Here is a 115,343-nt window from a genome sequence, read left to right on the forward strand (position 1 = left end):
CAGCGATCACATCATTCACATTGACTGCAAATGTACTACCAATGTGCAGTATACGTTCACCAAATGAAAAGTTAACCAGTAGGAACAGCATCATGACCGGCACAAGCGCAATCCGAGCAAGTGTAATTTGATTGGGCAGATTCACAGGGCACCTCCTATGCTGATTGCAGCAATATGATGCAGCTGCTGATATGTAACTGCTTCCGATCCCATTTTGTTTCTCAACATCAACTTGCAGCCTCCATCAGCCCTGTAACCAAGCAGTTACATGCAACTATTATTTCATGTTTGTAAATTGCAAATCAACCGTCAGGTCTGCTTTACGAAGCAATTGGATAATTGCTTGCAGATCGTCACGGCTTTTGCCCGTTACGCGAATCTGATCGCCCTGAATCTGGCTTTTCACCTTGAGCTTGGAGTCACGAATAAGAACGTTAATCTTTTTCGCATTATCCTGGTCGATGCCCTGCTTGAGCTTCAAGCGCTGGCGAACGGTTCCAAGTGAAGCGGATTCGATGCTGCCGTATTCAATATTTTTGATCGGCAAGCCACGTTTGACCATTTTCGTTTGCAAAATATCGATCAAGGCATTCAGCTTGTATTCATCATCGGAAATCACAACCAGTGTTTCTTTATCCAGTGTGAGCGAGCTTTTGCTACCTTTAAAGTCAAAACGGCTTACGATTTCCTTTTCCGTTTGGTTAATTGCGTTCGTCATTTCCTGCATGTCCATTTTGGATACAATATCAAAAGAACTTTCAGATGCCACAGAAATTGCCCCCTTTAGTCAAATTATAGGTTATCTTACAGAACAAGTCTAACGCATAGCTATTCTAAAATAAGGGATACACTTCTAGTTCCCTTTGCATCGCGTTGATGCGAGAATAGCCGCAACTGTCTGAACTTGCAAAAGGACATCCTCGTCTGCCCTGAAGCAGAGCCAAGGGATGTCCTTTATTGGTCTTGTCAGTTACCGCTAGAAGTCGATTCGGAATCTGTATTAGTCGAACCCGAAGCACTATCCGTTGTTGTACCGTCAGTCGTTGTATCAGTTCCAGTCGCTGTGTCCGTAGACGGCGCTTCCTTCACCAGCTTCAGTACGATGCGGGAGGTTGCTTTACCATCTGAAATCGGCTGACCGTTGATCGTGATATTCGTTGCACGAGAGTTGCCCGATTTGATGTACAATCCGGAATCGGTCAGATCATACGACAGACTTTGACCGCTCTCTGTGTTGTTAAAGAACAGACGCTCACCGCTGGAATCCGAAGATTTGTACACTTCCAGCCAGCTTTGGCCAGTCGCTGCGATGTTCACTTTTACAGTATCAGAGCCGGTGTAGTTCACGTCAAAGATTGTATTACGTCCTTGTTTGCCAGACTCGCTTACAACCGGTGTGCTGGAAGCATCTGTTGGTGTACCACCGTCTGTTGTTCCTTCTGTTGTACCCTCAGGTGTGCCTGTTGCTTCGCCATCTGTAGTACCTTCAGTAGATTCGCTGTTTGGCTGTGTTCCACCACCATTTGGCTGAGCGTTAGTACCGCCACCTGAGGATTCAGGTGTTGTATTGGTGTTTGCTGGTGGATTAGTTGTACCACCTGTATTCCCTTGCTGCTGTTGCTCGGTTGGCTTGTTTTCCGCAATCTGCGGTGCAGAATTCTGACGGATCACAAATACCCACACCAACACAATAATAAGAATAGGGAATGTCCACATCAAGACCGTAGATAGCAGCTTGCCACTACGACCTGTAGCCGCAGCATTACGTCGTGCCGCACGGCGCGGTTGAACGACTGGCTCCATCACTGGCTCCGCTGTTTCCGGCTCAGGTACGACGTCCTGATGCTCCTGTAGCAGCTCATCCGGACTAATTCCGACTGCCTCTGCATAGGTTTTGATAAAAGCCCGAACATAAAAACTTCCGGGAAGCACTTTGAAATCACCCGCTTCGATGGCCTCCAAGTAGCGCTTGCGTATTTTGGTCATTTCCTGCACGTCATCGAGCGATAAGCCTCGTGCAAGGCGGGCGTCCCTTAATTGGCGACCCAGATCTGACATACGATTACCTCCTGATTAGATTGTTTTATGGCATAAAGTCATATTTGAAGTGAGCGATTAAATATCATCGGTATACGTTTCGGTGAACTTATCATAGACGATCTCTTCATCCGGATTATTACGCAATTCGATAATAATGTCAAAATCACTGTAATCATAATCCGACTCACGGACAAAAATATCCGGATGCTCAATGACCTTGGTGCTCGGCATTTGCATAATATCTTGCAGTAGCTGATAATGGCGTTCATTTGAACGGATTGTACTCACAATCCCATCGATAATGAACACATTGCCGGGACTCATTTCCTCCTCCGACAATTGACTGCGTACCGTTTGACGCAGCAAAGTAGACGATACAAAGGTCCAGCGCTTCATCGCACATACACTACCTGCAATGATCGATTCCGTTTTACCTACTCGCGGCATACCCCGAAGTCCGATAATCTGATTGCCATCACGCTTGAACACTTCACCGAGAAAGTCGACCAGCAGACCGAGTTCATCGCGTGTAAAACGAAATGTCTTTTTATCGTCGGAATCGCGTTCAATGTAGCGTCCGTGTCGTACTGCCAGAATATCAACCAGCTTTGGCTGACGCAGCGCCGTAATGGTAATGTTGGTTACTTTGGCGAGCATATCACCAAGCAGAATGATTTTCTCATCATCATCTGTTTCCAGCAGCATTCCGCGTGTTTTACCTTCTACCCCGTTAATTGTACGGATGTTAACATTCAGCATACCAAGCAGCGATGCGACATCTCCAAGCAAGCCAGGACGATTCTTATGTATCCTGTACTCCAAGTACCATTGCTTTGCTTCTGTGTTCATCTGTTTTGCTTCCACGTTCACCTCGAACCTTTCCTCCCGTCTGAGCGCGGAACTATCCGCACGGGCATCTGTATCCATATTGTTGGCAAAGGCCTATCTTCGGCTTGCCGCTTCACAGCAGCATATAATAAAAAGAAGCTGATCATCGGGATGACTACAGCCTACTTTTAGCTTCAAGTCCTTAACATGTTAATGATATATAAAATGAAATAGAAAGGCAAGAAGCGAAAGGAAACAACTTTTTCATACCTTTTCATAGCGATAATGATTATCGGCAAAATTAGTAAGCAAATGACAATGTAGCTAACAATGAATAGAAGCTTCAATGTGCAGATCGCATCGAAGCTTCTATCCTTTTATGCCAATAATTATAACTTGCGCTTACGATCGATTGAAGCCTTTACGCTAAGTTAACCAACCTCCATTGGGGCTAACCACCTGTCCGGTCATATATCCCGACTCGGGTAAGGAGAGAAAGTAAACCATCGATGCGATCTCATCCGGTTCAGCCATACGACCAGCCGGGATATCATCCTCCAGCATACGAAGCTCATCATCGTGCAAATGCGCCAGCATATCGGTGCGTACTGCACCAGGTGCAACGGCGTTAACCGTCACCCCGGAAGGAGCAAGCTCTTTGGCAAGTGCCTTGGTGAATGCATTGACGCCGCCTTTACTGGCAGAATACAATACTTCACACGAAGCACCTGTCATCCCCCATATGCTCGATACATTAATGATTCGTCCATACTGTTGCCGGATCATATAAGGCATAAAGGTCTGACTACAAAAGAAAACCGCCTTCAGATTCGCCGCAATAATATCGTCAAACTCTGCTTCGCTAAGATCAGCCAGCATCCCGTAATGAGACAACCCCGCATTATTGACCAGTATATCAGGCTCCATCCCATGCTGCTCCAGCTTGGTCTGCATACGCCGAATTTCTTCCACTTCGCGTAGATCCACAGCTACGGTGAGCACCCGCACGCCATAATCCAGACAGGTACGAGCAACTTCATTTGCCTGCTCGTGCGAGTTGCGATAATGGATAATCACATTCATACCTGCCATCGCGAATCGTTTCGCAATCGCAGCACCAATTCCGCGGCTGGCACCAGTAACAAGCACATTCATCTCTGCAAATGGCTTGCTGCTACCGTTCGAGCTTATGCCACTCATGGACTAACAACGACTGATACAGCCAGCTGCTCCCAGTCGATATGTGCTCGTAAATAGCGATTGACGTCATCAAGGGTCAGTGCTTCATACATGCCCAGAACAGCGAAGAAATCACTATTTTTGAAGCGATAACGCATAAATTCATGAGCAATGCTCTCAGGCGAATTCAGAGAGCGAAGATAACTACCGATACGCTTCCCTACCGCACGATCAAATGCCTCCTGTGTGAAGCCCTTTTCCACGATCGCACCGATCTCTTCTTTCAGACGCTTAACGAGTAGCTCAGGATCTTTCGTATCGCCGCCAATCATCGAATATGCATAGTGCGGCGTTGCCGAATAATCGTAGCCAAAATCATCCGAAATCAGATCCTCATCGTACAGCTTTTGATATAATGCCGTACTATTACCGAGCAGCAGATCAAGCATCAGCTTCGTCGTCAGTGTGTGACGCTGCAATGCTTCGCCATCCAGACCCACTTCTTTTTCCTTAAAGCCCATCAGGAATTTCGGTTGGGATACTGGCAGCTTCACTTCATGCCACGGTTCGCCTACAGCAACAGGCTCCTTTTCAAAATAACGATCAATTCGTCCCTGCGGAGCAATACCTTTGGCATCCTGGTTACGGCGTACCTGCTCAATCACCTCAGCGGCATCCACACCGCCCACAACGAATACCATCATATTGGACGGATGATAAAAGGTGTTATAGCACGTATACAATGTGTCCTTTGTAATCGCACTGATCGATTCGATTGTACCTGCAATATCGATTCGCACCGGATGCTTCTGATACATCGCCTCGATCAAGCCATAATACACGCGCCAATCGGGATTATCACTGTACATCTGAATTTCCTGACCAATGATTCCCTTTTCCTTTTCCACATTTTCCTCTGTGAAATATGGATTTTGTACATAGTTCAGCAGCGTGTCCAGATTGTCCTTAATCTGCTCGGTTGCTGAGAACAGATAGACGGTCTGCTCAAAGCTTGTAAATGCATTAGCAGATGCGCCTTTAGCGGAGAATTTGGAAAATACATCTACACCATCGGGTTCTTCAAACATTTTATGCTCAAGAAAGTGGGCGATACCATCAGGAACCTGAATCTCCTCGCCACCCTCTACCTGAAAATGGTTATCGACTGAGCCATACCGTGTCGCAAAGATCGCATATGTCTTTTGAAAGCCTTCCTTCGGCAGTACATACACTTCCAGTCCGTTGTCTAGCTTCTCATGATACAGCGTCTCTTGTAGACGTTCATAGTGTATACTTTCCATCAATTACGCCTCCTTTTCGCCTGTCAGGAAATAGATCGTATCCAGTTCTAGCAGCTGAGCTGCCGCCTGAATCTCCTCTGCTGTTACAGCCTCTACCTGCTCCAGCAATTCATCAATTGAACGTTCCTTACCAGCGAATCTGCCATTAAAATCATAGCCAATCATCTGATAGGCTGAGTCACGCGATTCTAGTAAATCATTGCGTAGCAGTGCCTTCGTCTGTGCGATCTCGCTTTCGCTAATCTCACCAGCTTGCAGCAGCGCGAGCTGCTCGCGAATAATATCAAGCGCTTTTTGGAAATTTTGCAGCTCGATTCCAGACTGAATGGTCGTGATACCTTTATACGGATCAAAGCGCGAGCCCACATAATACGCCAGACTTTCCTTTTCACGCACATTCATAAATAGCTTGGAATGTGGGAAACCACCCAGCACACCATTAGCGACCAGCGCAGCTGCATAACGATCATCCCCATACATAATCGGGTTACGCAGACCCATATTCAGCTTGCCCTGACTAACTTCCATACGTTCAACTACCTGGCGCACTTCAGCACTGGCTGGCTTCGCTGCTGCTGGGGTATACGTTAGTGCATCGCCACGCTCCAGATGGAAATGACGCTCTACCAGTCCAAGCACATCATCCAGTGTCGTATCTCCAACGACATACAGGTCAAAGCTACAGGTGGACAGCCACTGGCGATACCATTCATACAATCCACCGCGCTCCAGATCATCCAATGCATCCAGACGACCGAGTGGACTCAGACGATAGGGCTCGTCCTTGCACATTTCCTGAATACAGCGCTCGGCTGCATAGCGGATTTTATCATCGATGATCGATTCAAGACGCTTACGTACATTTTCACGTTCTGCCTGCACATACTTTTGACGGAATGCTCCCTCTTCAAGTGCTGGGCGAGTTAACGTTTCACCGAGAAAACCAAGACTACGTGACAATAGCGGCTCATTGCTGCTTACGAAGGCATCATTGATCGTATCCATACGTAGCTGCACGAGCTGGTAATCGCCTTTTTTGTATACATCCAGACCGAAGCCTGCTCCATACATATCCTCTAACGCTTCACGGAACTGTGTAGTCTCCGGATACGTTTCATTCCCTCTTCGTAAAATAAAAGGGATCAGCGCTGTTGGTGTTACCGTATCCTCTGCCAGTGGTACTCCGAGATAAAGGGAGATTGCAAAGGTTTTAAACCGCGTTGTTGGCATAACATGCACGCGGATTCCATGAATTTCGCCGTGTTCAAATCCTGTAGTGTTCAATATCAAAACCCCTTTTTCAAGACGAATTTTGTTCGTGATACATCATAACGCTTATTTTATACTACCCTGATCCCGGTAAGCAAACCACTAGCTTACTTCTATCGTCTTGCGTCTATTTTCATACCACCCAATTCGTTCTCGTATTTTCGTGATTAATGATCTGGAAGTTAACTCGAATGAAATGATCGTTCGCAAATATTTGTTAGAATGCGATCAGAACTTGATCAGATCGCGATTTTTCAGCAAAGTGATAACAATCCAGTTACAAAGCTGATTTTATTACGATTGTATTTTATGTTAGAATCAAGTCTCTGGGTCCAATTAGGTCCTCATTATTATACAATTGGTACCTCTGGGAAATTTGTGCGAAACTATTTGCACGCGTAACGCGTCTAATTACATAGGATAATCAGACGAGGTTTGCCCTATCCAAATTTATTATGAAGGAGTCCGATGAACGAACATGAAACTAAACAAAAAACCGATGATCATCGCTGCCGTGTCCGCTCTGGCCGTATCTGGAACGATTTTTGCTAATAGTACATACGCTTCCGATGCTACCAAACAGCTCAAAGCGGTATATGCTAATATTAAAGTGATGTACAACAACCAGGCTGTTGCTGTAGACGCAGCACAGGAACCATTTATGATTAATGGCACCACGTATGTACCACTCCGCGTGCTGGGTGATGCAGTTGGTAAAAAAGTAACATGGAACAACACGGACAAAGCGGTATCGATCACCGATACGCAAACTCAGGTTCCACAATCCACTGTAGACGCTCTGAATGCACAAATTCAAAGTCTACAATTACAGCTGACCAATGCAACTTCGCAGAGTACAGGTAAAGACACTACCATTTCTCAGCTGCAAGCACAGGTTAATGATCTGAACTCGCAAATCACAAGTCTGAAAAATCAACTTGCTGACAACTCTAGCTCCTCTGGTAGCGTGAGCAGTGCGATGACTAAGCTGCAAACTGCACTGAACAACAGCTATGGCGATTACAGAAGCACAGGTGCGAGCATTGAGCTGACAGGCACACAGTCTGCGGTTAAAGTATCGATTCGTGTTAACGAAACTTCATGGAATGATACATCCAGCAGCAGCCGTAGAACATTGCTGCAAAATATCGTAGATGATATTCATGACAATACAACCTTCAAAAATGCTACAATCAGCGGTACAGTATACAACAAAAACTCTACCAAGCTGATGAGCTTTACCGTAAATAACAACAACAGCGTCGTAATCGGCTCTAATGTCGATCTGACGACTGTACAGAAAAACCTGAACAACGACTACGGTACGTATCGTAATATCAAGCTGAGCATCGAGCTCTCCAACGATAACGATGAAGAAATCGTATTCCGTGTGTATGCGAACAAAAGCGATTGGAATCTGCTGACTGACAATCAAGGCACCAGCCTGATGAGCAGTATCGCTGCCGATATCGACGCTGCCTATAGCAATATGGGCAAAAAGATTTACGGCTTCGTGTACGATAGCAGCAACCGCTCTACAATTCTGAAACGTTACAACTAATCGTCAACGATACCGAAATAAACAAAACCCGCTAGCTCCTTCATTTCAAAAGGAGCTAGCGGGTTTTTTATGATATCAGGATTAGCCATCACGACTGATTTCATTCGCATTATCGAGCTACTTCAAGCCTCAAGCCTCAAGCCTATGCTTGATCTACTCTAGCTTTATCTGCTCGTATTCGATCTTCAATCTGCTATATTAGCTACCTGTACTAATCTGATGATATTGCTCAGGTGAAACGAGTACCTCTCGCGGCTTACTGCCTTCATAAGGGCCTACAATACCATGTGCTTCTAAGGAATCGATCAAGCGTGCTGCACGCGTATACCCAACACGCATACGGCGCTGTAATAACGATACCGAAGCCTGCTTCGCCTCTACAACGATCTGTACTGCCTGATCAAATAGCTCGTCCTTCTGTTCCTCTATAGCTGTTACCGAATCATCAATCTCCGGCACAATATCGTCATTGTACTCTGCCTCTGCTTGATCGCGGCAATAATTAACGATGGCCTCAACCTCCTGATCGGACATGAATGCGCCTTGTACACGAACAGGCTTGGAAGAACCAACAGGCATAAACAGCATGTCTCCACGTCCAAGCAGTTTCTCCGCACCACCCATATCCAGAATCGTACGTGAGTCGATCTGAGACGATACACCAAAGGCAATTCGTGATGGAATATTCGCTTTGATTACACCTGTAATAACGTCAACCGATGGACGCTGGGTTGCGATAATCAGGTGAATACCTGCTGCCCGTGCCATCTGGGCAAGACGTGCAATCGCATCCTCTACATCACCCGCAGCAACCATCATCAGATCGGCAAGCTCATCGACAATTACGACGATATAAGGCAAAATCGCCGCTGGATTATCCTTCATCAGATTGTTGTAGCCTTCCATATTACGCGTGCCCGATTTGGAAAATAGATCATAGCGTTTTTCCATCTCGACTACGATCTTTTTTAGAGCGAGCGAAGCACGGCGTGGATCGGTTACGACTGGTGCAAGCAAATGCGGAATCCCATTATAAATATTTAATTCCACCATCTTCGGATCGACCATTAGGAATTTCACTTCATCCGGCTTGGCTTTGTATAGAATGCTGGTAATAATGCCATTAATACAAACCGATTTACCCGAACCCGTTGCCCCTGCTACAAGTAAATGGGGCATCTTCGCCAGATTGCCGACAATCGTCTGTCCAGCGATATCCCGTCCAAAAGCAATCGATAAGCGGGCTTCAGATTCCTGGAAGATTTGTGTCTCCATCACTTCACGCATGGTGACCATGGCCACTTCATTGTTCGGTACCTCAATCCCGATTGCCGATTTACCAGGAATCGGAGCCTCCATCCGTATATCCTTTGCCGCTAATGCCAGTGCAATATCATCCGTCAAGCCAACAATCCGGCTTACCTTTACACCGACATCGGGCTGAATCTCATAACGTGTAACCGCAGGGCCGCGTACCACCTCTAGCACTTTGGCACGCACGCCAAAGCTTTCCAGTGTCGTCTCCAGCTTCCGTGCAATTTGCATATAATCATTCTGATCGGCTGCATTACCAGTCACCTTCGGCTTAGCTAACAGACTAAATGGTGGTAAACGATAAGGCTTCGGTGGAGGCGGTGGGGGTGTAACCATTGCTTGTCCATCTGTTGCTGGTGTATCTCCCTGCCCGGCTCCTATAGATTCTAGAGCATCTGCTCCTGTTGTATCCATGTCCACCGATTCTAATGGTACATTGGAAGCTCCATCAACTGCTGCTGACGATACTTGTTCATTATTAAAATGAGACGGATTCAGCTCTGACCCAGACTGCTGTGGAGCTGTCCACGCATCACTAGCTTGCCAGTCACGATCGGATGTATCCGAAGTAGACTTATCTGCATCATATAAGGCTTCTGCTTCCATTTCAGCACCGTTATGACCAGACTGCTCGGAACGAATTTGCTCAAAAAAGTCGCGGATAATAGGAGTACGATCTCCTTCTACTGTACTTGCCGCCACAGTAGAAGCACCTGCTGCTCCCGCTAATGGTGCTACACCTGCGCCATTTAGACCAATGCCAGATGCCACAGCTATATCTGCTGCATCGTCCAGCAAATCATCCTCTAGATGACGATCATGCAAGCCGTGTATACGAATATCTTCGTTCTGTGTCGTCAAATCAGATGATGCTGTGACAATCGAAGCTGCATCTGCTGCCGACTTACGTGACGATTTACTGCGAGTAATCGGCTTTCGCTCCGGTGCAGCAGCATACAACGCTTCCTCTCCATCGACTTCCGTTTCCTGTTCAAGCTCTCCATGTCTTTCTCTATGCAACCAGGCAAGCAGGCCCTTGCTACGTGTTGCCTCAGCATCGTCCTCTTCGCTTGTATGCGATTCATGCACTTCTGCCTCTGCTTCCGCAGCCAGCTCTAGCTCACGCTCCTGTCGGCGCTCTGCTGCTGCTTCACGCGAAGCCTGCCATTGCTGACGAGTCGAAGCACCAATACGAGCAACAATCGCCTGTCCGTACTCCACGATCTGTACAAGCGACATGCGTGTAATCAGCATCAGGCTAATGATCAGCATTACGCCCGTAATTAGCTTCGTTACCGTCACGCCGAACAACATCAGGAGCAGCCACATTTGCACAGCTCCCACGTAGCCACCTGCTGCCTGTCTTGCAGGTAACGATTCAAGCTGTAGCGCTGGAACATGAATCAGGATGCTCATTAAGGTTAGTGTACATACAAGTAAAACCAATCCTGTCGTACGACTGTTCCAACCGTTCGCCCAGCGTTGACGCAGCATCGTCATCAAGCCGATATATATACCGGCAAGTGGCAATACAAAATATACTTTCCCTAAAATAAACGAACTTATGTAATACAAAAAATGCCCTACGGCTGCTTGCCGTGATAGAGCAATGACCGATAACGTAATGAGCAAAATCCCATAAATTTCATATTTCAACAATCCAAGTGCAGGTGCCTGCGCTTTACGCTTACGCGCTGTTGTACCTGTCCTTGTTGAGGATGCTTTTCGTTTCGGTTGCGCCGGCTTCCGCGCAGCAGATGGCGACGGCTTCCGGGTTGTTTTGCTTGCTGCTCGTGTTTTCTGGGTTGCTTTCGGTTTAGCCACCTGTTACCACCTCCGATGTGTAATTATAGCATATTTGCTGACACTTGCGTTCGCCTTTTCACGCCATAATGCGAACAGCAACCAGCATCTCCATCATACCATCCCGCCTGCGAAAATACATACCTTTCTAAAAAAAACAAAACCCCTGTTCCCCGCATGGGACCGTCCAATATACCATGCGGAAAATCAGGGGCGACTGGTTGCCCTTACCTATTATTCAAAAAGCACGTTCCTACGAAAGAGGTCATGTGCTTACACTTCCATAATGATTGGCAGAATCATCGGTCTGCGGCGTGTTTGCTCGTACAGGAAACGGCCAAGCGCGTCTTTTACGCTTGTTTTCAGGGAAGCCCACTCGTTAACGTTCTCGCTCATCAAACGCTGCAATGTGCTAGTTACGATGCGATTCGCTTCGTCCAGCAGTCCTTCCGATTCACGAACATAGACAAATCCACGAGAGATGATGTCGGGTCCGGATACGATCTGACCATTTTGCTTGCTCAGTGTAACGACAACGACCATGATACCGTCTTGAGACAGTAGCTTACGGTCGCGCAATACGATGTTACCTACATCACCTACACCTAGACCATCGATCAGCACGTTACCAGAAGTGACTTTACCAGCTTTGCGTGCGGAACCGTTTTGGATTTCCACGGTATCACCGATGTCTACGATGAAGATGTTCTCTGGATCTACACCTGTCGCTTCACCCAGCATCGCGTGTCTGCGCTGCATACGGTATTCACCGTGGATTGGGATGAAGAATTTTGGTTTCATCAGGTTCAGCATCAGCTTCAGCTCTTCCTGCGAACCGTGACCGGATACGTGAACGCCCGGGTTAGCGCCGCTATAGTACACGTTAGCGCCAAGACGGAACAGCTCATCGATCGTACGGCCAATATATTTTTCATTACCAGGTACTGGTGTTGCTGCGATAATTACGCTATCGCCTGGCAAAATATCAACCTTGCGGTGTGTGGAGCGTGCCATACGTGTCAGTGCAGACATCGGCTCGCCCTGGCTACCTGTCGACAGAATAACAACGCGATCCGCTGCCATTTTGTTGACTTCTTCCGGCTCGATCAGCATGCCGTCTGGAATGTCCAGATAGCCCAGATCACTTGCGATGCTTACTACGTTTACCATACTACGTCCGATAACTGTAATTTTGCGTCCAGTTACTGCTGCTGCATTCACAACCTGTTGAATACGGTGAACGTTGGAAGCGAATGTCGCTACAACAACGCGCTGTGGCGATTTGCGGAAAATATCCTCCAGCACGACACCAACAGTTTTTTCAGAAGGTGTATAGCCCGGGCGATCCGCATTTGTACTGTCTGATAACAGAGCAAGTACGCCTTTGGCACCGATTTCAGCCATACGTTGCAGGTTAGCAAATTCGTTATTGACCGGAGTATGGTCAAATTTGAAGTCACCTGTATGAACAACGTTTCCTTCTGGAGTAGCCAGGCAGACACCTACGGAATCTGGAATACTGTGATTGGTACGGAAGAACGTAGCAGTGATGGTGTTACCCAGCTTCACTTCGGAATCCTCATGAATCAGGATTCGTTTCGTTTCGCCAAGCAGGTTGGCTTCTTTCAGCTTATTCTCTACAAGTCCCATAGTCAGGCGTGTGCCATAAATAGGTACATTGAGATGCTTCAGCACATAAGGCAAGCCGCCGATGTGGTCTTCGTGACCGTGTGTGAGCAAAATACCGCGAACTTTATCCTGATTTTCCTTGAGGTAGGAAATATCTGGAATAACCATATCAATACCCAGCATATCCTCTTCCGGGAATTTCAAGCCTGAATCCACTACGACGATGTCATTCGCATACTGAATGACGTACATGTTTTTACCAATTTCACCGACGCCGCCCAGTGCAAAGATCGTCAGTTTTTCGTTATTTGTATTTTTCTTGGACAATGTAATCTATACCTCCTGTAATTGTTGGACGTCATTTTAATATTTATAAACAAAATCATTTGGTTTTCTTCTACATATTGGATCATTTATAAAACAAATCGCACACATTGGCTATAACAATACAAACCGGCGATCACCAGTTGAAGTATGCAAGAAACCAGCATCCGAATGTTTCACATTCTTGCATAATTTGCCGATGTCACGAACACTCTGCCTGACAAAGAATTCTATCAGCAAATTCGTATTACTTTTTTATACCGCACCCAGTCACTTAAGAATATTATACATGATTAAAAAACAAAAACACAAGTCATGTTTGAAACCTCGTCCTACAAGCAAGTAAAACCCTTTCATATCAAGCCAAAATATTGTTTAAAATCCGCTATCACCCGATCCCTAACGCCAATCTATACAGCCCTATACATGCAAAAATGCACCCCTCAATGCTCATTACCCTGCCTATAGGCATTTGAATGTGCATTAAGGGATGCATTCTGTTACGTATATTTTATACAATTGTATTGCATTGAAGCATTGCTACGATGCAGTACCTATGTCTGATAGAAAGCAGCTGTAGCTCTACACCTGCTTTTACAGCAAAGCCTGGATAAATTCACGCTGTGCCTCCGAGGGACCAATTAGCGGCAGTCGTACATCACCGTTACCGTACCCACGTGTGCATAGCGCATATTTAACCGCTGATGGATTCGGCAATGGATCAGGGCAGGCAAACAAGCCTTTGAACAGCGGCAATAGCTGCTGATTGATGCGTGCAGCTTGCGTCACATCTCCATTCACATACGAATGAATCATATCATGCATCTTCTGACCAACCACATGGCTCGCCACACTGATAATACCGTGTGCACCAACTGTAATCGCAGCAAAGCCTGTTGCGTCCTCACCCGAGTAAATACGGAAGCCCTCTGGCGCGCCAGCGGCAATCTCCGTCACCTGATCAATCGACGCACATTCCTTCGTCGCTACGATATTGCTGATCTGTGCCAGTTGCAGCGTTGTTTCAGCTGATAAGCAGGTAACGGTACGTCCTGGTACATTGTACAAAATGACTGGAAGCTCAGTCGCTTCAGCAATCGCTTTGAAATGCTGGTACAGACCTGCCTGGTTCGGCTTATTGTAATACGGTACAACGAGCAGCAGCCCGTCCACCCCCAGCTTGGATGCTTCGCGGGTAAGGTGGATCGAGTGCTTCGTATTGTTACTGCCCGTACCGGCGATGATTTTACATCGACCAGCTGCATGCTTCACTGCAAAACGGAACATTTCGAGCTTCTCTTCATCTGTCAGTGTAGGTGATTCACCGGTTGTACCGCAGATGACGAGTGATTCAGACTTTTGCTCCTCAATCAAATAATCAATTAAACGGGCTGTTACCTCCCAATCGATCTCATCCTGATCGTTAAAGGGTGTGACCATCGCCGTAATCAGTCTTCCGAAGTCTACCAATGTTTTTCCTCCTTCAATACGGGATGCTTCCCGCAGAACTTGGTCAGATTATAGGTGCAGCTCAAACTGGTTATGCAGCGCGCGAACCGCTGGAACCATATCTTCTTTCTTGACGAGCACCCAGATGGTCGTATTGGAGTCAGCAGACTGAAGGATGGTAATTCCCTGTCCGGTCAAGGCAGCTACGATTCGTGCCATAATACCAGGCACACCGTTAATGCCACCACCTACAACAGAAACCTTGGCACAACCGCTCAAGCTGGTTGGCTGTAGTCCCATTGATTGAAGCAGCGTTGTTGCACGCTCTGCTTCGCTATCCAATACGGTATATACCGCGCCATGCGGGGTTACGTTGATAAAATCGACACTGATGCGATTGTCCGCCATTGCTTCGAATACTTTCAGCGACAGATTATCGATACCTTCCTGCTCGGTAACGGTAATTTGCGTTACATTGGTCATATAGGTGATACCTGTAACAAAACGATCAATAACGCCACCAGGTGAATCCACAAATTGATCTGGACGCGTAACGAGGGTTCCTTCGCTTTCAGCAAAGGTAGAACGAACACGTACCGGCACCTGTGCCTGCATCGCAATCTCCACGGCACGCGGATGAATCACCTTTGCACCCTGATGCGCCATATTACAGATTTCGTTATAGCTCACAAAAGCAAGCGGCTTAGCATCTTCAACGATGCGTGGATCAGCGGTTAAAATGCCTTCAACATCTGTATAAATATCTACCATGTTCGCATGCAGTGCAGCACCAAGAGCTGTTGCTGATGTATCGCTGCCGCCGCGTCCTAAGGTAGTCAGATCGCCATGTTCAGTTTGCCCCTGGAAGCCGGTTACGATAACCACCTTGCCTTCTTCCAGCTCACGCAGTACACGCTCTGGACGAATCGTCAAAATGCGTGCATTGCCAAAGTTATCATCCGTAATAAAGCCAGCCTGTGCGCCTGTTAGGGCAACAGCTGGAATACCTTCACGAACGAGCATACCGCTCAAATTAACTGCGGAAATGATCTCTCCACAGCCCATCAGTAGATCGCGCTCACGCGGGGAAGGAAGACTGCCATTATTAGCAGTGCTCTCCAGCAATGTATCGGTAGCGTAAGGATCGCCACTGCGACCCATCGCGGATACCACAACAACGAGCTTGACCTGCCGGGCAAGCTCGCGTTTGATATGCCGCAGCACATGCTCACGCGCCTCTGGTGTCGAGAGCGATGTGCCGCCAAATTTTTGTACCAGTATGTTAGTTGTTTTTTGCAATAAGGTCGTCATTGACCACACGCCTCCGTTAGCTGTTGACTGCTGTTTTTGCGGCGATGATCTCGGCGATTTGAACAGCGTTCCATGCTGCACCTTTGAGCAGGTTATCCGATACGATCCACATGTTAAATGCACGCGGATTGTCCAGATCACGGCGCAAACGACCAACAAATACGTCGTTTTGGCCTGCTGCTTCGGTTGCCAGCGGATAAGCCTGGTTGGATGGATCATCCACCAGTGTTACACCTGGAGCATTTTGCAGAAGCTGTTTAACCTCGTCTAGATCAGCATCCTGTTTAAGTTCAACGTATACTGACTCCGAATGTCCGTATACAACCGGGATACGGACACATGTTGTGGTGACTTTGATCGAGTCATCTTCCATGATTTTCTTCGTTTCCCGAACCATTTTCATTTCTTCCAGTGTATAGCCGTTATCCTGAAATTTATCGATTTGAGGAATTGCATTGAATGCAATTTGATGCTTCACTGGCAGTGCGCCAACCGGCAAAATATCCGGTTGTACGTCTTCACCTGCAAGTACAGCCTTGCTTTGACGCTTCAATTCTTCAATCGCCTGATTACCGGCACCCGATACCGCCTGATAAGTCGATGCGATAATACGATCGATGCCGTAGCGATCTTGAAGTGGCTTGAGTGCAGCAACCATCTGGATCGTAGAGCAGTTTGGATTGGCGATAATACCTTTGTGATCAGCAATACGATGTGCATTGACCTCAGGTACGACCAGCGGTGTATCCGGGTCCATGCGATACGCATTCGTATTGTCGATACATACAGCTCCATGACGTACTGCATGCGGAGCCAGCGCCTTCGTGATATCGCCGCCTGCACTGAACAGAGCAATATCTACACCAGCAAAGCTATCCGGTGTTGCTTCTTCCACGGTAACTTCCGAACCCTTGAACAGAACCTTCTTACCCGCCGAACGCGCCGACGACAGAAGCTTCAGCGTTTTCACCGGGAAATCGCGCTCCTCCAGCAATCTTACAATCTGTTGACCTACTGCTCCTGTCGCTCCCACGACAGCCACATTAAAGAATTGATTAGACATCTAGCATCTTCTCCCCTTCGATTTTGCAGGGTGCGCCTAAACGCCCAAGCGGCGGTCCGGTTCAGACCACCGCAGACCCCCACCGGTCACAGGGACCGGAAATGAATTTCAGTATCCTGCAATAATTGTAGAAATGATATCATTCCCTGTTATTTCTTTCAACTGTTTTGCAGAAAAGTTTTAATGCGGTGATATCCAGCAATGCTATTTCTGCTGGATCGCTTCGCTGATCACAGCCGTTTCGCTTATATGGATAGTCACTTAAGCGAGGATCGAAGATACAGCGACCGCGATTGGGTCAAGTCGCTTATTGGGTACCGGTATGACCAAAACCACCTGCACCACGAACAGTCTCAGATAGCTCATTCACCTGCACCAGCTCTGTATCAGGCACAAGCTGGAATACCATTTGAGCAATACGCTCACCACGAGCAATTGCAAATGCTTCACTGCCCAGATTGATAAGCAGCACTTTGATCTCACCGCGATAATCCGCATCGATCGTACCCGGTGTGTTCAAGCAGGTAATCCCATGCTTGAATGCCAGACCACTACGTGGGCGAATCTGCGCTTCCAGGCCAGCTGGCATTGCCAGTGCCAGACCGGTTGGAACGAGCGCGCGCTCACCCGGCTGAAGCACCATTGGCTCCTCTACCGCAGCGTACAGATCATAGCCAGATGCCTGCTCCGACATTTTACGTGGCAGCTCCAGACCTTCATGGTTAGGTAATGTTTTGATTTCTACCGAAATGGCATTAGTGGACAAGTTCATCTCTCCTTACATGTGCAATGCTTTTATCTGACGCACCAACCATCGCAAGTGCATAAGGCTCCGCAAACATATCATCAATGACCGAGCGAATATCCTCCATACTCACCTGCTCAATATAGTCGATCGTCTCGTCCACGGTATCGTGCTGACGAAGCATAATTTCATTTTTGCCTAGACGATTCATCAGGCTGCTCGTGCTTTCCAGACTCAGGATCAGGCTGCCTTTCAGCTGCTGCTTCCCTTGCTCCAGCTCCTGCTCGGTCAAGCCGTTTTGCTTGAGATCATGCAGCAGATTATGAGTCAGCTCAAATACATCCTTCGTCTGCTTCGGTGTTGTTCCCGCATAGATCGTGAACAGACCGCTATCCGCGTGTGCGGTGTAGTAGGAATAGACCGAATAAGCTAAACCGCGCTTTTCGCGAATTTCCTGGAATAGACGCGAGCTCATTCCGCCGCCAAGCGCATTATTGAGTAATACCATCGCATAATACCTTGGATCATCTATTTTACCACCCGGGAAGTTCAGGCAGATGTGATTTTGTTCTGTTTTCTTTTTGTGGAATACGAGTTCACCTTTGAACTCTGGTGCGATCAGCTGTTGCTCTGGTCCATGCACGTCGAAGCCACCAAAATATTTTTCCAGCAGTGGCACCATACGCTCATCGATATTACCAGCAACGCTGATAACTGTATTTTCAATCGTATAGCGATCTTTCATAAATAGACGTAACTGATCCGGCCCCATCGGTTCCAGACGCTCAGCTGTACCCAGAATTGGATAAGCAAGCGGATGGTTGCCATACGAAGCTACAGTTGCCAGATCATGCACCAGATCGTCTGGATCATCCTCGTACATCGCAATTTCTTCCAAAATGACGTTTTTCTCGCGTCCCAATTCTTCTGGGTCAAGTAACGAGTTGAAGAACATATCGGACAGGATATCCAGCGCGATCTCCAGATGCTCATCCAGCACCTTAGCGTAAAAGCATGTATATTCCTTACTTGTAAATGCGTTCACATTGCCGCCAATGCCATCGAAAATTTCGGCAATCTTTTTCGCGTCAAAGCGCTTGGTGCCTTTAAATAGCATATGCTCTATAAAATGCGAAATTCCATTTGTCACAAGATTCTCGTTGCGGGAACCGGTTTTGATCCAGATTCCGAATGTGACAGAACGGAAGGTCGGCATTTTTTCCATAACGATTCGCAAACCGTTATCCAATTGTATCCGTTCCATAGACGGGCCCCCTAATTGATAAATGCATTCCTATCCTAACAGAATATGCAACCTTGCTCAAGCATGATAGCGGTTTGACACGGTTTTGTCAGGGAGTATGGATGATGCATTGTAGTTTGGTACTACGTTTTATAATAGAAGAAAAAACGTCATCGACTGCAAAAACTTGTTTTTATAGTACAAAGAATTAAGCGGTTCAATTAGTTCGCTTACTTCGTTTACCAGGTGTGTTACACCACTCCGGCAAGGAATAAGGGAACGTCCTCAGGTGGAACCCAGGAATCTACGAATGTAGAAGTCAGGGTAGATTCCTGGGTTCCAAAGTCGTCCTTTTCCCTTATTTCCTTGCCTCCGTTCTGTGGTTGTAGCAAACTTTGTTCTCTAAAACGTTATAAGCATTACCATGATCTTCTTAGCTGTATTCCTGCTATTTGAATTGCCGTTGTTAGATCACTTCAATTCATACTTACACGGTACTTGCTTATAAAGAATACTGACGTTCGTTTTGTACACAAAATGAAAAAAGAGACAGAATAAGCTCTGACTCTTTTGCTCATCTTGCTATGAAATTAAGGGCGCAATGCCCTGAAACGATTGCGCTGGCTAGCGCGAACGATCAGGACTTTGCTTGTTCTGCGTTGTCTGCTGTCAGCAATACTTTGCGGGACAGGTTCACGCGACCTTGACCGTCAATCTCTGTTACTTTCACCGTGATCATATCGCCGATCGCTACAACATCCTCCACTTTGGCTACGCGCTCGTTAGAGAGCTGGGAGATGTGTACCAGACCGTCTTTACCTGGGATCAGTTCAACGAATGCGCCGAATTTCTCGATGCGTTTTACTTTACCGAGGTACGTTTCGCCAACAACGACTTCACGTACGAGGTCTTCGATCATTTTTTGTGCTTTTTTGATCATCTCTTCATCCGACGAGCCGATAAATACGCGGCCATCCTGTTCGATGTCGATCTTCACGCCAGTTTCATCAATGATTTTGTTGATGACTTTGCCGCCGGGACCGATAACGTCGCGGATTTTGTCTGGATTGATGTTGATGATAACGATTTTTGGAGCGTATTTGGACAGGCTTGTTCTTGGTTTGTCCAGCAGCTCGTTCATTTTACCAAGGATGTGCAAACGTCCTTCACGTGCCTGAGACAGCGCCTCGGACAGGATCTGACGATCGATACCGTTGATTTTGATGTCCATCTGGATGGCAGTTACACCTTCTGCTGTACCTGCTACCTTGAAGTCCATATCGCCGAGATGATCTTCCATACCTTGAATATCGCTCAGGATGGATACATGCTCGCCATCTTTGATCAGACCCATGGCAATACCTGCTACAGGTGCTTTGATCGGTACGCCTGCATCCATCATTGCCAGGATACTTGCACAAATACTTGCTTGAGAAGTCGAACCATTGGATTCGATAACTTCCGATACCACGCGAATCGTGTATGGGAATTCTTTTTCCGAAGGAATAACTTTGGACATTGCACGCTCACCGAGCGCACCGTGACCGATCTCACGACGACCTGGAGGACGCAGTGGACGAGCTTCGCCAACACTGAATGGTGGGAAGTTATAATGGTGCATAAAACGCTTGGATTCTTCAGGTGCAATACCATCCAGAATCTGTACATCGCCAAGTGCGCCAAGCGTACAAATGCTAAGTACCTGTGTTTGACCACGAGTAAACAGACCGGAGCCGTGTGTACGTGGCAGCAGATTCGCATCACATTCGATTGGACGAATCTCTTCCAGCTTACGTCCATCTGGACGTACTTTATCATGGGTGATCAGACGGCGCACTTCTTCTTTAACGATATCGTGCAGCACTTCTTTGACGTCATCCATCAGATCAGGTGTTTCTGCATATTGCTCTTCAAAATGAGCAACTGCGTCGTTGTTCACCACGTCAATCGCTTCTTGACGAGCTTGCTTCTCCGCAATTTTCAGTGCATCCACCAGACGTGCTTCTGCAAATGCACGTACTGCTGTGTTCACATCTGCGTCAACGGTATGCAGCTTCACTGCCATTTTCGGCTTGCCTGCTACAGCAGTCAGCTCTTCGATGGTGGAGATAATATTTTGAATTTCGGAATGACCGAACATGATTGCTTCCAGCATGATTTCTTCCGGCAGCTCATTTGCTTCCGCTTCTACCATCATGATAGCATCGCGTGTACCTGCAACAACGAGGTACATTTCGCTCACTTCTTGTTGTGCCTGTGTTGGGTTAATGATGAACTCACCATCAACGCGACCTACCGCTACGCCACCGATTGGGCCATCAAATGGTACATCGGAAATGCTCAGTGCAGCAGAAGTACCGATCATCGCAGCAATTTGCGGCTCGCAGTCCTGCTCTACACTCATTACATAGTTAGCTACCTGTACATCGTTCCGGAAGCCTTCCGGGAACAATGGACGGATTGGACGGTCAGTCAGACGGCTTGCCAGAATCGCCTTTTCACTTGGTCTACCTTCACGCTTGATGAATCCACCAGGAATTTTACCTACGGCATACAGCTTTTCTTCATAGTTTACGGTAAGTGGGAAAAAGTCCAGATCTTTCGGCTCGGAAGAGGCAGTTACGGTACAAAGCACCGCAGTATCGCCATAGCGTACCATTACTGCTGCATTCGCCTGTTTAGCCAGACGGCCAGTTTCCAGTACAAGGGTTCTGCCTCCGAGCTGCATTTCAACTCGCTGTTCCATGAAATTCCTCCTTTTTAGGTCATCCTACTATTCTATAATCAGCTTCCAATTCCCTTCCGGAAATTAAAAGCGAAAAATATGTGTACTTACAAAAAGCAACCCGGCCGCCGCCGTTGGCTCCGAAAAGACCATACGGCTGAACAACCAGGCTGCTTTGGAATTGCATTTTAGTTTTAGCGACGCAGACCGAGTCTTTCGATCAACGTACTGTAACGTTTAACATCGTTCTTTTTCAGGTAAGCAAGAAGCTTACGGCGTTGACCTACCATTTTCAACAGACCACGACGGGAATGATGATCCTTTTTGTGGCTGCGGAAATGATCCTGCAGATTTACGATGTTTTCAGTCAGGATAGCGATTTGTACCTCTGGAGATCCTGTATCGGACTCGTGAGTTCTGTACTCCTCGATCAATTGGTGCTTGCGCTCTTGAGTAAGTGCCATCCTATTCACCTCCTTAATAGTTTCATTAAAAATCGCCATTAGCCTCGTTACCGGCGGTGAAACTCGTGTAACCAAGCTAAGGTTCGGTTACTGAATCTAGGAAACAGCAACGTTGTTCAGTATAGCATAGACGAATATCAAATAGCAATGCCCTTATAAAAGAATCTGTCTTGCCGATTCCGCATCCCGTGTAATCTGTGTTACTAGCTCGTCAATCGAACCAAACTTCTGCTCAGGTCGGATATAATCGATCAGCTCGACAGCCAGCTGCTGTCCATACAGATCGCCCTGGAAGTCCAAAATATGCGCTTCAAAGCTAGGACGCGTCTCGCCCGTCTGAAAGGTTGGCTTAAAGCCGATATTCATCACACCTGCACGCCAAATGCCTTCAGCCAGCACACGAACCGCATACACACCCGGACGTGGCACTACATAGCGCTCGCTCAGCTCCAGATTCGCCGTTGGGAAACCGATCGTACGTCCACGCTTATCCCCATCAATAACAATACCGCGAATTTGATACGGTCTACCTAACAGCTTCGTCGCATGCTTGGCATCCCCTTCGCGTAGAGCTGCACGAATCGCTGAGCTGCTTACTTTGTTATCCTCCAGCAGGAATGCAGGAACAGTCTCCACGAGTAATGAATTCTGACCAAGCTCACGAAGCAGCTCCGGTGTACCTGCACCACGATGTCCAAAATGAAAGTCAAATCCGACCACTGCCGTATGTACATGCAGTGGCACCAGCATTTGCTCATAAAATTGCTCTGGCGTTACCGCTGCAAATGCATGATTAAATTCCGCTACATACAGCGTATCAACGCCCATTCCGCGCAAAATCTCTTCCTTGATCGAAAGCGGCGTCAAATAGCCTTCGTAATCTCCCTTACCCAGCACTTCCTTCGGATTCGGATCAAAGGTCATCACCGAGGCGGTAATGCCCAGGCGACGTGCAAGGCGAATACCATAATCGATCACACTGCTATGACCGAGATGTACGCCGTCAAATTGTCCGATGACCATCACCTGCGGGTCTGCCTCGCGTGGTATGCCGTTTTCCGGCCAGGGATAAGCCAATCTTACTATGTTCACTGTGATATCACCCGCATTTCTACAAATGGATTCATGCATGGCAGGCTGCACGTTTAGTGATGTGCAGGTTGTTGCTGTCGCTGCATGTAATGGTGTGCTTGATGGCTGATTGCTTTGGTTTGCAGTTGAAGCTGAGCTTATACGTTTCACTAAACATCAATTACTCAGATTTTGAGTATTGGAGCTCGAATTATGATGAATCATCAAGCACTCCGGCAAGGAATAAGGGGACGGACTCAGGTGGAGCCGCGGGAATCTACTAGATTAGGAATTAAATGTAGATTCCCGCCCCTCTGAAGCAGTAAGATATTTTGCTTCGCAAAAATCACTTTTCATTGAACCCCGTGTTAGGAAATCACTAACACTATAAGTCGTCCTTTCCCCTTATTTCCTTCCCTCCGTTCCGTGCTTATTAGCAACTTTATAAAAACGTCTAATTAGTTTCTTATAGGACATTATTAGGAGTATTTGTTAAGCAAGTTCAATTCACTTGCTACACTAATGTAATTTATCGAAAAACGATATTTTACACTTCAATACTCTGAGTTCTGCCTACATGAAATTGTATATTTGTATATTCAGCATAGCGCAGTATCTTTAGTACAGAGCATTGATAGCAGCATAAGCTTTATTTGTTTCGTACTTATTCATTTGAGCTTTGGAGTGCTAATCGATATCTGCAAAAGCCCATTTGCTACGCATATACACAAATACAATTACGGCAGGAACACTTTTACAGGCACGATACGATCGCTCGGTTCGTCCTTGCGGAAAATTCCGATGAACTCGCCTGCGGGTGCATACAGTTTGAGCAGCAGATCTGCATCGGCTGTAGGCTTTGTAGCTGGCTCTTGTGTATCTGTAAGGTTTACCGATACAGAACCTGTCTCAGCCACCGTAGCGCTCTCAGAAGCGATATATAGGCGAATATACTTGCTGTCTATATGTTTACCTTGCAGGGTGTGCTTGTATACTGCCTCATCTACGGTAAAAGCAGGCAGATTGGACATGGCCTGGTCTGCTGGGATAAGATGTTGTTCCAACTCGCCCTGTTCGACCAGCTGTTCGATCTGCTCGAAGGTCAAGCATTGTTGCAGACGGATGCCTGCGGATTCGGTACGTACGAGCTGTACCATGGTAGATGGTACGCCGAGTGCACGTCCGATATCGACACATAGTGTGCGGATATAGGTGCCTTTGGAGCATAGCACACGGAAGGTGATTTCTGGATGGTCGTCTGGCTTCCAGCCGATCATTTCCAGCTCGTGGATCGTTACCTCGCGGGATTTACGTTCTACGGTTTTCCCTTCGCGTGCTAGCTCGTACAGGCGTTTGCCATCGACCTTGACCGCAGAATACATCGGCGGAACCTGAGAGATCGTGCCTGTCATCGTGCTCAGTACTTGTTCAACTTGCTCACGACTAATGTTAGCCTGATCGATCTGCTCGATAACTTCGCCGGTTAGATCCTCTGTATCAGTAGCGATACCGAAACGCAGGACCGCTACGTATTCTTTAGGCATTTCTTGCAAATATTCCACGATCCGCGTTGAGCGGCCCAGACACAGTGGCAGTACGCCTGTTACGGCTGGATCGAGCGTACCTGTATGACCGATACGCTTCATCCGCACAATACGCCGAACCTTGGCTACTACATCGTGAGAGGTGAAGCCTGCTGGCTTGTGTACGGCCAGCACGCCATCAAATTCGTTCATAGAAGCTCCTTTATATACGACACTACTTGTTGTTTGACCTGTTCCAGACTGCCTTCCAGACGACAGCCTGCTGCTTTGATATGCCCACCGCCACCAAAATGCTGTGCGACTGCGGCAACATCAATACGTCCTGCCGAACGAAGACTGGCTTTAACAGCATTTTCGTCGATAACCTTGAAAAAGATACCGACCTCTACGCCCTGAATGTTGCGCGGATAGTTGACAATGCCCTCAAGGTCTTCATTTTCTGCTCCCGTTTGAATCATATGCTCTGGAGTCACGTAGACGTGTGCAATTTTACCATCGGCTTCAAGTTCTAACGTGGACAACGCCAGCGCTAGCACCTTAACCTGTGGCAATGTCACTTCTTCAAGCAACGTTTCTGCCAGCTCAGGCCCGTTTACACCCAGTTCAAGCAAACGTGAAGAGATTTCCATCACTTTTGGTGACGTACTGGAATAACGGAATCCGCCTGTATCTGTTAAAAGACCGGTATAGATCGCCTCGGCTGCTTCACATGTCCATTGTACATCAAACAGATTGATCCAATCATACAGCACTTCCGCAGTAGCTGCTGCGTCGTCTTTGACGACATTGACAGCTCCATAGCGATCATTGGTCGGATGGTGATCAATATTCAAAATGGCTGCCGTTTCCGACATCCAGTTTTTGACCAGACCGACACGCTTGAAATCCGCACAATCCACGCAAATTACATGCTCATATTGACGTTGTCCACCGTCCTCCAGCAGATTCATAATCTCGCCAGATAGCGTAAGATAGCTCATACGCTTTGGAATAGGGCCTTCGTTTACAAGCGTAAATTGCTTTCCGAGACAAGACAGCAGCCAGCCCACGGCTACCGTGGAACTGACTGCGTCTCCGTCCGGCTGAACATGCGAAACCACTAGAAAATTGTCATGCTCCTCTATAAATGCTTTCGCATCCAGAAGCGCCTGTTCATAGGTCTGCATTGCCGTCTCCTTTGAGGCTTACTCGTCTTTATCGGAATCTTCGCGATGAATCTGATTGATCAACTGATCGATCCGATTGCCGTAAGCAATCGACTCGTCAATCTTGAACAGCAGTTCAGGCGTATGACGCAACCGGATGCGCTTGCCGAGCTCGGAGCGCAGGAATCCAGATGCTTTTTCAATTCCTTTGAGTGAACCTGTTTTTTGTTCTTCGTCACCTAGCACGCTGAGGTATACCTCAGCTTGTGACAGGTCATTGGTTACATCCACGCCGGTAACTGTAACGAAACCGATGCGTGGATCTTTCAATTCGTTTTGGATGAGCAGGCTCAGTTCTTTTTTGATCTGTTCGCCTACACGTCCTGTTCTAATCTTAGCCATTGTTTTTCACCTCGTTATTTGCGCTCTACAGCTTCCATGATGAAGGCTTCGATTACATCGTTTTCCTTCATATCATTGTAACCGTCCAGCGTGATACCGCACTCGTAGCCTTGTGCAACTTCTTTGGCATCATCTTTAAAGCGTTTGAGGGAGTCGATTTTACCTTCGAAAATAACGATACCGTCACGGATCAAGCGTGCTTCAGCAGAACGCGTGATCTTACCGGAAGTTACCATACAGCCTGCAATTGTACCTACGCGGCTGATTTTGAACGTATTGCGAACTTCCGCATGTCCAATAACAACTTCTTTGTATTCTGGGTCCAGCATCCCTTTCATCGCCTGCTCGATTTCCTCGATTGCGTTATAAATAACGCGGTGCAGACGAATATCCACTTGCTCTTGCTCAGCAGTTTGCTTCGCTTGAACGTCTGGACGAACGTTGAAACCAATAATGATCGCGTTGGATGCAGCTGCGAGGATAATATCCGATTCGTTGATCGCACCTACGCCGCGGTGGATGATTTTGACGCGTACGCCTTCCACCTCGATTTTTTCGAGCGAGCCTTTGAGAGCTTCGACCGAACCCTGTACATCGCCTTTGATGATGACGTTCAGGTCTTTAATTTCGCCGTCTTTAATGTGCTGGAACAGATCATCCAGCGTAACACGAGTGTTTGCACCCAGATCAGACTGACGCTGTGTGATTGCACGCTTGTCAGCGATCGAACGTGCTTTACGCTCGTCTTCAAATACCATAAATGGATCGCCCGCCTGTGGAACCTCAGTCAAACCTGTGATTTCAACAGGAGTGGAAGGTCCAGCTTCTTTGAGACGACGTCCTTTATCATTTACCATTGCACGGATACGTCCGAAACAGTTACCGGCAACAAATGCATCGCCGACTTTGAGTGTACCGTGTTGTACCAGAATACGAGCTACCGGACCGCGACCTTTATCCAGCTCAGCCTCGATAACCGCACCACGAGCGCGCTTGTCAGGGTTTGCTTTATAGTCGTTTACTTCCGCTACGAGCAGAATCATTTCGAGCAGATCTTCCAGACCGATCTGTTGTTTCGCAGATACGTTAACAAAGATCGTGTCGCCGCCCCACTCTTCCGGTACGAGTTCATACTCGGTCAGCTCTTGTTTTACTTTATCCGGATTCGCACCCGGCTTATCGATTTTGTTGACAGCAACGATAATTGGCAGACCTGCTGCTTTCGCATGGTTGATTGCCTCTACCGTTTGTGGCATAACGCCGTCATCTGCTGCAACTACGATAATCGTAATATCGGTTACCTGTGCACCACGAGCACGCATCGCTGTAAACGCTTCGTGACCCGGTGTATCCAGGAATGTAATTTTCTTTTTGTTGATCTCTACTTGATATGCACCGATGTGCTGCGTGATACCGCCGGCTTCGCCGCCAGTTACGTTAGCGGAACGAATCGCATCCAGCAATGTTGTTTTACCATGATCGACGTGACCCATGATGGTTACAACTGGTGGACGTGCTTTCAGATCTGCTTCATCATCGGTTTCTTCAACCGTTTCAAAACGATCGTCTTCAACTGGGATTTTGATTTCGACTTCAACGCCATAGTCATCAGCGATCAGTTGAATCGTTTCCAGATCAAGCTCCTGGTTGATTGTCGCCATTACACCACTGCTGATCAGCTTCTTGATAACTTCGGAAGCATCCTTATGCAGCAATTTGGCTGTTTCGCCAACCGTCATCTCACCGCGAACGATGATCTTTTTCGGTGTGTTGTCGATTTTCTCACGTGGAGGCTGGTTGTTGTTGAAGTTTTTGCCGCCGCGACCTTTACCACGGTTGTTGCGATTACCGCCACCACCACGGTTATTGTCAAAGCGGTTACCACCGCCACCGCCGCGATTGTTGCTGTTGCCACGGTTGCCACCGCCGCCACTGTTACCACCACGACTGCTGTTACCGCCGCCGCGATTAGCACCGGAGGAATCTCCACCCTGGGATGTTCTTACGGAGCCGGATGGCTGACGATTTTGGGATGAGCCTGTTTGTGGACGGGATGCAGCGCTTGGCTGACGGTTACCGCCCTGAGAGTTGTTGCTACGGTTACCCTGTGAAGTGGAGCCCTGTCCACTACGGTTACCATTTTGACTAGACGACGAGTTAGAGCGGTTGCTAGAACCGCTTTGGGATCTGTTATTCCCGTTGTTTGAGTTGTTCTGAGTTTTTATATCCATACCTACCTGCTTTTCCTGTCTATTTTTTTCCTGCGTCGATTCCGCAGCTTTGACCGTGCCATCCTGCTTATCGGCAGCGCTCGATTTAATATTGTTGAAAAATTGTTCCACTTTTGCAACAGCGCCATCTTCCATGACGCTCATGTGATTGTTGACCGGCACATCCAGTTTTTTCAAGATCGTAATGATTTCCTTACTACTCATATTGAGAGATTTGGCATACTCGTAAACTCTCCGTTTATCCTTCTGCTCCTGTGTACTCAATATATTCCACCTCCGACGAATCCCCTATTCGTTTACGGAGAAGCCCTGCGAACCCTTGATCGGTCAGCGCAATAATCACGCGACCTTCCTTTCCTATGCTGGCACCCAGCTGATCACGGTCATAACCGATCAGCAGAGGAATTTGATAACTACTGCACTTATCGCGAAATTTTTTCTGCGTATTGGCGGAAGCATCACCAGCCAGAATGACGAGCGCAGCTTCGCGGGAACGGATGGCCTTGAGCACCAACTCATCCCCGGACAATACTTTTCCGGCACGCATGGCAAGTCCGAGTAGGGATAGTTCGTTATTCATTAGCGTCTCTCTCCTGCACTGAACTTAATTGGTGTTCCACACTGCCCAATTCGCTGGCAAGGCGTTCGTAAATGTCCGCGCTTACCGACACTTTGAGCGCGCGATCAAAAGCGCGGCTTTTCTGTGCCAATTGGAAGCAAGACTGTGTTGCACATACATAAGCTCCCCGGCCCGACTTTTTACCGGTCAAATCAATCTCAACGTTCTCATCCGGCGTACGCACGATTCGAACCAGGCTTTTCTTCGGCATCATTTGCTGGCAAGCAACACACTTGCGCAGCGGTATCTTTTTTGTCTTCATTTGATAACCAACCCCTTTCATACATATGGACGTCCGGTAAAGCTATTCATCCCATGCCACTCTACCATGAATGAACAGGCAGAGCAGGCGTTGGAAAAATAAACCGAAGCATCCAGTCAGGCAGAAAACGGGAAGGCTTAGTCGACCGATACGGAATCCTGATGCATTTCTTCGCCCGTTTCTCTCGGACGTCCAAATTCTTCCTCTGCCTGTGTCTCACTCTTAATATCGATTTTCCATCCAGTCAGCTTCGCTGCCAGACGGGCATTTTGACCTTTGATACCAATTGCAAGCGACAGCTGGTAATCCGGCACGATCACACGCGCCATTTTTTCCTCTTCAAACACTTGCACTTCTAGCACCTTGGATGGGCTCAGTGCATTAGCCACGTATTCCTCAACACTTTCGGAATAACGCACGATATCGATTTTCTCACCGCGCAGCTCACCTACGATGGTCTGTACACGCAGACCGCGTGGACCTACGCAGGAGCCAACCGGATCCACTTCTGGATTGCGGGAGTAAACGGCAATTTTGGAACGGAAGCCCGCTTCGCGTGCAACCGAACGAATCTCAACAACACCGTCAAAGATCTCTGGCACTTCCAGCTCAAACAGACGCTTGAGCAGACCTGGATGCGTGCGGGAAAGCACGATTTGTGGCCCTTTGGTTGTGTTTTCCACTTTGGTAATGTACGCCTTAATGCGCTCGTTCATCGTGAATTTTTCGTTTGGCATCAGCTCAGTCAGCGGCAGTACCGCTTCCACTTTACCCAGATCCACGAAAATATTACGTGTATCCTGGCGCTGTACGATACCAGTAACGATGTCTTCCTCTTTATCGATAAACGCATTGTAGATCAGACCGCGCTCTGCTTCACGAATACGCTGTGTAACGACCTGCTTCGCTGTCTGAGCAGCGATACGACCGAAGTCGCGCGGTGTTACTTCAATCTCAGCCACATCTTCCAGCTGGAAATGCGGATTGATGTTGTCACGTGCATCGGTAAGCGAAATTTCGGTACGCTCATCCAATACTTCCTCAACAATCATCTTGCGGGCAAATACTTTGATTGCACCGGTATTGCGGTTCATGTCTACACGTACATTTTGCGCCGTGTTGAAGTTACGCTTATAGCTGGAAATCAGGGCCGCTTCGATCGCCTCAAATAGCACGTCCTTGCTAATCCCCTTCTCACGTTCCAGCTCGTTCATTGCCTCGATAAAATCCATACTCATAGCTCTCAAGATCCCCCTTTCAAAAAACCACCGTTTAAAAAATGATTGCCAGTCTGGCGCTGGCCACTTTGTCATATGGAACCGCATAGCGTTTCTTACCCGCTTCAATCAACAGCTGACCTTCATCAAATGAAAGCAACCGTCCCTCAAATTCCTTTGTTCCATCTACAGGCTCGTAAGTCGTGACAAATACATCTTTGCCGACTGCCTTTTGTACATCAGCTTCTTTTTTAAGCGGACGCTCGGCTCCCGGAGAGGACACTTCCAAAAAATAAGGGTCCTTGATTGGATCGTGCTTATCCAGCTGTTCGCTCAGATATTCACTCACCCGGCCACAATCATCGATATCAATGCCGCCTTCTTTATCTACGAATACGCGGAGAAACCAGTTCTTGCCTTCTTTTACGTATTCCACATCGACCAGCTCAAATCCATGCTCCTCCACAAATGGCTGTACCATTTCCTCGACGGTCGCTTTAATCTTCGGTGTGCTCAAACAATCCAACCCTCCATCAACGTAGTATCCGTGTTGGCTGTAAGCCGCCTCGCCCATCATGATTATAATGCCCAGCTTAAAGAAAATCGAACCAGACTTAATGCGCTCGGTTCGATCTTGTGCAGTGCAATTCATGTGAATAGGCGGCTAGCAGCCTCATACCAAACAGTAAAGAGTGGGTTTCCCCACTCTTCACCGGATCGTTATTTCTTTTCTCACTCCTTGGAATTATACCATAATCCCTTAGTGGTGACAAGTAATTCGCCTTGACTACTTGCCCATAACGCCCCTGTTTAAAACAGTGACAACTGGTTACTTTCTGGCAGACCGCGGAAGCAACCCATCTGCGTCATCAGCTCCACAATCGTCTTACTTGCTTTGGATTTCTGCTGGAAATCCTCAATCGATAGGAACTCGCCATGCTCACGAGAAGCAGCGATATTGCGAGCCGCATTATCACCAATCCCCTGTACGGCAGAGAACGGTGGAATAAGACTTTTGCCATCGACTGTAAAGGAGGTTGCATGCGAACGATACAGATCGAGCGGCTTGAATGTGAAACCTCGTGCTGTCATTTCCAGTGCCATTTCGAGAATGGACAGCATTGCCTTTTCCTTCGGTGATGCCTGGAAGCCGAGCTGCTCGATCTCTTCGATTTTGCGATAGATCGCTTCATAGCCCTGACAGCATAGATCAATATCAAAGTCCTCTGCACGAACCGTAAAGTAGGTCGCATAATATTCAATCGGATGATACAGCTTAAAGTAGGCTGTACGCACAGCGGAGATAACGTAAGCCGATGCGTGCGCCTTCGGGAACATATACTGGATTTTGAGACAGGAATCAATGTACCATTGTGGCACCTTGCAGCGCTTCATCTCATCGATCCATTCTGTTGTCAGACCTTTACCTTTACGCACACTCTCCGTAATTTTAAAAGCCAGACTTGCATCCATACCCGCTTTGTAGATCAGGAATAGCATAATATCGTCACGACAGCCGATAACTGTTTTGATCGAGCAGGTGCCGTTTTTGATCAATTCCTGTGCATTACCGAGCCATACGCCAGTACCATGGGATAGACCGGAGATTTGCAGCAAATCGGCAAAGCTTGTCGGCTGTGATTCCACCAGCATCTGACGTACGAACTTTGTCCCCATCTCCGGTACTCCATATGTGGCAACTGGACTGCGCAGCTGATGCGGTGAAATGCCCAGCGCTTCAGTCGAGTTAAACATGCTCATAACTTTCGGATCGTTCATCGGAATCGTTGTTGGATCGACCCCAGTCAAATCCTGTAGCATCCGCATCATCGTCGGATCATCATGACCGAGAATATCGAGCTTGAGCAGATTCGCTTCAAAGGCGTGATAGTCAAAATGCGTCGTTTTCCACTCAGCGCTTGTATCATCAGCCGGATATTGTACAGGTGTAACATCCTCTACATCAATGTAGTCAGGCACAACGACGATACCGCCGGGATGCTGTCCAGTGCTACGCTTTACGCCAGTACACCCAGCAGCAAGGCGACTGAGCTCGGCACCGCGCCATTTCTTTTGGTGCAGCTCTTCATATTTCTTGGCAAAGCCATAGGCGGTTTTCTCTGCAACCGTACCGATGGTACCCGCACGGAATACGTTTTTCTCACCAAATAGGATCTTCGTATAGTTATGGGCAATCGGCTGATAATCACCGGAAAAGTTCAAGTCGATATCGGGAACTTTATCGCCCTTAAAGCCAAGGAACGTCTCAAACGGAATATCCTGTCCTTCACCCTTGAGACGACCGCCACAGTTCGGACATTCCTTCTCTGGCAAGTCGAATCCACTCGGTACGCTACCATCCAGAAACCATTCGCTATGTCTGCATTCCGAATTCACGCAGATATAATGGGCAGGCAGCGGATTAACCTCGGAAATGCCGAGGAAGGTCGCAACGATCGATGAGCCGACCGAGCCCCGTGAACCGACCAGATAGCCGTCTTCATTGGACTTTTTAACGAGCTTCTCCGAAATGAGATAGTTGGCGGAGAAACCGTATTTAATAATAGGCTCCAATTCCTTTTCCAGACGAGCGACTACAACCTCAGGCAATTCCTCACCGTAGATCGAGCGTGCTGTCGCATAGCAGGTGTTACGAATCTCCTCATCTGCACCTTCCAGATTCGGCGTGAACAGCTTATCCGGGAACAGTGGATATACCTCGAAGCGCTCTGCCAGTGCCTGCGTATTCGTCACTACAACCTCGTAGGCTTTTTCCTCACCAAGGAACTTAAACTCATCGAGCATTTCATTGGTCGTACGGAAATGGGCATCTGGCTTACGCTGATCTTTAAGCGGACTAAAGCCGGTAATCCCGTTAATCGTAATATCACGGAAAATTTTCTCTCGTGGCTCCAGATAATGCACATTGCCCGTTGCTACTACAGGCTTATCCAGCTTCACACCCAGATCAACGATCTTTTGCACCGCAATCTCCAGTTCACGTGGTGTACCGACCAGCCCTTTATCGACCAGATGCATATACATCGTCAGTGGCTGAATTTCCAGTACATCGTAAAACTGTGCAACCTCTTCGGCTTCTTCCAGCGTCTTATTTAATACCGTTTCGAAAAACTCGCCCTTCTCACAGCCTGACATCACAATCAAGCCTTCACGATACTGTGTCAGAACGGACTTCGGTATACGCGGTACACGCTTGAAATATTCAGTATGCGACAGCGATACAAGCTTGAACAGATTTTTCTTGCCCTGCTCATTCAGTGCATATACGGTGCAATGGAATGGACGCGCATTAGATAGATCCTGACCGACAAAATCATTCAGTCGATCCAAACGAGTCAAGCGTCGCTCCTGCTCTGCATCTTTGAGTAAGCCAAACAGAATACCACCCAGTGCAATCGTATCGTCAATCGCACGGTGATGACTTTCCAGTGCCACTTTATACTTGGCAGCCAGTGTATTCAGACGGTGATTTTTCAGCGTTGGATAGAGTAAACGAGCCAGCTCGAGCGTATCGAGAACCGGATTCGTCATCTCAGGCAGATCGTGATTTTTTAATGTTGCCTGGATAAAACCAATATCAAAACGCGCATTGTGCGCAACCAGTATATCGTCTCCAGCAAATTGTACAAATTCACGAATAACCCCATCAATCTCCGGTGCACCGCGTACCATTTCATCGGTAATATTGGTCAATTGCTGGATATTGTATGGAATGCGCTCATGGGGATCAACAAAGGTGGCATAGCGATCAATTTCCTTGCCATCCTGCATTTTCACCGCTGCAATCTCGATAATTTTATTTTGTGTAATCGACAAACCTGTCGTCTCAATATCGAATACGATGTAAGTCGCTGTTTTCAATTCTAGTGGTTGTGGATTCAGTACAATCTCGGTCGAGTCGTTCACGACATTGGCTTCCAGACCGTAGATTAGCTTCACACCATGCTTTTTCGCTGCTTTAGCAGCCTCAGGGTAACATTGCACACCGCCATGGTCTGTCACTGCAATCGCAGGATGTCCCCAATCGGCAGCCGTTTTTACATATTTATCAATCGTCGTTACCGCATCCATCGTGCTCATAGTCGTATGCAGATGGAATTCGACACGCTTTTCAGCAGCATCGTCCTTGCGTCCTGGTGGAGCTTTGATTTCTGACAGATCGGACGGAATCATTGCCAGCTCTGGAATTTGCATAAAACGGTCATACTCAACACGTCCACGCGCTTTCACCCATTTGCCATTAGCAAGCAGGCTCATAATTTTCAAATCGTCCTTCGTCTTCGCAAACATCTTCATTTGCAACGAATCGGTAAAGTCTGTAATAAAGAACGTGAACAGGGTGCTGCCATTACGTAGCTCCTTGCTATCGAGACCGAAGATCGTACCTTGAACGATAATCTTCTTCTCTTCATCCTGAAGCTCCTGCAATGGTACAGCAGGCTCCTTAATCTCATAACCGACCTGTAGACGAACTGGCTCGCCATCCTCGTCCACTTCTTCCTCCAGCTCAGATTCCATGCTGGTCATGATCCGTTCAATCTCCTGCAATTCCTCCTGGCGCCGTTTTTCATGAAACGCCTGTACATCCTCGGAGGAGCTTTCGCCTACTTCGATTTTGATACGTAGTGCTATATTAAAATAATCGTCGTAAAATTTGACGATCGCCTGATCGATCTGCTTCTTCTTCGCTAGCTCCAGCGCCATATTATCACTCATCGTGAGTGTAAGCACATCGCCTGCCAGAGCAAACTTCGCCCGTGTCATCCAGCCATTGACCGATGGAATCTCGCGCTGTACCCACTCCAGAAACAGCGACCAGTATTCCTCAATAATCTGTACCGGATCAACCGACTCGCTATAGTGAAAACGAAACCGTATTTTCGCGATATGTGCCATCTTGTCCTGAATATGCCGACAAAAGGTCCGATAGGTTACCGAGGGTACCAGTGTCTCCTTGGCAATGATCAGTTTCCATTCCTTATTCGTGCGGCTGACCTCCACTTGCTCGATCGCTCCATCCGCAAAATAGGGCTCCATCAGACTGGCAGGCACTTCAGCCTGTTTCATCAGCAGCTCAAAACGTTGTCTTCTTTCTCCGCTTGCGCTCATGAGGTCCCCCTTCAAAAAAGCGGCAAGCCTCCTGACCATTCGGTGCCGGACATCACGTCCACTCCGTTTGACGGAAGCTTGCCTGCTTGAGTTCTGCTTGCTTGTATAGCCAGATTCAAATCGCTCAATCAGGCTTTGATCACATTATTAATACGCTCGTGCAAATACAACCGTATGCTTCGCTGGCTGACCTGTTACGAGACATGTTTCTTTTTGCACATCGAGCTTGAATGGAATATTACGAATCGTTGCACCTGTCTCTTCTTTAACAAGACGCTCCGTTTCATCTGTACCATCCCAGCCTGCAATAAAGAAGCCACGCTTCTCTTCCATGATCGCTTTCATTTCATCCAGCGTATCGACAACATGCATGTTCTCCTCGCGGAACGATAGTGCACGGTTGTACATTTCCTGCTGTACTTGATCCAGCATCGTTTGAACTTCTTCTACGATGTTGTCCAGTGGTACCTGTTTCTTCTCCCCTGTAATACGGGAAACGAGTACGCAAACGCCGTTTTCGATATCACGTGGTCCAACTTCCAGACGAACTGGAATACCGCGCATTTCGTATTCGTTGAACTTCCAGCCTGGACGAACATCCGCACGATCATCAATACCGACGCGAACGCCTGCTTTTTTCAGTTCAGCAAACAGCTCATCTGCACGTCCAACGACCATATCGCGTGTTTTTGGTGGGCCGATTGGAATGATCATAACTTGCTTTGGTGCTACCTTTGGTGGCAGTGCCAATCCGCGGTCATCACCGTGTACCATAATGAGTGAACCGATCAGACGAGTACTTACACCCCAGGATGTTGTATGTGCATATTCCTGTGTATTGTCGCGGCTCAGGAATTGAATGTCGAACGCCTCAGCAAAGTTAGTTCCCATATAGTGAGAAGTACCTGCTTGTACAGCGCGTCCATCCTTCATCATCGCCTCGATGGAATATGTAGCTTTTGCTCCAGCAAATTTCTCAGATGGGCTCTTTTGACCCTTAATTACTGGAATCGCCAGGAATTCCTCAACAAATTCAGTGTATACATCCAGCATACGCATCGTTTCTTCCATTGCGTCTTCTGCTGTTTCGTGTGCCGTATGACCTTCCTGCCACAGGAATTCACTCGTACGCAGGAATGGCAATGTACGCTTTTCCCAACGTACAACGTTTGCCCACTGATTGATCAGAACTGGCAAATCGCGGTAGGATTGAATCCATTTGGAATACATATGACCAAACATCGTTTCCGAGGTTGGACGGATCGCCAAACGCTCTTCCAGCGGATCGCCACCAGCTTCTGTTACCCATGGTAGCTCAGGATTGAAGCCTTCGACGTGCTCCTTTTCTTTTTCAAAGAAGCTTTCTGGAATAAAGAGTGGGAAATACGCATTGCGGTGACCGGTTTCTTTGAAACGACGATCCAGATCACGCTGAATATGCTCCCAAATTTCATAGCCATCTGGACGGAATACGATACAGCCGCGTACTGGCGAATAGTCCATCAGATCCGCTTTTTTGATCACGTCAATGTACCAGCGTGAGAAGTCCTCGCTCTGTGGTGTAATTTCGGTTACAAATTGTTTGTCCTGCTTTTCGTTCGACATAAAAGTGGATATCCTCCCGTAAGTGACCCGTAATTAAAATGGGCGACCGCTATCATCTACACGGTGCCTCTATTTTTGCAGCTGATCAGGACATCTTGCATTCGCATGTAGATATTCCTGTTTGTTCATCTATTGTAGCATGATTCATTATTTTTTTTGAAGATGTTCCGTAAAAGAACAATAGAAATACAGGCAAACAACAGCCAGGCACAACGCTCATGCTGCTGCACGTTGTGCCTGGCTGCCTGTTTATCTGTTCATTAGCCTTTAATCAAACGCAAAATATCGTTATACGTGACTGCAATCATCAGCAGGAATAGCATCGCAAAGCCAATGACATGCACCAGACCTTCCTTGCTTGGCTCGATCGGCTTACGGCGAATCCATTCAACGAAAATGAAGATCAATCGACTACCATCCAGTGCTGGAATCGGCAACAGATTGAAAATCCCCAGGTTCGTACTGATCAATGCTGTCCATAAAATCATGCTTGCCAATCCTTGACGAGCGACCTGCGCGGTCATATCTACAGTTCCGACCGGCCCAGCCAGATCATTGATCTGGAACTGACCAAAGATCAGCTTTTTCAGTCCGCTTAGAATCGCTGTGCTCATATCGACAAACTGCTGCCCTGCCTGCGTGAACGTTTCCGTAAAGCCAGCTGGACGTGTTTGCGGAGATACGGAGACACCCACCTTACCGACATTATTGCTCTTCGGGTCAGCTTTTGGTGTGACATTGATCGTTTCCTGTTGACCGTTACGCTCAATCTTCCACTCCATCGCTTTGCCTGGAGATTGCTCGATCATACCGATCATTTTAGCCGAGTCGCCACCGATGCGAACACCATTAATTTCTTCAACGATATCGCCCTTTTGCAAGCCAGCAACCTGTCCAGCAGACGCTTCAGTTACCTGTCCAAGCACAACGCCCTGTGGATTATCGACTGGAACACCTGTCATTCGTACGAAGATGATACACAGCACGAATGCGAGAATAAAGTTCATCGCAGGCCCAGCGAAAATCGATAACGCACGTTGTCCAACCGATGCACTGTTAAAATGACGGTTGCGCGGTGCGATCTGAATCTCCTGACCTTTGACGGTCATCATGGCCTGTGGGTGTACAGCGAAGGTCTGCACCTCGCCATCTACATCCATTACGATGCGCAGATCATCCACCAGATCGATCGACTGCACTTCACCGCGAATGACATTACGACGGTTATCCAGCTGATCCACAAAGATCGATTTGACCTGATCACCGGCTGTACGTACAGCGATGGTCTGACCCGGCTGAATATCTGCTAGCTCTGGGTCTTCACCTGCCATACGCGCATAACCACCAAATGGCAACAGCCGTAATGTGAATACCGTCTCATCCTTTTTATATGAAAACAGCTTGGGTCCAAACCCGATTGCGAATTCGCGTACAAGTACCCCGGCACGTTTGGCAAAGAAATAATGTCCCCATTCATGCACCGTGACAATGACGAAAAACATGAGTACCGTCATGATTATTACTTGAATTGTCTCCAAATTGCCAAATCCTCCTTCATATGCTTGCGACCGAAGTCTGTAAGACCGGATAGTCTGTACGTTCTTAGATTATCACTTTTGTAAGTCCGGTTACAAGCAGCGGCAGTACAGTAGAATGAAATTTTTTCCATATCTCATTCTAGCACTCCTTCTGCCGCTTGGAAGACCGTGTGGAATCAGGCAAAAGCCTTCGCTGCACGCGCTCTGGTCAAACGATCCACCTCATGAATCGTCTCTAGATCTGGTGCTGCAATCGTCTCATGCTGCTCCAATGCATCCGCAATAATATCCTCAATCGTTAGAAATGAAATCTCACCCTTTAAGAAACGAGCAACAGCGATTTCATTCGCTGCATTGAATACCGTTGGCGCGGTTCCGCCAAAACGTCCGCTCTCAAAAGCCATTCGCAGACATGGGAAGCGTTGCTCGTCCATTTCGCGGAACGTCAGCTGTCCAATTTTCGCCAGCGACAAGCGCGTAGAAGGAGAAGGCTGACGATCTGGATACGTGAGTGCATATTGAATCGGCACTCGCATATCTGGATTGCCGAGCTGAGCGATAATACTCGTATCCACGAATTCTACATAGGAATGAATAATACTCTCCGGGTGCAATACAACCGAAATACGATTATACGGCATATCAAACAGCCAGTGTGCCTCGATCACTTCCAGCCCTTTATTCGCCATCGTTGCCGAATCAATTGTGATTTTGGCACCCATTGACCAGTTGGGATGCTTGAGTGCATCCGCTACGGTAACATCGCGTAGCTGCTCGCGTGTACGATCACGGAACGAGCCGCCAGAAGCCGTTAAGGTTAACTCAGCAATGCGCTCACGTGGCTCACCATTCAGCGATTGAAAGAGTGCAGAGTGCTCGCTATCAATCGGCAGCAAGGCGACACCCTTCTGACGCGCACGCTCGGTTACAATATGACCTGCGGTTACCAGTGTTTCTTTGTTCGCAAGACCGATCGTTTTGCCAGCATCAATCGCTGCCAGTGTCGAAGGCAAACCCATGCTCCCCATTACTGCGGTAACGACCGTATCGGCCTCCGTACCCGCAGCTACTTCGATCAGACCCTCATCTCCATAATGAACGGCGATCTCCTGTGGCAATCGGGACCGAAGCTGCTCAGCCAGCTCGCGAGTTGCAACCGACACAAGACGTGGACGAAATTCCAGCGCTTGCTCGGTGACCAGATCAATATTGCTGCCTGCTGCAATACCCTCCACAGCAAATTGCTCGGGATGCGCACGTACGACATCCAGTGTTTGTGTACCAATCGAGCCAGTCGAACCCAGAATTGCAATCTTTTTCATGATGGCCTCCATCGTCGATTCCAGTAATGTACCTGTTCTATTTATTGAAATGGCATCAGCATCAGGATGTGCACAAATGGGAATACCATCAGCCAGCTATCACAGCGATCCAATATCCCGCCATGCCCTGGTAACAGCTTGCCCGAATCCTTGATGTTATAGATGCGCTTATATGCAGATTGAATTAGATCACCCATCTGTCCGACTACAGCCGCTGCCAGACCGATAAGAAGAGCATTCCAGAGTGGAAGAAGCGTTGGCGACACAAGTGAGAACACAACCGCTGCCACCATTGCAAAAAAGATTCCACCGATTGCTCCTTCTATCGTCTTATTTGGACTGATCGAAGGCCAGAGCTTGTTTCTGCCAAGCGTTTTCCCTGTAAAATACGCTCCAATATCACTCGCCCAGATCGAGCATAATAGCATAAATGTCCAGAACAAGCCGTGTCCATCCGGCGCCTGCCTCGTATCCGCGATGTAGGTAAAGCCCATCCCCACATAAAACGCCCCGATGAACAGCATAGCCATCAGCTTAATATCCAGGCGATTTTTGGAGATGACGGTTACGGATAGCAGAAGCAGCATAACGACCCATATCATATGGTCAACGGACAATGGCGGTGTCAGATCCATTAGTGTCCAGGGAAAAAGCATATATGCGACACTAATGTAACCGATCACCGCCGGTGCTCCAAATGGAGCCGCCTTTGTCATCGTTACAAACTCATAATATCCGACCAGTGCCATCGCCAGGAGAAAGGCTTGATACGCATACCCTCCAGCCAGACAAAATCCCAGATATAAGATTGCGGCTAAAAGCCCCGTGATTATCCGCTCTTTCACAATTTATCCTCCATCCGAAACAACATGGGCGGCCCGCTCACCGGGATTACGGCTTATAAGCCGCCATATCTGCGTATTCTGCGCTGATACTCCGCTACTGCTTCAATCATATGCTCCTTGCTAAATTCCGGCCAATAGATCGGTGTAAACCAGAGCTCACTATATGCCAGCTGCCATAGCATAAAATTACTGAGTCTAAGCTCTCCACTTGTGCGGATCAATAGATCGGGATCAGGCAAACCGGATGATTGCAGCACCTCGCCAAATGTATCTGGCGTGATCTCATCTACGGATATCGAACCTTCCTGTACAGCCTGCACCATTTTCTTCACACCTTCGGTAATTTCAATCCGACTACCATAGTTTAGCGCAAAGGTGAGTACCAGTCCGGTGTTGTGTTTCGTATCGCGGATAGCTTTTTCAAGCGGCTCCAGCGTATAAGCAGGCAGTATACTTTTATCACCCATCAGGCGAACCTGTACATTTCGCTCTACCAGTTCATCCAGCTCGGTTGCCACAAATTCAGCAGGCAGCTTCATCAAAAACTCAACCTCATCCTTTGGACGCTTCCAGTTTTCTGTGGAGAAAGCATACATTGTCAAATACTTGACCCCAAGCTCATCAGCTGCAATTGTTGCACGCTTGACTGCTTTCATCCCGTTTTGATGCCCGATCACACGTGGCATGCCGAAGTTTTTTGCCCAGCGTCCATTTCCGTCCATAATAACGGCAATATGCTGTGGAATATTATCCGGCGACAGCTCGCTGGATTGACCCTGTTCATCTTTATCCAACCACGAGCGAACAACACGCTTGAACATTGCTTTTCCTCCATACGGTGTGAAAAGAGACAAACCCCACCAGGTTGGAGGGGTCGCCAGTCTCTTACACTTCCATGATCTCTTTTTCTTTCGCAGCAAGTACATTGTCGACTTCCTTGATGAATCGGTCCGTCAGCTTCTGTACATCCTCCTGATGACCATGTGACTCATCTTCAGAGATATCTGTTTTTTCAAGCTTTTTAATATCATCATTCGCATCACGGCGAATGTTACGAATCGCTACTTTTGATTCTTCACCGAACTTCTTCGTCAGCTTCACCAGCTCTGTACGACGCTCTTCAGTCAGTGCCGGAATTGACAGGCGGATAATGTTACCATCATTCGCAGGTGTCAAGCCGAGATCCGACTTCATGATCGCACGCTCGATATCGCTCAGTGACGTTTTGTCCCATGGCTGAATGAGCAGTGTGCGTGGGTCTGGTGTGCTAATGTTAGCCAGCTGGTTTACCGGTGTCATCGCACCGTAGTATTCCACCTGTACACGATCCAGAATGGATGGAGTTGCACGGCCTGCACGCAATGTTGCAAGGTCACGGCCCAGCGCCTGGATTGCTTTCTCCATGCGTTCTTCTGCGCTTTTCTTGATCCCTTGTGGCATTAATCTACACTCCCTTTAACGATAGTTCCGATTTTTTCACCCAGTACAACGCGTTTGATATTGCCTTGCTCTGTAATAGCGAAGACAATCAAAGGAATATTGTTATCCATACACAGTGAGGAAGCTGTCGAATCCATAACGCCCAGATTCTGATTCAGCACCTCCATGTAGGTGAGTTGCTCGAATTTTTGTGCAGTCGGGTCCTTGAACGGATCTGCCGAGTACACACCATCAACTTTGTTTTTCGCCATCAAAATAACTTCTGCTTCGATCTCAGCTGCACGCAGTGCTGCTGTTGTATCTGTGGAGAAGAATGGATTACCCGTACCTGCCGCGAAAATGACAACACGTCCCTTTTCCAGGTGACGAATCGCTCTACGACGAATGTAAGGCTCGGCAATCTGCTGCATTGCGATGGAAGTCTGTACACGCGTAGGAACTTCGATCTGCTCCAGCGCATCCTGTAGTGCCAGTGAGTTCATCACTGTAGCCAGCATGCCCATATAGTCAGCCGTTGCACGGTCGATCCCGTTCTGGCTGCCTGCAATCCCGCGCCAGATATTCCCGCCGCCACATACGACTGCAACTTCTACACCCAGCTCGACAACTTCCTTGATTTGCTCGGCGATCGACGAGATCATATCAGATTCGATACCATATCCCGTTGTTCCCGATAACGACTCACCACTGACCTTCAGGACCACTCTTTTAAATACAGGCTTATTCAAAATGCATACCCTCCACTTTGTGAATTTAGTTATGTTAGCCGGAGCGACTTTTCTATAGGATTTTACAAAAGAAGGAACACAGTCTGTGTCCCCTCCCTTGTTTGTATTCCCGAATTGTGATCCGGTATGGTTATCTTCAATGATTGAAGATTAGCGTTTAACCTGTGCCATAACTTCTTCAACAAAGTTATCTTCTTTTTTCTCCAGACCTTCGCCCAGCTCGAAACGAGCGAAACGACGGATCGAGATGTTTTCACCGATTGTGCTGATTTTTTCGTTCAGCAGTTGGCTGATTGTTTTGTCTGGATCTTTAACGAAAGATTGCTCTAGCAGGCAGTACTCTTCGTAGTACTTGTTGATGCGGCCTTCAACCATTTTCTCAACAATTTTCTCAGGCTTGCCTTCGTTCAGCGCTTGAGCTTTCAGGATTTCTTTTTCTTTCTCGATTGCTTCAGCTGGAACTTCTTCACGACGAACGTAAAGTGGGCTAGCTGCTGCGATTTGCATAGCGATATCGCGTGCGAAGTCTTTGAACTGATCTGTTTTACCAACGAAGTCAGTTTCACAGTTGATTTCTACCAGTACGCCGATACGACCACCAGCGTGGATGTAGGATTCAACTGTACCTTCAGTTGCTGCGCGGCCAGCTTTGTTTGCTGCTGCGGACAGACCTTTTTCACGAAGAACGTCAATCGCTTTTGCGATGTCGCCGTTTGTTTCTTCCAGCGCTTTTTTGCAATCCAGCATACCTGCGCCTGTTTTTTCACGAAGCTCTTTTACTGCGCTTGCGTTAACTGCCATTAGTGTAACCTCCATATAGTTGAGAATAGAATATAAGTACCTTGCATACTAAATTGGTTCAGGCAATGCCAATCAACCGTTCTGCAAGTATTGTAGCTTCTTTCTAATGATGCAAACCATGATGCACATCCAGTAGAAGCTTACCATATTTCATCAGGAAATAAAATTCCCGACACCTTAAAAAAAGGGCAGTGAAAGGTTTTACACCTGCCAGCCACCCTTTTATTTTGCATAACGTGAATTTCTTATCGATACGTGATTAGCAATTAGGCAGTTGTTTGCTCGCCTTGGTTAGCTTCGATCACTGCATCAGCCATTTTACCAGTCAACAGTTTAACAGCGCGGATCGCGTCGTCGTTACCTGGAATAACGTAGTCGATTTCATCTGGATCGCAGTTTGTATCAACGATACCTACGATTGGGATACCCAGTTTGCGAGCTTCTGCAACAGCGATACGCTCTTTACGAGGGTCGATGATGAACAGGGCGCTAGGCAAACCTTTCATGTTTTTGATACCGCCGAGGAATTTTTCCAGACGATCTTTCTCTTTGCGGAGCAGGATAACTTCTTTTTTAGGCAGTACTTCGAAAGTACCGTCTTCTTCCCATTTTTCCAGCTCTTTCAGACGATTGATACGTTTTTGGATAGTTTCGAAGTTAGTCAGTGTACCACCCAACCAACGTTGGTTGATGTAGAATTGACCAGCGCGCTCAGCTTCTTCCTTAACGGAATCTTGAGCTTGCTTTTTAGTACCAACAAACAGTACAGTACCGCCGTCTGCTGCTACGGATTTTACAAAGTTGTAAGCTTCGTCAACTTTTTTAACCGTTTTTTGCAGGTCGATGATGTAGATACCGTTTCTTTCAGTAAAGATGTAACGATCCATTTTCGGGTTCCAACGACGAGTCTGGTGACCGAAATGTACGCCAGCTTCGAGAAGCTGTTTCATGGAAATAACTGCCATGTGTGTGTTCCTCCTAGATTTGGTTTTTTGTGTGCCTCCGCAAACGTCAACTTTCGGCAAAACTTCTCATACGAAAAGCACCTCTGCCTGAAATCAGAATGCGTGTGTTTTAACACCAGTTAATAATATAGCATAGGCGCATATCTGTTCGCAACTATTTTATTTGCAAAAAAACAGCCATCTCCGGCTGCCGCATGTGCACGACCTATTAAGGAGATGACTGTCCTGATAATGTACGCAAAATATCATCGTAGCTCTGACCGGAGCTAATCTGATAGCTGCCTACCTGTAGCTTTTTGTTCACATTTAGCTGGGATGCTCGATTGATAAAGTCACCCTGACTTTTAATCAAGCCCTGCTTTTTCAGGTTAAATGCAATATCATTGAGCATCTGACCACTGCTAACGGTAAACCAGTTGCCTGATGCGTTAGCTGATGTAGCATTTGAAGCGGATGCCGTATCTTTCGTAGTCGTTGTCGGCGTCGTTGGTTGAGATGGCGTATTGACTGTACCGGAAGCAGAGCCAGACTGTGTACCATTCGCTGAGGAGGTAGTCGAAGAGCTTGTTGAGCTTTTCGTATCTGAGGTGCTTGGCTGCTCTGGACTTTCCGGGGCAGTTGGCTGTTTGGTCTCCTCTGGTTCTTTTGTGGTGCTTTGCTGTCCGGATTGCTGAGACTGCTTCTTCTTCTCTTCCTCCTGCTTCACTAGCTCCTGCCACTGCTCCTTGGTGTATACCTTTTGATCTGCGGTGTATACCTGCATATTTTGTGCCTGAGCGGCCTGCTGAATCTGCTCGGGAGTGAGCTGCGCACCGCTTAGCATCGTTTGTCCTTTGCCGATATTCACAAGCTGTAGCAATACAGCACCGAGGATGATGCCGATTCCGATTCCGATCATTAATGAGCGATTTTTGATCACGATTGTTCCTCCTGTTTGGCCAGCTGCAAAATCAATAAAACTTCCCCTCGCTGGAGGCCAACGGTACGGGCAATAGTGTCGACGGACTTTCCACTTTCATGAAGCTGGAACAGCTCTGGATAACGATCCTGAATGCGTTCCTTGGCAGCGTCCTGCTGCTCTTGCTGTGCAGCCTCTAATGCCTCCTGCTCCCGCTGCATACGTGCTGCGGATTCGCGTAGCGCCTCACCTTGACGTCCAAGCATCGCAGGGTCTAAAGGTGGAACAACAGGAGGCTCCATCGCTACAGGCTCCTCAGATACCGATGATGATGCTTGTGGCGCAGGTACAGCACGCTGCTCCAGCTCCATTAGACGCTGACGCATTTCACTCACCTGCTCCTGCAAGGCAATTTGCTTGGCTGAGGATTCCTGCTTGATTTTGGAAACGAGATCGATAATCTCTTCGTTTTCCTTTTCGATTTCGGTCATGTAATGCTCTAGCGTATCTTCTACCTTTTCTACGGTAGAGGATAATGCAGCTTCTGGCTGCTGCTTAGCCTCTCGTTTTTTCGGAAGCAGCATACCGTAAACAACAGCCACTGCTCCCAGCAAAACGATATATACCCATGAAGGGAAATCACCCATTGTATACTCACCTGCGTTAATTTATCGTCAAAATGTAGTGATCGTGTTCGATTGCAAACAAAACCTGCCTTTTAAAAGGACAGGTCGATATGTTTGCCTTTGTATGGATGCTCGGCGGGCGCTACATGCTGTTCTTCTACTGGCTGCTCTGCGTGATGCTGACGAGGAGCATGCTGCTCACCCGGATGACCATCATGAATCATGCCAGAAGCGGATTCCTTGACACTATCACTGCGTGTCCGCATTCGTTCCGTCTCTTCACTCGTGCGATCCGCTAATATTGACTGTTCAATGGAAGGGCGAAGCAGATTTTCCTGTTGAATTTTACTTGCTTCCGTTGTACGCGGTACAGCAATTTGCAATTCTACAGCTCTCAAACCCATAGTGAACACCCACCTTATACTGGATTAATATTAATGATTAGGCACCATCGTGATATCTCCATCTGTGAAGACGAAGCTTACGCGCTGGGCTGTATCTTTAATATACTTGGTATAGCGACCGATGACCAGCTTGGAACCGCCATAAATCGTATGCATCACTTCAATTTTTGCTTTGCCTGACTCTTCCAGCCTTTTTTCGATCTCCAGGGCGCTATCACGAATCTCATCGCGCTCGCGAAGCTGACTTTTTTTCGTGGCAGAAAGCTTGATACGAAGTGCCATTTTATCTGGACCGAGCTGTCCTACCGCTGCTAATTGATCAAGCAGCACAAGTGCCTTTTCGGTTTTATCCAGATTTTCGTTATGTGTTTTAAGTTCTTTCCGTAGCACAACCAGTTGATTACGTAGCTCCGGTAGCACGCCTACCTCGATTTCGGTAACGGTGAATGCCGTATTGCCGATCGTTCGTCCGACTACCATCTCACCTGCCTGTAAATGTCCACCAACGATCAGACCCTTCGGACCATCGCAGCGAATGCTAATACCTGCCTGTACGTGCGAATGCATAATACTTTGCGATACATGCACCGTTTCGCCTGCCTGTACATTAGCATCCTGAATAAATCCTGTTTTGACATCGACAGCGGCTTTGACCAGCCCTTTATGATATCCGATAATGCCGCCGGTAATTTCAATGGAGCCGCCTGCTTCAATCTCTGCGCCCTCCACGCCACCGACTACTCGAATATCACCAGAAGCGCTCACTCGAAAACCGGATAATACGTTCCCACGAATGACAACCGTTCCAACAAAATCGATATTACCGGTATGATAGTCGACGTCGCCGTTTACTTCATACACAGGAAATACGTTGATTTTCTCGTTGTCGGTAAATGAGATCATGCCATCAATCGCTGCGTAAATTGCGGTTTGCTCCGGATTAAGTACGATATTTTTGCCGATTTTGAAACGCACATCCTTGCCTGGTTTGTAGGGAATAGGCTCTCCTTTTACATCTATACCCGCTTCACCAGGCAATGGATCAACTTTTTCAGCAATCAGCTGACCCTTGAGCGTATTATTTAACCGTATAATTTCTTTGTAGTCCACTCTGCCATTTTCAGCTTCGCGTGGACCACGATTTTGGTCATCTAACCTCACTGCATATTGGATATAACCATCAATTCCAGGCACTGGCGGTGTACCGCAGGCTACCGTTACCAGTTCGGAACGGTATGCCTCGGGACGCTCAGCCAGTTTTTTGAGTTCATCCATCTGTATGCCGTGGGTGATTCCCTGTGTACGCAAAAATCCCTCCAATTGTTCTACATTCCATTCAAATTCATCATCAAGCTCAAGATTAGCAATTTCCATATAAGCAACCGATTTGTCGTTGGAAAAACTGATTTTGACATATTGATCAATCGTCAATTGAGATGTCACGCCTTATTTCCCCTTTCACAAACGGCGTTACATATCCTGCATTAACAGACCTCTTTGCTTGTCCAGCGCTCCTCGTAAACGAAGGATTGCTTTTGAGTGCAGTTGTGAGATGCGTGACGGGGATAACGACATCACTTCCGCAATTTCACTGAGTGAAAGGTCTTCATAATAAAGGAGCGACACAACCGTTCTTTCTTTTTCAGTAAGCTTCTCGATCCCCTTCATTAACAATTCCTTCAACACAAAATCATTGACTGAACGATCGGGATTTTTCGCTTTTTCATCCACGATCAAGGACATGCGTGTTTCGGATTCTTCTTCACGAATAGGGTCCTCAAGTGATGTAATCGTCATAACGGCTACATCCTGAAGCATCGTTTGGAATTCACGCTCACTCACATCCAAATATTCGCTAATCTCTGCATCGGATACGGAGCGCAAATATTTTTGTTCCAGCTGCTGATAGGCATCCTCAATTTTCCGTGCTTTTTCTCTCACCGAACGAGGTACCCAGTCCCCTTGTCTTAATCCATCCAGGATGGCTCCGCGCACACGCCATGAAGCATACGTTTCAAATTGCAGTCCGCGTTTGTAGTCGAATTTCTCGATCGCGTCGATTAGACCCATGACCCCATTGCTCATCAGATCATCCTTCGATACATTTTTCGGAAGACCAATAGCAAGTCGGCTGGACACATATTCAACCGTTCCTAGATAATTTTCGATCAGCTTTTTTTTCGCTTCTACATTGCCATGTTCCTTCCACTGTACCCACAGCTCAATGTGGTTTAAATGGCTTCCCTTTTGCTCGCTCACTTGCTTTCACCCTCCTTACTTTTGTGTCAGGTGGCGTAAGGCCTTCGCCAGTTCCTCTGGATCCTGTTCCTTGGTTGAAACGAGCTTGGGTGGATTCAGAGGTGCGAAGCCGTTATCACCGTCAGAATGGGATGGCTTCGGTGTCAGCAAATCGTTTAGTTCATTGTCTTGATCCGGTGTGGTGATATCAAGCAGATTGCCTCGTCCCGGTTCATCGTTCAAAGACTGCCCTTCGTCTTCCTGTATGCCCTGCACCGCACTGCTTGCAGGCGGTTTTCCTGCACTGCTACTCGGCGTTGCAAGTACGCCCAGTATAAACCGTAGCAGAAAGGCGAGCGCAAACCAGAGGATAAAGCCTAAACAGCCTCTTACGAGGCTGGTGGTCCACAAATTATTTCCTAAAGAGAACAGAAAGGTGATGAGAAACCCCAACACCCCAGACCATACATTGATCTTAATATTCCCTATCATACCTCATATTTCCTTCTTACCCATTTGTACGCTTCGAATCGACAACATTCCTGTTGTACAATCCATTTCAATCGTGCGTCCATAATTGGCACCGGTATCCTCCGCAATTAAAGGAATTTTGTACTCTTGTAGAAATAATTTGCAGGCTTCCACATTGCGGGGACCAATCCGCATATTGTCACCACCACTGGAAAAGGAGAACATCTGTGCACCGCCAGCCATTTTAGCGACTAATCTGGAGCGAATTGCACCAAGATCTGCCATTCGTTTGAGCAATTCCGGTAACGCAGTATCTGCGTATTTCGCAATGTTCAACTGCCCTTCACGAGCAATATCCGATGATGGCAGCATGACGTGCGCCATGCCGACCAGGTGAATATTTTTGTCGTAGAGAGTAAGGCCCACACATGAACCCAATCCCGTCGTTCGGATAATTCCTGATTCCTTTACGACGTTCAAATCGGCCATACCCACCTTAACGACGGCTTGTTCTTCAATCATCTTGCAATGGAACTCCTAGCGCGATGAAGATCTTTTCAAATGATTCGGGATCGGGAATCAGGAAAAATTGTCCTTCAACTTCATCTTTACCTTCGAGGAAAGTCGTATCAATTAGAAGTGCATCGTCACCCATTTCACCGAACTGGATGAGTCCATAATTGAGGATCGCGCCTGCCATATCGTACGCAAGACCTGGCACGGTCGGAGTCATGGAAAGACCCGTAAAGTCAGCAAGCGAGGACAGATACGAGCCTGCCAGAATGTTACCGATCTCGGATAATGCGGATTGCTCCATTTCACTAAACTGCTCCTCATCGACCACTACAAGTCCTGCCAGTCGATGAAGCAGGCCTTTACCTGCTTCTGGAGTCAGAATAAAGAATAGATTCCCTGGAGCATCTCCCTCTACGCGGAAAAAGACCGCAAGTACGATCTGTTCCTGTCCGCCAACCTTTTCGGCAATTTGCTCAAATGGTAAAATCTGAACCTTTGGCACTGCCATATCGATGGGCTTGTCCAGAAGCTGGGAAAGGGCAGTGGCTGCATTGCCTGCCCCGATATTCCCAACCTCCTTCAGCACATCCATTTTGAAGCCTTCGAGTTTCTCAAAGAAACCCATGATTAATCCTCGATACCTTCGAGTTGCACAACCTCGGTTTTATCAAGTACTTCCGCGAGGTTAAGCATGATCAGCAGCCGTTCTTCGTCAAGCTTTGCTACACCATCAAGGTATCTTGCTTTTACGCCACCTACAACCTCAGGTGGTTTTTCGATGCTGCTGCGTTTGATATCGACGACATCATTAGCGGAGTCTACGATGAAGCCTACTTGCATTTTGTCCACTTCCACGATGATGATACGGGTTTGATCGTTGTATTCTGTCTGCGCCAGATTGAAGCGACCGCGCAGATCGATAACCGGAATGACGACACCGCGCAGATTAATAACGCCTTTTACAAAATCAAGCGTCTTAGGAACGCGGGTGATAGGCATCATACGCTCGATTGTTTGTACTTTATCGACCTCGATACCATACTCCTCGGTTGCCAGTTTAAATACGATAACTTTCAATTCATCCATGGGTAAATCCTCCTCAATAAATGGACTGCATTATTTAATGAATGCATTCGGATCAATAATCAAAGCAACCTGACCGTCGCCGAGAATCGTCGCGCCAGAAATGCCCATTGTCTCAGGCAGATAGCTACCCAGACTTTTCAGGACGATCTCATTTTGCCCGATGAAGTTTTCAACGGCAATCGCTGCCAGCTTGTCACCTTTGCGAATGACAACGATCTCTGTTTCTTCCTCTTCGCGCTCGTCGAAGTCTGGAACCTCGAATACACGGCTGAGGGAGAGCAGTGGAATATGCGTATCGCGGTAAGGAATCAACTGACTGCCATGCAAGTCGCGAACCTGTTTCGCTTTGATGATGCCCGTTTCCACAATTGAAGTGAGCGGGATCGCATATTTTTCAGAGCCGACACGGATCAGCATCGCAGAGATGATGGACAGCGTCAGTGGCAACTGTACAGAGAATTTGGTGCCTTTGCCAAGCTCTGAGGATACAGTAACATGACCACCGAGCGAAGTGATTTTGGATTTAACTACATCCAGACCTACACCACGACCGGAAATGTCAGAAATAACTTCTGCTGTACTGAAGCCTGGAGCAAACAGCAGCTGGTACACTTCTTCATCTTTCATTGTGTTAGCGACTTCCTGGCTAACTACGCCGTTTTTGAGCGCTTTTTTGAGGATGATTTCACGGTCAATCCCGTTACCATCATCTTCGATCTCGATGAACACATGGTTACCGCTGTGGAATGCACTCAGCTTCACTGTACCCGTCTCGTTTTTACCTGCTGCTACACGCTTAGCTACGGATTCAATACCGTGGTCAACCGAGTTACGCAGTAAGTGAACGAGCGGATCGCCAATCTCATCGATAACGGTACGATCCAGCTCTGTTTCCGCACCAGTAATGATCAGATCGAGCTTTTTATCAAGCGATTTAGCAAGATCTCGTACCATACGTGGGAAACGGTTGAAAACAGTATCCACCGGTACCATGCGAAGCTTGAGAACGATGTTTTGCAGATCGCTACTTACACGACCCATATGCTCAACCGTATCGGTCAGCGCAGGAACCTTCACTTCGCTAGCAAGCTGCTCCAGACGAACACGGTCGATCAGCAATTCGCTGAACAGGTTCATCAGTACATCCAGACGATCGATATCTACGCGAATCGTACGTGAAGGTGCTGGTGCAGGAGCTTTCGTTGCAGCTGCTTTAGCAGCAGGGGCTGGTGCAGCCGTTTCTGCTTTCACTGCTGTTGCGGTTGGAGCAGTTGGCGCAGCTTCTACAGCAGGTGCAGCGATAGATTGTGGCTCCTTGGAGCTAACCATTTCTTTCAGAGAGCTTGCATCCAGCATCGTTACTTTTACGCTCTCAATTTCGGAAATACTCGTTACCATCGGCTCCAGTTCAGCAGCATCCTTTTGTGTAACATAGTACAGGGAGAAGCTACGTTCGAACTTATCCTGCTCGATGTCCTGTGTGGAAGGCTCGGATTTAATTACGTCGCCATAGCGCTCCAGCAGATCGAATACCATATAGGCACGAACCGCTTTGAGCTGACAATCTTCACGAATCGATACTTCCATGTACAGTGCCTGATGACCAGCAGACAGTGACTGCTCAATTACAGATTGCTGGAATTCATCCAGCTCAATTGCTTTTGAGCTTACAGCGCTTGCTGCTGAAGGTGCTGCCACGGCGCTCGCTGTAGCTGCTGGTGTGCTGGAAGGAATCTCTCCACGTACGATAGCTTGCAGCGCTTCAACAATCGCTGTCACGTCTGCTTTACCTTCGCCGCCTTGAGTAATATCTTGAACCATAGATTCAAGCGCGTCCAGACCTTTGAACAGCGTATCGAAAATAAATTCCTGCATTGCCAGCTTCTCATTACGCACCAGGTCAAGTACGTTTTCCATCTGGTGCGTCAGCGCCGCCAGATCCTCGAAGCCCATTGTTGCTGCCATACCTTTGAGTGTATGCGCTGAACGGAAAATAACTTGCACAATTCCGAGATCGGTTGGATTGCTTTCCAGTTCCAGCATTTTTTCATTTAAAGACTGCAGATGATCATTCGACTCATCAATAAACATGGCCAAGTATTGATTCATGTCCATCGTGAGACACCTCCTCCATAAAATAACATAGTCCTTGTTATAAGCTATCTAACAATTTGTACAAGTTTTGGCGCAATTTCAGGTAATGGCAGGAGGTGATTGACACATCCAAGCTCTACAGCCGAGCGCGGCATCCCGTAAACTACACATGTATCTTCGCTTTCGGCGAAGGTAGGGATTACACCGCTGTCGTATAAATTTTTCATTTCCCGTGCGCCATCACTTCCCATACCAGTCATGATCACCGCATAGCGTTGTAGATCATTGAACGGGCGGATTGAGGCAAAAAGCGTATCCACTGAAGGACGATGTCCGTTACGTGGAGGTTCCTGCGTCAGTTGCAGGCGATAACCGCCCTGGCTTTTGGCGACAGTCATGTGGTAGCCACCTGGTGCGATATAGGCTGTACCGGGTTGCAGTGGCATACCATGCTCGCCTTCTACCACATTGATCTGACTCAAGCTATTCAAGCGCTGTGCCAGTGACCGGGTGAAGTTGGGCGGCATATGCTGCACGATGACGATGGGTGCCGGAAAATTAGCCGGGATTTGTTCTAAAAAGCTTTTCAGTGCTCTTGGACCACCTGTAGAGCATCCAACAGCAACCAGCTTACTAATTGCAGTAGCCGGACGATCCGAGTGTACCGTGTTTGCAACCGGTGGTGCAGGTGTAGACGGTACAACTGGTTCAGGGCGTGCTACGGAAGCGGCTGGCGGCTTCACTAGCGGTGCTTTAGGCTGCTTCTTTGGTTCTGTCGGAGCTACAGGACGAACCGGAGTTCGCTCTGTGCTGCTGGCAGACGCTGGGCTTGTCGACCCTGCTGGCTTGTCCAGCTTTGCCTTTTTGATATCCTCGTTCTTGACCGGACGACTTACACGTCCGCTGAGTGAGGGAGGCGGTGTGGCTGGCTTCATAGCTGGTCGACTAACCGACGGCGAAGCAGCTGGCTTTACAGGTGGTGCAGGTTTCGCCTGAGGCGTCTGTGACGTCGGCTGCTGTGCTGGAGTATCCGGCTGAGCAGCCGACGTCTGTGGCTGCTCTGTAGTAACAGGCCGTTGTTCACTACTGCGCTTACGACGGCGTTCCACCACCTGCATCGCTGTATGAAGCTGTCTGAGCAACTGTTGTCCCACTTCGTCAATATCCTGGGAGTTGCTCACGGAAGGCTTACGGATAAAGTCAAACGCTCCACTTTCAAGCGCCATGATCGTTTCACGCATGCCCTGTTCATTGATGCCAGACAGCATAATGACTGGGAGTGGGCGTTGAGACATAATGATCTTTAATGCCTCAAGCCCATTCATTTCTGGCATTTCCACATCCATCGTAACTGCATCGGGCTTGAGCTCTACCACTTTGCGGGTAGCTTCCAATCCGTTGCTTGCTGTATCGATGACCTGAAATGCCGGATCTGCCTCGATCAGGTCCGAGACAATTTTTCTCATGAATGGGGAGTCGTCTACAACTAGCACTTTATAAGTTGCCATAACAATAGCACCTCTGTTCCTTACAGAATCATTTAGTACGCCGCATCCATTTTTGTATAAATCCCTTGATTCCTGATAAGGTACCCTCCTGGCGCACATCTGGCGAAGCCACATATTGCATAGCCAGGTTTTGGATATCTCTAGCAGCATGACATCCAGGAGCATTGATTGAAAAAGGAACTTGCTTTTTGACGGACTGGCTTACATGCGCATCGTCGCTCACAAAACCAAGCATCGGAATGTCCAGATCGAGAAACCGACTCGTAACGAGTCTGATTTTATCGGCAGTCTGTACTGCCTCTCGCTGGCTTTCCGCACGATTCACTACCAGTTTGAAGGCCGTTGTATCCTCCAATCCGTGCACAACCTTGATCAGTGCGTATGCATCGGTAATCGCTGTAGGCTCTGGTGTAGTGACAACGATGCATTCGTCTGATGACATGATAAATTGCAATGTTTCTTTTGACAGTCCTGCTCCCGTATCAAACAGGATATAATCCATATCGGCAGCAATTTTCTGAATTTGAGTAGTAAAGTAAACTAAATCCTCTTCAGACAGTGAAAATAGTGAGCTGAGGCCCGATCCTCCGGCAATATAAGGCAGGGAACCGGCTCCTTTTTCAATGATCTCACCAATCTCTTTTTCACCACTGAGCAGGTGGGAAAGATTGTACTGGGAACGAACGCCCATCAGCACATCGATATTGGCCATCCCTATATCCGCATCAAATACGAGTACACGTCGTCCCAGGCGTTGCAGAGCCAGCGCAAAATTCAATGTGAAATTGGATTTGCCGACTCCACCTTTGCCACTTGTCACTGCAATGAACTTGGCGCCTCCATGCTCGCCGTCTTGCGGACGGGCTTCCAGCGCTCTGGCTTTGGCAGACATCAAATTGCGTAACGATTGGGCCTGGTCCATCATGGCAATATCTCTCCAAGCAGTACATTTGCTAGAAAGTCCGGACTCGGCATAAGCAGATCATCCGGTACATTCTGGCCATTGGTCATATAAGAAAGACGCAACGGATGCTCCTGTAGCAGATTGAACATCGCCCCATAGCTTCCGGTTTCGTCGGCTTTTGTAAAGATTACCTTATCCAGTGGGTACTTGCTGAAATGGTTGGTAATGATACGCATATCCTCCGTCTTGGATGTTAGGGCAAGCACAAGATAGGTTTCGCTTTGCTCCATCGGAGCGAGCAGGCTTTGCAGCTCGGATACGAGCAGCTCATTGCGATAGTTACGTCCTGCTGTATCCATCAAAATGAGATCGCAATCCGACAAGCGTTGCAGGGATCGCTGCAAATCACCAGGCGATTGTACAACCTCAAGCGGCACTCCTAAAATAGAGGCGTACGTACGAAGCTGCTCCACCGCAGAAATTCGATACGTATCTGAGGTGATAAAGCCCACCTTGCGTTTGTACTTAAATAATTGCTCTGCTGCCAGCTTCGCGATCGTTGTCGTTTTGCCTACTCCAGTTGGGCCGGCAATATACACGATCTTAGTCGACGGATCGATGCCTCCACCGATGCGTTCCTCGGTAAAATGCTCAATCTGTGCCTTCATCGCTCTTCTGGCTTCCTGTGAGCTCATTTCAGCGGCTCCAGCAGCGTCCTGCATAATTTCTCCTGTCCAGGTCTCGATGAGGCTCTGATCGACGCCTTGAGCCTTTAAATGAGCTTGCAATTGTTGTAATGTCTCGGGCAAATCTGCAAGCTGCTTTTCACGGGTCAATTCCGCCATCATTTGCTTCATTTGACGAAGCTCCTCAAACAGCTTTGCTTCACTCATTTGCTCCTCCCCGCGAGGTTCGGCAAATTGTGCAGCGAGCTGCTGTACCGTCATGGGCTCAGTTGATGCACGTTGCTGCACAGGTGCAGACATCGGAGCAACCGGATCAGAATGACGAACCGCAGCTGGTGGAGCTACAGGCTCATTCGCCTCATCGTCATTCAGCGCCTGACGCATCGACTCAGCAAATGCCTGACTCGATTTGCGGTAAGCGTCTGGCACAACACGCTTTGGAACAGGCGCACTTGGTGCGCTTTGTACAGCCTGTGGTTCAGTGCGTGCAGATGCAGCAGGGGCTGGCGCCTCTGCTGTCTGTTCTTTTTCCACAGCTGCAATGACTTCGATTTTCTTTTTCTGGAACATGCCCAGGAACCCGCCGGTCTTCAGCTCTTTGGTGCTCAAAATGACAGCATCACTTCCAAGATCGGTGCGAATTTTGAGCATGGCGTCAGGCATTGTGTCTACAATATAGCGTTTGACTCTCATAAGTTCACCACTCCGACACTCTGAATTTCAACGTTAGGCTCCAGCTCGCTATACGATAGCACCGGAATGTCCTGCATGGTGCGCTCGATAAGCTGACGCAGATACATGCGGATCGCTGGCGACGTAAGCACGATTGGCTGTTGTCCCATTTGCAGGAGACGATTCACCTGCTCGTTGATTTTCTGATACATCGATTGCGTGGAAACCGGGTCCAGTGCAAGGTAAGTACCTTGCTCTGATTGCTGAATGCTCTCGGCAATTTTCTTCTCCAGATTAGGTCCGACTGTAATAACACGTAAGGTTTCTCCCTGGCTCGTAAATTGCTGTGTAATCTGACGTGATAGTGCCTGACGAACGTATTCGGTCAGCACATCCGGATCTTTGGTATAAGTTCCATAGTCAGCGAGAGTTTCAAAAATGGTTACCATGTCGCGAATCGAAATCTTTTCTTTCAGAAGTTTGACGAGCACCTTTTGGATATCACCGATCGATAATACGGAAGGAATAAGCTCATCAACCAGTACAGGGTAGTTCTCACGCAGATTGTCGATAAGAGAGCGTGTCTCCTGACGACCCAGCAGCTCGTGAGAGTGCTTTTTGATCAGCTCTGTCAGATGGGTCGCTACAACGGATGGCGGATCTACCACCGTATAACCAGACAGCTCTGCACGTTCCTTCGTGATTTCGTCAATCCATAGGGCTGGAAGACCAAAAGCTGGTTCTAAAGTCTCTATACCCGTAATCGAGTCATCTTCAAACCCAGGACTCATGGCCAGGTAGTGATTTAGTAATAATTCACCACCGCCAACGATATTTCCTTTAATTTTGATCACATATTCATTTGGTTTTAACTGGATATTATCGCGAATACGAATGACCGGTACGACAAGTCCTAGTTCAAGCGCGCATTGTCTGCGAATCATAATGATTCGATCCAGCAAATCGCCGCCCTGCTGAGTATCTGCCAGCGGAATCAAGCCATACCCAAATTCGAATTCGATCGGATCGATCTGAAGAAGATTGATTACACTTTCCGGGCTGCGAACTTCCTCGATCTGCTGCTCTTCGACCTGCTGCTCTGCATCCACAGCCTTCTGTTTCAAATTCGCCTGCATCTTACGTGCGGCGAAGACGAGCAGCACAGCAAGTGGGAACGTTGTAATAAAGTGAATTGGTGTGAACAGACCGAGCAGTGTAATAACACCTGCAACGATGTAGAGCAGTGTTGGATACGAAAAGAGCTGGCTCGTAATATCATCAGCCAGGTTACCTTCGGACGAAGCACGTGTTACGATCAGACCTGCTGCTGTCGAAATGAGCAGTGCTGGGATTTGACTCACCAGACCATCACCAATAGTCAGCACAGAATACGTAGAGAGTGCATCAGTGAATGCCATTCCATGAATCGCTATCCCGATAATGAATCCACCAATCAGATTGATCAGGAGGATAATAATGCCTGCAATAGCATCCCCTTTTACGAACTTACTCGCACCATCCATCGCTCCGTAAAAGTCGGCTTCGCGCTCGATTTTACTACGACGCTCACGAGCCTGCTGCTCGTTAATCATACCGGCGTTCAAATCGGCATCGATACTCATCTGTTTACCAGGCATCGCATCGAGTGTAAAACGAGCTCCAACCTCCGCTACCCGCTCTGAACCTTTTGTAATAACGATAAACTGGACAACGACGAGAATCAGGAAGACGATAAAGCCGACCGCGATCTGACCTCCGGCAATCCAGCTACCGAAGGTGGATACAACTGAACCTGCATCCGCCTGTCCTAAAATTAATTTGGTTGTGGAAATATTAAGCGCTAGACGGAACAAGGTTGTAATGAGCAACATTGCCGGGAAAATGGAAAATTCCAGCGCTTCTTTTGTATTCATCGCGATCAGCAAAATAATCATTGCTAACGAGATATTAATAATAAGCAAAATATCAAGCAGCCATGTTGGGATCGGAAGAATCATCATCATAATAATTCCAATGACGCCTACAAGGACAACCAAATCTTTTTTCTTCAATGTTATTCAGCCCTCCGATCCCTTACTTCGTTTTACCTTTGACTTTGTATACATAAGCTAGCACCTCGGCTACCGCCTGAAACAGATCGGTCGGAATCGAATCTCCGATCTCTGTTCTGGCAAACAAAGCCCGGGCCAGCGGCTTGTTTTCCATGATGACGACCCGGTTCTGCTTAGCAATCTCTCTAATGCGAAGTGCAGTATAGTCTTGCCCTTTGGCGACAACCTGCGGGGCAGCCATTGCACTGTTATCATATTTGAGTGCTACCGCAAAGTGCGTCGGGTTCGTGATGATGACATCCGCCTTAGGTACCTCTTGCATCATCCGTTGCATCGCCATACGACGCTGTCGTTCACGGATTTTACCTTTGATGAGCGGGTCACCCTCCATGTTTTTATACTCGTCCTTAATGTCCTGCTTGGACATTCTCAAGCTTTTATTATGCTCATAGCGCTGATACATATAATCTAGAATTGCCAGGATGAACATCGCTACGCCAACCTTGAGTCCAAGACTTACAGTCAGTCCGCCTGCATAGTGCAAGATTGACTCCGCTGACATATACGCCATCTTCGAAATCTCATGACTAGCACCTTGCAGGGTTGTATAAACCAAATAACCAATAACTGACATTTTTAAAATCGATTTTAACAGTTCTACAATCGAACGCATTGATAAAATATTTTTGGCACCCTTGATCGGATCGAGCTTGCTAAGCTGAGGCATAAGTGGCTTGCCTGTGAGCAAGAAGCCGATTTGCATATAGTTCGTGATAATTCCGAGCAGCACGATAGTCACAAAAATCGGAGCCACTATGATTAAGATTTGCATCGCATACTGTCCAAGCATTTGCATGACGTTGGCTACCGTTACATCGGTAGACATTCTGTGCAGAAAAGTATCCGTGAATAGCCAGCTAATACGCTTCATAAAAAAATCATTAAAGATCATCAGGCATCCAATGCTACCCAGCAAAATGGCTGCGCCTGGTATATCCATACTTTTGGCAACCTGACCTTCTTTGCGAGAGTCATTGCGTTTCTTGGGTGTCGCTTCCTCAGTCTTCTCACCTGCGAACAACTGAAGATTTAGTTTTAAACGAAATGCCACTGTTCACGGACTCCTTTCCACCAGAATCGGTTATCATGATGCCGGGCGTTTACCCAGCACCTGAAGTAGCCCTTGCATCGCTTGAAACATTTGCTCAAACAAATGTTCAAAAATAAAGGCAAAGCTTGGTGTTAATAACATCAGCACGAACAGCCCTACAATAATCTTAACCGGTACACCGATAACGAAAATATTGAACTGTGGTGCACTACGTGCCAGAAAACCTAGCCCTACATCTGTCAGAAAGGTTGCTACCACGATTGGAGCAGACATCTGAAAAGCGATCAGGAAGGAATTTGTAAAGGTTCGGATCAAAAATTCACTGAGCGACCCATTCAACATCTGGGACACGATATCGCTATTCATGGGCACCCAGTCATAGCTATACAGCACAGACTGTAACAGATAGTGGTGACCATTCATGCTAAGAAAGATCAGCATCGCGAACATGTATTTAAAGTTACCAATGACCGGAGCAGAAGCGCCTGTCATCGGATCAAACACAGACGCGATCCCCAGACCAATCTGAATATCAATAAATGAGCCTGCAATCTGGATTACCATAAACATGAGGTATGCGATATATCCAAGAAGCAGGCCTATCAATATTTCTCTAAATACCATAAGGACATAAATGTCTGTACCGTCTGGAATTTTGATTGTCGTTCCTTTAATCAGATAAATAAGCAGGGAAATAAACGCTGCAATCCCAACCTTAAACTGACTCGGTACTCCTCGAGATGAGAAAATCGGTGAAACTACAAAAAAAGCGGTCATTCGACAAAAAATTAACAAAAAAACAGGAAAGCTTTGTAGTAATGTCTCCATAAGCCATCAGCCTAACCGATGTATTTGTACAGATTGCCAAGAATATCAGCCGTGTAGTCGACCATGACGGTTAATATCCACGGACCGAACAGCAGCAGCGCAAGCATGACAGCTACGATTTTTGGCACAAAGGCAAGAGTTTGCTCCTGAATCTGAGTAGTCGCCTGGAAAATACTGACCAGCAAGCCGACTACAAGTCCAAGAATCAGCATCGGTGCGCTCACTTTTAAGACGGTATACACCGCTTGTCCTGCCATACCGATGATAAACTCCGAACTCATAATTAACCTCCCTTTTTACGGGTAAATTGTGAAGGCGCAGATTCACAGGTGAAGAGCTGCGCTAATTAAAGCTGACTAGCAATGACTTGACGATCAAATACCACCCATCCACCAAAACGAATAACAATATTTTGAATGGAAGTGAAATCATGACAGGCGGTAGCATCATCATCCCCATCGCCATCAACACACTGGCAACGACGATATCAATGACTAGAAAAGGTATAAAAATCATAAAGCCCATCTGGAATGCTGTTTTTAGCTCACTGATCGCATAAGAAGGAACCATAACGGTAAGTGGAATATCGTCGACGTTAGAAGGCTTAGGTGTACCGGTATATTCCAAAAAGAGCAATAGATCCTTTTCGCGGGTATGCTTGAACATAAATTCCTTGATCGGCTTCTCCGCAGCCTGCAATGCTTGCATTTGCGTCAGATTCCCTTGCAGATAAGGCTGAAGGGCAACCTGATTCATTTGCGACAACGTAGGCGACATGATGAATAAGGTTAAAAATAAAGCCAGCCCTACCAGTACCTGATTGGGAGGCATCTGGTTAGTCCCAAGTGAAGTCCGGACAAAGCTGAGCACAATCACAATACGTGTAAAACTGGTCATAAGAACCATAAAGGCTGGAGCTATACTAATAATGGTAATAAGCAGCAAAATCGATAGTGAGCTTGTTGCCGCACCACCGGATGAGCCATTATCATTACCGATCTGAATATCAATATTTGGTATCGGATCGGCGGTTGCTGCAAATACCGGATGCACCGACAGCACACTGACAGCAAAAAGCAGCATAAGAGATAAAATCAGTTTTATTTTCATGAATCCCTCGACCGATCTGTAGAATCTTCCTCCTTCAACAGCTGCTCCATCTTATCCCGTCGATTCGGAATTTCTCGAAGCTTGCTCTCAAACACTTCCTGAAAAGCATCTGTATCGCGTAGCTCCTCTTCTTCGATTTTGGATTTGGGACGTAGCTTACTGCTGAGTTTGGAGATCAGCGGAGTGAAAAAGTTTTCCTGCTCCGCCGACTCGGATTGAAAAGACTGAATAACCAGCATCGCCTCATCAGGATCGGAAATTTTATCAACCAGCGTAATATCCTCTCCGACACCGATCAAATATAACGTGTTGCCAATCTCAATCACTTGTAACGACTTATTCGGGCCTAGCGCCATGCCACCTATTGTACGAATGGCACGCCTGGATAACCAGGATTGATTTTTGCGACCAAGGAACCGAAGCAACAAAATAATAAGGGCTATTATTACAGCCAAGACGATTATAACCCAAACAAGGTTTAGGATATAACCGCCTGTTCCTCCCATTGTGGCTGTTTCACCTGACATGGGAATATTCTCCTATACGCCCAGCGTTTTGCTGATCGCTTCGATAACACGATCTGCTTGGAAAGGTTTTACGATGAAATCTTTGGCACCTGCCTGAATGGCATCAATAACCATCGCCTGCTGGCCCATTGCGGAACACATAATGACTTTCGCTCCGCCATCGAGCTTTTTGATTTCTTTCAGAGCGGCGATACCGTCCATTTCTGGCATCGTGATATCCATTGTGATCAAATCGGGACGAAGCTCTTTGAATTTTTCTACTGCTTGTGCTCCATCTTGAGCTTCTCCTACTACTTCATATCCATTCTTTGTCAGAATATCCCGGATCATCATTCTCATAAAAGCTGCATCATCCACGATAAGAATACGGTTTGCCATTGATTTAAAATCCTCCCTAAGTGATCTTTATTGTATTTTTTGAATTCGGTCCCACTGGCTGACGATATCCGTTACGCGAACACCAAAGTTTTCATCGATAACAACTACTTCACCTTTGGCAATCAGTTTGTTGTTGACCAGGATGTCGACCGGTTCGCCCGCCAATTTGTCCAGTTCAATAATTGCGCCCTGGGACAATTCGAGGATATCCTTGATTTGCTTTTGGGTCCTTCCTAATTCTACGGTGACTTTAAGTGGTATGTCCATCAATAAGTTCAAATTATTTTCATCCAGGTTCGGCGCAGCACCTGCACCAAAGTTGGCGAATTGAACTGGTTGGACATTCACCTCGCGTCCTACAGGAGCACCGTAATGCTGTGGTGGCTGTGGAGGCATGTTGTAACCATAGCCTGGTGGAGGATACGGATACTGTTGCTGGTAAGGCGGATAAGGCTGCTCAGGAGCGCCGTACGGCGGTTGTTGACCGTAGGGTGGCATCCCTTGAGGCGGCATCATCGGTGGCACTCCAGGCTGCTCAGGAGCCTGCTGAGCCGGTGGTTGTTGCGCTGCTGGTGGTGCAGCTGCTGCCGGAGGTGTAGCCGCCGGTGCACTTGCTGCTGGTGCTTCAGGTGCACTTTCTTCTGCACCATTGATCAGAATATCGACCATATACTTCGCAAACTCAACCGTTAAGAGCTGCATGATCGTCGAATCGATCAGATCACCAATCAGGAGACGGAACGAAATTTTGATCAGCGTCTCTTCTGGAGGCAACATGCTCACACCCTGATCATTACTCACATCGAGAATATCGATGCCAGGAGGTGAGATGTTAACGAAGCGGTTGAAGATGGTCGACATTGATGTTGCCGAGGAGCCCATCATCTGATTCATCGCTTCCTGAACAGCACTGATATGAATTTCGTTCAATTCCTCATCTTTGGGATCACCATTCCCACCGAGCATCAGATCCGCGATGATTTGAGCATCACGTGTCTGAATAACGAGAGAGTTGATACCCTGAAAGCCATCTACATATTCGACGTGTACAGCGACATGAGGCTTAGGAAACTCATTTTCAAACTCGGAGCGCGTTACGATACCCACACGCGGAGTCGTAATATCTACCTTTTGACCCAGCAACGTGGACAACGCAGTTGCTGCACTACCGAAGGTGATATTACCGATTTCGCCTAGCGCATCCTGCTCCAGCGGTGTCAGAAAATCGTCAACCGTCTGGCCTGCGGAGGTGGCGGAACCACTATCCTCACCTGACGACTGTTTAAGTAGCGCATCGATTTCTTCTTGTGACAAATAATCTTTACTCGTCAAGTCCTTCCACTCCTTCACTGACGATTTCATTAATCTGAATGGCTACCCGATCCTTTACAGTACCAGGACTACCATAGAACTTGAGCTGATTACCTATTTTGATCGAGAGATCCTGTTGAATCGGCTTATTGAGTGAAATAACATCTCCCACCGATAAGCTGAGAAATTCCTGGATCGAAAGTCTGGATTCGCCCAGCTCAGCAATGACAGGAAGCTGAGCGCGATGCACTCGCTGCTTCAGCGATTCCACTTCTTCCAATGCCGGCTCTTTTTTCTGCGAGAAAAAGAGATGGTTCGCAGACAGCTTACTCATGATCGGCTCGATGACGACATGCGGGATACAAAGGTTGATCATACCTGTGGTATCACCGATCTTTGTACTGAGCGAGATCAGGGCGATGGTTTCGTTTGGAGATACAAGCGACATAAATTGCGGATTCGTCTCCAGCGCTTCCATACGCGGCGAAAGGTCAATGACCGTTTTCCAGGCTTCCTGCAAACTTTCAAAAGTTCGGCTGAATACACGTTCAATGATCGTCGTTTCAATCTCTGTCAGCGCGTTGATTTTGGTTGGTGCTGTTCCTGTTCCGCCCAGCATGCGATCCAGCATAGCGAAGGCGATGTTAGGATGAACCTCCAGCACCATTCTCCCTTCAAGCGGCTCTGCCTCAAAAATGTTCAAGATCGTCATTTTCGGAATGGAGCGGATAAACTCATCATAAGGCAATTGCTCAACCTGTACGACACTAATCTGTACAAACGTACGTAGCTGAGCCGAGAAATAGGTGGTCAGGTAACGGGCAAAGTTTTCATGAATCCGAGTCAAGCTTCGGATATGATCTTTAGAAAAGCGAACCGCCCGTTTAAAGTCATATACTCTGACCTTTTTCTCGCTCTCCTCTTTTTTGAGCTCCTCTGCATCCATTTCGCCGGAGGATAATGCTGCTAAAAGGGCATCAATCTCTCCCTGGGATAATACATCTACCATAATCTCACCCCCTTGCGATATAAAAGGATTAGGTTTCTGCTTGATTAGCTTTGGATTAGAGAGGGCTCACAATCTTGTTCGATACTTGAACATCAACTACTTTACCACTTTCTTCTGGCAATGAGCTGTTGATCAGCTTCATGAGCTTCGCATCCAGCTGCTCGATGCCTTCTGCACTTTGAATGTCTTCAGGCTTAGTATCCGCAAGTGTTCGAATAATGATCGGCGTCACTTTCAAATCCTTGATCAGATCAAAGTTTGCTTTTGCATCCTTGTCTGCCAGTTGGAAGGAAAAGCTCATTTTGACGACATAGGACGGATCAGCCATATTCGTTGTAAGGTCTGTGATGTCAGATGATACTTCCGCAATCTCAGAAGCACTCATTTGTGCAATCTTTTCTTTTTCGGCCGCCGCGGCTTGGGCTGCTGTCATCGGTTGTTTATTCCCAAGCAAATTTCCAAAAATCAGAAAATAGGCAACAACGCCGATGAGTCCCACTGCGAGCACCCCGCTGATAATCCAGGGCAATAACTTTTTCATTCCAATTCCTCCATATGTTGCACCTTAATCGTTCCAGTAAGAGTGCCTATGCTTTTATTATACTCACGAATCAGGTTGGTCACTTGCTCCGCTTTTTCAAGCACAATCAAGCGTTTGCCTGTCGTTAGGGTAATATACGTATCTGGCGTTTCTTCCACCATTTCTATCAGCAGGGCGTTAAGCCACATGGGAGAACCATTTAGCCGCGTGACCGGGATCATCAATACCCCTCCTTGAATATCTGTCTATACCTTTTATAAAATGTGCATTTTGTGTAGAGATAGCACATAGTGAACAAAAAACGATAGCATGACTGCCAAACAGAGGGAGTAGGAATAACTCTCCCTCTATGGCCTCGTTCATCTTAACGTTTCAGGTTGATCAATTCTTGCAAGATATCATCAGAAGTTGTGATGATACGAGAGTTCGCCTGGAAGCCACGCTGAGCAACGATCATTTCAGTAAACTCGTCAGTCAGGTCGACGTTCGACATTTCAAGTTGTCCAGCAACGATAGAGCCTGTTCCAGCTTCTGCATCACCAGCAGCGACTAGATCACCGAGATCGCCATCTGTTACAGCATTCGGTGTTACACGGTATAAGCTACCACCGATTTTTTCCAGACCTTCAGGGTTAACAACTTTGGCAATACCGAGCTGAGCACCATTTTCAGTTGTTCCATCAGCGTTAGTCAGCAAAATTGTACCATTGGCCTGGATACTAAATGAAACCGCAGTATCAGGAATCGTAATTGGTGTACCACCTGTATCTACTACAAGACCGCCATCCGATGTTACGAGCTGACGTGCGGAGTCGACGTGGAAGTCACCTGCACGAGTCAGATAAGGAACCTCCTGGTCAGCAGACAACTTTACTGCGAAGAATCCATCACCATCGATACGAAGGTCAGTCGGATTGTTCGTCGTTTGCGCGCTACCTGCCAGATGCAATGTATCAATAGAAGAAACACGGCTACCCAGACCTACCTGCTGTGCGTTCACACCCCCGCTTGTATCTGCTACTGGAGCTGTAACCCCTTTAGTTGTCTGGCTCAAAATATCCTGGAACATAACTCGAGACTTTTTAAAACCTACTGTATTAACGTTCGCAATGTTGTTACCGATAACGTCCAACTTGGTTTGAAAGCCTTTCATACCCGCAACACCGGAATACATGGATCTCAACATGAATAATTTCCTCCTAATGGATGCATAATTATAGATTGAACTGCTTCAGTCGGTCGGCAGTTCGCTGGCTTCCCGTTTCAGGTCCGGCCAGTAATCAAAGAATGACGGCACTGTCTATTTGCGTAAATACATTGTCCTTCATCGAGTTGCCATCCATGGCGGTCACGACGGTCCTGTTGGGTACGTTAACGATCAAAGCGACATTGTTTTGCATCAGGATTAACGAATCTTTAGAACCTTTGGCGGCTGCCTTATCAATCGCTTGATTCAGGCTAGTCATTTGCTCGGTACTAAATTGGATTCCTCTTTGCTCCAGACGCTTGGAAGCATGATTGCTAAACTTCAGTAAATTTTGATCAAGAATGGCTTTAAATTCATTGCCCTGTCCGGCTGTCGCCTGGTTATTAGGCCGTCCGAGCAAGCTTGAATTCAGCTTGGAAGGATAAAGCTGGCCTACTTGAATCGGGCCATTCATGATGCATTCTCCCCGGCAGCCGAAGCTGTACTGGAATCATTTGTAGCTGTGGAGCTGTCTGAGCCGTTGTTCGTTTCAACTGGTGTTTTGCTGCCTGTAGCTGTTGCAGCAGGAGCGGCTGTGCTTGAGCTTGCTGCATCATTGGATGTGCTTGCTTCTGTTGTTGGTGTAGCCGTAGCATCTGAAGCCTTTGTTTCGATAGCATCTGGTGTAGACGATGTAGCTGTGCTATCTGTGCTTGTAGAAGCTGGTGTTGCAGTCGACGTGGCTGGTGTTGTAGTACTGCCTGTCGTTGGTGTTGATTCAGCCGGTGTAGTCGTTGTACTTGTTGTCGGCGTTGTTGTAGCTGGGGTTGTACTTGTTGCCGATGTGTCACTGGTAGATGTAGCTGCGGCACTTGCTGTAGCTGGTTCTACCTTCGTCACTAGAGAAAGTGGGATTGCATCCTCACCAACTTGCGCGTACAGAACTTTATCTTTCAAGATGATCGATTCAGCTGTACCCGATTCATACGTTGATGTAGTAGCTCCCGTTTTTGCATCTGTCTTTTCGTTCAGCCATGTGATTTTCTTACCGATCAATTCGGAAGCGCCGCCGAGCGATGTGTCCATCGAGCCCTGCATTTTATCCATTTTTTCGTTAATACTAATCAACTGCTCTACCGAGGAGAACTGAGCCATCTGAGCTACGAACTGTGCATTATCCATCGGAGCCGTAGGGTCCTGATTTTTCAGCTGTGCGACGAGGATCGACAGGAACTGGTCTTTACCAAGATCCTTTTTCTTCGTAGCCGCTGCAGCCTGCACATTACTTGTAGAATAGTTGGGCCACGTATTAGATGTTGAAATTAAGTCTGGCAATTGATTTCACCTCCATCCGAATTAAGCCTTAGCTACATACGTACTACCATAATTCAGCATATTTGCGGCGCCTGTAACTCCTGTGGCACGCTGCTCATCTCGCCATTCCTTCAGTTCGCCACCAATCTCAGCCGTTAACATTGCATCATCGGATTGCTCATCCTTTGATTTGGAACGACGACCCGATTGCTGTTGTCCTGCATTGGATTCAAAGCCTTGCCCACCGTGATACATATCGGAGAATGCGCCAGAGCTTTGAGCGACCTCAAGCTTATCGACTTGAAGACCTTGAGCTTGTAGTGCAGTACGAAGCTGAGCCATTTGCTGCTCCAGTGCATCTTTCGCACCGTGCTTTTCTGTAATAAATTGTGCCAGAAGCTGTCCATCCTGAATGGAGATTTTTACATCAACCTGACCGAGGTGTTCTGGATTCAGAATGATTCGTGCTTCAGACAAGCCGCCCAGCTGATGGATATCGAACTTGCTAACGATGAACTTACTCATCTCGCCTGAGAAGTTTTGCATCGGAATTGTTGCGACTGGAGCTTGCGGTTGCGCTGGTGTTAATGAAGTAGCTTGCGCTCGCATTGCCAGTTGTCCAGCTGTAACTACGCCGGTTGGCGGCTGATTATCTGCTGTACTCACTGATGCTTCCTGTGTAGCAGTAGCAGGAGTTGCTGCGGCCTCTGATGACTTCGCATCACTCTGTACAATGATCTGTGCAGGACTATTGCCTTGCTGATTACCTTGATCATTACCAGAGGAGGTCGATGCCCCTTCTCCACCTGCTTTTTGTAAAATGTTTTGCAGATTGTTCATTAGCTGCTCTAGCTTAGGATCAGGTTGCCCATTCCCTGTCTGGATCGCTTGTAGCTTCTCTACAACCTGTGATACTGCATCTGCGACAGCAAAACGAAGAGTATCTGCATGCTGTGCCAGTGCAGGTAAGGATGCTGTTAAGGCTGGCTGAGAACCATCTGTGGAGCCTCCCTGCGTATCCGTAGGATTATGACTACCACCTAGCACTTGCTGTACTTGAACGAGCCAGGATTGCAATGCTTGTACGAGTGTTGGATCATTCATAATGGAAGCATCCATGTCCTGTAGCTTTTTCAGCAGATCATCGAGTAGCTTGTCCACTTTTTGAACTTTCTCATCACCCTGGCTTTCGCCACTAACCTCCTTGTCACCCGACATTAATGCTTGCAGCATTTCCAGTAAGGATGCGGCACTACCCATAAGTCCTGCCATTGCTTGTCCTTCTGTTCCAGCTGCACCTGCTGAAGCGCCTGTACCATTCATTGCATACGTTAATGTCTGCGTAAAACCTGTGCCTGTGCTTCCGGTACTTGCGGTACCCGTCCCACCCATCAATTTCGCCACTGGAGTCGAGCTCGAATTAGTTTGAAGTATCATACTCATTTATTATCACCTCCTTGAAGCAAAAATTGTATGAGAAGGAGTTCCTGAGTATTGCGATTTTGGTAAGAGTAGGAAATAATTCCGATCACCCCATTGAATTAATTGCCCATTAAACGAGTCACAATCTGGGCTGTTGCTGCGGGATCCTGTGTAGACATTGCTGACAGAATGCCTGCTCTAGTTGAATCATCGAGGTTATTCAATATTTGAAGCGCTTTGGTCTGGCTTGTTTTAGATGTTTGAAGTAAAAGGCTTGCTGCACTAGCCGCTGGCATCGTAGTAAAGGTTTGTGCCATCGCTTGCGAATCCAGCTTAGTGCTCGTTGTAGGTGCTGTATTTTGAGTGCCTGCTGTTTTCGTCTGTAATGCTGCAAGGCTTGCTGCAGTAGCATTTTTAAGCGCTAATGAAGTTTCGGCAGCTACTTTTGGATCCATTTTCTGCAAAATGCCTGCTTGACTTTCAGCATTCATTTTGCTGAATATGAGCACCTGTTCATCTGTCGTCATGTTTTGCATGATCGATGCCGCTTTGGAGGAGCTCATGTCTGAGTATACACTCGCCAGGTTTTTCAATTGCTTGTCCTGTTCCGTCTGAACTGTAGGACTACCTGTTGTACTCGTTCCGCTAGTTGTTCCAGTCGTGCCACTTCCTGTTGTACCCGCTGTGTTACTTCCTGCTGTGCTAGTACCGTTTGTACCATTGGCGCCAGACTGTGTATTCAGTTGATCCTGCAACGTTTTGATCTGCGTAGCCTGCTCTGTATTCTTCTGTTGTGCATCACTTAATTGTTGCTTGAGCTGGTCAACAGTAGCCGCTGTACTTTCCGCTTGATTCGTTGCTGGATCAGCACTACTAGTATTATCGGCAGATGGTACGAAATTTTTCACTACAGGAATTTTATCAAGTGTACTGAACATCGTATTACGCAAATTAACATTAAATAACATGATAATCGCACCGACCAGTACTAATGTGAACAGAATGGGAGTGGCAATTACGAGAAATCTTCCAAGACCTCCGCCTTCCTTTTCCACTTCTAACTCCATGGTTTTCTTCGCCACGGTGAACCTCCTTGAGCCCGCATGCTTGACTATGATCGTTCCTAATCAGGAAATAGTTCCTACTATTAAATAGGGATCCCATCATAGTCCGGGAATTTATCTCGATTGCATCGCAAATCGAACGGTTGCCATCTCATCCAGCGCGTTTTGCTCGCGAAGCATGTACTCATGCATGAATTTGGCTTTTGCTTTATCCTTCGCTTGAAGCCATACCTTTTCATCGACCATTTTCTCAGTTAAATGAAGCTTTTTATGATCTACATTTAATTGAGCTTTACGTACATCAGCGATCTTCCTAGCGATTGCTTGATCCAGATAAACAACATAACGCTGAAGATTTTGTAATTCCATAGCAGGTGCAGATTGTTCGGTAGCCTGATTGATCGCTTCCAGCGTTCGGTTCTGATCTTCCAGTAACTGATCGAGGGATTGTTCTTCAGCTTGCAGCTCACCCAGTGCGGAGGACAGCAGCCACTCTGCCTGGTTTTTTGCGCTTGATTTAATATCGACAACTTTTTGGAAGTTATACTGGAAATTCATTATTTATCAGCTCCTCGCAAATTCGAAAATCATCTGCTCTTGCGCATCATGTAGCGTTGTCTTTTCATCTACTTTCTGTCTTGTAAAGTTCCACACATCTCTGATTCGCGAGATGGCTTCGTCAATGTCTGGGCTTGACCCTTGCTGGTAAGCACCGATATTAATCAAATCCTCTGACTCCTTGTACACGGACATCAGACGCTTCATATTGTTGGCTGCATCGTTCTGGTCTTCTGTGACAATGTCCTTCATCACCCGGCTAATGCTTGCCAGTACATCGATGGCTGGAAATTGTCCTTTGTTTGCAATGGAACGATTGAGTACGATGTGACCATCTAATATCCCCCGTACCGCATCCGCAATCGGTTCATTCATATCATCACCGTCAACGAGTACGGTATAAAAAGCTGTAATTGATCCTGCTGGTCCAGTACCTGCCCGTTCAAGCAGCTTAGGTAATCCAGCAAATACGGAAGGTGTATACCCTCTCATCGCTGGCGGCTCGCCAATCGCAAGTCCGACCTCACGCTGTGCCATCGCATAGCGGGTAACCGAGTCCATCATGAACATCACATTCATGCCACGATCGCGAAAATATTCAGCAATCGTCGTTGCAATCAATGCTCCCTTGATGCGAATCAAGGCGGGTTGATCAGATGTAGCTACGATAACGACGGAACGCTGTAATCCTTCAGGACCGAGATCGCGTTCGATAAAGTCCCGTACTTCGCGTCCCCGCTCCCCAATCAGGGCGATCACGTTGACATCGGCTTCGGTGTTACGGGCAATCATGCCCATCAACGTACTTTTACCAACACCGGAACCGGCGAAAATACCGACACGTTGCCCTTTACCAATCGTTAGCAATCCATCGATCGCTCGTACACCCACACTCATTGGATCCTGCACACGCGGTCTGGTCATTGGATTTGGTGGTGAGTTAAAGGTGGAATAATGCGTCATCCGCGCAGGTAGCAAGGAGCCATCCAGCGGCTGTCCTAAACCATCCAGTACCTTTCCAAGCAATTCCGACCCTACCTGTACGGTGAGTGGTTTACCTGTTCCAACAACATCACAGCCAGGTCCAATAGATTGCAGCTCACCGAGCGGCATCAGCAGTACTTTATTATCACGGAAGCCAACAACCTCAGCTCGTAGTGGATCGAATCCTTTGGTCGGATAAATGTAGCAAACGTCTCCGATACTCGCATCCGGTCCTTCGGACTCCACCATCAAGCCGATAACCTGTGTAACTTTACCGTTGATTCGTACCGGGTCCAGCTGCTTCAGATAATCCAGATAACGGCCTGCATTAAGCTCCTGCATTGCCATTCCCCCGCTCTTCATCGTGAAGTGCTACACGTAGCAGCTCTTTTTTCAATTCAGCCAGTTGTGTATCGACTCGTGCATCCACACTACCAAAGGCAGAGCGGATTACGCAGCCGCGATCGCGTACAGTAGCGTCAGGCAAAATTTGCAACTCTGCCTGCGAGTCAATCGACAGTACCAGCTCTTCACGCGCTGCATGTACAAAATCGAATTGTGAAGGGCTAACACATAGTGTGATCACGCCTTGCTCACGTTTACGCAGAAGCGTTTTCTTGATCAGTGTCATTACTAGCTCTGGCTGCTCACCAAGCTCCTTATCAATGACCTTTTCAGCGATTCCACAGCTTAAATCTACCAAAAACGGCTCTGCCTCCTGTATAATCTGCTCCTTCGCTTCATATGCCTGTGTCAGAACCATTTGTGCTTCTTCCATCATTTCCTGAATACGCTCTTGCATCTCTTGCTCAGCACGCATTCTTCCTTCTTCAAAGCCTTCTTGAAACGCTTCTGCCTTAACGGCTTCCACCAGATGCTCGTCCTGCTCACGGCGTTCCTGCCACCAGGTGCTGATCATTTCCTGCGCATTTTGCAGAATCCGTTCAGCCTCCTCGGCTGCCTCGCGTACTTGTCGCTCAGCGAAATCCTTCGCATCAGCAAGCATCTGTTCCTTCAATAAAACCGTTTGCTCATCAACTCTTGGTTGATCATATACGATATGCGGGATGTGCTCGGACGTTGCTCCCAGATCGGTCGCTTTGAAATATTCCTTGCCAAGATCCAGCTTTTTTAAAATTTCGACCGGAATGTACTGGGATGATTTTATCAAATTAGACAATGATATCATCTCCTCCGCCACGTGCTATGATGATCTCTCCGGATTCTTCGAGTCTGCGGATGATGCCTACGATACGGCTTTGAGCCTCTTCGACATCTTTAAGCCGTACAGGTCCCATAAATTCCATTTCTTCTTTGAATGTATCCGCCATACGCTTGGACATATTCGTAAATACAGCTTCGCGTACGTCTTCGCTTGCCACTTTGAGTGCAAGCTGCAAATCGGCGTTTTCCACATCGCGGATAATACGCTGAATCGAACGATTGTCGATATTGACGATATCCTCGAATACGAACATCCGCTTTTTGATTTCCTCTGCCAGCTCCGGATCCTGAATTTCCAGGGAATCCAGAATTGTACGCTCGGTTCCGCGATCGACACCGTTCAAAATTTGAACGATCGATTCGATACCGCCAGCATTTGTGTAATCCTGCGTTACGGTTGAAGAAAGCTTCTGTTCCAGTACACGCTCTACCTGAGCAATAATCTCTGGTGAGGTACTATCCATTACAGCAACTCGACGCGCTACCTCTGCCTGCTTTTCCTGTGGCAGAGAGGATAGAATGACCGCTGCCTGTTCAAACTGTAAGTAAGACAGAACAAGCGCGATCGTTTGCGGATTTTCATTTTGGATAAAGTTTAAAATTTGACTTGGATCAGCTTTGCGTGCGAAATCAAATGGTCTAACCTGCAATGTTGCTGTCAGACGATTAATAACTTCCATTGCTTTCGATTCGCCCAGCGCTTTTTCCAAAATTTCTTTGGCGTAGTTAATACCGCCTTGCGAAATATATTCCTGCGCCAGACAAATCTGATGAAACTCGGAAACGACGGAGTCTTTCTCAGAGCTATCTACCTTACGCACGTTGGCGATTTCCAAAGTAAGCTGCTCGATTTCTTCATCGCGCAAATGCTTGAAAATCTGTGCAGATACTTCAGGGCCGAGTGAGATTAGCAGGATGGCCGCTTTTTGACGTCCGTTCAGTACAGCTCCCTTTGCCAAACGTATTCACCTCTTATTCATCAGCAAGCCATGTACGCAGCAGATTGACGAATTCGTCTGGTTTCTTTTTCGCCAGCGATTCAAGCTGTTTACGTACCTGACTGTCATTGGTCAAGTTTTCCAAACTAATTGAAGGCAATTCTGTAACGGGCGGAAGCATAATATCTTCTTCCATTTCTTCGGCTTGCTGCTTGCGACGACGATACATAACAAGTGCAATGATACCGATAACAAGTGCAGCTGCTACGCCAGCAATCCACTGCCAATTAGAAGCAAGGAAGCCAGTGTTGCTACCATCGTCGGTTACAAATGGCTGGGATACAACGGAAACTTTATTTTGCAGTGCATTTGCAGCCGTATAATCAATACCATTTTCTGCAAGAGATGTTCTCACAAGGTTTTGAAGCATCGTTTGAATCTGATTATTCAGTGTCGTTTGCTGTGCTTCAGAGAGAGCCGGATTCGGATCGATCAATACGTTAATGCTCAAGTCCTGTACATGATAAGGACTGGCTGCGATCTCATTATGAATCCGATTAACTTCGTAGTTGATCGTGCTCTGTGATTTCTCAGATTCTGTATTGCCACTGGAGGAGCCTCCAGGATAAGTCGGTGTGTCAGTAGAACCCGTTCCTGCTGTACCACTATCAGGACTTGATGTACCTGTGTACGATTCTTGAATTTTCTGGGCACTGATGGCAATACCTTGCATGTTCTCTGTATCAACGGGTTCAACGCGATCTTCCTTCGTTGTACGTTGATCAAAATTCAATGTAGAGGTTACAAGCACATTAACTTTATCAGGACCTAGCAAGCGAGACAGAAATTGTCTTACATTGTTTTCAACATCGGATTCGTACTTTTTCTGTAATGCCATATTGTCTTGCACAGCGCCGATCAAATTACCTGAACCGCCGCCTTTCACTGTAGCTACTAGCTCACTTCCATCTGTTCCGTCCGTAATCGTGATGTTATCAATAGGAAGACGAGGTACCGCAGTATGAATAAGATTGAAGTATCCATCAACCGCTTCCTGTGAAGCACGGAAGCCTGGTTTAAACTGGATAACGACAGAAGCACTTGCTGTATCTTGATTCTCATCTGTTGCAAACAGGCTTTCCTGTGGCAGGTTAATGAGTACCTTTGCGTTTTGCACGCCATTCATATTACGAAGCAGCTGCGAAACTTCACCGTTCAATGCATTTCTGTACTTCACATTGAATTCATTATCTGTCATCCCGATTGCAGATGAACTCGTATTGAATTCGCTGAAACCAATCGATCCATTTTGGATCAGCCCCTGGGAACCTACAGCAACCTTTGCTTTTGCTGCACTTTCTGTTGGAACAGAGATCGTTGTTCCATCCTGGCTTAACTGGTAAGTGATACCTTGTCCATCCAAGTATTGCATGACCGCCGCAGAGTCAGTCGCATCCAGGTTTTGGAATGCAACCTCATATTCAGTCTTTGTAAACTGGATGGTCAACACTACGATTGCAAGAATAATAAACGCTAGTGTTGAAAATAGTAGAATTTTTTGATTCCTGTTAAAGTTTTTCCAGTATTGCACGAGTTTATCTCTGTACTGGAGGATTCTTTCATTCACAATGCCACCCCACTCGAAACTTTGCTATGAAACATCATCTCAGTCCACTTACATTTGTGTTCTCATAATTTCCTGATAAGCTTCAATTGCTTTATTTCGAATTTGGGCAGTCAATTGCAGACTCAGCATCGATTTTTCGCCTGCGACCATAACCTGGTCTACATCTGCTTTCCCGATCAGGAATTGATCATTTAGCTTGTGTACGCTCTGTTCCTGCGAATTAACCTGCTCCAAGGCGTCTGCCAAGTAAGAACCGAATTGATCCATTGCTTCTCCGGGAGTCGCCTTACTTGGAGACATTGCAGTATTCATTTGAAACGGCGAAGATACAGCGCTGTTAAACATTGTATTTTCAATCATTAATTACCCCTCCTACCAATTATTTATTCATTATTTACCAATCTGCATTGCTTTCATTAGCATTGCTTTTGTGGCATTCAGTGCAGTTACGTTAGCTTCATATGAACGCGAAGCTGATATCATGTCCACCATTTCTTTTAGAGTATCGACGTTTGGCATTTTTACATAGCCGTTTTTGTCTGCATCTGGATGAGTGGGATTGTATACCATTTTGAATGGCTCCTGATCTTCCTGTATGCCGACAGCCTTGACGCCGTTCAGGCCTGAATTGTTAGATCCATTCATTGCATTGTCGAGTGAGTCTGCAAATGAAGGCTTGTTAGTAGAAAGAATAACCTCTTTACGACGATATGGAACAGCCTCGCCATTTTGAACGCTCGCTCTTGTCGTTTCCGCATTAGCGATGTTGGAGGAAACAACGTCCATACGCAGACGCTGTGCAGTCAGGGCAGAAGAACTGATATCAAAGCTATTACTAATTCTCATAGATTAAGCTCCTCCTCCTTGAATCGCGGTACGCATCATTTTGATCTGGTGATTAATCTGCTCGACATAAGCATTGTAGCGTAGCTGGTTCTCAGCCAGATCGGACATTTCTACATCGATGTCGACGTTGTTAAGGTTATTGTTCATTACTGTTCCTGTATCCTGAGTGACTGTTGGCTGTGGCACGCTACCAGGTGCATTGCCAATTTGGAAATGGCGCGGGTTCGTAGTAATTCCATGGAATGAGCTGCTGCTATCATCCATTTGAGATTGAAGCACGTTTTCGAATGAGACCTGAGAACGTTTGAAGTAGGGGGTGTCTGCATTGGCGATATTGTTTGTAATGACCTGTTGTCTCAGATTGGCTGCGCTCATGGCGCCTTCCAATCGGCGAAAACTCGCATCATTAAGCAAATTCACTTACGCCACTCCTTTCAAATTCATATATTAAAACATGGAATGTAACTTCCATTTTTTTCATTTCATTCAATCATTCGACAAACATTGCGGAAATATGTTGTTTTAGCTCGCCATGCGTCGTTTTTCCTAAAAAAGTGATACCATAAGTTTCCTAGAGAATTGGTCGTAAGACAATGAGAATAAAGGACTATCTTTTGACAAAAAAAATCATTTTTTGTCTTCTTTCATATAATATTTTCCAATTATAATAAATAATATGACATTAAAAGCAAATATTGTTATCAATTAATTAGGTAAAATGCTTTTATTTTACAGTTATGAGTATTTGGGAGGATGGAAAAAATGGAAATAAGTAAGCAGTTTAAGTAGTCGTTTTGATGCAGATTATTGTAAAAGCGTATTTTTTTTAATGTAAACATATTGTTTTACGTCCAAAAACCTAGTTCGGATTACTTACTATCTATTAAGTTGAAATAAATTTGTCACACAATTTACTAATTTATTCCAAATTATCGACTTTTTCAAACAGGATGAAGATGAAGATGCATCTCGCGGATTGACTTGCGCATTTGCGCAAACGACATTATCATAACCTAACTTTATTGAAAAATCTATATCAATTTATATTATTCCGAAAAGAGCAGATTCAATTTTATATCGGATTCCTGTATCTCTTATTATAGATCAATTTCTTATATTTATAATACATTTTTCACACTTGCGAAAATATAGGAAAAAGGCGGGGAACTGACGAATCAGGCACCCCACCTTTTTCCTAAAATCATACCTACTATTTTCAAACGTATTCCTACTCTTCTACAAACAAGGAATTGTCGCCTTTTACAAAATATACTGACTAAGATCGCGATCCTGGGCAATATCCTTCAGCTTCTCCTGAACATACTGAGGCGTGATCACAAATGTATCCAGTGTCAGCTCAGGCGCTTCAAAGGAGATATCCTCCAGCAGCTTCTCCATGATCGTATGCAGACGGCGTGCGCCGATATTCTCTGTATTCTGATTCACGGTCGCCGCAATGCTAGCAATCTCTCGGATCGCCTCATCCGAGAATTCCAGCTCAATATCCTCTGCACGCAGTAAATACGCATACTGATGTGTCAGTGCATTTTGTGGCTCTTTCAGAATGCTGATAAAGTCCTCCATCGTCAAGCTTTCCAGCTCTACCCGAATAGGGAAACGACCCTGTAACTCGGGAATCAGATCAGATGGTTTAGCCGTATGGAATGCACCCGCAGCAATAAACAAAATATAATCCGTTTTTACCGGGCCATACTTAGTCATCACGGTAGAGCCTTCAACGATTGGCAAAATATCGCGCTGTACACCCTCGCGTGATACATCTGGACCCGAAGTGTTGCGACCGGAGCCTGCTACCTTATCGATCTCATCAATAAAGATAATTCCGCTCTGCTCGGCACGACGTAGCGATTCCTGATTTACATCATCCATATCAAGCATTTTGTTCGCTTCCTGCTGTGTCAGCACTTTACGTGCCTCCTTAATCGGAAGCTTACGCTTTTTCATTCGCTTCGGTAGGAAGTTGCCCAGCATCTCCTGCATATTCATGCCCATCTGGTCGTTCCCCTGTCCCATGAACATATCCATCATGTTAGGGGTTGTGTCCTCAACCTCAACCTCGATAATTTCTTCCTCGAGTTTACCGGACAGAAGCTCAAATCGAACCTGTCTCCGCTTCTCATGAATCGATTGCTCCTCATGATGCTCGGAAGCAGGCTCTTCATTTGAAGAATTGTTATTGCTCGCGCCGCCAAATAGCATTTCGAATGGATTGCGCTGATTTTTCGACTTGAAGCCAGAAGGAACGAGAATTTTTACAATCTGCTCATTGGCTGCTTCTTCAGCTTTATCCTTCACCTGTTCTGTACGTTCTGCTTTGACGACACGAATCGCCGTCTCGACCAGATCGCGTACCATGGATTCTACATCACGACCAACATAGCCGACTTCGGTAAACTTGGTTGCCTCTACTTTTACAAAGGGAGCATGAACCAGCTTAGCCAGACGACGAGCAATCTCGGTTTTACCCACACCGGTAGGCCCGATCATCAAAATATTTTTAGGGATGATCTCGTCCTGAATATCCTCTTGAAGCAGACTTCGACGGTAACGATTACGAAGTGCCACGGCTACTGATTTTTTAGCTTGCTTTTGACCAACAATATATTTGTCCAATTCTGCTACAATCTGTCTTGGTGTTAATGCGTGGGCATCTTTATTCATCTTCTGTCCCTCCATCCTAAATTCAGAAACAAAAACCGGTGTGATCCCACCCCTGCAAGTGGAGTACGGACCGCACCGGCCAGGCTCACAATTCTTCTACGATAATGTTATCGTTTGTATACACACAAATCTCTGCGGCAATCTGTAGGGAGGACTGCACGATATCACGCGCCTCCAGATCCTTACCGTGACGCTTGAGCGCACGCGCAGCAGATAGAGCAAAATTACCACCTGAGCCGATCGCAATCACATCGTCATCAGGCTCAATAATCTCGCCGCCACCGGAGATCAGCAGCATGCCGGTTTTATCCATAACAATCAGCAAGGCTTCAAGCTTACGCAGGATACGATCAGAACGCCATTCCTTGGCAAGCTCGACAGCGGCACGCTGCAAATTGCCATGATGCTCTTCCAGCTTCGCTTCGAATTTCTCGAACAGCGTAATCGCATCAGCTACCGAGCCGGCAAATCCAGCCAGTACCTGACCGCGATACAGACGACGGATTTTTTTGGCGTGTTGCTTCATGATGACATTTTGTCCGAACGTTACCTGACCGTCACCAGCAATTGCTGCTTTGCCATTGTGACGTACGGCACAGATTGTTGTTGCATGAAATGAAAGCTCCATCTAAATTCCCTCCTGTTCGTCGTCTCTGAGCATTACGGATGACAGGGCAATTGGTTCCATTATTAAATCCGTGTAAACGAATCACATGATCTAACAAGGTGTTAATACCCGGTTAAGCAAAGGTTAAGCTTTATTTTTATTCAGCAGATGGAGCCGAAGCTACTTGTTCTGCTGCTGGAAGGTCAAAAAAGGCACGAATGCTATCCAGCGCCTGCTGTGCCAGCATCTCATTCTTTTCCTTTTTATTACGAATTTTCTTTTCTGGCTTTGGCAACAGACCAAAGTTCGCATTCATCGGCTGGAAGTGCTCTGGATCAGCCTGTGTAATATAATGCGCCATACTGCCCAGCGTACTTGCCTGTGGCAGCACGAGCAATTCTTCACCTTTAGCAAGACGCGCTGCATTCAAGCCTGCAATCAAGCCGGAAGCTGCGGATTCTACATAACCCTCAACGCCTGTCATTTGACCTGCGAAAAATACATTCGGGTTGGTCTTCAACTGATACGTAGGCTCCAGCAATCGTGGTGAATTAATAAATGTATTGCGGTGCATTACACCAAAGCGTACAAACTCGGCATTTTCCAAACCTGGAATCATCGAGAAGACACGACGCTGTTCGCCCCATTTTAGGTGCGTCTGGAAGCCAACCATATTGTACAATGTGCCTGCTGCATTATCCTGACGTAGCTGAACAACCGCAAATGGTAGCTCTCCTGTATGTGGATTCACCAGACCAACTGGCTTCATTGGACCAAACAGTGCTGTCTGCTTACCGCGCTTCATCATAATCTCGATCGGCATACAGCCCTCGAAATAGATTTCTTTTTCAAATTCCTTCAATTGAGCCGTCTCTGCACCAACCAGTGCATCGTAAAAGGCATTGAACTCTTCTTCGTTCATCGGGCAATTCAGATAAGCTGCTTCGCCTTTATCATAACGGGAAGCAAGATATACCTTGCTCATATCGATTGAATCTTTTTCGATGATCGGTGCTGCGGCATCATAGAAATAGAAATACTCTTCACCGAGCAGCTCTTGAATTTGCTTGGAGAGTGCTGGAGAGGTTAGTGGTCCTGTAGCAATAACTACGATACCGTCCTTTGGCAGCTCCTGTACTTCTTCATTTAATACGGTAACGAGCGGATGGTTATGCAGTGTCGATGTGATCTCACCAGAGAAGCCATCACGGTCAACGGCAAGTGCGCCACCTGCGGGTACTGCGTGATGATCAGCTGCGCCTAGAACGAGCGAGTTCAGCATCCGCATTTCTTCCTTCATAACGCCTACGGCATTAGCGAGTGTGTTGGAACGCAGTGAATTACTGCATACCAGCTCGGCAAATTGGTTCGTATGGTGTGCCGGTGTTTTGACGACCGGACGCATTTCATATAGCTGTACAGGTACTCCCTGACTGGCAATCTGCCATGCGGCTTCGCTACCTGCAAGGCCTGCTCCAATAACGGTTACCTTTTGAATCTCTGACACGATGAAAAACCCCCTGAATATCTTACCCTTAATAATGAGTGAAAAACAGCACGACTTGTATCCAGATAAAGCTCTGAATACAAGTCAGTCGTTGTACTGCATTTGTCGTATTTATATTATACGTGAAATGATATGGAAATTCTAATAAGCTATTACGAATAGTATTGAATAAGGATCCGTTCAGTAGGAATGCAATGGAATCAGCTTACTCGCTTAATCGAGCTCTACCGCTTCTTCATTTTCATTTTCCTCAACCATTTCGGTATGATCACAGCTTGTACACTGCAATTTAACGCCCTGTTTATTCCGTTTCTCGACCATCATCGAGCTACATACCGGACATGGCTTCGGCGATGGACGATCCCAAGATACAAAGTCGCATTCTGGATAACGATTACAGCCGTAGAAGACACGACCCTTTTTACTGCGGCGCTCCACCACATCACCTTCATGACAGGTCGGGCATTTTACACCGATATCCTTAATGATCGGCTTCGTGTTGCGGCAATCCGGGAAACCGGAGCATGCGAGGAACTTACCGAAGCGTCCCAGCTTGTATACCATATGGCGTCCGCATTTATCACAGATCTCATCCGAGACTTCGTCTTCGATCTCAATTTCCTTCATTTCTTCTTCGGCTACTTCAAGGCGCTTCTCAAACGATTCATAAAAATCATTCAGCACCTGTACCCAATCTTCCTGACCTTCTCCTACATGGTCAAGATCCTGCTCCATATTAGCAGTGAACTCTACATTCAGAATTTCAGGGAAAAACTCTTCCATTTGCTGAATAACGAGCTCGCCCAGCTCGGTAGGCATGAACTTCTTCTCTTCGATCGCTACATAGCCACGCTTTTGGATCGTTTCCAATGTTGGCGCATACGTACTTGGACGACCGATACCTAGCTCCTCCAGCGTTTTAACAAGACGTGCCTCGGTATAACGTGGCGGCGGCTGTGTAAAATGCTGCTTGGGCTCGATATGTTCAGGTGTTGGCTTGTCGCCCTTCGCCATTGGCGGTAGGAACTTCTCGCCTTCTTCCTTACCATCGTCATTACCTTCCACATACACCTTCATAAAGCCCTGGAAACGAACTTTGGAACCAACTGCACGGAAAGTTGTTGGCCCAGCACCGATATCGACAGACATCGTATCCAGTACAGCCGAAGCCATTTGACTTGCTGCAAAACGTTCCCATACCAGCTTGTACAAACGGAACTGGTCACGGCTCATGTATTCCTTTACCGATTCTGGATCACGACTAGCAGAGGTAGGACGAATCGCTTCATGCGCATCCTGTGCATTCGCGTTCTTTTTCGTATATTGACGTGGCTCTTCCGGAATAAATTCGTTACCGTATTTGCCTGTAATATACTCACGAATCTCCTCCTGTGCAGAAGCGGCGATTCGAGTGGAGTCGGTACGCATATAGGTGATCAGACCGACTGTTCCTTCTTTACCGAGATCAATACCTTCATATAATTGCTGTGCGACCGACATCGTTTTAGCTGCACGGAAGTTCAGCTTACGCGCCGCTTCCTGTTGCAGAGACGATGTAGTAAATGGAGCTGCTGGATGACGCAGTCGTTCGCGCTCCTTGATCTCATTCACTTCAAAGGTAGCATTCTCAATCGCTGCCAGAATCTCATTCACATCCTGCTCACTGTGCAGCTCTTTTTTCTCACCATTGAGCTGATGGAACTTCGCTTCAAAGGTAGTATCGTTAATCGTCAGTCTGGCAGTGATGCTCCAATACTCTTCGGGTGTGAAGTCTGAAATTTCATTTTCACGATCGATAATGATCTTAACAGCTACCGATTGCACACGACCAGCGGACAAGCCCTTTTTGACTTTCTTCCATAATAGGGGGCTAATTTTGTAACCTACAAGACGGTCAAGTATACGACGTGCTTGCTGTGCGTTGACCAGATCCATATTAATTTGACGCGGTGTTTTGAATGCATCCTTAACCGCTTGCTTGGTAATTTCGTTAAATACAACACGGCATGCTTCGCCTTCATTCACATCCAGCGCATGCGCTAAATGCCAGGCAATCGCTTCGCCCTCACGATCCGGGTCAGCCGCGAGATAGACTTTTTTCACTTTTTTTCGTGCATCTTTTAATTCTTTTAGAACAGAACCTTTACCACGGATGGTAATGTATTTGGGATCAAAATCATTCTCAACATCGACCCCAATCTGGCTTTTTGGCAAATCGCGGACATGGCCCATAGATGCTTTGACAATAAATTTGCTGCCAAGATACTTGCCGATCGTTTTCGCTTTTGCCGGTGATTCTACAATAACGAGTGAATCTGCCACAGGTTTGTCCCCCTTTCCGATATTCTATCTATAATTTGAATTATATTAAGGTATACACAGCGCCAGAGCACTGACTGATCTGTTTTTTTATGATTAAAGATAACAGAACAGTATGCAAAAGTCCAAAATCAAAATTCGATTTGGCTTGAATTTCGTCGATGGTTGCATCGCCCTGCTCCAATATAAGGTATATCGTCTTTTCCTGTTCTGTCAAATGAGAAATATTTGCGAGGTCGCTAGAAGGTGCAATATTCAGAGTATTAGCTATTCCATTATCTTCCTGCTTCACGTAAGTTTTATCACACAAATCCTGTAATCTTGAATCATATTCATTTATAATATCATCCGCGCAGGTTACCATAATTGCACCCTGCTTGAGCAAGGATAATGTACCTTTGCTTTTAGGTGAGGTGATCGGCCCTGGCACTGCAAATACATCGCGATTACTTTCCATAGCAAAATCTGCCGTGATGAGCGAACCGCTACGTTCATCAGCTTCCACAACAATCGAACCATGCGATAAGCCAGCAATAATTCGATTCCGCTGTGGAAAGGTACCTGGAGAAGGACGTGTACCAAGCGGATATTCGGATACGATTAATCCATTTTCACGAATTCGTTCATATAATAAACGATTTTCTGGTGGATAGATAACGTCCACACCTGTTCCAAGCACAGCGATAGTTTGCCCATGTGCCTGTAGTGTAGCCTCATGACAGGTGCTATCGATCCCGCGTGCTAATCCGCTAACCACCGTTATTCCTTTGGCAGTTAATCCCTGCACTAACAGCTCGGCTACCCGCCGACCATAAGCCGTAGGTATGCGTGTGCCTACCATGCCTATGCAAAAGGATTGCAGCAACTTACTGTCACCACGCATGTACAATACCCAGGGTGGCTGAGCAATTTCCTTCATTAATAATGGGTATGTATCATCCATAATCGTTATGATCTCAATGTCTAGACTCTCATATCGGGATAACTTCTCATTGATCGCCGCTTCGCTTAATTCATACGGAAGCGCCTGTGCTACTTTTTCGGGCATGCCCAAGCTACGCCAGCGTCCGGCACTCCATGTCGGCAGTTCGCGCAGGTCCACATGCTGTTGTAGTATACCATAGATCCGTTTCCAGCCAATACCGGGCGCTTCATGCAAGCCCATTAAAATGTGACGTTCATCCATCATATTCCATTTCCTCCAAATAGGAGTTAGATGAGCTCACCTACTCCATTTAATCGTAAGTTGTATTATATTGCAAGCGTTTACTTGCTCAGAAAGCTATACGTGCATGCAAGATTCATAGCGAAACGCAAAAAAGCAACCTGATCTGCCCGTGGGCATCAAAGGTTGCTTACCTTGCATGAGTGATCATGAACTCCGTATATTCTGTTCCATCTATTATAGATGACGACAGCACAGAAAGTCCATCCCAATTCGGGACAGACCTTCTGTATATTTATGCAAGTCTATCTTTTGCTGGATAGCCAGAACAACATTAGTGTGTTGTGCACTCGCTCAGCAGACCGCGCTCTTCCAGCACTTCAACAAGTGTAGAACCCATTTCAGATGGTGTTGGAGCAACTTTAATACCGCAAGATTCCAGCTTAGCAATCTTCTCTGCTGCTGTACCTTTACCACCAGAAATAATTGCGCCTGCGTGACCCATACGTTTGCCTGGAGGCGCTGTAGCGCCGCCGATGAAGCCAACAACCGGCTTGGTCATGTTCGCTTGAATCCATTCTGCTGCTTCTTCCTCTGCTGTACCACCGATCTCACCGATCATAATAACAGCGCGAGTGTTAGGATCTTCATTGAACATTTTCAGAATATCGATAAACTCGGAGCCTTTAACAGGATCGCCACCGATACCTACCGCAGACGATTGACCAATGCCACGAGTGGACAGCTGGTGAACCGCTTCGTATGTCAGTGTACCACTACGGGATACGACACCAACATAACCTGGCTTGTGGATGTAACCCGGCATAATACCGATTTTACATTCGCCTGGTGTAATAACACCCGGGCAGTTTGGCCCGATCAGGACGGTTTTTTTGCCTTCCATGTAACGGGATACTTTAACCATATCCAGTACTGGAATACCTTCTGTAATACAGATAACGAGATCGAGTTCAGCGTCAACGGCTTCCATGATGGAATCCGCTGCAAATGCAGGCGGAACGTAAATCACGCTCGCTGTTGCACCTGTTTTTTCCTTCGCTTCGATCACTGTATTGAATACTGGCAGGCTTACATTCTCGCCGTTTTCCAGTGTAATATCAACGGTAGTACCGCCTTTGCCTGGTGTTACGCCGCCTACCATCTGGGTGCCGTAATCAAGCGCGCCCTTGGTGTGGAACAGTCCCGTAGCACCGGTAATGCCCTGAGTGATAACTTTTGTATGCTTATCTACCAGAATACTCATTGTCCAGTCACAGCTCCTATCACTTAAATTGGGTTCGGATGTTATACGAGTGCAACGATCTTCTGTGCACCGTCAGCCATGGAATCAGCAGCAACGATATTCAGACCGGATTCAGCCAGAATTTGTTTGCCAAGATCAACGTTTGTACCTTCCAAACGTACGACCAGTGGACGACTCAGACCTACTTGCTTCGCCGCTTCCACTACACCGTTAGCGATAACATCACAGCGCATGATGCCGCCGAATATATTGATAAAGATTCCTTTTACGTTCTCATCAGACAGGATGATTTTGAACGCCTCGGTAACCTTCTCCGTCGTCGCACCGCCCCCTACATCGAGGAAGTTCGCGGGTTCGCCGCCGTAGTATTTGATAATATCCATCGTTGCCATTGCCAGACCTGCACCGTTAACCATACAGCCGATGTTGCCATCGAGTGCGATATAGCTAAGGTCAAATTTGGAAGCTTCGATTTCTTTTTCGTTTTCTTCTGCAAGGTCACGCAGCTCCAGAATTTCTGGATGGCGGAACAATGCGTTCGAGTCAAAGTTCAGCTTGGCATCAAGTGCCATAACCTGACCATCGCCTGTTACAACAAGCGGGTTGATCTCTGCAATCGAGCAGTCCTTGTCCACAAATGCAGTGTACAGAGACATCATAAATTGAGCTGCTTTGTTCACCAGCTTGGTTGGGATATTGATAGCATACGCCAGCTTACGCGCCTGGAAAGGCTGCAAGCCTACAGCTGGATCGATCGCTTCACGGAAGATTTTTTCTGGCGTTTTCTCCGCCACTTCCTCGATCTCTGTACCGCCTTCTTCAGAAGCCATCATAACGACACGGCCAGTGGCACGGTCGATAACTACGCCTATGTAATATTCTTTTTGAATATCACAGCCCTGTTCGATGAGCAGACGCTTGATTTCCTTGCCTTCAGGGCCGGTCTGATGCGTTACGAGCACCTTGCCGAGCAGTTCCTGTGCATAGGTGCGCACTTCTTCAATGCTCTTGGCTACTTTGACGCCGCCTGCTTTACCGCGACCGCCGGCATGAATCTGTGCCTTAACGACACATACCGGGCTTCCGAGCGATTCAGCCGCTGCTACAGCTTCTTCAACTGTAAAAGCAACCTTTCCCTCGGGTACTGCCACACCATACTCTTTAAGCACTTGTTTTCCCTGATATTCATGGATATTCATCTGGTAAATCCTCCTATCGGCATGAATGCATTCCGGCAAAATTACCCGGCAAATCAACAACCTTTGCTATTGTACCATGTTTTTAAAACGCTTTCCTTAAAAATTTTACCATTTTAATCCACGCCATAGCCAAAATTAAACAGCAGTCGGTTGTCCCTCTAATTGGACAATTCACTCTGCCGTTTCTCGTTCTGACCCGGTGTACCTACAGGGCAGTAGGCCTATAGCTAATATACCATGTATACGTTAACAAAGTAAAAAAATAAATCCCCATTGGCGTTAAATGCCAATGGGGATCGTCTTAAATTAACCCTGCGCAGGGGTTCGATATTTTGCTATATACGATCGAAGAGCAAAACGGATTACTTACCGCTGCTATTCACATTTACTTCGTGTACAGTCTGAAGCAAATGGCGGAATTCATGCAGTAGCTCATCAAGCTTATTCAGATCCATGCAGGTTTTGCTGCGCAGATCATCAGGAATAGATACTGCCTGCTCCTGTAGCTTCCAACCTGCCTCAGTCAGCGTAATATGCACCTTACGCTCGTCCTCGGTTGAACGCTTACGAATAATCAGGCCAGCAGCTTCCAAACGCTTCAATAGTGGCGTCAGTGTGCCAGAGTCTAGATAGAGCGCATTACCCAGTTCTTTTACCGTACATTCGCGATGCTCCCACAGCACGAGCATAACGAGATATTGCGAATATGTGAGTCCAAGATGCTCCAGCAAAGGCTGGTACATTTTGGTCATTTCACGCGAAGATGCATAGATGGCGAAGCAAAGCTGGTTTTCCAGCTTTAATTGCGGATGGGGATATTCCTGTGAAGTATCCATAAATGTGATCACCTGCTTTTAAAATAAATTTGTTGGTACAAGATGTATACAAAATCATGCGCAAATAAACATGCATGTAGCTTGAAAAACTGTGTTGCGATCATTCGGGTGTATAGGGACATCATGCAGATAGAACAGCATGCCTTCCGCACCTGATTGGATCGATCAGCAAGATCAGGTAGAAGACATACGCGGTCTCTACTCCCCTTGAATGCCGACGGATCGGACACCATTACGAGAGGTTCCGTTTTCTAATATATGAACGGATGAGAATACATGATGCTTAGTGGACATTGTATCATAAAATCAATTGTTTGACATTAATATAATCATAACAATTTTACTTTTTTCATTAATTGTGATAAATTATATTTTGTAAAATTTAATTTATGAAAAGGTGGTTTGTACTTATGCTGAATATCCAACAAAAAATGTACGAAACTTCTGTAAAAGCTGTGGGCGGTCGTAGTGGTTATGTAGAGTCCTCCAGCCCTGAACTTCGCCTTGATATAGCTACACCAAAAGAAATGGGCGGCGCTGGTGGTGCCGGTACAAACCCGGAGCAATTGTTTGCTGCTGGTTACTCTGCTTGCTTTGATAGCGCCCTGAATATGGTTGCACGCATGCAAAAAGTAAAACACGAAGGCACAGAAGTAACAGGTACAGTCAGCTTCGGTAAAGCCGAAGATGGCGGCTTTGCACTTGCTGTGACACTTGATGTGCTCGTTAAAGGTGTAGAACGTGAAACAGCAGAGCAGCTCGTAAAAGCAGCTCATGATGTATGTCCATATTCTCGTGCAACTCGTGGCAATATCGCTGTTGAACTGAACGTACTGTAAGCGAAAAGGTAGTGATGCACATATAATCTGCTTCCGCTGGTACAGCGCTGAACAAGCATTATATACTTTATATCTCCATTTCAATCTTTTGTAAAAAAGCGTCCCACTTGTATCTGTATGGGATGCTTTTTGCTTTGCAGGCTAACGTGGTCTGTGCTTTATTAAGAACGGTTCATTCTCCTATAGCTGGTTGCATCATTGTCTTATTCCGATGTCATTACTGTAAGCATTGTGTCAAAATTTGCTCTGCCGTTTATGTATGTTATGATGTTGTAAGCCACATCAAGGCTTGCATCCATTTTCAGCAAATGCATACGTTATTCACAGGAGGTCAATCATGACGAAATTGAAAATCACTACACTGCTACTTGCACTAACGGTAGTTGCAGCAACAGGCTGCTCCAACAATAGTAGCACGACACCAACAAATTCCGGAACAACGACAACGAATGAGCAAAGCAGCGAAAACACGGATATGACAACACCAGAAAGCTCGGCTACTGGTAGTACTGAATCGACGACAGATACGACGGAGTCGACGACCAGCACAGAAGGTACGACATCTGCTACAGACAAAGACAACAGCTCGTCTACAACGGCAAACAGTGACCTGACAACAAAAGACGTTGCTGCTGCGATCAAAAAACAGGGTATTAAGCTCACTTCTAAACCAGAACAAGGCTGGACACTGAACAATGTGAAGCCAGATCGTTATGTAACAGGTAGTGATCCGAAAGAGGCTGAGCCTGTATCGATCTATGTGTTCAAATCTAAGGAAGATCTGCAAGCAGGTCTGAAAGATCTGGAGAAACAGGTGAACGGTGTACCTTTCCGTAAAACGGAATATACGAAAGGCAATATACTGGTCATCTACTGGTTCGAGCCTGCACTGAACAAAGGTAGCACTGAAAAAGGCGTACTGGATGCGAAAATTGCTAAGGCTGTAGAAGGTCTATAATTGACTGATTTTTTCTATGGAATGTCTGTAGAAGAACAGGCTGCTTATTTATATCTAAACTAAACATGCCCGCGTACGATTGCCAGATTCTCTACGGAGATAGCTATCGATTCGCGGGCATGTTTGCTATTCACTTCAGTTTGATAGGATCGGCTGGATTTATCCCTTTCTACGCTCTAAATTGTTCGCTACAAGATTAAAGTTAATCCGCTTCACAATACTTCCATTCATCCTCTGGCATTTCATATTCATCTGATGAGAAGCGTTGCTCTTGAAATGGATCGGCAATATTGTGGAAGCCGTGATCTTCCCAGAAGCCGCGGCGGTCTTCCTTCATAAATTCAATGCCGCGCAGCCATTTAGCACTTTTCCAAAAATATAACTGAGGTACGACCATACGCAGTGGCCAGCCATGCTTGGCGGTCAGAGGCTTGCCATCATAATTCCAGGCAAGCAGCACATCGTCTGCCAGTAGTGCTTCCAGTGGCAGGTTTGTTTCATAATCAGGATCGGCATGTAGCATCACATAACGTGCCTCTGGCTTAACGTTGAACTGCTCCATCAGATCGGCAAAGCGTACACCCTCCCATGCCGTGTCGAATTTGGACCAGCGTGTGACACAGTGAATATCACTTACGGTATGGGTCACCGGTAAGGCTTGCAGCTGCTCCATCGTAAATATGCGCTCTTCCTCTACTTCTCCGAACACGCGTAAATTCCAGGTGGATAGATCATATTCAGGCACCTCGCCATAATGCAAAATCGGAAAACTGTCTGTTAACGTCTGTCCAGGTGGTAAGCGATGCTGTAGTTCATTACCGAGCTGTGGCTGCTGGGGTACACGTGCTTTTTTGAGGCGATCGGCTTTATCTGACATCGTTGTCCCTCCTTATTTTTAGTGTTTTCTATTCTAGTATGTTACCGTTACGCTATAGCGACTCGTAAGTTATCGAATCTAACTACATATAATAATCCTTTTATCAGGTTACGATCCGTACACTAAGCTTGATGCCTACTATGATAATCATATCATGCTTCTGATTCACACTCATTGGATGTTTATTCATTTCTGATACGATATACTATGAAAGCTCTAACTCAGCGATCACTGGATAGTGATCGGACGGGTATTTACCTTCAATCTGACGCCGATCAATGATACAGCTACGAATCTTCCACATCAATTCTACTAGAATATAATCGATCGGCTCGCCGTCGATACCGCCCTCAAAATCATGAAATGTACGTCCGTATTCCCCCTGTAAACTAGAATAGGTATCCTGCAATGCAGGCAGTTCTCCTTCATCTGGTAATCGTCCGTGCAGGTATTGCAGCGGCAGATCCGATGGCACACCATTCATATCGCCCATCAGTATGCCAGCACTACCCGGTTCTGCGGCAGCATGTTGCTTCATCATCGCAACGACAAGCTTAGCCCCTTCCATGCGTGCCTGTTCGCCAATATGATCCAGATGCACATTATATACTCGAATGACCGCATTCGTTAATCGATGCCGAAACCATCCCCATGTGCAGATTCTCGGATAATCGCTATCCCAGCCAAGTGAACCGACAAGCTCTGGCGTTTCCGATAACCAGAATTGTCCTTGCTCCAGCAGCTCTAGCTCTTCTGAACGATAAAAAATAGCACAATGCTCATCCTCACTCCCTCCACGTCGTCCTTCACCAATCCATTGATATTCGGTAAGCTGTGGCTGTATATCCTCCAGCATTACTCGATACGCTTCCTGCACACCAACAATCTGAGGGCTATGATCGATAATCGTTTGTGCTACCCACGGTGCACGCTGTGCCCATTCATTTCCTTCATCATAAGCCGTATAGGTGCGCAGATTGAAGGTCATGACTTTTACCAACGTATGTGACGATTGATTTTGATTGGTCAACTCGTTCATCCTCCATTCACTCTTCTATGTACATTATGAATTGCTCTCACTATAGTTTAGTTTATCATTCTATGTTGTAGCATTGTTCTATTATTTGATGAACGGAAATGAAAGACAAGCAAACCAAACAAAGAGTAGCTCTGTCTAAGCTACTCTTTGTATCAAGCTAAACAATTATTCGTATTTAAGAGGGAAAATATCGCTTACATTCTGGTGCACGGCTACCTATTAATGAATAGTACATGAGTTAGATAAGCCAACGATGTGTGGACATTGTATTATCACATCAATTGTATCGCTCATTCCTTTAATCCGTCTGTATCCTCAAGCGCTAGCAATGGCAATTCAATCGTAAAGGTGAACCATTTGCCCAGATGAGTGAAGTGTAGCTCGCCACCATGCAGCTCGACAATACTTCTGGCAATAGATAATCCGAGCCCTGTACCTGATTGCATGCCATGATCATGACGAGACGGATCGACCTTGTAAAAGCGTTCAAACAGTCTGCGCTCCTGCTCCTTCGTAAGTGGCATGCCTTCGTTGGCAATCTCGATCATAATCCGTGTCTCCGTCTGCTTCATGACAATCTGGATTGTACTTGGAGTTAGGGAATAACGAAGTGCATTGCTGAGCAGATTATCAATTGCGCGTGCGATCTTCTCACTATCCACTTGAGTATAGATTGGAGTAGGAATGATATTTTTAACGGTGGTAATGCCCAACTCGTGTGCAATCGGTTCAAATTCAAAATAGAGCTGATTGACCATCTGAGTCAGATCCACTATTTCCCGATGCAGCTGCGCCTCCTTCCAGGCAAGACGCGTATATTCAAACAGATCATCCAGCATTTTTTTTAAATGAATCGCTTTACTGTGCGCATTTTGTACGAAGCGCTGGTACTCCTCTTCATTACGGAAGGACGCACTTTGTAATAATTCGATATAGCCAATAATGCTCGTCAAGGGCGTGCGTAAATCGTGAGAGATTCCGGTAATCAGCTCCATTTTACTATTTTCGACTTCTCGCTCCTGTGTGATCTTTTGTTGAAGCTGCTCTGCCATCGTATTCACGCTCTGTATCACTCGACCAAGCTCATCCTCACGTTCTGTTGGGATGCGATACCCCATATCGCCCTCTGCAATCGTAGCTAATCCTTTTTCTAGATTAACTAGATCATATACCATCCTGCGAGTCACAATGTAAAAGGTAGCTACAAAAATACACATAAATAGAACAATAATAATTACACTATAAAAGGGAGCAATACTTTTTAATTGAGGAATGACCGTGCTCAATAAATAGGTGGCGTAAAAAGCTATAAACACGATCGCATACGTAATTATGAAGCTGATTATACAGCTAAATAACAGTCTGAGCTGAATACTTCGTCGGAACTTCACAGGTAAGCGTAGTTTATTCCACTTTATAACCAACACCCCAGACCGTTTTAATATATTGAGGCTCCTTCGGAGAACGCTCGATCTTCTCACGCAAATTACGAATATGCACCATCACTGTATTATCCGAATAGCCTGCCGTTTCATTCCATACACGCTCGTATATTTGCGCCGGGCTGAACACCTGCCCCGGATGACTGGCAAGCAGCTCCAAAATCGAAAATTCACGCGGTGTAAGCGATACAGGCGCTTGTTGAATCGTAACGATATGTTTTTGGATATCGATAACAAGTTCTCTCACTTCAATTATAGTAGACGATGACGATCCATCCTTACTCCATAGCGATTGCCTGCGTAGCTGTGCCTTCACTCGTGCAAGCAGCTCCAGCGGATTGAATGGCTTACCGATGTAATCGTCTGCTCCTGTCGTTAAGCCTGTAATTTTATCGATATCCTCTTCTTTTGCAGATAGCATAATGATCGGTACATCGGAGATATCTCTAATCTTCATGCAGGCGCGAATGCCATCCATATGCGGCATCATCACATCAAGAATAATCAGATCAATCGCTGTGCTAGATGTTTTCTCCACCGCTTCGATTCCATCCTCAGCTTCCAGTACCGTGTATCCTTCATTACGCAAATAGATATGGATCACATCTCTGATCTCGGAATCATCATCAACAACGAGGATTGTAGGCATCGTTCGCGTTCACTCTTTCTATAAGTTAATAAAATATAAAATGGCTTATGGTATATTCATTGCATGTAGACGGATTGTAGCTTGAACTAGGTTGGCTTATACACGTTCATAGAAAGCAGTAGGCATCGCAATTGAAGCTAGAGACATGACGGTATATCGCTTTCCTATTTATATACTGGCTTCTTACTCCTATTCATGCGCTACTTCTTACGGCATACGTATACAAAGGCAGGCGGTACATTAAGCGGCACAAAGTGAATGGCTTCGATCAAGAATGTATCGGCAAGCATTCTTTTCATTTGCAGGGAATACTGATAGGTGATGAATAGTCCGCCTGGCTTGAGTGCCTGAACGACCTGCTCCAGTAAGGCTTGCCGCATTGACACACTAAAATTGAAAAACGGCAGTCCGCTCACCACACAATCCAGCTCCGTAATGTCCAGCTCATTCATCTTTTGTGTCAGATGACGTGCATTGGTGTAGCAGGGAAATTGTGGATATTGTTTCCTTATATATTCTCTCATTTGCTTGTCCATTTCAAATAAAATAACGTCAACTTCATCTCCCGCATGCTCTTGAATGAAGCTCGTGATCGCTCCTGTACCTGAACCCAGCTCAGCGATTGCACGTACAGTATCCCACGCAATGGGCTTCACCATTTGTTCAGCTAAAAAGCGAGAGCTTGGCATCACACTGCCTACTCTTTTCGGATCGCCAAAAAATCGATGTGCAAATAAAAAGCCTTCTCTAATCGTCATCATGTTCTCCTCCACTAATCTGTTTGTTTACCATAGGACTGTGCCAAAATAATGGCCGATGATGAAAAAGAGTCCCGTCCAGAGCAACGCGCTACTATAGGCAAGTACAGCAAACATGCGATAGCGCATACCATGAAACCCAGCAAACAAAGGCAGCATATAGCGAACGACGGGAATAAAAAATCCGATACATACCGCTTTATTGCCAAAACGTTCAAATAGCTTTTGCACCCTTGCGAGATAAGGCTTTTGCTGCAAATGAGCCTGAAGACGTTGACCCGAGCATGTTCCAAGTACATACGAAATGGTAATTGCCGTGATCAGTCCAAGCAGCATACAGCCATAGGTCCAGTATGGATTCAGCATGCCTGTACTGCTAAGCACCGCACCGGTAATAATTGTCACCTCGTTCGGTACAGGAACACCGAAGGGACCTAATGTAAAGGCAAGAAAGAATGCCATATAGCCGTAGTTTTCAACTAGATGAATAATGATCGTATTGATCATCCTCAGCCTCCGTTCTGTTAAGTGATGAAGCATCCCTCGCTTCTGTTCCATCATCATAAACAACAGAAATGAATATTCACCTGCTACAAAAATAAAGAAATTCTGAAGATGGGAGTAAAAATGAATAAAGAGGCGATGGACTTGTCTGTTGAAGGTAGAACCTAAAGGAATATTTCAGTACGAGAAGCTTAGGTACAGCTCTAAGCTAGAGATCATTGAATGAAAGAAACGCAAAAAAGACGGTGCCAGGATGGGCATCGTCTTGGGTGGCATATCGCTATATCGTTTTATCTCATTCTAATCATGCAGTAAAGCTTCAACCTGTGTCATGATCTCCTGCACTATATCGGCAGCAGACTGCCCGTCTGTCAGCAATCTGGTTCCCTGTCCTGCCCATAGCGCCATGTATTCAGCATTATTTTGGCGAGCAGCTGCCTGACGAAGCTCGCGTGTTAATGTATTTTGCGTTGGAAAAGCTAATGGCTGAATTCCAGTAGCGTGCCAGTGACGAATAAATTCATTCTGAATACCACGAGCAGGGCGCCCAGAAAAAGCAGTCGTCATTACTGTGCTATCTTCTGTACTACTTAGAAGTGCCTGCTTGTATGCAGGATGTGCGCCAGATTCCACCGATGTTAAAAAGCGTGTTCCAAGCTGTACGCCCTGCGCGCCGAGCGCAAGCGAAGCGACCAATCCACGGCCATCCATAATGCCGCCAGCAGCAAGCACAGGAATGTTCACTTGATCGACAATCTGCGGCACCAATGCCATCGTGCCGACATTAGAACCCATTGGTCTATTGCTGGTATCGAAGGTTCCGCGATGTCCACCTGCTTCGCTTCCCTGAGCAACTACAGCATCGCAGCCACTCTGCTCAGCTTGTATCGCTTCTTCCACTGTCGTTGCTGTACCGATCACCTTTATGCCCAGCGATCGGGCTTGCTCCATATGGCTGTTGGACAACAAACCAAATGTGGCGCTGATAATGGGCACTTTCTCCTCTAGCAGTACCGCAAATTGAGCTTCCAAATTATCCGGTGTACGAATCTGGTCTGGAGACGGCGCCGCAATATCAAGCGCTTGCTGTACAGGCTGCAATTGCTGGAGCACTTCCTCCCAGCCCTCATACCGATCACTGCCCATATGCGCGAATAGATTAACTGCAAAAGGCGCATCGGTGAGTCGTTTAATTTCTTGAATCGCCTGTCTTAGCTGCTCCGGGCTCATATATGCGCCGCCCAGCGTACCAAGCCCCCCTGCATTAGATACAGCAGCTACAAGCGGCGGCATATTCGCAATACCTGCCATCGGCGCAAGAATGATCGGGTAACGAATCTGGATTTGTTTACAAAAGTTGGTGTTCCACTGAATCGGCATATTAGAGCCTCCTGTGTTATGGGGATGTATGGTATATTGCTGCATATCATGTATATCTACATTAAATAATTGAACTGCTTTGCTCCAACATACGATATATGTACGACTCCAAGCAATGTCTAGAAACCTGATTCCTAATCCAATGGAATCAGGCTCTTTAACATGCCATCTAACCACATATAAGAAAATAGAATTCATATTGGCTCCTGGATCATCTCCTTTCAAAATATCCAACACTATTGAAAATTTCATTTTTATAATTGACAACTTGTATATACAGGTATAGAATCAACGAGGCGAGTCATCTTGTATATACAGGTTTGAATCTTATTCCAGCTACGCTAACTACTGCTATATAGATAGAGATGTGATGTAGTTCAGTCGTACAGCTTTTAAGCATTTACAGGAGGAATCATATACATGAATAGGACGGAGTGGTGGCGCAGATCGACGGTTTATCAAGTTTATCCGCGCAGTTTCAAGGACACAACAGGTAATGGAATCGGAGATATTCGGGGGCTGACCGAGAAATTGGATTATTTGCAGGAGCTAGGGATTGATATTATCTGGCTCCAGCCGATCTACGTTTCACCGCAAAATGATAACGGTTACGACGTTGCTGATTATCGCTCGATTGATCCGATGTATGGCACGATGGAAGATTTTGACGAGCTTCTGCAAGGCATTCGTCAGCGAAATATGCGTCTGATGCTCGATATTGTGGTTAATCATTCGTCAACAGAGCATGTCTGGTTCAAACAATCACGGCAATCCAGAAATAATCCATATCGTGATTATTATATCTGGCGTGATCCGGCACCAGGCGGTGGCGTCCCGAATAACTGGCAATCTAAATTTGGCGGCTCCGCCTGGCAATACGATGAGCAAACTGGACAGTATTATTTGGCTCTGTTCGATCCAACTCAGGCAGACTTGAACTGGGAAAATGAGCAGGTTCGTCAGGAAGCAGCTGAGCTGATGCGTTTCTGGACAGATAAAGGTGTGGATGGCTTCCGTCTCGATGTGATCAATCTGATCTCCAAAGATCAGCGCTTTCCAGATGATGAAGGCGACGATCTGATCATTAGTGATGGGCGGCGATTTTACACCGATGGCCCCCGGGTGCATGAGTACATTAAACAATTGTATGAAGAGGTATTTGGCCCCTATCAGCTCGTCACTGTCGGTGAAATGTCCTCCACTACACTGGAGCACTGTATTCGGTACTCTAACCCGGAAGAACGCGAATTTTCGATGACGTTTAACTTTCATCATCTCAAGGTAGATTATCCACAGGGTAAGAAATGGGAATTGATGCCGTATGATTTTGAAGCGTTAAAGACACTGTTATCTCAGTGGCAATCCGGCATGTACATAGGCGGTGGCTGGAATGCACTGTTCTGGAACAATCATGATCAGCCCCGCGCATTATCCCGTTTTGCTGATGATGGACGATATCGTATCGAGAGCGCCAAAATGCTGGCAACTACACTGCATGGTCTACAGGGTACACCGTACATTTTCCAGGGTGAAGAGATTGGGATGCCTAATCCGAACTGGAATGATATCTCAGAATTCCGAGATATAGAATCCAAAAATATGTACCGTATCATGATCGAAATGGGCAAAACGCCAGAAGAAGCCTTCACCATCATTGCACGTCGCTCACGTGACAATGCGCGTACACCGATGCAATGGGATTATAGCGCTAATGCTGGCTTCACGACCGGAACACCGTGGATCAAGCTGGACGAGCGTTATCCTGAGATCAATGTCAGTCTACAGCAGCAAGATCCGAATTCGATCCTCAGTCATTACAAACGACTGATCGCGCTTCGTAAAAAAGAAGATGTGCTGATCGATGGAAGCTATATCCGTCTGGATAAGCAGCATCCTCAGATTTACGCGTATGCTCGCCAAAATGATCGTGATACTCTGGTCGTTATGTCCAATTTCACCGATCAGCCTGCTCAATTCGACTTACCTGCCCAGTTACGCGACATCGACTCTGCCTCTGTAGAGTTGCTTGTCCAAAATACGGAGTTCGTCCCTGCTTGGGAGAACATCGTATCGCTTGAACCTTATGCATCTTATATGTGGGTCATCCGGGGGTAGCTCCCCCGGTATTTTGCGACAAAGAATGGAGCTGAACACATGTCGGTAAAAAGAGAAGACGTCGAGAAAATCGTTGAAGCCATTGGTGGTAAAGAAAATATTGAAGTCGCTACACACTGTGTCACGCGACTTCGCTTCTCCCTCGTTGATGAGGGAAAAGTCAATAAGCAAGCGCTGGACGATAATGAGCTGGCAAAAGGCTACTTTTCCACGCAGGGTCAATTTCAGGTCATTATCGGCCCGGGGATTGTGGATAAAGCGTACGATGAATTGATAGCGATTACCGGAGGTCAACGTGCTAGCAAAGATGATGTAAAAGCAGCCGCAATTAAACATAAAAGTCCGATTCAGCAATTTATCAAAACACTATCCGATATCTTTATCCCCCTGTTGCCAGCACTCGTTACCGCAGGCTTATTGCTCGGTATTAACAACCTGCTGACTGGAACAGATATCTTTTTCAAAGGACAATCGCTTGTACAGGTATATCCGCAATGGGCTGACTTCGCAGCGATCGTCAATACGATTGCCAGCACTGCCTTCACCTTCTTGCCTGCATTGGTCGGCTGGTCAGCAGCGACAAGGTTTGGTGGTAGTCCCTTACTCGGAGTCGTACTCGGTCTGATTCTCGTCAACCCGTCACTGCTTAGCGCCTATGATTATGCAAAGGCATACAATGAAGGCACGGTGCCAACATGGAATTTATTTGGCTTCCATGTGAATGCGGTCGGCTATCAGGGGCAGGTTCTTCCGATGCTCGTTGCCGCTTACGTACTCGTGGTGATCGAGAAATGGCTGAATCGTAAAGTTCCTGATTCGCTCAAGCTATTAGTCGTTGCTCCAGTTGCATTACTTGTTACTGGCTTTCTCGCATTTGTCATTATCGGTCCGGTTACATTTACACTGGGTAATTGGTTAACTGCCGGTGTAGTATGGGTATTCTCTACGGTGCCATGGCTTGGCGGTCTGCTATATGGTGGTCTGTATGCTCCACTCGTTATTACCGGGATGCATCATACATTCCTTGCTGTCGATCTACAGCTTATTAACTCAACTGGTGGTACATTCCTCTGGCCGATGCTGGCACTGTCCAATATCGCGCAGGGTGCAGCCGCACTTGCAATGATGTTCGTGATTCGCTCACAAAAAATGAAAAGCCTTTCAGCAACAACATCAATTACTGCCTTCCTTGGTGTGACCGAGCCCGCCGTGTTCGGTGTCAATGTGCGCTTTAAATATCCGCTGTTTATGGGTATGCTCGGTTCGGCAATCGGTGGCGTTCTGCTGACGATGAATAATGTGCGCGCATTTGCTGTTGGTGTAGGCGGTCTGCCTGGCTTCCTCGCGATCGATGTTGCCAATTGGGGCATTTTCTTCATCGGTATGGCAATTGCACTGGTCGTTCCATTTGTAGGTACACTGCTATGGGGTAAACTGGCTACGCGTAAACAAACAGCAGGCGGTGAAATGAATACTGCCGAAGCCGAGCTTGCTGATGACGATGTGAAAAAGGTAGAGCATGGTCAAAGCCCGTTGCCAGCAAGTGAAAAAGTAGCTTCGGCTACACAAGCTTCTACTGCATCCAATCCACTGGATGTGCTGGAGTTAGCTGCACCGATTACAGGTCAGGCCGTTCCACTGGATCGTGTCCCCGATCCCGCCTTTGCGGAAAAGCAAATGGGCGAAGGAATTGCAATTGAGCCAACTGAGGGTAAAGTATATGCTCCATTCGATGGTACGGTGGCTCATGTTATCGATAAAAGTAAGCATGCTGTCATTCTGGAACATAGTAGCGGTGTACAAATCCTTGTCCACGTTGGGATCGATACGGTTGGACTGAAGGGTGATGGCTTTAAGGTGCATGTCGCTACTGGAGATAAGGTGAGTAAGGGGCAATTGCTACTAGAATTCGATATGGATACAATCCAGGCAGCCGGTTATCCAACCATCTCGCCTGTCATTGTACCTATAGGTCAGACGATGATCGAACAGATCGAAGAAGTACCCGGAGCTGTAGAAGCTGGCAAAACGCCAGTCTTGCGTATTCATCTGACCAAAGCACATGCCTCATAAAGCACATGCTTTTTAAGAGTTTTGCAGGTCGCTTGTAAAAACTGATATGCTTCACTTTCATCTGAATCGCCTGTCATCCAGCAGAATTACTGGGTAACAGGCGATTTTGCTCGTTAGAAGCTAGTCCATGATTATAAAGAAAATACAAAGTTCATAAAAAGAAAACAAAGACCATGAACCCTCATCACATCCGATTATTTTGCTTTTTTGCATAATTATTCGTACAATAGATGGCGGTGATGCAGATGAACAAAAATATTTTTTCGCAAATTTACAACGATTATACACAGCAGATTGAAGCTGGCACACTCAAGCCTGGTGTTAAGCTTCCTTCCGAAAATGAACTAACCGAGCATTATAGTACATCGAGAGAAACGGTGCGCAAGGCATTACACCTGCTATCTCAAAATGGATATATTCACAAAATGCGTGGCAAAGGCTCATTCGTGCTCGATATGAATCGGATGGAATTTCCAGTCTCTGGTCTGGTTAGCTTCAAAGAGCTATCTCAGCGACTTGGACGCACAGCACGCACACTCGTATATGAAGTCTCCCTCATCCCGTGCCCACAGCATATTGCACGTCAGCTTCAAGTGCAGGAAAAAGAGCCTGTATGGAAAGTCGTACGCGCGCGCGAAATAGAGGATGAAAAGGTTATTTTGGATAAGGACTATTTTCTCGCATCGGTTATCCCTTCACTTACTCAAGATATTGCCAGCGAGTCGATCTACGAATACCTGGAAGGCGAATTAGCACTCAAAATTGCCTATGCTAAAAAAGAGATTTCAGTAGAGCAGGTCACCGCTGAAGACAAGTTATTACTCGATCTAAAGCGCGATACGCATGTGGTGGTCGTGCGGAACTATGTGCATCTGGAAGATACGACTTTGTTTGAATATACTGAATCTCGCCATCGATTGGATAAGTTCCAGTTTGTGGAGTTTGCGCGTAGGATGCCGAATGAGGAGTAAGAGTTTTTGGAGCAGCTCATGTTTCGGAAATATAAAGAAAAAAGCTGACTTCTAAAAGAGTCAGCCTTTTTGCATTTGATCGTAAATATCATTATACGTACTTATAAGTATACGATAACAGGTAGCTCACATAAACTGACGATGATCTATTTTGTATACAATAAAGCCTGCAAATTGACTCTGAGCAGTCAGTAAAATATCCAGTGCATCCGTCACTTTAAGCTGTACGCTTGTATCTACTCCTTTGCGTATAGCGATCAAACACGAATCTGCAAGCGATACAACGATATCAGCCAACTCGTCATAATAATAGGAGTTGTGGCTAAGAGAGGTTGTATCAAATGCTGGGTATCCCTCGACGTTCGATAAAACTGTAAGTGGATAACTATGCTGTTGTTGGAGTTGCTGTTTATTAATAAATATAGTAATTTCTTTCAATAGCCCGGTTTTCGAATCGAATGATACATCTAATGGTGGAAAATCACCAAAATCATATCGCCAATGATAAGGTCTTGCTTCCCAGTAGAGCTTATCACCACGTAGCTCAAGGTTAAGTAATATTAGGTTTTCACTGACTGACTCTACATTTTGAATAGAAATTGCATTTATAGAGTATGTTTTTGCCAATGTTAAATTCATATGGATCACTCACTTTGTACAAATGATATAGCCTGCTTATACAGCATACGATCTAATCTTGTACTATAACAGCTTAATCTCACTCTATTCTATCAACTACATTTTTCTTCTTCGCAAGCTACATCAGCCTAATCTCTAATCTTCAATAGCAACTTAGTCCCGTAAGCTTAATCTCTTTACACCCTGTCTTATCTACTCATCCTCGATCCAATTGCCGATACTGAATCGCCTCTGCAATATGTAGCGCATCAATCTGCTCTTCCTCCTCCAGATCCGCGATCGTTCTTGCTAATTTCAAAATACGGTCTCGTGCACGCATACTCATACCTAGCTGTTCAAAAGCTGTATCCAGTAACGTATTTGCTGCTGGTGTGAGCGGCGCATACTGACGCAGCCATTTACCAGACAATTGACTATTCCAGTGAATGCCTATTGCTCGATACCGTTCCAGCTGTAGCTTGTGCACACGCAGTACACGCTCACGCATACTAGAGGAATCGTTGCCATCTGCGGCTCCCAATGCGCTAGCCTGAAGCTCGCGTTCACTCGGCCTGGGAACCTCGATCTGTAGATCAATCCGGTCAAGTAATGGGCCTGAGATTTTAGCACGATAACGAGCGATTTTGGCATCGGTACATGTACACGGATGGAGTGGATGACGACTACCGGCAAATCCACATGGGCAAGCATGTAGATAATACCGTTGACCTTCTCCATATTAAGCGGCAAACCATGTTGCGTTTTATACAACAGCGTAGCCTTCTTCCGATCGATACACCAGGACAGCGCATTCGAGCAGCAAGGATAGAGAATCATATGACCATTCGTGAAGTTGCTTCGCGTATACAGATTTCAACCAATTCACTCAGCTTGATTGAGAATGAGAAAAGTAAGCCGTCCCTACCTACGGTTAGAAAACTTTCTGCATTATATAATAAAGAAATTTGGTATTTGGGAGCGTATGAGCATATGCCTGAGGAGACGAAAGGCCAGCGTATTCGCAAGACGAGGTATTATCGAGGATGGATAAAACAGGATTTAGCGAACTACTTTAAGATTGAAGCAAAATCGGTTTGTAACTGGGAAGCTGATCGGGTTCGATTTTCCGATGAGACGAAAAAGAAAGTAGATTTATTTTTGGAAATACTCAATTAAAATATAGAAAGCCTTTTATGCATGGATAAGAGGCTTTCTATATTTGTAGCATGGATATTGAGATATTTGAGCTACTAATTGTGCAAAAAAACTTAATAACAATAATCTTATGCCCCAGTTAGATAGCTTCTTTCGTTTATTAAAGGCTGCTTCTTCGCCTACTCCGTTAATTTAAGCGGTTAGAACATCAACTTGTCGATCAACAAACCTTGAATCTCTCGAAATACCATAAAACATTGATAGTATGCCTATAGTCCAGAATCATACTCCGATCACGTTGAGCCACTAACCAATCCTGATTTCCATCACTATTTTACGCCCGTATAATTAAACAACTGTTTTACGTGCTTAGCAAATCAAACCCAAAAAATCGCTTATTTCTTCACCACTTAGTGTATATACTCCTTTAACAGGAACTATATCTGGAGCATAAAGTTCATAATTAAAACTAATCAAAGTATCTTCTCGAATAAAAAAACAAATAAATTCGTATTTTTCAACTTTACCTATTGGAATCAATTTTATTACATCTATGTAGCTACCGGGATAAATAACGTCATCTCTACCACCCACATAAGCTTGAACTTCATCTTCACTTTGACGTAAACGTGATAAATTGTAATGGTCGCCAAGCTCATTTCCTATTTTTAAATTATTTAGAGCCATTAACTTTATGCATGGATATGTAGCAATATACTTACCTTCATTTTCTATTCCAATTATTAATGTAAAAGGGGCATTCCCACTATTAGGGAGAAAATAATGTTGCTGGTCATCTAATCTAACCCGGATTTTTAATTTTGGCTTTTGCCTTCTACCAAACTGATCCTCCAGAATTGAATGTTCCATCATTACAAAGCTATCACCACTTCTTAAGTAATACTTATGATCTTTGTTAATGGCTCTGTGAGGTGTGAAATCACTTTGAGGTACTAAAGTGACAATGAACCCTTTATCACATTCTTCATCATCATTCAAATAAATCGCAGTATTACGTACTCCTGGATTAGCTGGCACAAACACTTGACTAGTCGCATTATTTAAATCGGTTAAAAATCTCTTTAGTTCAAAAATTGGTTCTTCACCGATAGCAACATCTGCCTTATCTTGCAATCCTGGTGCACTAATCCCCCAAACTATTACTCCACCAGATGTATTAGAAAAACCAGATAATGCTTCAGAATATATAGATTTATCAGGTCTTTGTGCTCCCCCAATCGAAGGAGCTGATTTTCTTTTAAAATCTATAAATACTGTTTCTTCCCATTGTTCCTGATAGATTGACTTGATTTTCTCATATCCTCCATCAATAATTTTATAGTAAATGGATTCAGCATTATTCATGTGTATGTCCCCTCTACTGGTTGAAGTCACAAACAATTTACTACTACTACGAAAATAAACTAGCTTTTACTGATATCATAATACCATATTATAATGTTTCTCTTTCTCTCCCTACATTAGTAATCGTAAACGAATTGCTAGAATTAAGATTGCTTCCTTCTTGATCCGGAGGGAGGTTCTGTCAAATAACTCTATCTCTCTACAGCTAATATAATCAAACTCATCTTCATTTTCTAAGTAACTATATCTATCCGTTGGTTGTTCAGTGAGCTAATAGCTTCTATTAGCTCTGCATCTTGTCGTTGCAGCTTAGCTTCCATACCTGCGTTTCAAATCGCGATGCGCTCTATTTACTTATTGATTTCATTCGTTGATCCATACTACCTCGGGGTTTATGCCTGCATGATGCTTTCCTCGCGCCGTATAAAGCCGATCTGCCAGTAAAGCTGAACTTTCTCAATATAACTTGGCCAGTAGCACTTTCATCCGTTGCCCGCGCACACATCTGTACTTTATTTTTATGCCTTTTTCTTATCTTATGATTTTCTTACCCATGTTATAATGCGAGATATAGTTCATTTTTAGATTGATCGCTGAGTACCCGGCAAAGTATAGCAGAGATATTTAATATTTAAGGAGCATACATAACAAAAAAATATGCGGAAAAATTTAAAGAAAAATGTTCTACAAAAACTAAAGAGCAGCTACAGATAATTATTGTAGAAGCAGAAAAAAACTTAGATATTTCCAATTTGTTAAGCCCTTATTTCACAATTATTGGTTTGCTTAGATCATTAATAGTTTTTCAATTTTCTAATAGCCCTACTAAAAATGAATTTGTACTGTCAACAAAAATTACTGAGCTTACATCTCTCATTTTACTCTTAATTATATTTCTATATTTAATTATTATACTCTCAGGTCGTACGTCAGTTCGTAAAAGAAGTGCAGAATTCGAATTAATTAATCGTGAAAAAGAAAGTGTAGCTCTTGAATCAAGGAATAAAAAACGTGAAGATCGTCTCAAAGCAAAATACCTTTCAAAACGTTAATCTATTTGCCAGGACTTTATTTTCTGGACGAAAACTCCCCGTTTGCTTTGCCAATGTGCTGAAACTGAACTTTACAACCGAGGCACTGAGACAAAAACTAGTGATCGACTTGACCCATATCCAAACGAGATACGATTTGACTATTTATTGTTTGTTCTAAATTTGTATAATAATGGAGTCAGGGCTTGACCGTTATTCAAACGAAATGACCCAAAACTGGCGACAGATACGTCGGTCTAATACACTCCACTCAAGGATTTCAATACACGATTTAAAGCTATGGCAAAAGGACAGACAGGAAGTCATTCCAGACGTGGGAATTGCTTTGAAATCGCCTTTATCGAATTATTTTTCTCATTTGAAGACAGAGAAGTTGTATTTAGAGTATGCACAGTGAAACCACACTGTGGAGTATTTAACCTATTACAATGAAGAATGCTTCCATAACAAATTAAACGGCGTTTTTCCCGAAAGAATTTCGAAAAAACGCCGTTTCTGGAATATATTTTTTTGATGTCTACTTGACGGTGTAAAGATCAAAGTTCATCTAATCATTCGTCAAATTTATTTAGCCAATACATTGGTGTTTCGTTACCGGGCAAACATTTAAGTAAATCCAGCGTTTCTTTCTTTCTCAGCTTAATTGCAGCGTTTAATTTTTCAGGAGCGATATCCTTAATATCTTCCAACATACAGCATTTTTCAAACAATTCAACTATTTCATTATTCGCATGGTATTGTTTTAGAAGTTGTGCTACATAAGGACGATATAGATATATATAGGCTTCCTCAAAAGTTAGTGCATTATTAAGCAAAGAATCAAGCATACCTACATTTAATATACACAAAAACTTTTGAATTTCGTTTGAATCCTTCAATTCTATTTGCAAATTCAATACACCATCCTTTTATTAAGGCATGTGACTAGTTGAGTTGCTCCATCCGTTCTTCACTTTGACATTAAACACCTTACCGGATTCGCTTTGAAAGTAATGAATTGAGACTTTTTTGCCACTTTCGTCTATACCATCTTTGTAAATCTTATTCCAGGTGCCTGACTCGACATCTCGTAATTCCTCAAGTAATTCCTTATCCTTGACCTTATTCTTCACAGTTCCATTTTTAGCTGCTGAAAAACCTTTTGGATAAAGTGGAGCATCTTTTATTGATTTATATACATTCTGTAGCGCACAATTATGAACCCAAATCCCAAGGTTAGATACAAAATAAGAATTAAAATCTGCGACCTCAAAGTTATAAACTGTTGCTTTTCTTGGCTTTTTCTCAATTTTGTCTATTACCAGTTTAGAACCATTACTTGAAACAAGCAAGTCGCCTACTTTCAAGTTTTTAACTAGTGTCCATCCTTTACCATCCAACCAAAATGGATGTTTACCTGTAACCTCAATAATTTCGTTACGAACATGAATATAATAGATTTCGTCGGCCTGTTTTTGGAACAACCCTACGACTGCTTTATACGCCACTTCACCAGTTTTATCAGATTTAGAAAGAACCTTATCACCGACTTCAATTTCTTCGATAGGCTTCTCTCCTTTGTCTGTTTGCACTTTCGTTCCTGCAGTAAAGCAGAAACACTTATTAGCTTCTTTTAGGGCTTCATCAGTAAGTTTATATTCACGTTTTACTATTTTTCCTGAATCATCAACCAAACTTATTATTAACTTGCCACCTTTAAATATTTTACCTACTGGAATTAATCCTAAAGCCGCAAATGCTTTAGACCATTCCGAAGCGTTAGGATCTCTTAATGTTGCAAGATCATCTAATACTAGAAAATCTAATGCTGTTTTTATCATTCCACCAAATCGAGCTGCGTTTACAACATCTTGTCGAAGAGCGTTAGATGTTTCATAAGTTACAGCACCTGTTTCATGACCTGTCGGATCCACATAAATCAATGGATTATTTTGAACATACGTATATACATTTTGACTTAAAGGATTAATAATCTGTCCTTCATACGTATCTTCGTTAATAAACCGGCCCATACTTGGATCATAGTAACGTGCATTTAGATAATATAGTCCTGTCTCTGCATCCTGATACTCGCCTGCATATTTGAATGAGTTATCTGTTTGCTCTTCCTGCTGTGTTAGATTACCGAATTCGTCGTAGTCGTACGTATTGGCGATACTTCCATCATCGTTCAAAATGCCAATAACATCGCCGTGACCATTGTACAAATAATAGTACAATTTTTCACTGCCCAACTGCTTCTTCAGCAAAACTCGATCGCCTCTGATATATTCAGTATAAATCGGCTTATCTGGTTTACCTGTTGTAATAAGATTCGTTAAAGCTTCAAAGATAACTTTCCCACTACCATTTGAAATATAGTTACGAATAGCTTTTACTTCAGTCGAACCAACTTTAGATTCTACATACTTTTTCTGATATCTCATACCATTAGGTAAATAAGAAAAATACGTAAATGTGCCTTTTAACTGACCAGCTTGTTGAGGAATATTCTCGGTTTTCATCGAACGATATTGCTTCAATCGATTATCTAAATCATAAAAGTACGTAGTGTCACGTGGTTCCAACATGACACTTGGTGTATCTTCTGTTTGAATCAAACGATTCCCTCTAAGATCATAGGCATAAACGGTAGTACCTCGAACAGAATCATTTACTCCAACTAAACGATTCAGACTATCATACGTATAGTGGATGGTATGATCCGTTTTACCAGATCGTTTCTCAATGCTTTGTAGTACGTTCCCATTTCTATCATACAGGTAGTTTGATGCTGCGATGACCGCATTATCCAATGTAGTAATCATCTGCGTCATATGATTAATAGCATCATACGTATAGCTACTTTTCATGACTTTACCATTCTTCATGGTTGGGTAGGTGATAGATTCAATTTTCCCTTGAGAGGTATAGGCATACTTAATATTTTGGTTGCTGCTACCTAAAGTAATATTAGTCAATTGTTCCTTATTATCATACGCATAGTTTTGTGACGTTCCCTTGACTTCATCTGTACCACTTTGATAGTTCGTTTGCATCGTTGCAACTTGGCCTTGTCCATTATATGTCATACTCATACCACCAACATAGGCTGGATTTGTAGCATCGTTTACAGTACGAGCGCTCTGCTGGATCACACGTCCAAGTAAATCAGTTTTCATTTGTTGATCCATTGTATTTACAGAAGACAAACTTTCTACTCGTAATTGATTCGTTTGGATGTTTCCTTTTCCGTACGTATACGTATATTTAAGGAAATTTGATGAGGAATCTACTTTAGAAATAGTTTTAAGCTGCCCCCATTCATCGTACGTATAATCCGAATGTACACCATTACGATCAATTGCAACCTTTAATCGTCCCATCGTATCATATTGATTTTGATCGCTGTTGTTAGATGGATCAGTTTTACTTAATGTTAATGATGTCTCATTAAAATCTTTACTAAAAATTACTGCTGTACCAGTAGCATCTTGTACGCTAGCTTTGATCAACTGGTTGTTGCCGTCATACTCATAATTGGTAGCCTGATTTATAGCATTTAATAATTGAATCGGACGATTCAAGCGATCATATTTGTAGCTTTGTGTTACGCCTTCTCGATTGCGTGCATGTTGAGCACTACCATTTGTCTCTGGGTCAGTATAGGTCAACATATTACCTACAATATCATACGTATATGTTGCACGAATCGGATTCGCTCGATTACCTGCATCTTGATAAGCAAGCGTCTGTACTAGATTGCCCCATTGATCGTATTGTTGATCCACTGCATTGATCACTTTGCCATTGCCATCTTGGAACGTAAGCGAGTTTTTGAATTGAGACGGTAAGCTTTTAATTTTTGTTTGATTTCCTTGTGCATCTATTGTCGTAACGAGTTGATCCCAACTATCATAATCAATAGTCACATCAGTGATTGGACCTTCCATTAATTGTAGACCAGTAGCAGCAGTCCCACGGTATATAGCAGTAGTCTGTTTCACCGGGCGCATTTTACTATCGGTGCGGTATCGAATAATCTTCGTGACTGGAACCGCTGGATCACTACGATCTATCGAAGAATCTGTCAGTGTCATTCCAAATCCATCATACGTTGCAATATGTTCGTTTAAATTCACTTGCATACCATTGGATTTTTGGTTTGTTTCTTGATAACTACTTACTACTAGACCTGCAATAACTGGACTACCATCCTGCCGATCTACATACCCATCTTCATATTGATAACGATTCGCAACGGTATATACTTCACCATCCGTATTAGTTAGAGCTGGTTTTTGTTCTCTTATAAGCCGATCTAAACTATCATAAATATAGTTTGTCTTTTTTCCTTCGCCGTTTGTCGCTTCAAGTACTAAACTTGTGCGAGGGTCATACCGGAAGCTTTGCGTATTTTGTAACTGATTACCATCACTTGCAGAGCGAAAATATGTCGTTACTGATGAGGGCAACGCATATCCTGTGTCTGCGTCATAGTTCGTCACGGTTCTTGCTTTAACACCAGCTTTTACAGGTCGTTCAGTAACGATTTGGCTAACTTTACCGTCTGCCGTCTTCGTATATGTGGTATTAACTTCTTGCCCCAAAGCATCACGTATCATACTCACTCGTCCATCTGTAGTATAAGCGTACGTATTAGTAAGCTGGGTCGAATCATTTTGATATGCGGTCATTGTCTGAATCTGATTATACTGAGGCTCGTAGGTATAAAATGTAGAGCGCTTTTGCTTTGTATCTGCATTCGCTAATTGATCTGTCGTAAGCGGTGCAGTTTGTTGAACCAGATTGCCATTCGCATCATACTTTTGTTCGGTGTAACGTGTTATCTGTCCAGCCGAATCAATAATCGTTTCTTTACTGCGAATTGGATTGAATTTGAAATTAGAATCATAGGCTTCATACGTAGTTAAATTAGATTGACCATTGGCACCGTAACGTAATACATCCTGTGTTTGTCCTTTATAATTAAAACGAGTCACCGTACGGAAAGTCTGACTACCTTGCTCCATTGTTAAAGCCTGCTGCTCATACGTATAACCAGTTGGCATATTTTCCTGACTGGTTGCCTGTGGAAAGCCTGTGTAATCCCCGCTATACGTGTACTGAACCTGGTTGACGAGATTTGTTCGCTTGGAGCCATCTTTCTTCTGTGGCTCATCTGCACGTTGGGATACGACGAACTCTTGCTGTAATCCATCTCGACCCATATTGTGTACGACTCGAGTGTAATCATAGTACGTTTGTGAACGCGGATATTCGATCTCGCTCAGTGGGAAAGCTGCCATTGCTCCCACACCTTCTTGCGTATTCCAGTTACGACTTGTGTAACTGAATTCCGTTCGTGCACGATCCATATAATTAAACTTGGCTGTCCATAGATATTGACGTTTACCACTATCATCATCATGAACATATGATAATGTACGTAGAGCCGGATTAACGTCTTGAATATAATCATTTTTTTGTCTCAGCGTATCTCCACGATCGCGTGCTTGCCACTTTTGAGGCTGACCTTTTAAGACGACTTCCGCTTTTTTCTGTCCATCTGGGGTAATGGAATATACGGTCACAGCATTTTCCGTGTCTCCGCGCTGATATTCAATTCGCAGCTTGCGCCCTACTGTATCGGTAATTTGAATATATTGAAGGGGCTTGCCACCATATTCATAGGTGATTTTATTTTGGAAACGGTCTACGACACCGATCAGCTGACCTTGATCATTAAAATATTCACGTTTTTTACCTGGGTACTCCATATAATACGCAGCATTCGTTTGTCCATTGCTGAAACTCCCTCCTCGCATAAAACGAGTCATGGTGTTTGGTGGATTAACCAGATTGGTTGCGGACTCACCAAACTTCACCTGATACGAAGCTCCCCCACCGTTATGGTAATAATAGTACGTTTCTTGACCATATCTCGGACGCTCAATTTGTAAGGAAGGAAGCTGGAAGGACCATCCATTACCAAGCTGGAACGTATTGAAGAGATAATTTTCACTAGCCCATTCACTTTTAGCAATATTTTTATATTGCAAGCTAGTCGTCCCATTGCGATAAACGATGACTGGCATTAAAGCATTAGCTTCCAAAAAGCTCGTTGCCTGATTCGATTGGTACATAAGTCCAAGATCCATATCCAGACCATCACGACCTGGATAATGTAAAGCATTGAATTTCCATGTCAATGCACCAGTAGCGGGATCAATAGATTCACTTGTTTTCTGACGATCCGAATACTGTTCTTTATAAATCTGATTAATCTGAAGGGGGCTAATCAGCTTTAGATAACTATTCATATTTTTTTGGAAATTGTTAACCGTTGCTTCATCGCTGGAGCTAACTGCCATGGTGGAAATGAAGGAGCGAGCAGATAGACTTGTTTCCAAGTCATATGTATCTTGCTGCGCGGTTTCTTTTTCGTCTGATACTGGCAGTGAAGGAATCACACTAGAGTCTTGTAATGCTTCACCCGGAAATACGCCATATACGTTTTGACTGACTGTATTGGAATCGGCTAGCTTGAGCCCACTTTGTGGAAGCCATGATTTCCATGATAGCCCACTTTCTTTTTTCTGTTGCCAGATATCTAAGGGATTAATATTTTGTTGGGACGCAAGTAAATGGATCTGATACCGATCATATCCACCTGCACCTGCAAGCATGAGCTCGCCTACATCTTTATCTGAAAGGAGGAAGTTTGGAACAAAGGGAACAGGGAATTCATCTTCTTGCTGGATCTCACTTTTTTGTTCATCAGAAGTGCCATCCAATGAGAGTACTTTTAATTCATCGGTAAAGCTTTGGATACCCAACGAAGTGGATAAACTGGCAGATAAATTATATGCGTCTTCAGTTACCGAAGGCTCTTCCCATTCTACAATTTGAGGTGGGTCCAGAACAGGTTCTTGATTGTGATCTGGATCTAAGGTGACGCCAGGTGGTAATATAGCATCCGTTATGATCGATTGATTATCTGAGGATGCTGCATAAGAAAACGGTGTAAACAGATTAGAACATGAAGTAAATAATAATACCAACGATAGCAAGCTAATGACATAGCTTTTAACTGCTTTATTTAACACTTTAATTGTACCCCTTTATAATTTTTTTTATTTGAACGCTTAATCTATTACGTCGTCATACATTTTATTTTGTAATCGACGTAGTAACACGTTTAATCAAATTGCCGTTTTTATCATATACGTAAGTTATCTTGTAGCCTGACATCGTAATAGACAATAAACGTCCACTATTATCATACTGATAGCTTCTTGTAGCTGCTGCATCAGCATGAGAAGCTAAAACCATTGTTAACAGAACTACCATAATTACAGACCCTACTCTTTGCATTTTATTCATCCTATTTCTCTCCTTTCAAAAAAGTTAACCAACTAAAACATCCACTTACTTTACTTTTATAGTACGTTCCACATTGTAATAAATTCTATCTTTATCTACCATAGTTTTTTTCTGGAATTACATTAAATTTTAAACAATTAGTGCTATCTAACTAGGTGTATTCGTAAGTATGTAAAAATTACATATGACTTTAATTTAATAAGCGACTTTACACAAGGAAAATTGATACGGATTATACCTCTGCAAAACATCTATAAATTACTTTTTTTCAGTTATTCCCCATTTCATAACACTCATAAAAGAAGACATTATTTGGTACGTGTTATAAATTGATAATCTCCGCTATCGTGCTAAAATCAAGCACAACAGTTATGAACGTAGGAGGTGCCTAGCTCAATCGACCTTAATGAAAAGGATGATTTTATCGCCAGCCAAAGCAAGGGAAAATACTAAGCTAGATATCTATCGATGATTAAAAGAACATTAAAAATAAAAAAAATGAATGCCCATGGATTACGGATTGTATGTCTTTGCAGTTTTGATCGGTACGAAATCGGCACGGGATTAGAACTGAGTTAATCACCTTGTATACAACTACATACTCTTCTTTCAATCGATATACTAAGGCAGCATATTCGGACAACACAGATAGAGAATCTTATGACGATTCGGGAAGTTGCCTCGCGTATACAAATTTTAACCAATTCACTCAGCTTGATTGAGAATGAGAAAAGTAAGCCATCGCTATCTACGATTAAAAAGCTTTCAACTTTGTTTAATAGAGAGATTTGGTATTTGGGGGCGTTGAGCGTATGCCAGAAGATACACTGGGTCAGTGTATTCGTAAGGCGAGGTATTATCGTAGATGGATCAAGCAGGATTTAGCGAACCACTTTAAGATTGAAGCAAAATCTGTTTATAACTGGGAAGCTGATCGGGTTCGATTTTCCGATGAGACGAAAAAGAAAGTAGATTTATTTTTGAAAATACTCAATTAAAATAAACAAAACCGCTTATCTTGATATAAGCGGCTTTGTGTAAATTTATTTTATGGATATTAACATATTTATTATCCGAGTTTGCAATGCAAACTTATATAACAGCAGCATCCCTGCCATTTCAAAAGTAATCAATATAATCAGCGTTATGTCGATTTAAAAAATTTAAATGTCATATTCTGAAATTTCAAATCTTTTGCACTCAACAGGAGAGAAACTGCTATCCATCTTAGCAATAACTTCCTTAAATAAACCTCTTTCATTAAACATAGTCATAATAATTGAAGCTTCGACCCGGTTTATATTTCCAGCTTCAAGATCATGTTCGATATCATAGTAACCTTTAAGGTTGTTTAACTTA

103 protein-coding genes (2 of these 103 cut by a window edge) are annotated in these 115,343 nt (G+C 45.7%); 9 read left to right on the plus strand and 94 right to left on the minus strand.

All coding sequences use genetic code 11. The annotated features are described in order from the left end of the window. The 7 genes from pgsA to yfmF all read right to left on the minus strand — a co-directional run. A protein-coding gene (pgsA, locus tag SK066_RS14235) for a CDP-diacylglycerol--glycerol-3-phosphate 3-phosphatidyltransferase (RefSeq protein WP_188776716.1) crosses the window boundary here: on the minus strand, nucleotides 1-145 show its 5' end (the start). The gene continues 446 nt to the left of window position 1, outside the view; only the first 145 of its 591 coding nucleotides appear in the window; it begins with the start codon at nucleotides 143-145; its stop codon lies off the left edge, out of view. A gap of 132 nt (nucleotides 146-277) precedes the next feature. Continuing rightward, nucleotides 278-769, minus strand: coding sequence for a YajQ family cyclic di-GMP-binding protein (locus SK066_RS14240; protein ID WP_320542004.1), 492 nt, complete (start codon nucleotides 767-769; stop codon nucleotides 278-280). A gap of 197 nt (nucleotides 770-966) precedes the next feature. Then, on the minus strand, nucleotides 967-2,058 hold the full coding sequence (locus SK066_RS14245; protein WP_320542005.1) for a helix-turn-helix domain-containing protein: 1,092 nt from the start codon (nucleotides 2,056-2,058) through the stop codon (nucleotides 967-969). 57 nt (nucleotides 2,059-2,115) lie between these two features. Beyond that, nucleotides 2,116-2,889, minus strand: coding sequence for a DUF3388 domain-containing protein (locus SK066_RS14250; RefSeq protein WP_188776813.1), 774 nt, complete (start codon nucleotides 2,887-2,889; stop codon nucleotides 2,116-2,118). Nucleotides 2,890-3,294: 405 nt separating this feature from the next. Then, nucleotides 3,295-4,068 carry an elongation factor P 5-aminopentanone reductase gene (ymfI, locus tag SK066_RS14255; RefSeq protein ID WP_320542006.1) on the minus strand — a complete coding sequence of 258 codons (774 nt, stop codon included), beginning with the start codon at nucleotides 4,066-4,068 and terminating at the stop codon, nucleotides 3,295-3,297. Next, the gene (gene yfmH, locus SK066_RS14260) at nucleotides 4,065-5,348 is read right to left on the minus strand and encodes an EF-P 5-aminopentanol modification-associated protein YfmH (protein WP_320542007.1); all 1,284 of its coding nucleotides are present in this window, start codon (nucleotides 5,346-5,348) and stop codon (nucleotides 4,065-4,067) included. Before yfmH ends, ymfI begins: the two co-directional genes overlap by 4 nt. A 3-nt stretch (nucleotides 5,349-5,351) precedes the next feature. Next, the gene (yfmF, locus tag SK066_RS14265; protein ID WP_320542008.1) at nucleotides 5,352-6,632 is read right to left on the minus strand and encodes an EF-P 5-aminopentanol modification-associated protein YfmF; all 1,281 of its coding nucleotides are present in this window, start codon (nucleotides 6,630-6,632) and stop codon (nucleotides 5,352-5,354) included. Nucleotides 6,633-7,095: 463 nt separating this feature from the next. On the opposite strand from yfmF, the gene SK066_RS14270 reads away from it, so the two are divergent. Continuing rightward, on the plus strand, nucleotides 7,096-8,178 hold the full coding sequence (locus SK066_RS14270) for a stalk domain-containing protein (protein WP_320542009.1): 1,083 nt from the start codon (nucleotides 7,096-7,098) through the stop codon (nucleotides 8,176-8,178). Nucleotides 8,179-8,376: 198 nt separating this feature from the next. Here the strand turns inward: SK066_RS14270 and SK066_RS14275 are convergent, their stop codons facing one another. From SK066_RS14275 to SK066_RS14635, 73 genes are all read right to left on the minus strand, one after another. After that, nucleotides 8,377-11,316 (minus strand): FtsK/SpoIIIE family DNA translocase, encoded by a 2,940-nt coding sequence (locus tag SK066_RS14275; RefSeq protein WP_320542010.1) that lies wholly within the window; start codon nucleotides 11,314-11,316, stop codon nucleotides 8,377-8,379. Nucleotides 11,317-11,568: 252 nt separating this feature from the next. Further along, nucleotides 11,569-13,251, minus strand: coding sequence for a ribonuclease J (locus SK066_RS14280; RefSeq protein WP_188776709.1), 1,683 nt, complete (start codon nucleotides 13,249-13,251; stop codon nucleotides 11,569-11,571). A gap of 591 nt (nucleotides 13,252-13,842) precedes the next feature. Next, nucleotides 13,843-14,718, minus strand: coding sequence for a 4-hydroxy-tetrahydrodipicolinate synthase (gene dapA / locus SK066_RS14285; protein ID WP_188776708.1), 876 nt, complete (start codon nucleotides 14,716-14,718; stop codon nucleotides 13,843-13,845). Between the two features lie 48 nt (nucleotides 14,719-14,766). Continuing rightward, on the minus strand, nucleotides 14,767-16,008 hold the full coding sequence (dapG, locus tag SK066_RS14290; RefSeq protein ID WP_320542011.1) for an aspartate kinase: 1,242 nt from the start codon (nucleotides 16,006-16,008) through the stop codon (nucleotides 14,767-14,769). A 16-nt stretch (nucleotides 16,009-16,024) separates the two neighbouring features. After that, nucleotides 16,025-17,071, minus strand: coding sequence for an aspartate-semialdehyde dehydrogenase (locus SK066_RS14295; protein WP_188776706.1), 1,047 nt, complete (start codon nucleotides 17,069-17,071; stop codon nucleotides 16,025-16,027). Nucleotides 17,072-17,378: 307 nt separating this feature from the next. Next, complete coding sequence (gene dut / locus SK066_RS14300; protein WP_320544891.1) at nucleotides 17,379-17,765, minus strand: dUTP diphosphatase; 387 nt, start codon at nucleotides 17,763-17,765, stop codon at nucleotides 17,379-17,381. 61 nt (nucleotides 17,766-17,826) lie between these two features. Further along, complete coding sequence (locus tag SK066_RS14305) at nucleotides 17,827-19,080, minus strand: M16 family metallopeptidase (RefSeq protein ID WP_188776704.1); 1,254 nt, start codon at nucleotides 19,078-19,080, stop codon at nucleotides 17,827-17,829. A 616-nt stretch (nucleotides 19,081-19,696) separates the two neighbouring features. Beyond that, on the minus strand, nucleotides 19,697-21,805 hold the full coding sequence (gene pnp / locus SK066_RS14310) for a polyribonucleotide nucleotidyltransferase (RefSeq protein ID WP_188776703.1): 2,109 nt from the start codon (nucleotides 21,803-21,805) through the stop codon (nucleotides 19,697-19,699). Nucleotides 21,806-21,978: 173 nt separating this feature from the next. Next, nucleotides 21,979-22,248 carry a 30S ribosomal protein S15 gene (gene rpsO, locus SK066_RS14315; protein WP_188776702.1) on the minus strand — a complete coding sequence of 90 codons (270 nt, stop codon included), beginning with the start codon at nucleotides 22,246-22,248 and terminating at the stop codon, nucleotides 21,979-21,981. Between the two features lie 153 nt (nucleotides 22,249-22,401). Continuing rightward, entirely contained in the window at nucleotides 22,402-23,340 is a 939-nt protein-coding gene (locus tag SK066_RS14320) for a bifunctional riboflavin kinase/FAD synthetase (protein WP_320542012.1), read from the minus strand. A 716-nt stretch (nucleotides 23,341-24,056) separates the two neighbouring features. Further along, the gene (gene truB / locus SK066_RS14325) at nucleotides 24,057-25,055 is read right to left on the minus strand and encodes a tRNA pseudouridine(55) synthase TruB (protein ID WP_320542013.1); all 999 of its coding nucleotides are present in this window, start codon (nucleotides 25,053-25,055) and stop codon (nucleotides 24,057-24,059) included. Then, entirely contained in the window at nucleotides 25,052-26,029 is a 978-nt protein-coding gene (locus SK066_RS14330) for a DHH family phosphoesterase (RefSeq protein ID WP_320542014.1), read from the minus strand. The genes truB and SK066_RS14330 overlap by 4 nt, the downstream gene beginning before the upstream one ends. Before the next feature lie 18 nt (nucleotides 26,030-26,047). Next, nucleotides 26,048-26,410: a 30S ribosome-binding factor RbfA gene (rbfA, locus tag SK066_RS14335; RefSeq protein ID WP_188776698.1), complete on the minus strand. Its 363-nt coding sequence runs from the start codon at nucleotides 26,408-26,410 to the stop codon at nucleotides 26,048-26,050. Between the two features lie 14 nt (nucleotides 26,411-26,424). Next, nucleotides 26,425-28,905 (minus strand): translation initiation factor IF-2, encoded by a 2,481-nt coding sequence (infB, locus tag SK066_RS14340; RefSeq protein WP_188776697.1) that lies wholly within the window; start codon nucleotides 28,903-28,905, stop codon nucleotides 26,425-26,427. Beyond that, nucleotides 28,880-29,221 (minus strand): YlxQ family RNA-binding protein, encoded by a 342-nt coding sequence (locus tag SK066_RS14345; protein ID WP_188776696.1) that lies wholly within the window; start codon nucleotides 29,219-29,221, stop codon nucleotides 28,880-28,882. The genes infB and SK066_RS14345 overlap by 26 nt, the downstream gene beginning before the upstream one ends. Then, nucleotides 29,214-29,522: an RNase P modulator RnpM gene (gene rnpM / locus SK066_RS14350; RefSeq protein ID WP_188776695.1), complete on the minus strand. Its 309-nt coding sequence runs from the start codon at nucleotides 29,520-29,522 to the stop codon at nucleotides 29,214-29,216. The genes SK066_RS14345 and rnpM overlap by 8 nt, the downstream gene beginning before the upstream one ends. A gap of 137 nt (nucleotides 29,523-29,659) precedes the next feature. Continuing rightward, nucleotides 29,660-30,760, minus strand: a complete 1,101-nt coding sequence (gene nusA / locus SK066_RS14355) for a transcription termination factor NusA (protein WP_188776694.1) — start codon at nucleotides 30,758-30,760, stop codon at nucleotides 29,660-29,662. A gap of 34 nt (nucleotides 30,761-30,794) precedes the next feature. Then, nucleotides 30,795-31,256 carry a ribosome maturation factor RimP gene (gene rimP, locus SK066_RS14360; RefSeq protein ID WP_320542015.1) on the minus strand — a complete coding sequence of 154 codons (462 nt, stop codon included), beginning with the start codon at nucleotides 31,254-31,256 and terminating at the stop codon, nucleotides 30,795-30,797. Nucleotides 31,257-31,549: 293 nt separating this feature from the next. After that, a complete protein-coding gene (locus tag SK066_RS14365) occupies nucleotides 31,550-35,869 on the minus strand; it encodes a PolC-type DNA polymerase III (protein WP_320542016.1) in 4,320 nt (1,439 codons plus the stop codon). Nucleotides 35,870-36,016: 147 nt separating this feature from the next. After that, the gene (gene proS, locus SK066_RS14370) at nucleotides 36,017-37,474 is read right to left on the minus strand and encodes a proline--tRNA ligase (protein WP_250343383.1); all 1,458 of its coding nucleotides are present in this window, start codon (nucleotides 37,472-37,474) and stop codon (nucleotides 36,017-36,019) included. A 260-nt stretch (nucleotides 37,475-37,734) separates the two neighbouring features. Then, complete coding sequence (gene rseP / locus SK066_RS14375; protein WP_320542017.1) at nucleotides 37,735-39,012, minus strand: RIP metalloprotease RseP; 1,278 nt, start codon at nucleotides 39,010-39,012, stop codon at nucleotides 37,735-37,737. Between the two features lie 176 nt (nucleotides 39,013-39,188). Next, nucleotides 39,189-40,334 carry a 1-deoxy-D-xylulose-5-phosphate reductoisomerase gene (locus SK066_RS14380; protein WP_320542018.1) on the minus strand — a complete coding sequence of 382 codons (1,146 nt, stop codon included), beginning with the start codon at nucleotides 40,332-40,334 and terminating at the stop codon, nucleotides 39,189-39,191. A gap of 41 nt (nucleotides 40,335-40,375) precedes the next feature. Beyond that, nucleotides 40,376-41,179, minus strand: coding sequence for a phosphatidate cytidylyltransferase (locus SK066_RS14385; protein ID WP_320542019.1), 804 nt, complete (start codon nucleotides 41,177-41,179; stop codon nucleotides 40,376-40,378). A 53-nt stretch (nucleotides 41,180-41,232) separates the two neighbouring features. Beyond that, nucleotides 41,233-42,000, minus strand: a complete 768-nt coding sequence (locus tag SK066_RS14390; protein WP_188776687.1) for an undecaprenyl pyrophosphate synthase — start codon at nucleotides 41,998-42,000, stop codon at nucleotides 41,233-41,235. A 64-nt stretch (nucleotides 42,001-42,064) separates the two neighbouring features. Continuing rightward, nucleotides 42,065-42,619, minus strand: coding sequence for a ribosome recycling factor (gene frr, locus SK066_RS14395; protein WP_188776686.1), 555 nt, complete (start codon nucleotides 42,617-42,619; stop codon nucleotides 42,065-42,067). Then, on the minus strand, nucleotides 42,619-43,347 hold the full coding sequence (gene pyrH, locus SK066_RS14400; RefSeq protein ID WP_188776685.1) for a UMP kinase: 729 nt from the start codon (nucleotides 43,345-43,347) through the stop codon (nucleotides 42,619-42,621). The genes frr and pyrH overlap by 1 nt, the downstream gene beginning before the upstream one ends. A 150-nt stretch (nucleotides 43,348-43,497) precedes the next feature. Further along, nucleotides 43,498-44,148, minus strand: a complete 651-nt coding sequence (gene tsf, locus SK066_RS14405) for a translation elongation factor Ts (protein WP_188776684.1) — start codon at nucleotides 44,146-44,148, stop codon at nucleotides 43,498-43,500. A gap of 266 nt (nucleotides 44,149-44,414) precedes the next feature. Next, the gene (gene rpsB / locus SK066_RS14410) at nucleotides 44,415-45,113 is read right to left on the minus strand and encodes a 30S ribosomal protein S2 (RefSeq protein WP_188776683.1); all 699 of its coding nucleotides are present in this window, start codon (nucleotides 45,111-45,113) and stop codon (nucleotides 44,415-44,417) included. A gap of 208 nt (nucleotides 45,114-45,321) precedes the next feature. Further along, on the minus strand, nucleotides 45,322-46,032 hold the full coding sequence (locus SK066_RS14415; protein ID WP_320542020.1) for a hypothetical protein: 711 nt from the start codon (nucleotides 46,030-46,032) through the stop codon (nucleotides 45,322-45,324). After that, nucleotides 46,029-46,658: a hypothetical protein gene (locus SK066_RS14420; protein WP_250343386.1), complete on the minus strand. Its 630-nt coding sequence runs from the start codon at nucleotides 46,656-46,658 to the stop codon at nucleotides 46,029-46,031. Before SK066_RS14420 ends, SK066_RS14415 begins: the two co-directional genes overlap by 4 nt. A gap of 71 nt (nucleotides 46,659-46,729) precedes the next feature. Next, nucleotides 46,730-47,041, minus strand: coding sequence for a hypothetical protein (locus SK066_RS14425; RefSeq protein WP_188776680.1), 312 nt, complete (start codon nucleotides 47,039-47,041; stop codon nucleotides 46,730-46,732). 30 nt (nucleotides 47,042-47,071) lie between these two features. After that, nucleotides 47,072-48,484 (minus strand): flagellar assembly protein A, encoded by a 1,413-nt coding sequence (locus tag SK066_RS14430; protein WP_320542021.1) that lies wholly within the window; start codon nucleotides 48,482-48,484, stop codon nucleotides 47,072-47,074. Between the two features lie 27 nt (nucleotides 48,485-48,511). After that, nucleotides 48,512-49,300, minus strand: coding sequence for a FliA/WhiG family RNA polymerase sigma factor (locus SK066_RS14435; RefSeq protein WP_188776678.1), 789 nt, complete (start codon nucleotides 49,298-49,300; stop codon nucleotides 48,512-48,514). A gap of 15 nt (nucleotides 49,301-49,315) precedes the next feature. Beyond that, nucleotides 49,316-49,771, minus strand: a complete 456-nt coding sequence (locus SK066_RS14440) for a hypothetical protein (RefSeq protein WP_320542022.1) — start codon at nucleotides 49,769-49,771, stop codon at nucleotides 49,316-49,318. Between the two features lie 3 nt (nucleotides 49,772-49,774). Beyond that, nucleotides 49,775-50,272, minus strand: coding sequence for a chemotaxis protein CheD (locus tag SK066_RS14445; protein ID WP_188776676.1), 498 nt, complete (start codon nucleotides 50,270-50,272; stop codon nucleotides 49,775-49,777). Continuing rightward, nucleotides 50,265-50,891, minus strand: a complete 627-nt coding sequence (locus SK066_RS14450) for a chemotaxis protein CheC (RefSeq protein WP_320542023.1) — start codon at nucleotides 50,889-50,891, stop codon at nucleotides 50,265-50,267. The genes SK066_RS14445 and SK066_RS14450 overlap by 8 nt, the downstream gene beginning before the upstream one ends. A gap of 2 nt (nucleotides 50,892-50,893) precedes the next feature. Next, the gene (locus tag SK066_RS14455) at nucleotides 50,894-51,352 is read right to left on the minus strand and encodes a chemotaxis protein CheW (RefSeq protein WP_188776674.1); all 459 of its coding nucleotides are present in this window, start codon (nucleotides 51,350-51,352) and stop codon (nucleotides 50,894-50,896) included. A gap of 30 nt (nucleotides 51,353-51,382) precedes the next feature. Continuing rightward, nucleotides 51,383-53,467, minus strand: coding sequence for a chemotaxis protein CheA (locus SK066_RS14460; RefSeq protein ID WP_320542024.1), 2,085 nt, complete (start codon nucleotides 53,465-53,467; stop codon nucleotides 51,383-51,385). A gap of 44 nt (nucleotides 53,468-53,511) precedes the next feature. Continuing rightward, on the minus strand, nucleotides 53,512-54,954 hold the full coding sequence (locus SK066_RS14465; RefSeq protein ID WP_320542025.1) for a protein-glutamate methylesterase/protein-glutamine glutaminase: 1,443 nt from the start codon (nucleotides 54,952-54,954) through the stop codon (nucleotides 53,512-53,514). A 28-nt stretch (nucleotides 54,955-54,982) separates the two neighbouring features. Then, entirely contained in the window at nucleotides 54,983-55,879 is an 897-nt protein-coding gene (locus tag SK066_RS14470; protein WP_188776671.1) for a MinD/ParA family protein, read from the minus strand. Next, a complete protein-coding gene (gene flhF, locus SK066_RS14475; protein ID WP_320542026.1) occupies nucleotides 55,876-57,237 on the minus strand; it encodes a flagellar biosynthesis GTPase FlhF in 1,362 nt (453 codons plus the stop codon). The genes SK066_RS14470 and flhF overlap by 4 nt, the downstream gene beginning before the upstream one ends. After that, entirely contained in the window at nucleotides 57,234-59,219 is a 1,986-nt protein-coding gene (gene flhA, locus SK066_RS14480; protein WP_407673824.1) for a flagellar biosynthesis protein FlhA, read from the minus strand. The genes flhF and flhA overlap by 4 nt, the downstream gene beginning before the upstream one ends. 70 nt (nucleotides 59,220-59,289) lie before the next feature. Next, a complete protein-coding gene (gene flhB, locus SK066_RS14485; protein WP_320542027.1) occupies nucleotides 59,290-60,378 on the minus strand; it encodes a flagellar biosynthesis protein FlhB in 1,089 nt (362 codons plus the stop codon). A gap of 33 nt (nucleotides 60,379-60,411) precedes the next feature. After that, entirely contained in the window at nucleotides 60,412-61,206 is a 795-nt protein-coding gene (gene fliR / locus SK066_RS14490; protein WP_188776667.1) for a flagellar biosynthetic protein FliR, read from the minus strand. A gap of 11 nt (nucleotides 61,207-61,217) precedes the next feature. Beyond that, complete coding sequence (gene fliQ, locus SK066_RS14495; RefSeq protein ID WP_188776666.1) at nucleotides 61,218-61,487, minus strand: flagellar biosynthesis protein FliQ; 270 nt, start codon at nucleotides 61,485-61,487, stop codon at nucleotides 61,218-61,220. 61 nt (nucleotides 61,488-61,548) lie between these two features. After that, nucleotides 61,549-62,316 (minus strand): flagellar type III secretion system pore protein FliP, encoded by a 768-nt coding sequence (gene fliP, locus SK066_RS14500; protein WP_188776665.1) that lies wholly within the window; start codon nucleotides 62,314-62,316, stop codon nucleotides 61,549-61,551. Then, entirely contained in the window at nucleotides 62,313-62,843 is a 531-nt protein-coding gene (locus SK066_RS14505; protein WP_188776664.1) for a flagellar biosynthetic protein FliO, read from the minus strand. The genes fliP and SK066_RS14505 overlap by 4 nt, the downstream gene beginning before the upstream one ends. Nucleotides 62,844-62,855: 12 nt before the next feature. Then, a complete protein-coding gene (locus tag SK066_RS14510) occupies nucleotides 62,856-63,221 on the minus strand; it encodes a response regulator (protein WP_188776663.1) in 366 nt (121 codons plus the stop codon). A 27-nt stretch (nucleotides 63,222-63,248) separates the two neighbouring features. Further along, nucleotides 63,249-64,553, minus strand: a complete 1,305-nt coding sequence (gene fliY / locus SK066_RS14515) for a flagellar motor switch phosphatase FliY (RefSeq protein WP_188776662.1) — start codon at nucleotides 64,551-64,553, stop codon at nucleotides 63,249-63,251. Further along, a complete protein-coding gene (fliM, locus tag SK066_RS14520) occupies nucleotides 64,543-65,541 on the minus strand; it encodes a flagellar motor switch protein FliM (RefSeq protein ID WP_320542028.1) in 999 nt (332 codons plus the stop codon). The genes fliY and fliM overlap by 11 nt, the downstream gene beginning before the upstream one ends. Nucleotides 65,542-65,596: 55 nt before the next feature. Next, nucleotides 65,597-66,082 carry a flagellar basal body-associated FliL family protein gene (locus SK066_RS14525; RefSeq protein WP_320542029.1) on the minus strand — a complete coding sequence of 162 codons (486 nt, stop codon included), beginning with the start codon at nucleotides 66,080-66,082 and terminating at the stop codon, nucleotides 65,597-65,599. Further along, on the minus strand, nucleotides 66,079-66,303 hold the full coding sequence (locus SK066_RS14530) for a flagellar FlbD family protein (protein ID WP_188776659.1): 225 nt from the start codon (nucleotides 66,301-66,303) through the stop codon (nucleotides 66,079-66,081). Before SK066_RS14530 ends, SK066_RS14525 begins: the two co-directional genes overlap by 4 nt. 143 nt (nucleotides 66,304-66,446) lie before the next feature. Further along, nucleotides 66,447-67,268 (minus strand): flagellar basal body rod protein FlgG, encoded by an 822-nt coding sequence (flgG, locus tag SK066_RS14535; protein ID WP_320542030.1) that lies wholly within the window; start codon nucleotides 67,266-67,268, stop codon nucleotides 66,447-66,449. Nucleotides 67,269-67,362: 94 nt separating this feature from the next. Beyond that, the gene (locus tag SK066_RS14540; RefSeq protein WP_188776657.1) at nucleotides 67,363-67,743 is read right to left on the minus strand and encodes a TIGR02530 family flagellar biosynthesis protein; all 381 of its coding nucleotides are present in this window, start codon (nucleotides 67,741-67,743) and stop codon (nucleotides 67,363-67,365) included. After that, the gene (locus tag SK066_RS14545) at nucleotides 67,740-68,603 is read right to left on the minus strand and encodes a flagellar hook assembly protein FlgD (protein WP_320542031.1); all 864 of its coding nucleotides are present in this window, start codon (nucleotides 68,601-68,603) and stop codon (nucleotides 67,740-67,742) included. Before SK066_RS14545 ends, SK066_RS14540 begins: the two co-directional genes overlap by 4 nt. Before the next feature lie 21 nt (nucleotides 68,604-68,624). Then, on the minus strand, nucleotides 68,625-70,025 hold the full coding sequence (locus tag SK066_RS14550; protein WP_320542032.1) for a flagellar hook-length control protein FliK: 1,401 nt from the start codon (nucleotides 70,023-70,025) through the stop codon (nucleotides 68,625-68,627). 98 nt (nucleotides 70,026-70,123) lie between these two features. Beyond that, nucleotides 70,124-71,086 carry a magnesium transporter MgtE N-terminal domain-containing protein gene (locus SK066_RS14555; protein WP_320542033.1) on the minus strand — a complete coding sequence of 321 codons (963 nt, stop codon included), beginning with the start codon at nucleotides 71,084-71,086 and terminating at the stop codon, nucleotides 70,124-70,126. 96 nt (nucleotides 71,087-71,182) lie between these two features. Beyond that, on the minus strand, nucleotides 71,183-71,626 hold the full coding sequence (fliJ, locus tag SK066_RS14560) for a flagellar export protein FliJ (protein ID WP_188776653.1): 444 nt from the start codon (nucleotides 71,624-71,626) through the stop codon (nucleotides 71,183-71,185). Between the two features lie 6 nt (nucleotides 71,627-71,632). Beyond that, complete coding sequence (gene fliI, locus SK066_RS14565; RefSeq protein WP_188776652.1) at nucleotides 71,633-72,952, minus strand: flagellar protein export ATPase FliI; 1,320 nt, start codon at nucleotides 72,950-72,952, stop codon at nucleotides 71,633-71,635. Further along, nucleotides 72,939-73,790 carry a FliH/SctL family protein gene (locus SK066_RS14570; protein ID WP_320542034.1) on the minus strand — a complete coding sequence of 284 codons (852 nt, stop codon included), beginning with the start codon at nucleotides 73,788-73,790 and terminating at the stop codon, nucleotides 72,939-72,941. Before SK066_RS14570 ends, fliI begins: the two co-directional genes overlap by 14 nt. Then, nucleotides 73,783-74,793: a flagellar motor switch protein FliG gene (fliG, locus tag SK066_RS14575; RefSeq protein ID WP_188776650.1), complete on the minus strand. Its 1,011-nt coding sequence runs from the start codon at nucleotides 74,791-74,793 to the stop codon at nucleotides 73,783-73,785. Before fliG ends, SK066_RS14570 begins: the two co-directional genes overlap by 8 nt. Before the next feature lie 13 nt (nucleotides 74,794-74,806). Further along, nucleotides 74,807-76,399, minus strand: a complete 1,593-nt coding sequence (gene fliF / locus SK066_RS14580) for a flagellar basal-body MS-ring/collar protein FliF (RefSeq protein WP_320542035.1) — start codon at nucleotides 76,397-76,399, stop codon at nucleotides 74,807-74,809. Nucleotides 76,400-76,447: 48 nt separating this feature from the next. Continuing rightward, the gene (gene fliE, locus SK066_RS14585; RefSeq protein WP_250343398.1) at nucleotides 76,448-76,759 is read right to left on the minus strand and encodes a flagellar hook-basal body complex protein FliE; all 312 of its coding nucleotides are present in this window, start codon (nucleotides 76,757-76,759) and stop codon (nucleotides 76,448-76,450) included. 30 nt (nucleotides 76,760-76,789) lie between these two features. Continuing rightward, a complete protein-coding gene (gene flgC, locus SK066_RS14590; RefSeq protein WP_188776647.1) occupies nucleotides 76,790-77,245 on the minus strand; it encodes a flagellar basal body rod protein FlgC in 456 nt (151 codons plus the stop codon). 3 nt (nucleotides 77,246-77,248) lie between these two features. Further along, a complete protein-coding gene (gene flgB, locus SK066_RS14595; RefSeq protein ID WP_188776646.1) occupies nucleotides 77,249-77,665 on the minus strand; it encodes a flagellar basal body rod protein FlgB in 417 nt (138 codons plus the stop codon). An 840-nt stretch (nucleotides 77,666-78,505) separates the two neighbouring features. Then, complete coding sequence (gene hslU / locus SK066_RS14600; protein WP_188776645.1) at nucleotides 78,506-79,927, minus strand: ATP-dependent protease ATPase subunit HslU; 1,422 nt, start codon at nucleotides 79,925-79,927, stop codon at nucleotides 78,506-78,508. An 85-nt stretch (nucleotides 79,928-80,012) separates the two neighbouring features. Further along, nucleotides 80,013-80,555: an ATP-dependent protease subunit HslV gene (hslV, locus tag SK066_RS14605; RefSeq protein WP_188776644.1), complete on the minus strand. Its 543-nt coding sequence runs from the start codon at nucleotides 80,553-80,555 to the stop codon at nucleotides 80,013-80,015. Nucleotides 80,556-80,691: 136 nt separating this feature from the next. Beyond that, the gene (trmFO, locus tag SK066_RS14610; RefSeq protein ID WP_320542036.1) at nucleotides 80,692-82,041 is read right to left on the minus strand and encodes an FADH(2)-oxidizing methylenetetrahydrofolate--tRNA-(uracil(54)-C(5))-methyltransferase TrmFO; all 1,350 of its coding nucleotides are present in this window, start codon (nucleotides 82,039-82,041) and stop codon (nucleotides 80,692-80,694) included. A gap of 213 nt (nucleotides 82,042-82,254) precedes the next feature. Continuing rightward, nucleotides 82,255-84,363, minus strand: a complete 2,109-nt coding sequence (gene topA, locus SK066_RS14615; RefSeq protein ID WP_188776642.1) for a type I DNA topoisomerase — start codon at nucleotides 84,361-84,363, stop codon at nucleotides 82,255-82,257. Between the two features lie 40 nt (nucleotides 84,364-84,403). Next, entirely contained in the window at nucleotides 84,404-85,546 is a 1,143-nt protein-coding gene (gene dprA / locus SK066_RS14620) for a DNA-processing protein DprA (RefSeq protein ID WP_320544892.1), read from the minus strand. Between the two features lie 313 nt (nucleotides 85,547-85,859). Next, on the minus strand, nucleotides 85,860-86,789 hold the full coding sequence (gene sucD, locus SK066_RS14625; RefSeq protein ID WP_188776641.1) for a succinate--CoA ligase subunit alpha: 930 nt from the start codon (nucleotides 86,787-86,789) through the stop codon (nucleotides 85,860-85,862). A 41-nt stretch (nucleotides 86,790-86,830) separates the two neighbouring features. Next, nucleotides 86,831-87,988: an ADP-forming succinate--CoA ligase subunit beta gene (gene sucC / locus SK066_RS14630; RefSeq protein ID WP_188776640.1), complete on the minus strand. Its 1,158-nt coding sequence runs from the start codon at nucleotides 87,986-87,988 to the stop codon at nucleotides 86,831-86,833. A 362-nt stretch (nucleotides 87,989-88,350) separates the two neighbouring features. Next, entirely contained in the window at nucleotides 88,351-88,824 is a 474-nt protein-coding gene (locus SK066_RS14635) for a MarR family winged helix-turn-helix transcriptional regulator (RefSeq protein WP_188776639.1), read from the minus strand. A 410-nt stretch (nucleotides 88,825-89,234) separates the two neighbouring features. Between SK066_RS14635 and SK066_RS14640 the strand changes: the two genes are divergently transcribed. Together SK066_RS14640 and SK066_RS14645 are read left to right on the plus strand one after the other, a co-directional pair. Next, complete coding sequence (locus SK066_RS14640; protein WP_188776638.1) at nucleotides 89,235-89,663, plus strand: organic hydroperoxide resistance protein; 429 nt, start codon at nucleotides 89,235-89,237, stop codon at nucleotides 89,661-89,663. A 337-nt stretch (nucleotides 89,664-90,000) separates the two neighbouring features. Beyond that, the gene (locus SK066_RS14645) at nucleotides 90,001-90,621 is read left to right on the plus strand and encodes a hypothetical protein (RefSeq protein ID WP_320542037.1); all 621 of its coding nucleotides are present in this window, start codon (nucleotides 90,001-90,003) and stop codon (nucleotides 90,619-90,621) included. Nucleotides 90,622-90,823: 202 nt separating this feature from the next. On the opposite strand, the gene SK066_RS14650 is transcribed toward SK066_RS14645, so the two are convergent. From SK066_RS14650 to SK066_RS14680, 7 genes are all read right to left on the minus strand, one after another. Then, entirely contained in the window at nucleotides 90,824-91,498 is a 675-nt protein-coding gene (locus SK066_RS14650) for a sulfite oxidase-like oxidoreductase (RefSeq protein WP_320542038.1), read from the minus strand. A 205-nt stretch (nucleotides 91,499-91,703) separates the two neighbouring features. After that, complete coding sequence (locus SK066_RS14655) at nucleotides 91,704-92,528, minus strand: endonuclease/exonuclease/phosphatase family protein (RefSeq protein WP_320542039.1); 825 nt, start codon at nucleotides 92,526-92,528, stop codon at nucleotides 91,704-91,706. A 299-nt stretch (nucleotides 92,529-92,827) separates the two neighbouring features. Further along, nucleotides 92,828-93,712 carry a sensor histidine kinase gene (locus SK066_RS14660; protein ID WP_320542040.1) on the minus strand — a complete coding sequence of 295 codons (885 nt, stop codon included), beginning with the start codon at nucleotides 93,710-93,712 and terminating at the stop codon, nucleotides 92,828-92,830. Nucleotides 93,713-93,941: 229 nt separating this feature from the next. Then, nucleotides 93,942-94,628, minus strand: a complete 687-nt coding sequence (locus SK066_RS14665; RefSeq protein ID WP_320542041.1) for a response regulator transcription factor — start codon at nucleotides 94,626-94,628, stop codon at nucleotides 93,942-93,944. A 200-nt stretch (nucleotides 94,629-94,828) separates the two neighbouring features. Beyond that, on the minus strand, nucleotides 94,829-95,389 hold the full coding sequence (locus SK066_RS14670; RefSeq protein ID WP_407673674.1) for a class I SAM-dependent methyltransferase: 561 nt from the start codon (nucleotides 95,387-95,389) through the stop codon (nucleotides 94,829-94,831). A 24-nt stretch (nucleotides 95,390-95,413) separates the two neighbouring features. Continuing rightward, nucleotides 95,414-95,893: a DedA family protein gene (locus SK066_RS14675; protein ID WP_320542042.1), complete on the minus strand. Its 480-nt coding sequence runs from the start codon at nucleotides 95,891-95,893 to the stop codon at nucleotides 95,414-95,416. 297 nt (nucleotides 95,894-96,190) lie between these two features. After that, the gene (locus SK066_RS14680; protein ID WP_320542043.1) at nucleotides 96,191-97,270 is read right to left on the minus strand and encodes an NAD(P)H-dependent flavin oxidoreductase; all 1,080 of its coding nucleotides are present in this window, start codon (nucleotides 97,268-97,270) and stop codon (nucleotides 96,191-96,193) included. Nucleotides 97,271-97,690: 420 nt separating this feature from the next. On the opposite strand from SK066_RS14680, the gene treC reads away from it, so the two are divergent. The 3 genes from treC to treR all read left to right on the plus strand — a co-directional run bounded on the left by treC (nucleotide 97,691) and on the right by treR (nucleotide 102,429). Beyond that, nucleotides 97,691-99,385, plus strand: coding sequence for an alpha,alpha-phosphotrehalase (gene treC, locus SK066_RS14685; protein WP_320542044.1), 1,695 nt, complete (start codon nucleotides 97,691-97,693; stop codon nucleotides 99,383-99,385). 39 nt (nucleotides 99,386-99,424) lie between these two features. After that, nucleotides 99,425-101,458, plus strand: coding sequence for a PTS system trehalose-specific EIIBC component (treP, locus tag SK066_RS14690; RefSeq protein ID WP_320542045.1), 2,034 nt, complete (start codon nucleotides 99,425-99,427; stop codon nucleotides 101,456-101,458). A gap of 245 nt (nucleotides 101,459-101,703) precedes the next feature. After that, on the plus strand, nucleotides 101,704-102,429 hold the full coding sequence (gene treR / locus SK066_RS14695) for a trehalose operon repressor (protein WP_188776628.1): 726 nt from the start codon (nucleotides 101,704-101,706) through the stop codon (nucleotides 102,427-102,429). 126 nt (nucleotides 102,430-102,555) lie between these two features. Here the strand turns inward: treR and SK066_RS14700 are convergent, their stop codons facing one another. Together SK066_RS14700 and SK066_RS14705 are read right to left on the minus strand one after the other, a co-directional pair. Then, nucleotides 102,556-103,068, minus strand: a complete 513-nt coding sequence (locus SK066_RS14700; RefSeq protein WP_320542046.1) for a hypothetical protein — start codon at nucleotides 103,066-103,068, stop codon at nucleotides 102,556-102,558. Nucleotides 103,069-103,264: 196 nt separating this feature from the next. After that, a complete protein-coding gene (locus SK066_RS14705) occupies nucleotides 103,265-103,588 on the minus strand; it encodes a magnesium chelatase subunit ChlI family protein (protein ID WP_320542047.1) in 324 nt (107 codons plus the stop codon). Between the two features lie 116 nt (nucleotides 103,589-103,704). Here SK066_RS14705 and SK066_RS14710 point away from each other — a divergent pair, with 116 nt between their 5' ends. Beyond that, nucleotides 103,705-104,223: a helix-turn-helix transcriptional regulator gene (locus SK066_RS14710; protein WP_320542048.1), complete on the plus strand. Its 519-nt coding sequence runs from the start codon at nucleotides 103,705-103,707 to the stop codon at nucleotides 104,221-104,223. A 348-nt stretch (nucleotides 104,224-104,571) separates the two neighbouring features. On the opposite strand, the gene SK066_RS14715 is transcribed toward SK066_RS14710, so the two are convergent. The 4 genes from SK066_RS14715 to SK066_RS14730 form a co-directional block, all read right to left on the minus strand. Next, a complete protein-coding gene (locus SK066_RS14715; protein WP_320542049.1) occupies nucleotides 104,572-105,567 on the minus strand; it encodes an AlbA family DNA-binding domain-containing protein in 996 nt (331 codons plus the stop codon). A 1,603-nt stretch (nucleotides 105,568-107,170) separates the two neighbouring features. Further along, the gene (locus SK066_RS14720) at nucleotides 107,171-107,515 is read right to left on the minus strand and encodes a DUF3969 family protein (protein WP_320542050.1); all 345 of its coding nucleotides are present in this window, start codon (nucleotides 107,513-107,515) and stop codon (nucleotides 107,171-107,173) included. Nucleotides 107,516-107,530: 15 nt separating this feature from the next. After that, nucleotides 107,531-113,707, minus strand: a complete 6,177-nt coding sequence (locus SK066_RS14725; protein WP_320542051.1) for a polymorphic toxin-type HINT domain-containing protein — start codon at nucleotides 113,705-113,707, stop codon at nucleotides 107,531-107,533. Nucleotides 113,708-113,771: 64 nt separating this feature from the next. Further along, the gene (locus SK066_RS14730) at nucleotides 113,772-113,984 is read right to left on the minus strand and encodes an RHS repeat domain-containing protein (protein WP_320542052.1); all 213 of its coding nucleotides are present in this window, start codon (nucleotides 113,982-113,984) and stop codon (nucleotides 113,772-113,774) included. A gap of 660 nt (nucleotides 113,985-114,644) precedes the next feature. Between SK066_RS14730 and SK066_RS23165 the strand changes: the two genes are divergently transcribed. Continuing rightward, nucleotides 114,645-114,869 (plus strand): helix-turn-helix domain-containing protein, encoded by a 225-nt coding sequence (locus tag SK066_RS23165; protein ID WP_407673675.1) that lies wholly within the window; start codon nucleotides 114,645-114,647, stop codon nucleotides 114,867-114,869. Beyond that, complete coding sequence (locus SK066_RS14735) at nucleotides 114,797-114,982, plus strand: helix-turn-helix domain-containing protein (RefSeq protein ID WP_320542053.1); 186 nt, start codon at nucleotides 114,797-114,799, stop codon at nucleotides 114,980-114,982. The genes SK066_RS23165 and SK066_RS14735 overlap by 73 nt, the downstream gene beginning before the upstream one ends. Nucleotides 114,983-115,147: 165 nt before the next feature. Here the strand turns inward: SK066_RS14735 and SK066_RS14740 are convergent, their stop codons facing one another. Beyond that, on the minus strand, nucleotides 115,148-115,343 hold the end of the coding sequence (locus tag SK066_RS14740; protein WP_320542054.1) for a hypothetical protein. 227 nt of this gene lie beyond the right edge of the window; only the last 196 of its 423 coding nucleotides appear in the window; its start codon lies beyond the right edge, outside the window; its stop codon occupies nucleotides 115,148-115,150.

Origin of the sequence: Paenibacillus hunanensis (assembly GCF_034055775.1) — a bacterium.
GTDB lineage: Bacteria > Bacillota > Bacilli > Paenibacillales > Paenibacillaceae > Saccharibacillus > Saccharibacillus hunanensis.

Bases quoted from the DNA above. Each gene is read 5' to 3' on its own strand.
- SK066_RS14525 (WP_320542029.1), bottom strand. From the start codon at position 66,082: ATGAAAAAGTTATTGCCCTGGATTATCAGCGGGGTGCTCGCAGTGGGA.
- fliI (WP_188776652.1), bottom strand. From the start codon at position 72,952: ATGCAGGAGCTTAATGCAGGCCGTTATCTGGATTATCTGAAGCAGCTG.
- fliJ (WP_188776653.1), bottom strand. From the start codon at position 71,626: ATGAATTTCCAGTATAACTTCCAAAAAGTTGTCGATATTAAATCAAGC.
- SK066_RS14250 (WP_188776813.1), bottom strand. From the start codon at position 2,889: ATGAACACAGAAGCAAAGCAATGGTACTTGGAGTACAGGATACATAAG.
- SK066_RS14675 (WP_320542042.1), bottom strand. From the start codon at position 95,893: ATGATCAATACGATCATTATTCATCTAGTTGAAAACTACGGCTATATG.
- SK066_RS14670 (WP_407673674.1), bottom strand. From the start codon at position 95,389: ATGATGACGATTAGAGAAGGCTTTTTATTTGCACATCGATTTTTTGGC.
- SK066_RS14540 (WP_188776657.1), bottom strand. From the start codon at position 67,743: ATGAATGGCCCGATTCAAGTAGGCCAGCTTTATCCTTCCAAGCTGAAT.
- fliP (WP_188776665.1), bottom strand. From the start codon at position 62,316: ATGAAAATAAAACTGATTTTATCTCTTATGCTGCTTTTTGCTGTCAGT.
- SK066_RS14710 (WP_320542048.1), top strand. From the start codon at position 103,705: ATGTACACGGATGGAGTGGATGACGACTACCGGCAAATCCACATGGGC.
- tsf (WP_188776684.1), bottom strand. From the start codon at position 44,148: ATGGCAGTTAACGCAAGCGCAGTAAAAGAGCTTCGTGAAAAAACAGGC.
- frr (WP_188776686.1), bottom strand. From the start codon at position 42,619: ATGCCACAAGGGATCAAGAAAAGCGCAGAAGAACGCATGGAGAAAGCA.
- fliM (WP_320542028.1), bottom strand. From the start codon at position 65,541: ATGGTAGATGTATTATCCCAGGGAGAGATTGATGCCCTTTTAGCAGCA.
- SK066_RS14735 (WP_320542053.1), top strand. From the start codon at position 114,797: ATGCCAGAAGATACACTGGGTCAGTGTATTCGTAAGGCGAGGTATTAT.
- SK066_RS14665 (WP_320542041.1), bottom strand. From the start codon at position 94,628: ATGCCTACAATCCTCGTTGTTGATGATGATTCCGAGATCAGAGATGTG.
- treC (WP_320542044.1), top strand. From the start codon at position 97,691: ATGAATAGGACGGAGTGGTGGCGCAGATCGACGGTTTATCAAGTTTAT.
- SK066_RS14440 (WP_320542022.1), bottom strand. From the start codon at position 49,771: ATGATAGGGAATATTAAGATCAATGTATGGTCTGGGGTGTTGGGGTTT.
- dprA (WP_320544892.1), bottom strand. From the start codon at position 85,546: ATGGATGAACGTCACATTTTAATGGGCTTGCATGAAGCGCCCGGTATT.
- SK066_RS14505 (WP_188776664.1), bottom strand. From the start codon at position 62,843: ATGTCAGGTGAAACAGCCACAATGGGAGGAACAGGCGGTTATATCCTA.
- SK066_RS14295 (WP_188776706.1), bottom strand. From the start codon at position 17,071: ATGTCTAATCAATTCTTTAATGTGGCTGTCGTGGGAGCGACAGGAGCA.
- SK066_RS14645 (WP_320542037.1), top strand. From the start codon at position 90,001: ATGACGAAATTGAAAATCACTACACTGCTACTTGCACTAACGGTAGTT.
- fliR (WP_188776667.1), bottom strand. From the start codon at position 61,206: ATGGAGACATTACTACAAAGCTTTCCTGTTTTTTTGTTAATTTTTTGT.
- sucC (WP_188776640.1), bottom strand. From the start codon at position 87,988: ATGAATATCCATGAATATCAGGGAAAACAAGTGCTTAAAGAGTATGGT.
- SK066_RS14680 (WP_320542043.1), bottom strand. From the start codon at position 97,270: ATGCCGATTCAGTGGAACACCAACTTTTGTAAACAAATCCAGATTCGT.
- rnpM (WP_188776695.1), bottom strand. From the start codon at position 29,522: ATGAAGACAAAAAAGATACCGCTGCGCAAGTGTGTTGCTTGCCAGCAA.
- nusA (WP_188776694.1), bottom strand. From the start codon at position 30,760: ATGAGTATGGATTTTATCGAGGCAATGAACGAGCTGGAACGTGAGAAG.
- sucD (WP_188776641.1), bottom strand. From the start codon at position 86,789: ATGAGTATTCTGGTAGATAAGCATACAAAAGTTATCACTCAGGGCATT.
- flgC (WP_188776647.1), bottom strand. From the start codon at position 77,245: ATGAGAATTAGTAATAGCTTTGATATCAGTTCTTCTGCCCTGACTGCA.
- SK066_RS14390 (WP_188776687.1), bottom strand. From the start codon at position 42,000: ATGTTCAAGCGTGTTGTTCGCTCGTGGTTGGATAAAGATGAACAGGGT.
- hslV (WP_188776644.1), bottom strand. From the start codon at position 80,555: ATGGAGCTTTCATTTCATGCAACAACAATCTGTGCCGTACGTCACAAT.
- SK066_RS14455 (WP_188776674.1), bottom strand. From the start codon at position 51,352: ATGGATGAATTGAAAGTTATCGTATTTAAACTGGCAACCGAGGAGTAT.
- SK066_RS14510 (WP_188776663.1), bottom strand. From the start codon at position 63,221: ATGGCAAACCGTATTCTTATCGTGGATGATGCAGCTTTTATGAGAATG.
- SK066_RS14730 (WP_320542052.1), bottom strand. From the start codon at position 113,984: ATGAATAAAATGCAAAGAGTAGGGTCTGTAATTATGGTAGTTCTGTTA.
- SK066_RS14660 (WP_320542040.1), bottom strand. From the start codon at position 93,712: ATGGTATATGATCTAGTTAATCTAGAAAAAGGATTAGCTACGATTGCA.
- SK066_RS14270 (WP_320542009.1), top strand. From the start codon at position 7,096: ATGAAACTAAACAAAAAACCGATGATCATCGCTGCCGTGTCCGCTCTG.
- SK066_RS14640 (WP_188776638.1), top strand. From the start codon at position 89,235: ATGCTGAATATCCAACAAAAAATGTACGAAACTTCTGTAAAAGCTGTG.
- rpsO (WP_188776702.1), bottom strand. From the start codon at position 22,248: ATGGCACTTACTCAAGAGCGCAAGCACCAATTGATCGAGGAGTACAGA.
- SK066_RS14465 (WP_320542025.1), bottom strand. From the start codon at position 54,954: ATGGCAACTTATAAAGTGCTAGTTGTAGACGACTCCCCATTCATGAGA.
- hslU (WP_188776645.1), bottom strand. From the start codon at position 79,927: ATGAATAAAGATGCCCACGCATTAACACCAAGACAGATTGTAGCAGAA.
- SK066_RS14380 (WP_320542018.1), bottom strand. From the start codon at position 40,334: ATGAAAAAGATTGCAATTCTGGGTTCGACTGGCTCGATTGGTACACAA.
- proS (WP_250343383.1), bottom strand. From the start codon at position 37,474: ATGTCGAACGAAAAGCAGGACAAACAATTTGTAACCGAAATTACACCA.
- SK066_RS14650 (WP_320542038.1), bottom strand. From the start codon at position 91,498: ATGTCAGATAAAGCCGATCGCCTCAAAAAAGCACGTGTACCCCAGCAG.
- SK066_RS14470 (WP_188776671.1), bottom strand. From the start codon at position 55,879: ATGATGGACCAGGCCCAATCGTTACGCAATTTGATGTCTGCCAAAGCC.
- SK066_RS14245 (WP_320542005.1), bottom strand. From the start codon at position 2,058: ATGTCAGATCTGGGTCGCCAATTAAGGGACGCCCGCCTTGCACGAGGC.
- dapG (WP_320542011.1), bottom strand. From the start codon at position 16,008: ATGACGACCTTATTGCAAAAAACAACTAACATACTGGTACAAAAATTT.
- treR (WP_188776628.1), top strand. From the start codon at position 101,704: ATGAACAAAAATATTTTTTCGCAAATTTACAACGATTATACACAGCAG.
- dut (WP_320544891.1), bottom strand. From the start codon at position 17,765: ATGTCGGAGCAGGCATCTGGCTATGATCTGTACGCTGCGGTAGAGGAG.
- ymfI (WP_320542006.1), bottom strand. From the start codon at position 4,068: ATGAGTGGCATAAGCTCGAACGGTAGCAGCAAGCCATTTGCAGAGATG.
- truB (WP_320542013.1), bottom strand. From the start codon at position 25,055: ATGAACGAATTTGATGGCGTGCTGGCCGTACACAAGCCAGCAGGCTTC.
- SK066_RS14635 (WP_188776639.1), bottom strand. From the start codon at position 88,824: ATGGATACTTCACAGGAATATCCCCATCCGCAATTAAAGCTGGAAAAC.
- SK066_RS14345 (WP_188776696.1), bottom strand. From the start codon at position 29,221: ATGAATAACGAACTATCCCTACTCGGACTTGCCATGCGTGCCGGAAAA.
- SK066_RS23165 (WP_407673675.1), top strand. From the start codon at position 114,645: ATGACGATTCGGGAAGTTGCCTCGCGTATACAAATTTTAACCAATTCA.
- pnp (WP_188776703.1), bottom strand. From the start codon at position 21,805: ATGGAACAGCGAGTTGAAATGCAGCTCGGAGGCAGAACCCTTGTACTG.
- SK066_RS14420 (WP_250343386.1), bottom strand. From the start codon at position 46,658: ATGGGTGATTTCCCTTCATGGGTATATATCGTTTTGCTGGGAGCAGTG.
- SK066_RS14715 (WP_320542049.1), bottom strand. From the start codon at position 105,567: ATGAATAATGCTGAATCCATTTACTATAAAATTATTGATGGAGGATAT.
- treP (WP_320542045.1), top strand. From the start codon at position 99,425: ATGTCGGTAAAAAGAGAAGACGTCGAGAAAATCGTTGAAGCCATTGGT.
- fliE (WP_250343398.1), bottom strand. From the start codon at position 76,759: ATGATTGAAAATACAATGTTTAACAGCGCTGTATCTTCGCCGTTTCAA.
- SK066_RS14450 (WP_320542023.1), bottom strand. From the start codon at position 50,891: ATGGGTTTCTTTGAGAAACTCGAAGGCTTCAAAATGGATGTGCTGAAG.
- SK066_RS14550 (WP_320542032.1), bottom strand. From the start codon at position 70,025: ATGAGTATGATACTTCAAACTAATTCGAGCTCGACTCCAGTGGCGAAA.
- SK066_RS14445 (WP_188776676.1), bottom strand. From the start codon at position 50,272: ATGATTGAAGAACAAGCCGTCGTTAAGGTGGGTATGGCCGATTTGAAC.
- flhF (WP_320542026.1), bottom strand. From the start codon at position 57,237: ATGAGAGTCAAACGCTATATTGTAGACACAATGCCTGACGCCATGCTC.
- yfmH (WP_320542007.1), bottom strand. From the start codon at position 5,348: ATGGAAAGTATACACTATGAACGTCTACAAGAGACGCTGTATCATGAG.
- fliQ (WP_188776666.1), bottom strand. From the start codon at position 61,487: ATGAGTTCGGAGTTTATCATCGGTATGGCAGGACAAGCGGTGTATACC.
- SK066_RS14425 (WP_188776680.1), bottom strand. From the start codon at position 47,041: ATGGGTTTGAGAGCTGTAGAATTGCAAATTGCTGTACCGCGTACAACG.
- flgG (WP_320542030.1), bottom strand. From the start codon at position 67,268: ATGTTGAGATCCATGTATTCCGGTGTTGCGGGTATGAAAGGCTTTCAA.
- SK066_RS14460 (WP_320542024.1), bottom strand. From the start codon at position 53,467: ATGGACATGAATCAATACTTGGCCATGTTTATTGATGAGTCGAATGAT.
- SK066_RS14365 (WP_320542016.1), bottom strand. From the start codon at position 35,869: ATGAGCGCAAGCGGAGAAAGAAGACAACGTTTTGAGCTGCTGATGAAA.
- SK066_RS14305 (WP_188776704.1), bottom strand. From the start codon at position 19,080: ATGGAACGGATACAATTGGATAACGGTTTGCGAATCGTTATGGAAAAA.
- rpsB (WP_188776683.1), bottom strand. From the start codon at position 45,113: ATGGCAGTTATTTCCATGAAACAGCTTCTCGAAGCTGGCGTACATTTC.
- SK066_RS14530 (WP_188776659.1), bottom strand. From the start codon at position 66,303: ATGATCCCGGTCACGCGGCTAAATGGTTCTCCCATGTGGCTTAACGCC.
- flhA (WP_407673824.1), bottom strand. From the start codon at position 59,219: ATGATGATGATTCTTCCGATCCCAACATGGCTGCTTGATATTTTGCTT.
- SK066_RS14330 (WP_320542014.1), bottom strand. From the start codon at position 26,029: ATGCAGACCTATGAACAGGCGCTTCTGGATGCGAAAGCATTTATAGAG.
- rbfA (WP_188776698.1), bottom strand. From the start codon at position 26,410: ATGGCTAAGATTAGAACAGGACGTGTAGGCGAACAGATCAAAAAAGAA.
- SK066_RS14700 (WP_320542046.1), bottom strand. From the start codon at position 103,068: ATGAATTTAACATTGGCAAAAACATACTCTATAAATGCAATTTCTATT.